At 60.8% G+C, this 111,352-nt stretch carries 106 protein-coding genes, 3 tRNA genes and 3 pseudogenes (1 of these 112 cut by a window edge); 71 read left to right on the top strand and 41 right to left on the bottom strand.

Annotation, left to right across the window (positions count from 1 at the left end; genetic code table 11):
- Positions 1-456, bottom strand: partial view of an agmatinase gene (gene speB, locus ASD64_RS06475; RefSeq protein ID WP_056102496.1) — the start only. The gene continues 534 nt to the left of window position 1, outside the view; only the first 456 of its 990 coding nucleotides appear in the window; it begins with the start codon at positions 454-456; the stop codon falls past the left edge of the window.
- A gap of 150 nt (positions 457-606) precedes the next feature.
- On the opposite strand from speB, the gene ASD64_RS06470 reads away from it, so the two are divergent.
- The 3 genes from ASD64_RS06470 (at position 607) to ASD64_RS06460 (ending at position 2,981) form a co-directional block, all read left to right on the top strand.
- Positions 607-1,905 (top strand): DUF445 domain-containing protein, encoded by a 1,299-nt coding sequence (locus ASD64_RS06470; RefSeq protein ID WP_244480722.1) that lies wholly within the window; start codon positions 607-609, stop codon positions 1,903-1,905.
- Positions 1,906-1,973: 68 nt separating this feature from the next.
- Entirely contained in the window at positions 1,974-2,405 is a 432-nt protein-coding gene (locus tag ASD64_RS06465; RefSeq protein ID WP_056102492.1) for a phasin family protein, read from the top strand.
- A 90-nt stretch (positions 2,406-2,495) separates the two neighbouring features.
- Positions 2,496-2,981: a MaoC family dehydratase gene (locus ASD64_RS06460; RefSeq protein ID WP_056102488.1), complete on the top strand. Its 486-nt coding sequence runs from the start codon at positions 2,496-2,498 to the stop codon at positions 2,979-2,981.
- A gap of 16 nt (positions 2,982-2,997) precedes the next feature.
- Here ASD64_RS06460 and maiA read toward each other — a convergent pair whose 3' ends face one another.
- The gene (gene maiA, locus ASD64_RS06455; RefSeq protein WP_056102485.1) at positions 2,998-3,648 is read right to left on the bottom strand and encodes a maleylacetoacetate isomerase; all 651 of its coding nucleotides are present in this window, start codon (positions 3,646-3,648) and stop codon (positions 2,998-3,000) included.
- 262 nt (positions 3,649-3,910) lie between these two features.
- Between maiA and serS the strand changes: the two genes are divergently transcribed.
- The 4 genes from serS to ASD64_RS06435 all read left to right on the top strand — a co-directional run bounded on the left by serS (position 3,911) and on the right by ASD64_RS06435 (position 8,022).
- A complete protein-coding gene (gene serS / locus ASD64_RS06450) occupies positions 3,911-5,215 on the top strand; it encodes a serine--tRNA ligase (RefSeq protein WP_056102481.1) in 1,305 nt (434 codons plus the stop codon).
- Positions 5,215-5,973 carry a 5'/3'-nucleotidase SurE gene (gene surE / locus ASD64_RS06445; protein ID WP_056102625.1) on the top strand — a complete coding sequence of 253 codons (759 nt, stop codon included), beginning with the start codon at positions 5,215-5,217 and terminating at the stop codon, positions 5,971-5,973. The genes serS and surE overlap by 1 nt, the downstream gene beginning before the upstream one ends.
- The gene (locus ASD64_RS06440; RefSeq protein ID WP_056102478.1) at positions 5,970-6,617 is read left to right on the top strand and encodes a protein-L-isoaspartate(D-aspartate) O-methyltransferase; all 648 of its coding nucleotides are present in this window, start codon (positions 5,970-5,972) and stop codon (positions 6,615-6,617) included. The genes surE and ASD64_RS06440 overlap by 4 nt, the downstream gene beginning before the upstream one ends.
- A 109-nt stretch (positions 6,618-6,726) precedes the next feature.
- The gene (locus ASD64_RS06435) at positions 6,727-8,022 is read left to right on the top strand and encodes a peptidoglycan DD-metalloendopeptidase family protein (protein ID WP_056102477.1); all 1,296 of its coding nucleotides are present in this window, start codon (positions 6,727-6,729) and stop codon (positions 8,020-8,022) included.
- Between the two features lie 82 nt (positions 8,023-8,104).
- On the opposite strand, the gene ASD64_RS06430 is transcribed toward ASD64_RS06435, so the two are convergent.
- Positions 8,105-8,980, bottom strand: a complete 876-nt coding sequence (locus tag ASD64_RS06430) for an ATP-binding protein (protein WP_056102622.1) — start codon at positions 8,978-8,980, stop codon at positions 8,105-8,107.
- Positions 8,981-9,151: 171 nt separating this feature from the next.
- Between ASD64_RS06430 and yajC the strand changes: the two genes are divergently transcribed.
- Genes yajC through ASD64_RS06410 form a run of 4 tightly spaced genes read left to right on the top strand, consistent with a single transcriptional unit; the run spans position 9,152 to position 13,376 of the window.
- Positions 9,152-9,487: a preprotein translocase subunit YajC gene (gene yajC, locus ASD64_RS06425; protein WP_056102474.1), complete on the top strand. Its 336-nt coding sequence runs from the start codon at positions 9,152-9,154 to the stop codon at positions 9,485-9,487.
- Positions 9,488-9,535: 48 nt separating this feature from the next.
- Entirely contained in the window at positions 9,536-12,100 is a 2,565-nt protein-coding gene (secDF, locus tag ASD64_RS06420) for a protein translocase subunit SecDF (protein WP_056102470.1), read from the top strand.
- A 38-nt stretch (positions 12,101-12,138) separates the two neighbouring features.
- Positions 12,139-12,528: an Mth938-like domain-containing protein gene (locus ASD64_RS06415; RefSeq protein WP_056102466.1), complete on the top strand. Its 390-nt coding sequence runs from the start codon at positions 12,139-12,141 to the stop codon at positions 12,526-12,528.
- A 5-nt stretch (positions 12,529-12,533) separates the two neighbouring features.
- On the top strand, positions 12,534-13,376 hold the full coding sequence (locus ASD64_RS06410) for a phytoene/squalene synthase family protein (protein ID WP_056102464.1): 843 nt from the start codon (positions 12,534-12,536) through the stop codon (positions 13,374-13,376).
- A gap of 19 nt (positions 13,377-13,395) precedes the next feature.
- On the opposite strand, the gene trmFO is transcribed toward ASD64_RS06410, so the two are convergent.
- From trmFO to ASD64_RS06400, 3 genes are all read right to left on the bottom strand, one after another.
- Positions 13,396-14,805 carry a methylenetetrahydrofolate--tRNA-(uracil(54)-C(5))-methyltransferase (FADH(2)-oxidizing) TrmFO gene (trmFO, locus tag ASD64_RS06405; protein ID WP_056102460.1) on the bottom strand — a complete coding sequence of 470 codons (1,410 nt, stop codon included), beginning with the start codon at positions 14,803-14,805 and terminating at the stop codon, positions 13,396-13,398.
- A 350-nt stretch (positions 14,806-15,155) separates the two neighbouring features.
- Positions 15,156-15,296, bottom strand: a complete 141-nt coding sequence (locus tag ASD64_RS20475; protein WP_082549876.1) for a DUF1127 domain-containing protein — start codon at positions 15,294-15,296, stop codon at positions 15,156-15,158.
- Between the two features lie 48 nt (positions 15,297-15,344).
- On the bottom strand, positions 15,345-15,485 hold the full coding sequence (locus tag ASD64_RS06400) for a DUF1127 domain-containing protein (RefSeq protein WP_082549879.1): 141 nt from the start codon (positions 15,483-15,485) through the stop codon (positions 15,345-15,347).
- A gap of 237 nt (positions 15,486-15,722) precedes the next feature.
- Between ASD64_RS06400 and ASD64_RS06395 the strand changes: the two genes are divergently transcribed.
- On the top strand, positions 15,723-16,835 hold the full coding sequence (locus tag ASD64_RS06395) for a DUF2157 domain-containing protein (RefSeq protein ID WP_056102454.1): 1,113 nt from the start codon (positions 15,723-15,725) through the stop codon (positions 16,833-16,835).
- Complete coding sequence (locus ASD64_RS06390) at positions 16,832-17,413, top strand: GDYXXLXY domain-containing protein (protein WP_413813585.1); 582 nt, start codon at positions 16,832-16,834, stop codon at positions 17,411-17,413. Before ASD64_RS06395 ends, ASD64_RS06390 begins: the two co-directional genes overlap by 4 nt.
- 133 nt (positions 17,414-17,546) lie before the next feature.
- Here ASD64_RS06390 and ASD64_RS06385 read toward each other — a convergent pair.
- Positions 17,547-17,631: transfer RNA gene (locus ASD64_RS06385), tRNA-Leu, on the bottom strand.
- A 339-nt stretch (positions 17,632-17,970) separates the two neighbouring features.
- Between ASD64_RS06385 and tig the strand changes: the two genes are divergently transcribed.
- Both tig and ASD64_RS06375 read left to right on the top strand, forming a co-directional pair.
- Positions 17,971-19,440: a trigger factor gene (gene tig / locus ASD64_RS06380; protein ID WP_056102619.1), complete on the top strand. Its 1,470-nt coding sequence runs from the start codon at positions 17,971-17,973 to the stop codon at positions 19,438-19,440.
- 257 nt (positions 19,441-19,697) lie between these two features.
- Positions 19,698-21,071 (top strand): class II 3-deoxy-7-phosphoheptulonate synthase, encoded by a 1,374-nt coding sequence (locus tag ASD64_RS06375; protein WP_056102449.1) that lies wholly within the window; start codon positions 19,698-19,700, stop codon positions 21,069-21,071.
- 135 nt (positions 21,072-21,206) lie between these two features.
- Here ASD64_RS06375 and ASD64_RS06370 read toward each other — a convergent pair whose 3' ends face one another.
- A complete protein-coding gene (locus ASD64_RS06370) occupies positions 21,207-22,277 on the bottom strand; it encodes a GGDEF domain-containing protein (RefSeq protein WP_056102615.1) in 1,071 nt (356 codons plus the stop codon).
- A 287-nt stretch (positions 22,278-22,564) separates the two neighbouring features.
- Between ASD64_RS06370 and ASD64_RS06365 the strand changes: the two genes are divergently transcribed.
- From ASD64_RS06365 to gltX, 6 genes are all read left to right on the top strand, one after another.
- A complete protein-coding gene (locus ASD64_RS06365; RefSeq protein WP_056102612.1) occupies positions 22,565-22,984 on the top strand; it encodes a GFA family protein in 420 nt (139 codons plus the stop codon).
- Between the two features lie 82 nt (positions 22,985-23,066).
- Complete coding sequence (locus tag ASD64_RS06360) at positions 23,067-23,426, top strand: diacylglycerol kinase (RefSeq protein ID WP_056102446.1); 360 nt, start codon at positions 23,067-23,069, stop codon at positions 23,424-23,426.
- Between the two features lie 79 nt (positions 23,427-23,505).
- Positions 23,506-24,219 (top strand): DNA-3-methyladenine glycosylase I, encoded by a 714-nt coding sequence (locus ASD64_RS06355; protein ID WP_056102443.1) that lies wholly within the window; start codon positions 23,506-23,508, stop codon positions 24,217-24,219.
- 47 nt (positions 24,220-24,266) lie between these two features.
- A complete protein-coding gene (locus tag ASD64_RS06350) occupies positions 24,267-25,949 on the top strand; it encodes an NAD+ synthase (protein ID WP_056102440.1) in 1,683 nt (560 codons plus the stop codon).
- 201 nt (positions 25,950-26,150) lie between these two features.
- Positions 26,151-26,570, top strand: a complete 420-nt coding sequence (locus ASD64_RS06345) for a hypothetical protein (RefSeq protein ID WP_056102436.1) — start codon at positions 26,151-26,153, stop codon at positions 26,568-26,570.
- 121 nt (positions 26,571-26,691) lie between these two features.
- A complete protein-coding gene (gltX, locus tag ASD64_RS06340; RefSeq protein ID WP_056102432.1) occupies positions 26,692-28,065 on the top strand; it encodes a glutamate--tRNA ligase in 1,374 nt (457 codons plus the stop codon).
- Here gltX and ASD64_RS06335 read toward each other — a convergent pair.
- From ASD64_RS06335 to ASD64_RS06325, 3 genes are all read right to left on the bottom strand, one after another.
- Entirely contained in the window at positions 27,983-28,825 is an 843-nt protein-coding gene (locus tag ASD64_RS06335; RefSeq protein ID WP_244480721.1) for a DUF2865 domain-containing protein, read from the bottom strand. The two genes, gltX and ASD64_RS06335, sit on opposite strands and share 83 nt — an antisense overlap.
- A gap of 301 nt (positions 28,826-29,126) precedes the next feature.
- Positions 29,127-31,472 carry an NADP-dependent malic enzyme gene (locus ASD64_RS06330; protein ID WP_056102423.1) on the bottom strand — a complete coding sequence of 782 codons (2,346 nt, stop codon included), beginning with the start codon at positions 31,470-31,472 and terminating at the stop codon, positions 29,127-29,129.
- A gap of 149 nt (positions 31,473-31,621) precedes the next feature.
- Entirely contained in the window at positions 31,622-32,401 is a 780-nt protein-coding gene (locus tag ASD64_RS06325; protein WP_056102421.1) for an SDR family oxidoreductase, read from the bottom strand.
- A 114-nt stretch (positions 32,402-32,515) separates the two neighbouring features.
- Between ASD64_RS06325 and ASD64_RS06320 the strand changes: the two genes are divergently transcribed.
- Both ASD64_RS06320 and ASD64_RS06315 read left to right on the top strand, forming a co-directional pair.
- The gene (locus ASD64_RS06320) at positions 32,516-33,337 is read left to right on the top strand and encodes a UDP-2,3-diacylglucosamine diphosphatase (RefSeq protein ID WP_156460035.1); all 822 of its coding nucleotides are present in this window, start codon (positions 32,516-32,518) and stop codon (positions 33,335-33,337) included.
- Between the two features lie 112 nt (positions 33,338-33,449).
- Positions 33,450-34,655: an MFS transporter gene (locus ASD64_RS06315; protein WP_056102418.1), complete on the top strand. Its 1,206-nt coding sequence runs from the start codon at positions 33,450-33,452 to the stop codon at positions 34,653-34,655.
- On the opposite strand, the gene dgcA is transcribed toward ASD64_RS06315, so the two are convergent.
- Positions 34,635-35,615, bottom strand: coding sequence for an N-acetyl-D-Glu racemase DgcA (dgcA, locus tag ASD64_RS06310; protein ID WP_056102605.1), 981 nt, complete (start codon positions 35,613-35,615; stop codon positions 34,635-34,637). The two genes, ASD64_RS06315 and dgcA, sit on opposite strands and share 21 nt — an antisense overlap.
- A gap of 78 nt (positions 35,616-35,693) precedes the next feature.
- Between dgcA and ASD64_RS06305 the strand changes: the two genes are divergently transcribed.
- The 4 genes from ASD64_RS06305 to ASD64_RS06290 all read left to right on the top strand — a co-directional run bounded on the left by ASD64_RS06305 (position 35,694) and on the right by ASD64_RS06290 (position 39,786).
- Positions 35,694-36,881 carry an MlaE family ABC transporter permease gene (locus tag ASD64_RS06305; protein WP_056102414.1) on the top strand — a complete coding sequence of 396 codons (1,188 nt, stop codon included), beginning with the start codon at positions 35,694-35,696 and terminating at the stop codon, positions 36,879-36,881.
- A 22-nt stretch (positions 36,882-36,903) separates the two neighbouring features.
- Entirely contained in the window at positions 36,904-37,701 is a 798-nt protein-coding gene (locus ASD64_RS06300) for an ABC transporter ATP-binding protein (protein WP_056102601.1), read from the top strand.
- Between the two features lie 14 nt (positions 37,702-37,715).
- The gene (locus ASD64_RS06295) at positions 37,716-39,089 is read left to right on the top strand and encodes an MCE family protein (protein ID WP_056102410.1); all 1,374 of its coding nucleotides are present in this window, start codon (positions 37,716-37,718) and stop codon (positions 39,087-39,089) included.
- A gap of 124 nt (positions 39,090-39,213) precedes the next feature.
- Positions 39,214-39,786, top strand: coding sequence for an ABC-type transport auxiliary lipoprotein family protein (locus tag ASD64_RS06290; protein ID WP_056102407.1), 573 nt, complete (start codon positions 39,214-39,216; stop codon positions 39,784-39,786).
- A gap of 86 nt (positions 39,787-39,872) precedes the next feature.
- On the opposite strand, the gene ASD64_RS06285 is transcribed toward ASD64_RS06290, so the two are convergent.
- Both ASD64_RS06285 and ASD64_RS06280 read right to left on the bottom strand, forming a co-directional pair.
- Entirely contained in the window at positions 39,873-41,420 is a 1,548-nt protein-coding gene (locus tag ASD64_RS06285) for a DEAD/DEAH box helicase (RefSeq protein WP_056102403.1), read from the bottom strand.
- Between the two features lie 183 nt (positions 41,421-41,603).
- Positions 41,604-42,377, bottom strand: a complete 774-nt coding sequence (locus tag ASD64_RS06280; protein ID WP_056102400.1) for an NAD kinase — start codon at positions 42,375-42,377, stop codon at positions 41,604-41,606.
- A gap of 360 nt (positions 42,378-42,737) precedes the next feature.
- Here ASD64_RS06280 and ASD64_RS06275 point away from each other — a divergent pair.
- Positions 42,738-43,058, top strand: a pseudogene (locus ASD64_RS06275) (DUF6105 family protein); the annotation flags it as partial.
- 66 nt (positions 43,059-43,124) lie between these two features.
- Here ASD64_RS06275 and ruvX read toward each other — a convergent pair.
- Together ruvX and ASD64_RS21965 are read right to left on the bottom strand one after the other, a co-directional pair.
- Positions 43,125-43,490 (bottom strand): annotated as a pseudogene (gene ruvX / locus ASD64_RS06270) (Holliday junction resolvase RuvX); the annotation flags it as partial.
- Between the two features lie 23 nt (positions 43,491-43,513).
- Positions 43,514-43,747, bottom strand: a pseudogene (locus tag ASD64_RS21965) (RuvX/YqgF family protein); the annotation flags it as partial.
- A gap of 84 nt (positions 43,748-43,831) precedes the next feature.
- On the opposite strand from ASD64_RS21965, the gene ASD64_RS06260 reads away from it, so the two are divergent.
- From ASD64_RS06260 to ASD64_RS06240, 5 genes are all read left to right on the top strand, one after another.
- Complete coding sequence (locus ASD64_RS06260) at positions 43,832-44,539, top strand: metal-dependent hydrolase (RefSeq protein ID WP_056102394.1); 708 nt, start codon at positions 43,832-43,834, stop codon at positions 44,537-44,539.
- Between the two features lie 107 nt (positions 44,540-44,646).
- Complete coding sequence (gene gatC / locus ASD64_RS06255; RefSeq protein WP_056102392.1) at positions 44,647-44,934, top strand: Asp-tRNA(Asn)/Glu-tRNA(Gln) amidotransferase subunit GatC; 288 nt, start codon at positions 44,647-44,649, stop codon at positions 44,932-44,934.
- A 4-nt stretch (positions 44,935-44,938) separates the two neighbouring features.
- Positions 44,939-45,406, top strand: a complete 468-nt coding sequence (locus ASD64_RS06250; protein ID WP_056102389.1) for a GNAT family N-acetyltransferase — start codon at positions 44,939-44,941, stop codon at positions 45,404-45,406.
- The gene (gene gatA, locus ASD64_RS06245) at positions 45,406-46,887 is read left to right on the top strand and encodes an Asp-tRNA(Asn)/Glu-tRNA(Gln) amidotransferase subunit GatA (protein WP_056102386.1); all 1,482 of its coding nucleotides are present in this window, start codon (positions 45,406-45,408) and stop codon (positions 46,885-46,887) included. Before ASD64_RS06250 ends, gatA begins: the two co-directional genes overlap by 1 nt.
- Positions 46,888-46,913: 26 nt before the next feature.
- Positions 46,914-47,711 (top strand): YdcF family protein, encoded by a 798-nt coding sequence (locus ASD64_RS06240; RefSeq protein ID WP_056102383.1) that lies wholly within the window; start codon positions 46,914-46,916, stop codon positions 47,709-47,711.
- A gap of 3 nt (positions 47,712-47,714) precedes the next feature.
- On the opposite strand, the gene ASD64_RS06235 is transcribed toward ASD64_RS06240, so the two are convergent.
- Positions 47,715-48,419, bottom strand: coding sequence for a TIGR02281 family clan AA aspartic protease (locus tag ASD64_RS06235; protein ID WP_056102379.1), 705 nt, complete (start codon positions 48,417-48,419; stop codon positions 47,715-47,717).
- A gap of 5 nt (positions 48,420-48,424) precedes the next feature.
- A complete protein-coding gene (locus ASD64_RS06230; RefSeq protein ID WP_056102598.1) occupies positions 48,425-48,658 on the bottom strand; it encodes a DUF1289 domain-containing protein in 234 nt (77 codons plus the stop codon).
- Between the two features lie 150 nt (positions 48,659-48,808).
- On the opposite strand from ASD64_RS06230, the gene ASD64_RS06225 reads away from it, so the two are divergent.
- The gene (locus tag ASD64_RS06225; RefSeq protein WP_056102595.1) at positions 48,809-49,810 is read left to right on the top strand and encodes a nicotinate-nucleotide--dimethylbenzimidazole phosphoribosyltransferase; all 1,002 of its coding nucleotides are present in this window, start codon (positions 48,809-48,811) and stop codon (positions 49,808-49,810) included.
- A gap of 1,185 nt (positions 49,811-50,995) precedes the next feature.
- Here ASD64_RS06225 and ASD64_RS06220 read toward each other — a convergent pair.
- On the bottom strand, positions 50,996-52,399 hold the full coding sequence (locus ASD64_RS06220) for a DEAD/DEAH box helicase (RefSeq protein WP_244480720.1): 1,404 nt from the start codon (positions 52,397-52,399) through the stop codon (positions 50,996-50,998).
- Between the two features lie 396 nt (positions 52,400-52,795).
- Between ASD64_RS06220 and ASD64_RS06215 the strand changes: the two genes are divergently transcribed.
- Positions 52,796-54,328 (top strand): acyl-CoA carboxylase subunit beta, encoded by a 1,533-nt coding sequence (locus ASD64_RS06215; RefSeq protein WP_056102375.1) that lies wholly within the window; start codon positions 52,796-52,798, stop codon positions 54,326-54,328.
- 106 nt (positions 54,329-54,434) lie between these two features.
- On the opposite strand, the gene ASD64_RS06210 is transcribed toward ASD64_RS06215, so the two are convergent.
- Positions 54,435-55,253: an SDR family NAD(P)-dependent oxidoreductase gene (locus ASD64_RS06210; RefSeq protein WP_056102372.1), complete on the bottom strand. Its 819-nt coding sequence runs from the start codon at positions 55,251-55,253 to the stop codon at positions 54,435-54,437.
- 220 nt (positions 55,254-55,473) lie between these two features.
- On the opposite strand from ASD64_RS06210, the gene ASD64_RS06205 reads away from it, so the two are divergent.
- The 7 genes from ASD64_RS06205 to ASD64_RS06175 all read left to right on the top strand — a co-directional run bounded on the left by ASD64_RS06205 (position 55,474) and on the right by ASD64_RS06175 (position 60,993).
- Positions 55,474-56,508, top strand: a complete 1,035-nt coding sequence (locus ASD64_RS06205) for a cysteine synthase A (protein WP_056102370.1) — start codon at positions 55,474-55,476, stop codon at positions 56,506-56,508.
- Positions 56,508-57,251: an alanyl-tRNA editing protein gene (locus tag ASD64_RS06200; protein WP_056102367.1), complete on the top strand. Its 744-nt coding sequence runs from the start codon at positions 56,508-56,510 to the stop codon at positions 57,249-57,251. The genes ASD64_RS06205 and ASD64_RS06200 overlap by 1 nt, the downstream gene beginning before the upstream one ends.
- A gap of 47 nt (positions 57,252-57,298) precedes the next feature.
- Positions 57,299-58,150: a 3-mercaptopyruvate sulfurtransferase gene (gene sseA, locus ASD64_RS06195; protein ID WP_056102364.1), complete on the top strand. Its 852-nt coding sequence runs from the start codon at positions 57,299-57,301 to the stop codon at positions 58,148-58,150.
- A 55-nt stretch (positions 58,151-58,205) separates the two neighbouring features.
- Entirely contained in the window at positions 58,206-58,718 is a 513-nt protein-coding gene (locus tag ASD64_RS06190) for a GNAT family N-acetyltransferase (protein ID WP_056102590.1), read from the top strand.
- A gap of 89 nt (positions 58,719-58,807) precedes the next feature.
- Positions 58,808-59,365, top strand: a complete 558-nt coding sequence (locus ASD64_RS06185) for an OmpA family protein (protein ID WP_056102360.1) — start codon at positions 58,808-58,810, stop codon at positions 59,363-59,365.
- Between the two features lie 293 nt (positions 59,366-59,658).
- On the top strand, positions 59,659-60,465 hold the full coding sequence (gene dapB / locus ASD64_RS06180; RefSeq protein WP_056102357.1) for a 4-hydroxy-tetrahydrodipicolinate reductase: 807 nt from the start codon (positions 59,659-59,661) through the stop codon (positions 60,463-60,465).
- 57 nt (positions 60,466-60,522) lie between these two features.
- A complete protein-coding gene (locus ASD64_RS06175; protein WP_056102355.1) occupies positions 60,523-60,993 on the top strand; it encodes a nucleoside deaminase in 471 nt (156 codons plus the stop codon).
- 292 nt (positions 60,994-61,285) lie between these two features.
- Here ASD64_RS06175 and ASD64_RS06170 read toward each other — a convergent pair whose 3' ends face one another.
- Entirely contained in the window at positions 61,286-61,570 is a 285-nt protein-coding gene (locus tag ASD64_RS06170) for a hypothetical protein (RefSeq protein ID WP_056102351.1), read from the bottom strand.
- A gap of 275 nt (positions 61,571-61,845) precedes the next feature.
- On the opposite strand from ASD64_RS06170, the gene ASD64_RS06165 reads away from it, so the two are divergent.
- The 3 genes from ASD64_RS06165 to hflX all read left to right on the top strand — a co-directional run bounded on the left by ASD64_RS06165 (position 61,846) and on the right by hflX (position 64,495).
- The gene (locus ASD64_RS06165) at positions 61,846-62,709 is read left to right on the top strand and encodes a D-amino-acid transaminase (protein ID WP_056102348.1); all 864 of its coding nucleotides are present in this window, start codon (positions 61,846-61,848) and stop codon (positions 62,707-62,709) included.
- Positions 62,710-62,854: 145 nt separating this feature from the next.
- Complete coding sequence (hfq, locus tag ASD64_RS06160) at positions 62,855-63,100, top strand: RNA chaperone Hfq (protein ID WP_056102345.1); 246 nt, start codon at positions 62,855-62,857, stop codon at positions 63,098-63,100.
- Positions 63,101-63,157: 57 nt separating this feature from the next.
- A complete protein-coding gene (gene hflX / locus ASD64_RS06155; protein ID WP_056102343.1) occupies positions 63,158-64,495 on the top strand; it encodes a GTPase HflX in 1,338 nt (445 codons plus the stop codon).
- A gap of 1 nt (position 64,496) precedes the next feature.
- Here the strand turns inward: hflX and mazG are convergent, their stop codons facing one another.
- From mazG to ASD64_RS06115, 8 genes are all read right to left on the bottom strand, one after another.
- Positions 64,497-65,321 carry a nucleoside triphosphate pyrophosphohydrolase gene (mazG, locus tag ASD64_RS06150; RefSeq protein WP_056102340.1) on the bottom strand — a complete coding sequence of 275 codons (825 nt, stop codon included), beginning with the start codon at positions 65,319-65,321 and terminating at the stop codon, positions 64,497-64,499.
- A 15-nt stretch (positions 65,322-65,336) separates the two neighbouring features.
- Complete coding sequence (locus ASD64_RS06145; RefSeq protein WP_056102336.1) at positions 65,337-66,521, bottom strand: aromatic amino acid transaminase; 1,185 nt, start codon at positions 66,519-66,521, stop codon at positions 65,337-65,339.
- Between the two features lie 209 nt (positions 66,522-66,730).
- Positions 66,731-67,117, bottom strand: coding sequence for a monovalent cation/H(+) antiporter subunit G (gene mnhG / locus ASD64_RS06140; protein WP_056102333.1), 387 nt, complete (start codon positions 67,115-67,117; stop codon positions 66,731-66,733).
- The gene (locus ASD64_RS06135) at positions 67,114-67,395 is read right to left on the bottom strand and encodes a K+/H+ antiporter subunit F (RefSeq protein ID WP_056102330.1); all 282 of its coding nucleotides are present in this window, start codon (positions 67,393-67,395) and stop codon (positions 67,114-67,116) included. Before ASD64_RS06135 ends, mnhG begins: the two co-directional genes overlap by 4 nt.
- A complete protein-coding gene (locus tag ASD64_RS06130; protein WP_056102327.1) occupies positions 67,392-67,874 on the bottom strand; it encodes a Na+/H+ antiporter subunit E in 483 nt (160 codons plus the stop codon). The genes ASD64_RS06135 and ASD64_RS06130 overlap by 4 nt, the downstream gene beginning before the upstream one ends.
- Positions 67,871-69,511, bottom strand: coding sequence for a monovalent cation/H+ antiporter subunit D (locus ASD64_RS06125; RefSeq protein WP_056102326.1), 1,641 nt, complete (start codon positions 69,509-69,511; stop codon positions 67,871-67,873). Before ASD64_RS06125 ends, ASD64_RS06130 begins: the two co-directional genes overlap by 4 nt.
- Entirely contained in the window at positions 69,511-69,852 is a 342-nt protein-coding gene (locus ASD64_RS06120) for a Na+/H+ antiporter subunit C (protein WP_056102323.1), read from the bottom strand. The genes ASD64_RS06125 and ASD64_RS06120 overlap by 1 nt, the downstream gene beginning before the upstream one ends.
- Positions 69,852-72,776, bottom strand: coding sequence for a monovalent cation/H+ antiporter subunit A (locus ASD64_RS06115; RefSeq protein ID WP_056102588.1), 2,925 nt, complete (start codon positions 72,774-72,776; stop codon positions 69,852-69,854). Before ASD64_RS06115 ends, ASD64_RS06120 begins: the two co-directional genes overlap by 1 nt.
- A 93-nt stretch (positions 72,777-72,869) precedes the next feature.
- Between ASD64_RS06115 and ASD64_RS06110 the strand changes: the two genes are divergently transcribed.
- A complete protein-coding gene (locus ASD64_RS06110) occupies positions 72,870-73,106 on the top strand; it encodes a helix-turn-helix domain-containing protein (protein ID WP_056102320.1) in 237 nt (78 codons plus the stop codon).
- A 270-nt stretch (positions 73,107-73,376) separates the two neighbouring features.
- Here ASD64_RS06110 and ASD64_RS06105 read toward each other — a convergent pair.
- Positions 73,377-73,450, bottom strand: a tRNA-Gln gene (locus tag ASD64_RS06105).
- A gap of 213 nt (positions 73,451-73,663) precedes the next feature.
- Positions 73,664-75,493, bottom strand: coding sequence for an LTA synthase family protein (locus tag ASD64_RS06100; protein WP_244480725.1), 1,830 nt, complete (start codon positions 75,491-75,493; stop codon positions 73,664-73,666).
- A 329-nt stretch (positions 75,494-75,822) separates the two neighbouring features.
- Here ASD64_RS06100 and fabD point away from each other — a divergent pair, with 329 nt between their 5' ends.
- The 7 genes from fabD to gmk all read left to right on the top strand — a co-directional run bounded on the left by fabD (position 75,823) and on the right by gmk (position 82,145).
- Entirely contained in the window at positions 75,823-76,764 is a 942-nt protein-coding gene (gene fabD, locus ASD64_RS06095) for an ACP S-malonyltransferase (RefSeq protein ID WP_056102317.1), read from the top strand.
- Between the two features lie 49 nt (positions 76,765-76,813).
- Entirely contained in the window at positions 76,814-77,551 is a 738-nt protein-coding gene (gene fabG, locus ASD64_RS06090; RefSeq protein WP_056102314.1) for a 3-oxoacyl-[acyl-carrier-protein] reductase, read from the top strand.
- Positions 77,552-77,734: 183 nt separating this feature from the next.
- Positions 77,735-77,971 (top strand): acyl carrier protein, encoded by a 237-nt coding sequence (locus ASD64_RS06085; RefSeq protein WP_006203723.1) that lies wholly within the window; start codon positions 77,735-77,737, stop codon positions 77,969-77,971.
- A 34-nt stretch (positions 77,972-78,005) separates the two neighbouring features.
- Positions 78,006-79,268 (top strand): beta-ketoacyl-ACP synthase II, encoded by a 1,263-nt coding sequence (fabF, locus tag ASD64_RS06080; RefSeq protein ID WP_056102310.1) that lies wholly within the window; start codon positions 78,006-78,008, stop codon positions 79,266-79,268.
- Positions 79,269-79,376: 108 nt separating this feature from the next.
- A complete protein-coding gene (gene mltG, locus ASD64_RS06075) occupies positions 79,377-80,567 on the top strand; it encodes an endolytic transglycosylase MltG (protein ID WP_056102307.1) in 1,191 nt (396 codons plus the stop codon).
- 27 nt (positions 80,568-80,594) lie between these two features.
- On the top strand, positions 80,595-81,485 hold the full coding sequence (locus tag ASD64_RS06070) for a YicC/YloC family endoribonuclease (RefSeq protein WP_056102304.1): 891 nt from the start codon (positions 80,595-80,597) through the stop codon (positions 81,483-81,485).
- A gap of 3 nt (positions 81,486-81,488) precedes the next feature.
- A complete protein-coding gene (gene gmk, locus ASD64_RS06065; protein ID WP_056102301.1) occupies positions 81,489-82,145 on the top strand; it encodes a guanylate kinase in 657 nt (218 codons plus the stop codon).
- A 35-nt stretch (positions 82,146-82,180) separates the two neighbouring features.
- Here gmk and rsmA read toward each other — a convergent pair whose 3' ends face one another.
- The 6 genes from rsmA to lptF all read right to left on the bottom strand — a co-directional run bounded on the left by rsmA (position 82,181) and on the right by lptF (position 89,711).
- Complete coding sequence (gene rsmA / locus ASD64_RS06060) at positions 82,181-83,005, bottom strand: 16S rRNA (adenine(1518)-N(6)/adenine(1519)-N(6))-dimethyltransferase RsmA (RefSeq protein WP_056102297.1); 825 nt, start codon at positions 83,003-83,005, stop codon at positions 82,181-82,183.
- Complete coding sequence (pdxA, locus tag ASD64_RS06055) at positions 83,002-84,030, bottom strand: 4-hydroxythreonine-4-phosphate dehydrogenase PdxA (RefSeq protein ID WP_056102294.1); 1,029 nt, start codon at positions 84,028-84,030, stop codon at positions 83,002-83,004. The genes rsmA and pdxA overlap by 4 nt, the downstream gene beginning before the upstream one ends.
- Positions 84,031-84,035: 5 nt before the next feature.
- Complete coding sequence (locus ASD64_RS06050; RefSeq protein ID WP_056102291.1) at positions 84,036-84,965, bottom strand: peptidylprolyl isomerase; 930 nt, start codon at positions 84,963-84,965, stop codon at positions 84,036-84,038.
- Between the two features lie 89 nt (positions 84,966-85,054).
- A complete protein-coding gene (locus ASD64_RS06045) occupies positions 85,055-87,433 on the bottom strand; it encodes an LPS-assembly protein LptD (protein ID WP_056102288.1) in 2,379 nt (792 codons plus the stop codon).
- Positions 87,433-88,521, bottom strand: coding sequence for an LPS export ABC transporter permease LptG (gene lptG, locus ASD64_RS06040; protein ID WP_200957804.1), 1,089 nt, complete (start codon positions 88,519-88,521; stop codon positions 87,433-87,435). The genes ASD64_RS06045 and lptG overlap by 1 nt, the downstream gene beginning before the upstream one ends.
- Positions 88,518-89,711 (bottom strand): LPS export ABC transporter permease LptF, encoded by a 1,194-nt coding sequence (gene lptF / locus ASD64_RS06035; RefSeq protein WP_056102282.1) that lies wholly within the window; start codon positions 89,709-89,711, stop codon positions 88,518-88,520. The genes lptG and lptF overlap by 4 nt, the downstream gene beginning before the upstream one ends.
- Before the next feature lie 316 nt (positions 89,712-90,027).
- Between lptF and ASD64_RS06030 the strand changes: the two genes are divergently transcribed.
- From ASD64_RS06030 to ASD64_RS06005, 6 genes are all read left to right on the top strand, one after another.
- Positions 90,028-91,530 carry a leucyl aminopeptidase gene (locus ASD64_RS06030; protein WP_056102583.1) on the top strand — a complete coding sequence of 501 codons (1,503 nt, stop codon included), beginning with the start codon at positions 90,028-90,030 and terminating at the stop codon, positions 91,528-91,530.
- Positions 91,531-91,554: 24 nt separating this feature from the next.
- Complete coding sequence (locus ASD64_RS06025; protein WP_056102279.1) at positions 91,555-92,004, top strand: DNA polymerase III subunit chi; 450 nt, start codon at positions 91,555-91,557, stop codon at positions 92,002-92,004.
- 50 nt (positions 92,005-92,054) lie between these two features.
- Positions 92,055-92,681 carry a hypothetical protein gene (locus ASD64_RS06020; protein ID WP_056102276.1) on the top strand — a complete coding sequence of 209 codons (627 nt, stop codon included), beginning with the start codon at positions 92,055-92,057 and terminating at the stop codon, positions 92,679-92,681.
- A 5-nt stretch (positions 92,682-92,686) separates the two neighbouring features.
- Positions 92,687-93,541 carry a 23S rRNA (adenine(2030)-N(6))-methyltransferase RlmJ gene (locus ASD64_RS06015; RefSeq protein WP_056102272.1) on the top strand — a complete coding sequence of 285 codons (855 nt, stop codon included), beginning with the start codon at positions 92,687-92,689 and terminating at the stop codon, positions 93,539-93,541.
- Between the two features lie 59 nt (positions 93,542-93,600).
- Positions 93,601-94,044, top strand: a complete 444-nt coding sequence (locus ASD64_RS06010; protein WP_056102270.1) for a hypothetical protein — start codon at positions 93,601-93,603, stop codon at positions 94,042-94,044.
- A 147-nt stretch (positions 94,045-94,191) separates the two neighbouring features.
- Positions 94,192-94,788, top strand: a complete 597-nt coding sequence (locus ASD64_RS06005; protein WP_056102266.1) for a glutathione S-transferase family protein — start codon at positions 94,192-94,194, stop codon at positions 94,786-94,788.
- Positions 94,789-94,852: 64 nt separating this feature from the next.
- Here ASD64_RS06005 and ASD64_RS06000 read toward each other — a convergent pair whose 3' ends face one another.
- Entirely contained in the window at positions 94,853-95,515 is a 663-nt protein-coding gene (locus ASD64_RS06000; RefSeq protein WP_056102264.1) for an outer membrane protein, read from the bottom strand.
- Between the two features lie 410 nt (positions 95,516-95,925).
- On the opposite strand from ASD64_RS06000, the gene ASD64_RS05995 reads away from it, so the two are divergent.
- The 6 genes from ASD64_RS05995 to ASD64_RS05970 all read left to right on the top strand — a co-directional run bounded on the left by ASD64_RS05995 (position 95,926) and on the right by ASD64_RS05970 (position 101,037).
- Positions 95,926-96,690 carry an SDR family oxidoreductase gene (locus ASD64_RS05995; RefSeq protein WP_056102256.1) on the top strand — a complete coding sequence of 255 codons (765 nt, stop codon included), beginning with the start codon at positions 95,926-95,928 and terminating at the stop codon, positions 96,688-96,690.
- The gene (gene uvrC / locus ASD64_RS05990; RefSeq protein ID WP_056102252.1) at positions 96,687-98,729 is read left to right on the top strand and encodes an excinuclease ABC subunit UvrC; all 2,043 of its coding nucleotides are present in this window, start codon (positions 96,687-96,689) and stop codon (positions 98,727-98,729) included. Before ASD64_RS05995 ends, uvrC begins: the two co-directional genes overlap by 4 nt.
- Before the next feature lie 109 nt (positions 98,730-98,838).
- Positions 98,839-99,435, top strand: a complete 597-nt coding sequence (gene pgsA, locus ASD64_RS05985; protein WP_056102249.1) for a CDP-diacylglycerol--glycerol-3-phosphate 3-phosphatidyltransferase — start codon at positions 98,839-98,841, stop codon at positions 99,433-99,435.
- Positions 99,436-99,439: 4 nt separating this feature from the next.
- A complete protein-coding gene (gene moaD / locus ASD64_RS05980; RefSeq protein ID WP_056102245.1) occupies positions 99,440-99,691 on the top strand; it encodes a molybdopterin converting factor subunit 1 in 252 nt (83 codons plus the stop codon).
- Between the two features lie 5 nt (positions 99,692-99,696).
- Positions 99,697-100,164 carry a molybdenum cofactor biosynthesis protein MoaE gene (locus ASD64_RS05975; protein WP_056102241.1) on the top strand — a complete coding sequence of 156 codons (468 nt, stop codon included), beginning with the start codon at positions 99,697-99,699 and terminating at the stop codon, positions 100,162-100,164.
- 105 nt (positions 100,165-100,269) lie between these two features.
- Positions 100,270-101,037 (top strand): YbaY family lipoprotein, encoded by a 768-nt coding sequence (locus ASD64_RS05970; RefSeq protein ID WP_056102238.1) that lies wholly within the window; start codon positions 100,270-100,272, stop codon positions 101,035-101,037.
- A 50-nt stretch (positions 101,038-101,087) separates the two neighbouring features.
- Here the strand turns inward: ASD64_RS05970 and ASD64_RS05965 are convergent, their stop codons facing one another.
- Positions 101,088-101,327: a DUF2188 domain-containing protein gene (locus ASD64_RS05965; RefSeq protein ID WP_056102236.1), complete on the bottom strand. Its 240-nt coding sequence runs from the start codon at positions 101,325-101,327 to the stop codon at positions 101,088-101,090.
- 105 nt (positions 101,328-101,432) lie between these two features.
- Positions 101,433-102,536 carry an NADH:flavin oxidoreductase/NADH oxidase gene (locus ASD64_RS05960; protein ID WP_056102580.1) on the bottom strand — a complete coding sequence of 368 codons (1,104 nt, stop codon included), beginning with the start codon at positions 102,534-102,536 and terminating at the stop codon, positions 101,433-101,435.
- Between the two features lie 173 nt (positions 102,537-102,709).
- On the opposite strand from ASD64_RS05960, the gene ASD64_RS05955 reads away from it, so the two are divergent.
- From ASD64_RS05955 to ASD64_RS05945, 3 genes are all read left to right on the top strand, one after another.
- Positions 102,710-102,795, top strand: a tRNA-Leu gene (locus tag ASD64_RS05955).
- Positions 102,796-102,978: 183 nt separating this feature from the next.
- Positions 102,979-103,896, top strand: a complete 918-nt coding sequence (locus tag ASD64_RS05950) for an HNH endonuclease (RefSeq protein WP_156460030.1) — start codon at positions 102,979-102,981, stop codon at positions 103,894-103,896.
- A 26-nt stretch (positions 103,897-103,922) separates the two neighbouring features.
- On the top strand, positions 103,923-104,402 hold the full coding sequence (locus ASD64_RS05945) for a hypothetical protein (RefSeq protein WP_244480719.1): 480 nt from the start codon (positions 103,923-103,925) through the stop codon (positions 104,400-104,402).
- Here ASD64_RS05945 and ASD64_RS20470 read toward each other — a convergent pair.
- Complete coding sequence (locus tag ASD64_RS20470; protein WP_082549872.1) at positions 104,337-104,795, bottom strand: hypothetical protein; 459 nt, start codon at positions 104,793-104,795, stop codon at positions 104,337-104,339. The genes ASD64_RS05945 and ASD64_RS20470 overlap by 66 nt on opposite strands.
- 261 nt (positions 104,796-105,056) lie before the next feature.
- Here ASD64_RS20470 and ASD64_RS05940 point away from each other — a divergent pair, with 261 nt between their 5' ends.
- From ASD64_RS05940 to ASD64_RS05930, 3 genes are read left to right on the top strand one after another with little or no spacing between them, the layout of a single operon-like run.
- Positions 105,057-106,556, top strand: coding sequence for a type I restriction-modification system subunit M (locus ASD64_RS05940; protein ID WP_056102229.1), 1,500 nt, complete (start codon positions 105,057-105,059; stop codon positions 106,554-106,556).
- On the top strand, positions 106,546-108,300 hold the full coding sequence (locus ASD64_RS05935) for a restriction endonuclease subunit S (RefSeq protein WP_056102226.1): 1,755 nt from the start codon (positions 106,546-106,548) through the stop codon (positions 108,298-108,300). The genes ASD64_RS05940 and ASD64_RS05935 overlap by 11 nt, the downstream gene beginning before the upstream one ends.
- Positions 108,297-111,275 carry a type I restriction endonuclease subunit R gene (locus ASD64_RS05930; RefSeq protein ID WP_082549871.1) on the top strand — a complete coding sequence of 993 codons (2,979 nt, stop codon included), beginning with the start codon at positions 108,297-108,299 and terminating at the stop codon, positions 111,273-111,275. Before ASD64_RS05935 ends, ASD64_RS05930 begins: the two co-directional genes overlap by 4 nt.
- Positions 111,276-111,352: the final 77 nt, after the last annotated feature.

Genomic DNA, 111,352 nt, shown 5'->3' with positions numbered 1-111,352 from the left:
GGCGAGAGGGCCGTGGATGGCGGCATGCGCCTTGAGCAGCGGCCAGGTGATGAAGTGGTCGCCGCCCAAGGTGAGCAGGAAGGCGCCGGATTTCAGGATCTTGGCTGCTTCGCGCTCGATAGTGGCCGGTGTCTTGTTGTGATTGCCGCTGTCCAGCAGGCAGTCGCCGTAGTCCACCACGGCGAGGTTTTCGAACAGATCGCGTGAGAAAGGATATTGCGGGTCGTTATCCAGAATGGCCGACGCGCGGCGAATCGCTTGCGGCCCGAAGCGGGCGCCAGGACGGTTGGTGACGGCAGCATCGAACGGAATGCCCCAGACCACGGCGTCCGCGCCCCTGGTATCCTTGGTGTACTTGCGCCGCATGAAGGACAGCGCTCCGGCATAGGTTGGCTCCGAGGCTGCGCCCATCTTGGTGCGGGCAGTAAAGGCGTGGTCGATGTTCTTGTTAGGCATCGCGGATCCTCTGCTTCGTTGTCGGGGTGCAACAACTACAGAAGCGACGGGGAACTTGCCACCCTTCGCGGACGAGATGGAGAGGGCTCGCGGCTTCCGGCAAGGCGGTGGTAGGCTCGGTATCGGTGGAGTCGGAGAAGTGAGATGCCGATGTCGGGTTCAAATAGTGCTGCTGTTGCCGGCCCCGATGCGACCACGGACGCCGTTGCCAAACCGGCGGCCTTGCGCCGCACGAAGTTCATCGCCACAGGTGTATTGGTCCTCTGCGTCGCCGTTTTCGCTGTTGCGAAATCGCTCGAAGGGCGCTTTCCCTGCATGCGTCTTGTGGCAGCATTTGCCGAAGCAGCCACCATCGGTGGCCTAGCCGACTGGTACGCGGTCGTGGCGCTGTTCAAGCGGCCGCTTGGGCTGCCGATCCCGCATACGGCGATTATTCCGGCCAACCAGGCCCGGATAGCGGACAACCTTGGCCGCTTCATAGAAGTTAACTTTCTAACGCCCGGTCCAGTACGCGAAAAGCTCAAGGAAGTGGACTTTGCCGCACTTGTGGCCGACTGGCTGGTGGACGAGCGGCGCTCTGCCGGCCTGTCGCGCTTCGTGGGCAGGCTGGTGCCGCAAATGCTCTCGGCCATCGAGCAGTCGGGCCTTCGCGAGTTTGCAAGCAAGCGTATGCTGGATGAACTCGAAAAAGTGCAGGTGGCACCACTTGCGGCGGATTTGCTTTCAGCGTTCACCGACGATCGCGGTCACCAGAAACTGTTCGATGAATTCATCCGTGCCGTGGCCAAGTTTCTCAATGACGAGCGGGCGCTGGAGGTCATGCGTGAGAAAATCCACGACGAACTGCCGACGGTCTTCAACCTGTTTCGTGCAGACGCCTATCTCTTGAAGAAGATTGTCGCTTCGGCCGGTTCCCTTCTTGAGGAAGTCAACGCTGACGAGCACCACCCGCTAAGGGAGGAGTTCGACCACTTCGCTCGTCGTTTGATCGAACGGCTGAAGACTTCGAAGGACTACGCAAGGCGGGCAGAGAGGCTGAAGCAGGACCTGCTGGCGCGCCCGGAAATACGTGATCTTGCCGTGACCATGTGGGGAAGCCTGCGCGCCTTCATCGAACAGGACGCCAAGAGCCGGAGCGGCGCGGTTCACTCCCATCTCGCCAACATGTTCGTCGATGTCGGTCGCCATCTGGCCCGCGATCCACAGATAAGGGCCGACATGAACGCAGGGTTCGTCGTTGCGCTGGCATCTTTCATAGAAAACCAGAAGAGTGGTGTTTCGAGCTTTGTCGCCGATCAGGTGAAGCGTTGGGACCTTGCTCAACTCACCAGGCTGATTGAACTGAACATCGGCAGGGATCTCCAATACATCCGCTTCAATGGCATGATCATCGGCGGCATGGCCGGATTGGTTCTGTACTCTCTCGAACATCTTTTTGCCGCCAATTGACCATGCGGCCGTGTGGTCTATGTTCTGTTACGTGACGCCGCGCCCGGCCGTTCATCGGAGGTACGTTCATGGCCCAGCAAGACAACCCCCAATCGTTCCTGGATATGTTCACCAAGTTCGGGCGTGACCTTAAGATGCCGGGCGTCGACGTCGATGCCATCCTTGACCATCATCGCAAGAACCTGGAAGCGCTGGAGCAGTCAGCCAAGGCATCGGCTGCCGGAGCGTCGTCCCTGTTTGCCCGGCAGCGGGAGATGCTGCAGGAAACGCTCAGCGAAATCACCGACATGGCGCAGAACTACAAGGTGCCGGGCAGTGCGCAGGACGTTGTGGCCAAGCAAACCGAGTTTGCCCGCAAATCTTTCGAGACCGCCGTAAAGAATGCCAGCGAGGTTGCCGATTTGGTCAAGAAATCGGGAACCGAATCGGTCGATATCCTGCGCGGGCGAATCAAGGACGCTCTTCAGGAAATTCGGCAAGGCTATGATAAATCGAAGTAGCGGTTCGGTTTCTTCCGCCCAGTGTAGGTGTGTATTAAAGTGCCGACCATTGCGGCGCTGTGACTGCCTTGAGATTTACGGAAAATTTGCATGACTGGGAAACCACCGACCTTTGATGAACTCAAGGCTATGGTCGGACAGAAGTTGGGTGCGTCGGGGTGGACGGTAGTCGATCAGTCGCGCATCGATCAGTTCGCCGATTGCACCGGTGATCATCAATGGCTGCACACCGACCCGGAGCGGGCGCGGCGGGAAAGCCCGTTGCGTGTGACCATTGCGCACGGTTACCTCACGCTCTCCATTGTCGGCGCGCTTTGCCAGGATATGGGCGTCATCCCGGAGAATACGCGCGCCGCCTTCAATTATGGCCTCGACAAGGTTCGATTTCTTGCCCCGGTCAGGGTTGGCTCGCTGGTGCGCCTGCATGCCACGCTGCTATCGGTAGAAGATAAGGGGCCGGGCCAGTATCTGATGAAATTCTCCAATTCGATCGAGATCGAAGGCGAAGAAAAGCCCGCTTTGATCGCGGAAACGCTGGTTATGTTCTACGAGCGACGCAAGAAGGCCGTTGCCTGACCGGATTTCGCTGCGGCTATTCAGCGTCGATCTGGTTTTGCGGCGCTGCTTTCTCGAAGGCAGGCAGAGCTATACAGGCGGCATGAATTCGATTGATGGTCGGATAAGGGCTCATATCCACCTTGAAGCGGGCATTGTTCACCACCTGTGCGGCCAGGCAAATGTCAGCCAGGCCGGGCGTCTCGCCGTGGCAGAACTTTCCGGTTTCTTGCGATGAAGAGAGTATTTTTTCAAGTGGCTGGAAGCCTTCGTTCACCCAGTGGCGGAACCAGTTGATGACGTCTTGATCACCAGCATTGAACACGGTGCGCAGGCTGGTCAGAACGCGCAGATTGTTTACCGGATGGATATCGCACGCGATCATTTGCGCCAGCATCCTGACGCGTGCGCGGCCGCTAGCATCCTTTGGCAGAAGTGCAGGCTCCGGCACCACTTCGTCGAGGAATTCAATGATCGCCAGCGACTGCACCAGCAGCGTGCCATCGTTCCAGATCAGTGCTGGGACCAGTCCCTGAGGATTGACTGACAGATAGGCCGGTTCAAGATGTCCCCCGTGACGCAGATGGTGCGGCACGTAGCGATATTGCAGGCCTTTCATTTCCAGCGCGATGCGCACCCGGTACGATGTCGACGACCGATAGTAATTGTGCAGTATGATCTCGCTCATCACGCTTCGCCGATATTCATGTTGCTGCCGATTCCCCCGATTTGCCGCTGTAAGCATGCTCCGGTTGGCCACGAAGCATGGCGGATCGCATTTGTGCCCTGTCGGTGATGCTAGATTCGTCCTATTTGCTCGTCGGGGCAAGAACCGCACTGGTCCAATCCCGTGCATTCGTTGAAAAATGCAACGCACCGCTTTGCCGTGCCTTGCATCGCCTTTGGATGCGGTCTACGCCCTTTGCGCTTTAGTTAGGATTTGTCCGACCATGCTTGACATCAAGTGGATTCGCGAGAACCCCAAGGCCCTTGCCGATGCGTTGAAGAAGCGCTCGTGGTCCGATGCCGATGCGCAATCGACGGTTGAAGCTCTCGTTGCCAAGGATGAGGCGCGCCGGGCGCATGTCCTGGAATTGCAGCAGGCACAGGAGCGCCGCAACGCCGCCTCGAAGGAAATCGGCAAGGCGATGGCTGCCAAGGATGCCGCTTTGGCCGACAGGTTGAAGGCGGAGGTCAGCGAGATCAAGACGCTGATCCAGGATGGCGAAGCCGAAGAGCGTCGGCTGGACAAGGACCTCAACGACACATTGGCCGTCCTCCCGAACGTGCCGCTGGAGGATGTTCCCCTCGGCAAGGACGAGCATGACAATGTCGAAACCCGCAAGGTCGGCAAGGTCGGTCCGCGGCCAAACTGGGTGCGGGAGCATTTCGAGATCGGCGAAACACTCGGCATGATGGATTTCGAGCGGGCGGCCAAGCTCGCCGGCTCGCGCTTCACGGTGCTCAAGGGGCAGTTGGCGAGGCTTGAGCGGGCCCTTGGCCAGTTCATGCTCGACCTGCACACGACGGAACACGGCTATACGGAAGTGCAGCCGCCACTGATGGTGCGCGACGAGGTGCTGTATGGCACCGGACAGTTGCCGAAGTTCGAGGAGGATCTTTTCTTCGTGCCTCACGGTGAGGGCAGGTTGGGACTGATCCCCACCGCCGAGGTGCCGTTGACGAACCTTGTGCGCGAGGAGATCACCGGGCACGACAAGCTGCCGCTAAGGTTGACGGCACTCACGCCGTGCTTCCGCTCTGAAGCGGGTTCAGCCGGCCGCGATACGCGCGGCATGTTGCGCCAGCACCAGTTCTACAAGGTCGAACTTGTATCGATCACCGATGCCGAGAGTTCGATTGCCGAACATGAGCGCATGGTGGGTTGCGCCGAGGAAGTCCTGAAGCGGCTCGGCCTGCCGTTCCGCACCGTGACGCTATGTACTGGCGACATGGGTTTTGGTGCGCGCAAGACCTACGACATCGAGGTTTGGCTGCCCGGCCAGAACACCTATCGCGAAATCTCGTCCTGCTCCGTCTGCGGCGATTTCCAGGCGCGGCGCATGAATGCCCGTTACAAGGACAAGGATGGCAAGGGCAATCTGTTCGTCCATACGCTGAACGGTTCGGGCGTTGCCGTTGGCCGCGCTCTTATCGCTGTCATGGAGAACTATCAGAATGAGGATGGCAGCATCACCATTCCGGACGCGTTGCGGCCCTACATGGGCGACCTTGAGAAGATCGAAGCGAGATGATGCGCATTCTGCTGACCAATGACGACGGCATTCACGCGGAAGGCCTGGAGTCGCTGGAGCGCATCGCGCGAACGTTGTCGGATGACGTGTGGGTGGTCGCACCGGAGACCGACCAATCCGGCTATGCGCATTCGCTTTCGATTTCCGACCCGCTGCGGTTGAGGCAAATCGGAGATAAGCATTTCGCTGTACGCGGCACGCCGACCGATTGCGTCATCATGGGCGCACGCAAGATCTTGCCCAACCTGCCGGATCTGATTCTGTCGGGCATCAATTCGGGCGCCAACATCGCCGACGACGTAACCTATTCGGGCACCGTCGCCGGAGCCATGGAAGGGGCCTTGCTCGGTATCCGCTCGATAGCGCTCAGCCAGGCCTACAGCTATGCCGGCGAAGACAGGATCGTTCCTTACGAGACGGCGGAGGCGTTGGCGCCAGCCCTGCTGAAGAAACTCATTGCCGCTCCGCTGCCGAACGGCGTGCTGCTCAACGTCAATTTCCCGAACTGCACGCCGGAAGGCGTGGAAGGCACTGTTATCACTTCGCAAGGCAAAATGATCCACAGCCTGTGGATCGACGAGCGCCGCGACGGCAGGGGTTTGCCGTACTACTGGTTGCGTTTCGGGCGCGAACAGCAAGAAGGCAAGGTGGGAACCGACATTCACGCCATGCACAACAGGCTGATTTCAGTGACGCCGCTACAACTCGACCTCACCGCATACGAAATCCGGGATCAACTGACCAAGGCTCTTGCATGATTGTTGATGAACGCGAGGGGTTTGCCGCCTTTCTTTTGCGCCTGCGTGGCAAGGGTACCGTTCCAAAGGCGCTTATCGCTGCCATTGAGGCGACGCCGCGTCGTGGTTTCCTGGCTGCGCAGTTCGGCAACATTGCCTGGAGCGATCGGATGGTGCCGATCGAGTGCGGAGAGGCGATCGAGGGAGCCGACATCCAGACCGCGATCATCGCCGCCATGGCTGTGGACCCCAGCCACCGCGTGCTGGAGATCGGCACCGGCTCGGGATATACGGCCGCCGTGCTGTCGCGGCTTGCGGCGCGCGTCGTGACCGTCGAGCGCTTCAAGACGCTCGCCGAGCAAGCCCGCCAGCGTTTCGAGGCGCTTGGCATTACCAATGTCATCGTTCGCCATGCCGACGGATCGAACGGACTGCCGAACGAAGGACCGTTCGACCGCATCGTGGTGTGGGCTGCTTTTGAAAGCCTGCCGCGTTTCTTGCTCGACCAGCTTTCCAGCGGTGGCGTGGTAATCGCGCCGATAGGACCGGAAGAGGGCGAGCAGGTGGTGGCAAAACTCACCAAGGTTGGTAGCCGGTTCGAGCGCGAAGATATCGGCATTGTGCGGCTTCAGCCCCTTGTGCCGGGCATCGCTGCCGTCATCTGATCAGAACATTTAAGAAAATTTTCGACTGAATCTAACGGCTTAACCGACCGGTAACATTAACGCGCTTTAATCCGGCGTAGTTTGTTCCGGGTCTGTGCGGGTCAGTGCGATGCAATTCAGTATTTTGAAGGCTAGTGGGCGCAACCTGGCGCGAGGCTGCGCCATTTTCGTCATTGTTGCGGCGTCATCCGGGTGCAGTTCGCAGGTGTCGCGTTTCTCCGATGGTCTGGATGGCATCACGACTGCCTCCACCGCCGACCAGCGTCCAGTTTTCAGCGGGCAGGATTCCCAGGCTTATCCTGGAGACGTGGCTGCCCAGCCTGCTCCGATGACCAACGGTGGCTATGGTTCGGGTTCAGTCGGTCGCACCGCCTTGCAGCCGGTGTCGTCGCAGCCGCTCCCGCCGCCGGCACAGGCGTCTCCCGTAGCTGTCGCTCCGGTTCGCGTTGCCGCAGCACCTTCAGCGCCCAGCCTCGATCGGACGACAACTGGCACTATCAGGCAGTCTGCGGCCGAAAAGCCATTCAAGTCGGCACAGCCTGACACACGGCTGGCGGATCAGAAGGCTCCTGCACCCGCTAAACAGCAGACGCAGACGGTAGCAGTGCTGCCGCAACAGCCGAAGCTGAAGGATAGCAAGGCCGCAACGCCGATGGATGCGTCCACTGCTAACGATCCGAACCTGAAGAAGGTGGCTGCCGCGTCGACCCCAGGCACCTACACGGTGCAGCAGGGCGATACGCTTTCGGCCATATCGCGAAAGACCGGCGTCGGCGTCGTGGCGCTGAAGCAGGCCAACGGGTTGCAAGACGGGTTGATCCGCGTCGGCCAGAAGCTGACCGTTCCAGGTGCAGGCAGTGCGGGGCCAGCCACCGTTGTTGCGGCAAAGCCGGCTGCAGTCGATCCGGTGAAGACAGCGTCGACGCCGCCAGCCGCACAGCAGACGCAGACACTTACCTCGTACACGCCGCCGAAAAAGGCAGACAAGGTCATCGAGCAGGCCGAGGATGACGTTGCTACGGCCCCGGATTCAACCGGTATCGGCAAGATGCGCTGGCCGGTTCGGGGGCGGGTGATCTCCGGCTTTGGCGGTAATCAGGGTGGCGACGGTATCGACATCTCCGTGCCCAAGGGCACGCCGATCAAGGCAGCGGAAAACGGCGTCGTCATCTATGCCGGCAACGGCCTCAAGGAATTCGGCAACACCGTGCTTGTGCGTCACGAAAACGGGTTGGTGACCGTCTACGGCAACGCCAGCGAACTTTCTGTGACGCGCGGCCAGAAGGTCAAGCGCGGCGAGGAAATTGCTCTTTCGGGAATGAGCGGCAATGCGGCCTCACCGAAGTTGCACTTCGAAATCCGAAAGAATTCCGCGCCGGTCGATCCTTCGACCTACCTCGAATAATCACGATAAACGATAGCGGGCCGCCTGACCTCCAGTCTGGCCCGCTGGCTTGCCCGCTCCGTCAGGGGCGGGCCTTTCAGTTTCAGCCGTCGAGCGACCGACCCAGCTTTCCTGCAAGATCCTGTGTGAACTGCCAGGCCACGCGGCCTGAGCGGCTGCCGCGGGTGGTCGCCCATTCCAGCGCCTCGGCACGCAGGGTTTCGGGCGTCACATCCAGCTTGTGATGGCGGGCATAGCCTTCGACCATATCGAGATAGTCGTCTTGCGAGCATTTGTGGAAGCCGAGCCACAGCCCAAACCGGTCCGACAAGGAAACCTTTTCCTCGATAGCTTCGGACGGGTTGATGGCGGTGGAGCGTTCATTGTCGATCATCTCGCGTGGCAGAAGATGTCGGCGGTTCGACGTCGCATAAAAGATGACATTGTCAGGACGGCCTTCCACGCCGCCTTCAAGTGCTGCCTTCAGGGATTTGTAGGAGGTATCGTCGTGGTCGAACGACAGGTCGTCGCAAAACAATATGAAGCGATAGGACGACGCCTTGAGGATCGACAGAAGCATGGGCAGCGTGTCTATGTCCTCGCGGTGGATTTCGATCAACTTCAACGGCCCCTCAAATTTACCGGAGGTGTTGATGGCGGCGTGCGCGGCCTTGACCAGCGAAGACTTTCCCATGCCGCGGGCACCCCACAAAAGCACGTTGTTGGCCGGAAAGCCGGAGGTGAAGCGTTCGGTGTTTTCCATCAATATATCGCGCACCCGGTCGACGCCGCGGATCAGGCCGATTTCGACGCGATTGACGCTGTGCACCGGTTCGAGGAAACCTGGATCTGCCTGCCAGACAAAACAATCTGCAGCCGAAAGGTCCGTTTTTGGAGGTTGCGGCGGCGCCAGGCGGCTCACCGCTTCAATCAGGCGATCGAGTTTTGCGTTCAAGGAATCTAGGCTGCTGTCGGTCATTTCGATCTTCGATCTTTCGCTTTGCTGGCGCATGAGCGTCTAACATGCGTCAACGGACTGGAAAAGCGCCGGATTCGAGAGTGGATGCGGTTGCAATGGCCGCTTGACCGACTATATTCCGGCCAAATTTCGGGCCGGCTAGCGGCTTTCCTCTCGGTTCAGGAGACTTTGATGTTCGTTACACCGGCATACGCACAAGGCATCGGCGCCTCTCCCGATATGTTTATCAGCATACTGCCGTTCGTCCTGATCTTTGTGGTAATGTACTTCCTGATCATCCGGCCGCAGCGTACGCAGATGAAGAAGCGCGGCGAGATGCTGGCCGCGATTCGTCGCGGCGACACCGTGGTTACCGGCGGCGGCTTCATCGGTAAGGTCACCAAGGTGATCGACGACAACGAGCTTGAGGTCGATCTCGGCGGTGCGAAGGTTACGGCGCTGCGCTCCACCATTGCTGATGTGCGCGTCAAGGGCGAGCCGGTGGCGAACCAGAACGCCAAGAAATAACCGCATTGCAGGCGGAATGCCGCCTGCTCGCCAACAGGTTCTCGATACATGCTCTATTTCTCGCGCTGGAAGACGATTTCGATCTGGGCCGTCGTCCTGCTGGGCGTTTTATTCGCCTTGCCCAACACCTATCCACAGAGCCTGTTGTCGGTAATGCCCGACTGGTTGCCGAAGAGGCAGATGACGCTCGGCCTGGACCTCCAGGGCGGCTCGCACATTCTGCTCAAGATCGATACCAACGATCTGATCAAGGCGCAGTTGGAAAGCGCGCGCGACGAAATCCGCACGCAACTGCGTGATGCCAAGGTCGGCTACACCGGCCTTACCGGCACCGGCAAGGTGGTGCAGGTCCGCATCCGCGACGCAAACCAGATCGATGCCGCCAAGGAAGCGCTAAAATCGCTGACGCAGCCCGTGTCGTCAGGCATGTTCGGCAGCGGCAGCGTGACCGAAATGGAGATGGACGAGCCGGAACCCGGCTTGCTGCGCTTCACCATTACCGATGCGGGGGTCACTTATCGCACGGCAACAGCCCTCAATCAGTCGATTGAAGTGGTCGGGCGCCGCGTTAACGAGCTCGGCACGACGGAACCGGTCGTTCAGCGACAGGGCAACGACCGTATCCTGGTTCAGGTGCCGGGTTTGCAAGACCCGCAGCGCCTCAAGGATATTCTCGGCCAGACCGCCAAGCTGACATTCCAGATGGTCGACCAGTCGGTGCCGGTGCAGGAAGCCATCGAAGGGCGCCCCCCGGCGGGTTCGACGGTGATGTACTCCAAGGACGATCCGCCAATTCCTTATCTCATCGAGAACAGGGTCATCGTCTCGGGCGAAAACCTGGTCGATTCGCAGGCGACCTTCGACCAGCGCACCAACGAGCCGGTGGTTTCGTTCCGCTTCGATTCCAAGGGGGCCTCGCGCTTCGGCCAGGCAACCCAGCAGAATACCGGCAAGCTGTTTGCCATCATCCTCGACAACCACGTTATTTCAGCACCGCGCATCAATGAGCCGATTCTTGGCGGCTCGGGGCAGATTTCAGGCTCCTTCACGCCTCAAAGCGCCAACGATCTGGCCGTTCTGCTGCGTGCGGGCGCGCTGCCCGCGAACCTTACCATCGTGGAAGAGCGCACGGTCGGCCCGAGCCTTGGCGCCGACTCCATCAGCGCCGGCAAGCTCGCTTCCAGCATTGGCGCCGTCCTCGTGATCGTGTGCATGCTTCTGGTGTACGGCAAGCTCGGCCTTATCGCCAACATTGCCCTTGCCGCCAACGTGGCGCTGATCGTGGCCATTCTGACCATGCTTGGAGCGACGCTCACCCTGCCGGGCATTGCCGGTATCGTGCTGACTATGGGTATGGCGGTCGATTCGAACGTCATCATCTTCGAGCGCGTCCGCGAGGAGCGGGCGCAAGGCCGATCGATCGTTCAATCGTTCGACCAGGGCTTCAAGCAGGCACTCGCCACGGTCGTCGACGCCAATATGACGACGTTCATCGTTGCGGTCATCCTGTTCTATATGGGCACTGGCCCGGTCAAAGGGTTCGCCGTTACTCTGGGTATAGGCATCATCACCACCGTCTTCACCGCCTTTACGATGACGCGTTGGCTGGTTGCCGTATGGGTGAGACGGAGCAAGCCCACGGAGTTTCCCAAGGGGCTCGTTCACTATTTACCGCTTGAGCCATCGTTCCCGTTCATGCGCTACCGCAACGTCGGTTTTGCCGTGTCCGGGTTTCTATCGGTCGCGGTCATCGCCATGATGTTCGTGACGGATTTCAACTACGGCGTCGATTTCCGTGGCGGCTCGATGATCGAGATGCAGGCCAAGACCCGCGTCGCCGATGCCGCCGATGTTCGCTCGCGGCTGGAACAACTCAATGTCGGCGACGTTCAAGTGCAGGAATTCGGGAATGAGGGCGACCTCATGGTTCGGGTCGGCGCGCAGGAAGCCGGGGACAATGCCGAGCAATCCACTGTCGACAAGGTCAAATCGGAGTTTGAAAACGATTACGATTTCAGGCGTGTCGAGATCGTTGGGCCGACCGTGTCCAGCGAATTGGCGACCACCGGCGTGATTGGTGTCGTGTTGTCCATGTTTGCACTGCTGGTCTACATCTGGTTCCGGTTCGAGTGGCAGTTCGGCGTCGGCGCAATTGTTTCGACCGCCCATGACGTCATCATGATCGTCGGACTCTATGTGGCCTTGGGCCTTGAATTCAATCTGTCCAGCCTTGCCGCGATTCTCACCGTTATCGGTTATTCGATCAACGACACTGTCGTCATTTATGACCGCATTCGTGAGATGCTGCGCAAGTACAAGAGAATGCCGATCGAAGACGTTATCAATATCGCGTTGAACCATACGATGTCGCGCACCATCTTGACCGGTTTGACAGTGCTGCTGGCATTGTTTGCGCTCTACATCTACGGCGGCGAGGTGATCTCGTCCTTCGTGTTCGCCATCATCATCGGTGTGTTTGTCGGCACCTACTCGTCCGTGTTTATCGCAGGCCCAATGCTGATCCTGTTCAAGCTGAGGCCTGAGGTGTTTGGCGAGGACGCCGGGGCGAAGAAGGCCACGTTGCCAGCGGCGACACCTGCGACCAAGGCCTGACGACCGTGTCGTACAGGTAGGGCTGACCGGCGATAGAAATGGCACGGGGCATCATTATCCGCGAGGCACATTTCCCAGGCCGTGCGCCGATCGAGGCGTACGGCAATGGCGGCTTTCGCTTCGCAGAGATGTCGCACCGAGGCTCGATCCTGTGCCTGCCTTCGGGTATCCATGGTTGGGAACCTGCCGACAAACTGGCATTGACGGTCGAAGACTTCGGCAAGCTTTTCGCCGAAGCGAGCGGGATCGAGATATTGCTGTTTGGCATGGGAGCCGATCTGCGACCCTTGCCCGCCGCGCTCCGCAGTGCGTTCAAGGCGGCTGGCATTTCCTCAGATCCGATGTCCACGGGGGCTGCCGTGCGAACTTACAATGTTCTCCTTGCCGAGGATCGCGCGGTGGCCGCTGCACTCATTGCAGTCGACTGACGGACATGGGGGAAAACGCACAGTTCGTCATGGATACGGTGCGGCGCGCCGACCACGACCGTTATCTTTCCGCCCTCTATGCACCGCACGACAAGCGAAATGCCTTGTTCGCGCTCTATGCCTTCAACGCTGAAATCGCCTCGGTGCGCGACAGGATACGCGAAGCGCTGCCTGGTGAGGTGCGGTTGCAATGGTGGCGCGATACGCTTGCCGTGCCGGCGAACCGGGATGAAACAGGCCAGCCGATAGCGGATGCGCTGAAGACGGTGATTGCTCAATATGGGTTGCCATTGTCGGCTTTTGAAAACTATTTGGAAGCGCGCATCTTCGATCTTTACAACGATCCGATGCCGTCGCGCACGGATCTTGAAGGCTATTGCGGCGAGACGGCCTCGGCGCTGATCCAGCTTGCCGCCATGATTCTCGATCCTGCCGAGGCGCCGCGTTTCGCTGAACTGGCCGGCAGGGCAGGGTGTGCGCAGGCGATCATTGGGCTTGTGCTCCTGCTGCCGCTTCACCGGGCGCGGGGTCAATGCTACATCCCTGCTGACATCCTTGCAGCGGTTGGATCGTCGACGCAGGAATTCCTTGGCGGAGACGGCGGGCAAGGTGCGTCTCACGCCATGGATGCGATGATTGCGCTGGCGCGAGAACATTTGGCGGCATTCGAAAAGGGCGCTGCGGCGTTGCCCGTTACATTGCGCCCTGCTTTTCTACCCGTCGCCGTTTCAGCGGCTTTTCTTGAAAAGATGTCAGGGAACGAGCGCGCCTTGATGAAAGGCGGCATCAGGCTTTCGCTTGCCCGCCGCCATTGGCTGCTTTGGCGCCGCGCCATATACGGCTGGTAGCCCGACGGCTCTTTTGTGCCTATTCCGCTGCTTCGGCGGTAGTGGCGAGGCCAAGCCATTTGCGGCAGTCGGCCAGTGCTTGCGCGGTCATTGCGCGCTTCTTGGCGACGGTCTTTTCCTTGCCACGCAGTCGCTTGCCGTCGACCTTGGGCGCTTCCATGGGCGGAAACAGGCCGAAATTCACATTCATCGGCTGGAAAGAGCGCTTGCCCGGCTCATCGTCGGAAACGATGTGGCCGCCAGTGATGTGATTAAGCAGTGCGCCGAATGCGGTGGTCACGGGCGGCACGGAGAAAGGCTGCCCCAACCGTTCGGCTGCGGCGAAGCGGCCTGCCAGGAGGCCGATGGCAGCACTCTCGACGTAGCCTTCGCAACCTGTGATCTGTCCGGCAAAGCGCAGGCCAGGGCGGATTTTCAGTTGCAGTGAGCCATCGAGCAACTCCGGAGAGCTGATATAAGTGTTGCGGTGCAGGCCTCCGAGCCGCGCAAACTCCGCATTTTCGAGCCCTGGAATGGTGCGGAATATGCGAACCTGTTCGGCGTGCTTCAGCTTGGTCTGGAAACCGACCATATTGTAGAGTGTGCCCAGCGCGTTGTCCTGGCGCAATTGCACCACAGCGTAGGCCTTGACCGCCGGATTGTGCGCGTTGGTGAGCCCCATCGGTTTCATCGGGCCGTGACGCAGCGTCTCCGGGCCGCGTTCGGACATCACTTCGATCGGCAGGCAGCCATCGAAATAGGGCGTGCCTTCCCATTGTTTGAATTCGGTCTTGCCGCCGTCAATCAGCGCCTGGACGAAGGCATCGTATTGGGCCTTGTCCATCGGGCAGTTGATGTAGTCCTTGCCCGTGCCGCCTGGCCCGACCTTGTCGTAGCGCGACTGGAACCAGGCGACGTCCATGTCGATCGTATCGAAATGGACGATGGGAGCGATTGCGTCGAAGAAAGCAAGTGCATCTGCGCCGGTAGCCTCGGCGATTGACTTGGCCAATGTTGGCGCGGTCAGCGGGCCGGTGGCGATGATGGTCTGGTCCCATTCCACCGGCGGCAGCCCCGAAATTTCCTCGCGTACGATGGTGACCAGAGGGTGGGCTTCCAGCCGCGCCGTCACCGCTTGCGAGAAACCGTCGCGATCTACCGCGAGCGCGCCGCCGGCCGGCACCTGATGTGCATCGCCTGATGCTATGATGAGCGAGCCGGCGAGCCGCATTTCGGCATGGAGAAGACCGACAGCGTTGGTTTCGGCATCGTCGGAGCGGAAGGAGTTTGAGCAGACGAGTTCAGCCAGCCCTTCGGTCTTGTGTGCGTCCGTGCCGCGGACCGGCCGCATTTCGTGCAGCACGACGGGAACGCCGACTTCTGCCGCTTGCCACGCTGCCTCCGATCCGGCGAGGCCGCCGCCGATGATGTGAATGGGCTTCATGCTCATATGTGTCGAATTAGTCCTTTGGCCGCCTGAATGCAATCGAGGCAGTTAATCCGGCCGGTGCCCGACAAATGCCGCCCACAAACGACAACACCCGCCGGGGGAGGATCCGGCGGGTGTCGTGTTGTTGGCCGATCCAGGGAGGAGAGGATCGACCATATCGTCATTGCCGGGGAGGACGGCACCGACGAAACCGTTTCGCCAATCAAAGAGGACGAAGCTCTTGTTGTTAACAACGCCCGCCGAGGGAGGAGGTTCGGCGGGCGTCGTTTTGGTGGTCAGCCATTGGGAGGAGGAGAGGCTGACCGTATTCGCCGGGTCGGGGAGGAGGTCGATCCCGGCGAAATTCCTTCTTAGACCGCCTTGCGGGCGATCCTCTCGATTTCACCTCGAGCAATGCCGAGGTCTTCGAGCTGGCGGTTCGACAGGCGACCCAGTTGGTTGACCGTGTCGCGGTAAGCGCGCCAATTACGGTAGCTGCGGATCAGGCTCATTGTCTTGCTTCCAGTAAACTTGCTCGGGCCGCACGGCAGCCCGAAGAGTTAAACCGACTTGCGAGCGACGAAGTGAATGTCGCTGCGGCTGATGCCGAGATCGGTCAGTTCGCGGTTGGTCAGGCGGCTCAGCTCGGACACGGTTTCCCGATAGCGGCGCCAATTGCGGTAGTTGCGGATCAGGTTCATGGTATTGCTCGTTTCGTCTTTCTTCGGATCATTCCGTCGTTCGTACGAAGCATAGATAGGTTGAGCCATATCGATTTGAAAGAGTCGATGGTGCATGGCAGCAATGCAATTTGTGCATTGCAATATTTAGCCTCATTTACGCCATGGACACAAATCCGCCCAAATCGAAAAAGTTCATCCTCTCAATGGTTTGAAATAGTGGTTTGGTAATACGGCTGATTTTGTGGAAAAAGGTAGATGGCGAGCTATTCGTCCAAGGTGAAACGCGACATTGCCCGCTGGGTCGAGAGCGGTCTAATCGAGCCGCGTACCGCCGATGCGCTGGCCCGGGACATCGAGGCCAATGAGCGCCGGTCGCTGAGCTTTGGCTCTATCCTGGCGATGATGGCTGCACTGCTTCTTGGGGCAGCCATCCTGATCTTCGTTGCTGCCAACTGGGAAGCGATACCTCGGCTGGTCAGGGTAGCGGCCCTGTTTGCCGTCATCATAGGCGGCTATGTCGGCGGTGCATTCGCCAAGATGCGCGGGCACCCCGCCGTCGGCGAGGCACTGTGGATCGTTGCAGCTGCTGCTTTTGGCGGCTCGATTGCGCTGATCGGGCAGATGTACCACTTCTCGGGCGACGAATCCGTGGCGATGCTGACCTGGTGTACAGGTACAGCGCTTGCGGCTCTTGTCCTGCGCTCGGGTCCGCTGACCGTGGTGGCTGTCGGCATAGCCGATGCTTGGTTGATGACCAAGCTGCTCGGCTTCGGCCTGTTCCGCAGTATGGATTTTCCGCACCTCTTTCTTGTCCTGGCGGCAGCCCTGTTTGCTGTTTCCTATTGGACGCGTAGCCAGGCGGCGCGCCACGTGATCGTGCAGTCGGTCATTTTCTATGTCGTCACGCTGGCCCTCGACCACAATCTGCTTGGAATGGCCATATTGCTTGCGCTGGTGTCTGCGGCGGTGTTCGCCGTTGGGGTTTTTGTGCCGGTTGCAGCCGATAATATCATCAAGCTGGGCGGACAGCTTCCCTTGCACGGCCTGATCGGTTTCCTCACCGGCACGGCGCTAGTCCAGTTCGAACTCGCGGATTCGAACGGCTTCGCTCCTGCCGCCGTGGCTGCGTTGGCCGGAATAACGGGGGCGATCATATTGGCTGGCAGGCAGAGCAGGGGATTGAGGTGGGTCGCCTATCTCGGCTTCGCCTTTGAACTTTGCCTCATCTATGCCGTGACGATGGAAACGATGCTGGGAACCGCCGGATTCTTCCTTCTGGCGGCGGTTGTTCTTGGTGCCTTGGCATTTGCCATTATCCGTATCGAACGACGGATGAACCATCCCGTTGCCAGGGAGACCGTGTCGTGAGGAACGGTATGAACCTGATCCTTGCCGCGCTGGCGCTGGCGCTCGTGCAGGTCGGTTTCCTGGGTTGGATGATAGCGGGGCGAGCCGCAATCCTGCGTGACGGCAAGGAAATTCTGCTCAAGGTCGAGCCGGTCGATCCGCGCGACCTGCTGCGCGGCGACTATGTCTTCCTCAGCTACGAGATTTCGCGCATTCCGGTGAAGCTTATCGGCGACATTCCGGCCGGCAAGCAGACGAACGATGAGGGCCAGATCACGGTCAGGCTCCAGAAGGGCGCCGATGGCTATTGGCGAGCGGTCTCGGCTTGGCTGGCTCAACCACCGCCTTCCACGAGCGCTGACGACGTCGACGTTGTCGGCCACATTGCTGCCGGCTGGACATTGAGCGGCGATACGACGCTCGCGCCCGACTATGGAATTGAGCGCTTCTATCTGCCCGAAGGAGAGGGGCTGGCCATCGAGCGCGATATGCGGGTTCGGCCATTCAGCATCCGCGCCGCAGTCTCGATAGATGGCGTTGCGCAGGTCAAGGCATTGATGGATGGCGATACGATGCTTTTCGAAGAGCCGTTATATTAGGCGTATTACCGCCGGATCACGACATCAGAGAAGCATCCACGAACCCGCAGGGTTCGCAAGGGCGACCGCCCGTCGGCCGTCAGGCCGCCCCGTCGGAGGCGTGAGCGAAGCGAACTGCCGTGAGACATAAAGTTGGTGCGGATGAAGGGACTCGAACCCCCACGCCTTTCGGCACTGGAACCTAAATCCAGGGCGTCTACCAATTCCGCCACATCCGCACGCTGAAGCGCAAATCCCATGTCGTCATCATTCTGTCAATGTCGAGGCCCAATGCACTGCCGCTACAGCGTGAAGATGGTTGAAAATAGGCCCCGCCTGTGACAAAAGGCGTGTCAAATGTGACGGGACGCGACGATCCACTTCTGTAGAATGTGAATAGAAGTAGGAAAAACAAAGACTTATTCACATTTCGGATGTGCATTTGGCTGATTTGAGCTGCGGAGCGGCCAATTCAGTCAGGTCGTGCACCGAAAGCCATCCCCGGCAGAACGATACCGGCAGGCTGTAAACGGCAGAAGCCCGTTGGCAGCCTTATTGGTGAAAACAAAGGTTTTATGATGCAGGTCACCGAAACGCTCAACTCCGGCCTCAAGCGCGAGATCAAGGTCGTCGTGCCGGCAACCGACATGGAAGCCAAGTTGCTGGCTCGCTTGTCCGACGCTAGGGGCAAGGTCCGCATCAATGGGTTTCGCCCCGGCAAGGTGCCGGTCCAGCACCTGCGCAAGGTTTACGGCAAGTCCTTCATGGCCGAAGTCGTCAACGAGATCCTGAACGAGTCGCGCACCATCATTACCGGCCGTGGCGAAAAAGCCGCGATGCAGCCAGAAGTGATCATGACTGAAGACGAGAAGGAAGCCGAGAAGATCCTCGCTGGCGGCGCGGACTTCGAATTCCACCTCAACTACGAAGTCATTCCCGCGATCGATATCAAGGACTTCACCGACATCAAGGTCACGCGCCCTATTTATGACGTGCCGGAATCCGAGATCGATGAGCAGGTCCAGCGTGTTGCCGAATCCGCCAGGACTTATGAGCCTAAGACCGGCAAGGCGGACGAGGGCGATCGCGTCTCCATCGACTATGTCGGCAAGATCGACGGTGAGGCTTTCGCTGGCGGCGCCGGCAACGACCAGCCGCTGGTGCTGGGTTCCAAGGAATTCATCCCCGGTTTCGAGGATCAACTCGTCGGTGCCAAGGCTGGTGACGAGAAACAGGTCGTGGTGACGTTCCCTGAAAACTATCAGGCTGCTCATCTGGCCGGCAAGGAAGCAACCTTCGACGTTACCGTCAAGGAAGTGGCAAAGCCCGGCGAACTCGAAGTGAACGACGAGACAGCCAAGACTCTGGGCCTGGAATCGCTGGAGCGCCTGCGCGACATCGTTCGCGGCCAGATCGAGAGCCAGTTCGGCTCCATGACGCGCCAGAAGGTCAAGCGCCAGCTGCTCGATCAACTCGATTCTTCCTATACGTTCGAGGCACCGTCGAAGCTGGTGGATGCCGAGTTCACCAATATCTGGAATCAGGTCAACCGGGACCTCGAAGCCGCAAGCCGGACCTTCGCCGATGAGGAGACCACGGAAGAGGAAGCGCGGGCCGAGTACACCCGGCTTGCTGAGCGCCGCGTGCGCCTGGGTCTTGTGCTCGCCGAGATCGGCGAGAAGGCTGGTGTCACCGTTTCGGACGAAGAGTTGCAGCGCGGGCTGTTCGAGCAGGTGCGTCGCTTCCCCGGTGACCAGCAGCAGGAAGTTTTCGAGTTCTACCGCAGCAACCCGGAAGCGCTGAATACGCTGCGCGCGCCGATGTTCGAGGAGAAGGTGGTCGACCACCTGCTTGGCCAGATTACCGTCACCGACACGAAGGTGAGCAAAGAAGAACTGATGGCCGAGGACGAAGACGAGGATACCAAGGCAAAGCCCGTGAAGAAGGCTTCGGCCAAGAAGGACGCTGCTGGAAAGGCTGCTGACGAGTCCGAGGAGCCGAAGAAGAAGGCTGCGCCCAAGAAGAAAGCCGCCAAGGACGCCGAATAATCGGATTGCTGAATTAACAAAAAGGCCGCCTTCGAGGCGGCCTTTTTTCGTTTTTGATCCACTCCCTCGTGCTGTTCCTCGCAAGCAATGGCCTTGCACAAGACGGGCGAACCCAGCGTGGCGAGGATGCCACACGTCGTCGCAAGCTTGGCAATTCCGGGCTAGAATAGAAAACAGGCTTCATGTATTGAGCCCCTATCCCCATATTGGGAGAACTGTGGGCAATTGTGCCTGCCGAAACAAGTGTTGGTACGACAATGACGAAGTGGTCCCCGAATTCCTGGAGAGCAAAGCCAATTCAACAGGTTCCGGCTTATCCGGACATGGATGAGTTGAAGGCCGTCGAGGCTCAGCTTGCTAGCTTTCCACCACTTGTTTTTGCAGGGGAGGCACGCAAGCTGAAGAAGCAACTCGCCTCCGTCGCAGCCGGCGAGGCGTTTCTTCTGCAGGGCGGCGATTGCGCCGAGAGCTTCGCCGAGCACGGTGCCGACAACATTCGCGACTTCTTCCGCGTCTTCCTGCAGATGTCGGTCGTTCTGACCTTTGCAGGTTCTCAGCCGGTGGTGAAGGTCGGCCGCGTTGCCGGCCAGTTCGCCAAGCCGCGCTCGTCCGACAACGAAACCAAGGGCGATGTCACGCTGCCCAGCTATCGCGGCGACATCATCAACGGCATCGAGTTCGACACCAAGGCGCGCGTTCCCGATCCACACCGTCAGGTCATGGCCTATCGCCAGTCGGCGGCGACGCTCAATCTGTTGCGCGCCTTCGCGCAGGGCGGTTACGCAAGCCTCGAGAACGTCCACCGCTGGATGCTGGGTTTCGTGTCCGACAGCCCGCAGGGTGAGAAGTATGAATCGCTTGCCCACCGCATCACCGAGACGATGGACTTCATGAAGGCCGTCGGTATTACCTCGGAGACCAACTATGCGCTGCGCGAAACTGATTTCTACACCAGCCATGAGGCCCTGCTTCTCGGCTACGAGGAAGCGTTGACGCGCGTCGACTCCACGTCTGGAGACTGGTACGCGACCTCTGGCCATATGATCTGGATCGGCGACCGCACGCGCCAGCCCGACCATGCACATATCGAGTATTGCCGGGGCATCAAGAATCCGCTCGGCCTGAAATGCGGTCCGTCGCTGACGTCCGATGGTCTTCTGGAGCTGATCGATCAACTCAACCCGGAAAACGAACCCGGCCGCCTTACTTTGATCGCGCGCTTTGGTGCAGACAAGGTCGGCGACCACCTGCCCAAGCTGGTGCGTGCCGTGAAGAAGGAAGGCCGTTCGGTTGTCTGGTCTTGCGATCCCATGCATGGCAACACGATCACGGCGGCTGGCTACAAGACCCGGCCCTTCGACCGCATCCTCAAGGAGGTCCAGACCTTTTTCGAGGTTCACCACGCCGAAGGCACGCATCCGGGTGGTATCCATGTCGAGATGACTGGCAGGAACGTCACCGAATGCACGGGCGGCGCACGCGCCATCACGGCGGACGAGTTGCAGGACCGCTACCACACTCATTGCGACCCTCGGCTCAATGCCGACCAGGCCATTGAACTCGCTTTCCTGGTGTCCGATCTGCTCAGGAAAAACCAGCCGGTCCAGCACAAGCAGGCCGTCAACGGCTGATGTGCTTCGCTTGCCTGGGCAATAAAATAGAGGCGTCCGCGAAAGCGGGCGCCTTTTTGCTTGTGCCGCAACGCGCCAAACCATCCACGCCCAGTCGGCAGGCGCTACAATGAGCGCTTGACTGGTGCGGCAGGCTCAGTCCTTCTTGTAGAGCATCCAGTTCTTGCTGGCCTGTCCGGCCATCGAGGAGTGCCGCGTCACCCGGTTGCGACCGTTAACCTTGGAGCGATACAGCGCCTGGTCGGCTTTGACATAAAGGTCCTCCGGGCCTTCGGCCTCGGAAGCCATGCACACCCCCATCGAAACGGTCACTGTGCCGTAATTTACTGCCGTCTGGCTGCTCGAAAACTGTGTCTGTTCGATCAGTTTGCGCAGGCGCTCGGCGATGTCGAAGGTGATGTCTTCACTGGTTCCCTCGACGATCAGCGCGAATTCTTCGCCGCCGGTGCGGGCTACGAAGACGCCGCGCCGGACGCTGGACTGGAAGATGTCGGCGATGGTGCGGATGATCTTGTCGCCGACCGGATGACCGAATTTGTCGTTGATGTCCTTGAAGCGATCGATGTCGGCAAGCACCAGGGCGTTGAACAGGATGCCCTTGCTGCTGTTGTAGATCCGGGCGATTTCCTTGTCGAAGGCGCGCCGGTTCCAGATTTGGGTCAGCTGATCGGTGTCCGCCAGGCGCTTGTATTCCTCAAGCTTGGATTTGACGCTTTCCAGTTCCGCTGTCTTGTCGTTCAGAGTGTTGGCGACCTGCTTGCCGCGATCGATAGTCGAGGCGGTAGCGACCGAAACTGCGCTGACGATCTTTTGCAGAAGCTCGCGTGAGACCGTAGCGCGGTTGGCCAAACCGCCCGACGTCTCGTGAAGGATCCGGCCGTATTTTTCCACCTGACTACGTTCGTTGCGCAAAAGGGCGGCGATGTCCTCGAGTTCCTTCGCCAGCACGTCGCGGGCCTGGTCGACGATGCCTTGGCCGTGGTTCTGTGCGAAAAACCGGCGGCCGATACAGTCGAGGTCGTCCTGTGTCGGGCGGCTGCTCAGCGCGACGACGGCGAGGCTGAGTTCCGGATTGGAACCTGTAAGAGCTTCATAGAAGATTTCGTAATTGCGCGGAATGCCGACAACACCAAGTTGGCGCATCGTTGCCACGACCTTCGCGGCGAAGTCGGAGTTTCTGTCCTGCGAGACTGCTGCCGGCTGCATGATGACCCCCACTCCCTCAGAGCCGGTGAGCCGCTACGATGGCACAATCACCGGACGGGGAGCGCATCCCGAAACTTCTATGGACGTTGCGAAGATTCGTGCCCCCAAAAGTTCGATCTTCACTTTCCCATCTATAATGCGGCCTGGCTAAAGTTTCCTTAATTCGCGGCGCGCGGCATAGTTATTGCTCTACCTGAAGATGTAGACCGTCGGCGACAATGGAAATGGTAGATGGTGATATACAGGCAAATCCGGCAACGAAGCTCCAGAATATCAAGGAGAAGAAGATGACAGTCAGGCACACTGGATCTTGCCTGTGCGGCAAAGTGCGGTTCACCGCGCATGGCCCTTTGCGCGGCGTTGCCTATTGCCACTGTTCGCAGTGCCGCCGCCAGACGGGACACTTCCTTGCAGCCACCAATGTCGGCGACGCCGATATCGCGATCGAGGGTGATGAAGCTCTTGTTTGGTACGCGGCATCCAATTTTGCCAAGCGCGGGTTCTGTGGCACATGCGGCTCGGTGCTGTTTTGGAAACATAATGAATTGGAGGAGATCTCGGTGACGGCGGGATCATTCGACATGCCGACCGAGCTTGAAGGAGAATGCCACATATTCGTTGCCGACAAGGGCGACTACTACCGGATCGACGACGGCTTGCCGCAGTTTGCGCGCTCATCGCCTTCGATCAAGGTTGCCGACGAATGACAGTTGGAGGATAAGCGCGCCTATCATCGAACCGACACAATCCTGCCTCTCTTCTCCTGCGATTCTCAAGGAAACCAATCCCATGAAGCGGCTGATCGATGCATTCTTCAACTCCGTGCGGGCATTTCGCCGGCTGGCCGGTAGTGAAGCGGCATTCCAGCAGGAACTCATCCTCTTGCTGATTGCAGTCCCTGTGGGGTGGTTGCTCTCTTCGTCGTGGAGCGGCTACGCCTTGCTCATCGCCTCCATCCTCTTCCTCATCCTTGTCGAAGTGCTCAACACCGGCATCGAGGCGACCTGCGATGCCGTCAGCCGTGAATTCAACATCGATATCCAGCTGGCCAAGGACTGCGGTTCGCTGGCAGTCCTCATCACCATCTTTCTTGTCGCCAGTGTCTGGGCTTTCGCTCTCGTCGAGCGGCTGGTAGGTGGGCCGATCTAGCGAAAATTCTGGACGCTCTGACGAGGGCTTTCAAGGCCTGCGCAAAGTGCTAGATTGAACGCATTTGGAGGGGGCCGGTATGCTGTCTTTCCAGAAAATCAGGGCACGGGCAGCCAAGCGCAAGGGTGGCGATGCCGTGCTGGAGGCGCTGTTGGGGTCTGCGCCCGACAATGGCGCAGTCGCGCGGATAGCGGACGACCGGATTTTGTCGACCATGTCCGAGCGTATTTTCGCAGCCGGCTTTGTCTGGCGCGTCATCGAGCAGAAATGGCCGGGTTTCGAAGAAGCGTTCCTTGGCTTTGAGCCCAAGCGGCTCCTGTTCCAGCCCGAAGATTTCTGGCACGATCTTGCCTCCGACAAGCGCATCGTGCGCAATCCGCAGAAGATCGTCGCGGTGAAAGACAATGCCTTTTTTGTCGACCGCGTCTCAAGGGAACATGGCGGCTTCGGAAATTTCCTGAGCGCATGGCCCGCCAACGATCAACTGGGGCTGATGACTTACCTCGGCAAATACGGCAGCCGGCTTGGCGGCAATACCGGGCAATATTTCCTGCGCTGGCTGGAGTGGGACACCTTCATCGTCTCGCAGGACATGGCGGCGGCGTTGCGCGATGCCGGGCTCGACATTGCCGAAAGCCCGACATCGAAGAAGGATCTGGCCAAGATCCAGGCTCAAGTCAATGAATGGGTGGCTGAAACCGGGCTTCCCCGCGAGCACATATCGCGCATATTGGCCATGTCGATCGGCGAGAACCGTTCGCCGGATACCATTCTCGAATATACCGGCGAATAGAGCGCCGGCCATTGCCGGTTTGCATGCCGCAAGCTAAATCCGAAAGCATGACCAAGAAGACCATTCCCGATACGTTGCGCATCGCTGTCGCCCAACTCAATCCCACGGTCGGCGATGTTGCCGGCAATCTTGCCAAAGCGCGCGAGGCGAGGGCGGACGCGGCCCGCCAGGGTGCTGATCTCGTTTTGTTCACCGAGCTTTTCATCGCTGGTTATCCGCCGGAGGATCTGGTCCTGAAACCGGCCTTCCTGAAGGCGTGCGAGCGTGCGGCGCGTGATGTTGCCAAGGATACCGAGGACGGTGGCCCCGGAGTGGTCATCGGCACACCGCTGAAGCGCAAGAGCGGTACCCACAACTCGATTATCGTTGCCGATGGCGGAAAGATCGTTGCCGAGCGCTACAAGATCGACCTGCCGAACTACGGCGAATTCGATGAGAAGCGCGTCTTTCAGGCGGGGCCTGAGGTGCCGGGGCCGGTCAATTTCCGCGGTATCCGGCTGGGCATTCCGATCTGCGAGGACATCTGGGGCGACCTTGGCGTCTGCGAGACGCTGGCCGAAAGCGGCGCCGAAATCCTGCTGGTGCCGAACGGCTCTCCCTACTATCGCGGCAAGGTGGATGTCCGCCAACAGGTCGCCATCAGGCAGGTGATCGAAACCGGGTTGCCAGTGATTTACGCGAACCAACTTGGCGGCCAGGATGAATTGGTGTTCGACGGTGCCTCCTTCGCCATCGGGGCCGACAAATCGCTCGCCTTCCAGATGAGCCAGTTCGAGGACGCGGTCGACGTCACGACTTGGAAAAGAAAATCCGACTGTTGGGTTTGCACGGAAGGCCCGATGTCGAAGATTCCTGAAAAGGAAGAGGCCGATTACCGCGCCTGCATGCTGGGCCTGCGCGACTACGTCAACAAGAACGGCTTCAAGAATGTCGTGCTTGGGCTTTCGGGCGGCATCGATTCGGCGATCTGTGCCGCCTTGGCGGTGGATGCGCTGGGCGAGGAGCGGTTGCGGGCTGTGATGATGCCCTACCGCTACACCACGAAGGACTCGTTGAGGGATGCCGAGGATTGCGCCCGTGCACTCGGCTGCCGCTACGATATCGTGCCGATCTTCGAGCCTGTCGAAGGCTTTATGCATGCTCTCACCCAGCTTTTCGACGGCACCGAAGAAGGCATCACCGAGGAAAACCTGCAGTCGCGTGCTCGCGGCACCATCTTGATGGCGATATCGAACAAGTTCGGCTCGATGGTCGTCACCACCGGTAACAAGAGCGAGATGTCGGTTGGCTATGCCACGCTTTACGGCGACATGAATGGCGGCTTCAATCCGATCAAGGACCTCTACAAGATGCAAGTCTATGCGATTTCGCGCTGGCGCAACACCTATGTGCCACCCGGTGCTCTTGGTCCTTCTGGCGAGGTGATCCCGGCCAGTATCATCGACAAGGCCCCCTCTGCAGAACTGCGCGATAACCAGACGGATCAGGATTCGCTGCCGCCATATCCGGTGCTCGATGACATTCTCGAATGTTTGGTCGAAAACGAAATGGGCGTGGACGAGATCGTCGCGCGCGGGCATGACCGCACGACGGTCGCACGCGTCGAGAACTTGCTCTACGTCGCCGAATACAAGCGCCGCCAAGCGGCGCCCGGCGTCAAGATCACGAAAAAGAATTTCGGCCGCGACCGCCGATACCCGATTACCAACCGGTTCCGGGATCGCGGGTAAGCCACCGTTTGCTTCCACCAAAAGGTGTTTCGTTCATTTCCTTGGGCCGCAGTCGCTGCGGCGGCGTCCTATCGTCCTGCCCTTCTTAGAAACTGCCTTTTCGGGGTATCTTGCATCACGTTGTGTGATAGATTGATTTATACCGTGACCACTCTTGCGGTGTTTCCCTGGAACTGTCGATGAATTTTAAGGAGACGAACAATGCCCATGGGAGAGAAGTGGAATGCCTATCAGCCCTCAAAGAGTACGTGGCTGTGGTCCTGTGTCGGAGCGGCCGTTCTGACCATGGTCGTTGGCTTTTCGTGGGGCGGCTGGGTCACTGGCTCGACCGCCGTCAAGCAGGCCGAAACGGCAAGCGAGCAAGCGGCGGCAACACTTGCCGCAAACATCTGCGTTCATCGTTTTCTCGCGGCGCCCGATGCCAGCGCGCAATTGGCGGAATTGAAGAAGGCGGATTCCTGGAAGCGCGACAGTTTTGTCCAGGATGGCGGCTGGGTCACTTTTGCCGACATGAAGAAGCCAGTTCGTGGCGCCGCCGAGCTTTGCGCCGATCAACTGGCAAGTGCGGAACTTCCCACTGCCTCCGCTGGAGCGCTGCCTCAGACGGAAGCCGTCAACTGATCCGATGCTGTTCCCGGCAGGCCGAAGTGTTTCGGCTTGCCGGATCGGCGCTCGTTCGAAGGCGGCAAAGGCGTTCGCAGGTAAAGTTGCAAAACAGAGCGCCTTCATTTACGCCCCCTCCATGACAGTCACAGTCCGTTTCGCTCCATCGCCCACCGGCCGCATCCATATCGGCAACGCCCGTACAGCTCTGTTCAACTGGCTGTTCGCGCAGAAGAGCAAGGGCCGCTTCATTCAACGCTTCGACGACACTGATATTGTCCGTTCGAAGCAGGAATACGCCGACTCGATTCTCTACGACCTGCACTGGCTTGGGATTTTTCCTGACGCGATCGACTACCAGTCGAAGCGTTTTGAATTTTATGACGCGGCAGTGGAGAAGCTGAAAGCGGCCGGGGTTCTTTACGCCTGCTATGAAACGCCCGAAGAGCTAGATCTGCGCCGCAAGGTTCGCCGAACACGCGGCCTTCCGCCGGTCTATGGCCGCGAGGCGTTGACGCTGACAGCTGATCAGATTGCCGAGTATCAGTCGGATGGGCGCAAGCCGCACTGGCGCTTTCTGCTCCCGAACTTTATTTCCGATCCACTTCAGCCCGAACGCACCGATATCCGTTGGAACGATCTGGTGCGTGGCGAGGAAACGGTCGATCTCGCGTCGCTGTCGGACCCTGTTCTGGTGCGCGAGGACGGCACGTACCTCTACACGCTGCCGTCGGTTGTGGATGACATCGATATGGGCATTACCCATGTCATCCGTGGCGATGACCATGTCACTAATACTGGAGTTCAATTGGCCTTGTTCAAGGCGCTCGGCGCTGAACTTCCGACATTCGGCCACCACAACCTGCTAACGACCACCACGGGTGAGGGGCTCTCCAAACGCACCGGCGCCCTGTCGATAGAGAGCTTGCGCGAAGCGGGTATCGAGCCGATGGCAATTGCCTCGCTGGCGGTTCTGATCGGCACGTCAGAGAGTGTGCAAGCCCTGCCAGTCATGGCTGGGCTTGCCGATCACTTCGATCCGGCAGCGACCTCAAAATCCGCTGCCAAGTTCGATCCGGACGAACTGTTCGTCCTCAATCGAACTTTGCTTCATCGCATGCCGTTTGCCGAGGCGCGCGATCGGCTGAGCGTGCTCGGCATCTCGGATACGCGTGCCGAGCCATTCTGGAACGCGGTACGCGGCAATCTGGACAAGCTTGGCGATGCGGCGGTGTGGTGGCGGATCGTCAATGATGGCGTGCAGGAAAAACCGGAGTTCTCCAACGAGGATCGGGATTTCCTGCATCAGGCTTTCGACCTGTTGCCTCAAGAGCCATGGGATGGCGCAGTCTGGAAGACGTGGACCACTGCTATTCGGGACGCAACCGGTCGCAAGGGCAAGGCGCTTTTCGCGCCGCTCAGGCTGGCGCTTACGGGGCTCGCGTCCGGGCCGGAGCTTGCAGATCTATTGCCTCTTCTGGGCCGGGAAGGAACGTCGGCCCGACGACCCTGACCTTGCTGTCATCGTCAGGGTCTCGCTCGGCAGGAACGGTTTCGCTGAGCGCCTTCGTTGGAGTTGCCGAGGCCGTGGGTTTGGCCGGGCCCATCTCCACGATGGAGGAACCGGGCCGTGAAGTTATCTGCGGCGGCTGCGCGGCTTGTGGGCCGCCGACGACCGGCGAATCCTGAATAGCTCCGCAACTGCAGCTTGGTTCACGGGGGATGTCGAGGCGCTTGTAGACGAAGGCGTTGGGCAATTGTTTATACAGATCGCCAGTGATCGATGACATCATGTTACGGTCATCATCACCTCCTTCCGAATAAAACATTTCAACATTGGTACCGGGGCAGGCGGCCTCGCACCGTGCCTGGTCGCGCTGGAAGTCGCCGACCGGAGTGGCACTCGACATGGGAAAGAAATAGCCGTCGCAGGTGCGCACGCAAAGCGTGCGATATTCTCCGCCAAGCCGCACGAAGCCATCGCCGCTTCTGCGAATGATGATGCCCTTGTTGAGCGATTGGGCCGGGGCGTCAGTTCCATTGGGGCGAGCTTGCTCAGCGCCAATATTATCCGGCTGCGAGGAGCGGATGATGGTCACCTGCTGCTTGCGACAGTCGTTGGCGTCCAGTGCTGCCTGAATGCGCGCGCGATCTTGGCGATCAGAGTTGCGGGAAAGCGCTGCTCGCTTTCGATGCAAGGAATCGAGATTGGTGTTCATGCGTTCGATGGCGCTGTTGATTTCGGCGCAACGACCTACAGAGCCGTCGAACAACAGAAATCCGCACCCGGCACGGCTTGCCTGCCTGCGCGCGATTTCGATCTGTTTGCCCTGCCGGACAATTGCGTCGTCATACTTCCTGACGAGCTTCGGGCTGACGGAACCTGAAACGCGGGCAAGTTGCGCCTCGAGTTGGTGACAAGTGCTTGACGCCGCGAGAGCCGGGGAAGCGCCGATCACCGTCGCCGCCATGAGCGACGCGGCAATTGTCAGATTCCAGCTCCGGCCTTGCACCTTCGCCTCACATCCCAATCCACTTGCGCAAAGGCTAGCGCGGCGGGAGTTAACCGCTTCTTTAGTTTGCTGCCGGAGGTAACCGGTCGAAGCGCAATGTCGCTTGCGCCTTTTGTGCGGCTTCGACGACTACAAGTGCTGTCATATTGACCACGCCGCGAGAGGTGACCGAGGGCGTCAGGATGTGTGCCGGCAGGTCGGAGCCGAGCAGGATCGGCCCGACATGCAGCGCGTCCATCATCTGCTTGACCGTCGACATCGCGATATTGGCCGCGTCTAAATTAGGGAAAACCAGCAGGTTGGCCTCGCCCTTGAGGCGAGAATGCGGATAGACCCGCTGACGCAATTGCGGCGAGAGCGCCGAATCGGCATTCATCTCGCCATCGCACTCCAGATCGGGCGCAATCTTGGCGATGATTTCGGCCGCGCGCCGCATCTTGGCCGCGCTCGCCGTATCGCGAGAACCAAAATCCGAATGTGACAGAAGGGCGGCTTTGGGCTCGATACCGAAGCGGCGGATTTCCTCGGCTGAAAGCACCGTCATCTCGGCTATCTCCTCCGCCGTCGGATCGACAGTGACATAGGTGTCGGTGAAAAACGTGATGCCACGCTGGGAGATCAGCATGGAAAGCGTGGAAAGGTCCCTGTCCTTGATGCCGGGGCGTGCTCCGATGATGAGGGAGACGTTGCGCAGATGCTTGCCGAACCTGCCCTCCAGTCCGCACAGCATTGCGTCACCGTCACCACGCTTCAGCGCCAGGGCAGCGATCACCGTGTTGTCGGTGCGCACCATCGTACGCGCAGCTTCTTGGGTGATGCCGCGCCGCCCAGCCAGTTCGATGAGTAGGTCGACATAGTGCCGGTAGCGGGGATCGTCCTCGGGGTTGATGAGTTCGAAGTCCTTGCCGGGCTTGATCTTGAGCCCATAGCGCCTCAAGCGCACATCGATGACGTGCGGCCGCCCGATGAGGATTGGCTCGGCGATGCCTTCCTCGATGACCACCTGGGTCGCGCGCAGCACCCGTTCGTCCTCACCGTCAGCATACACGACGCGCTTTGCTGACGACCCTTTTGCGGTCGTGAATACTGGTTTCATGACCAGGCCAGAGCGGAAGACGAAGCGGTTGAGCTTGTCGACGTAAGCCGGGAAGTCGGCGATCGGCCGGGTGGCTACGCCAGTATCGCAGGCAGCCTTGGCCACCGCCGGCGCGATCCTCAGGATAAGGCGCGGGTCAAATGGCGAGGGGATGAGAAAGTCCGGGCCGAATATGGGGGTTTCACTGGAATAGGCGCGCGCGGCGACATCCGATGGCTCCTCGCGGGCGAGTGCCGCGATGGCGCGCACCGCCGCCATTTTCATCTCCTCGTTGATCGCCTTGGCGCCGCAGTCGAGGGCACCGCGGAAGATGTAAGGAAAGCACAGCACGTTGTTGACCTGATTGGGGAAATCGGATCGGCCCGTGCAAATCATTGCGTCTGGCCGTGCTTCCCGCGCCACCTCGGGCATGATCTCGGGCGTCGGATTGGCAAGAGCGAGGATCAGCGGTTTGTCCGCCATCAACTTAAGCAGTTCCGGCTTTAACACGCCGGCAGCTGAAAGGCCGAGGAACACGTCTGCGCCGGGCAACACATCGGCAAGCGTGCGTGCCTCCGTGTCCTTGACGTATGGATCCTTCCAGCGGTCCATTTCCTCGACACGGCCCTTGTAGGCCACGCCGAAGCGGTCTGTGACCCAGATGTTCTCGACCTTCGCGCCGAGCGAGACGAGAAGATTGAGACAGGCCAGCGCCGCGGCGCCAGCGCCAGACGTGACGATCTTGATGGTTTCGATGGACTTGCCGGCGAATTCCAGGCCGTTGAGGATCGCCGCAGCCACGATGATGGCCGTTCCATGCTGATCGTCATGGAACACCGGAATGTTCATGCGGGCCTTCAACTGCTCTTCCACCTCGAAGCATTCGGGCGCCTTGATATCTTCGAGATTGATGCCCCCGAAGGTTGGTTCGAGCGCCGAGATCGTGTTGACCATACGTTCGATCTCAGGCGCGTCTATCTCGATGTCGAAGACGTCGATGCCCGCGAATTTCTTGAACAGCACCGCCTTGCCTTCCATCACCGGCTTGGAGGCGAGAGGGCCGATATTGCCGAGGCCAAGGACCGCTGTGCCGTTGGAGACGACTCCCACAAGATTCGCCCTTGCGGTGTAGTCGGCGGCGGCACCGGGGTTGTCACGGATTTCCAGACAAGGTGCCGCCACGCCCGGCGAATACGCGAGCGCGAGGTCGCGCTGGTTGCCGAGAGGTTTGGTGGCCTGAATTTCCAGTTTGCCGGGGACGGGGTACTTATGGAAGAAAAGGGCGGCCTCTTCGAGATCGGACCGTGTCGTCTTTGTGTTGTCGCTGTTCATACCACCGCTCCCCTCACTCGCCACTGTACCCTGAACCCTGATTGGTTTCGCTTGAGCCGCCGTGTCCAACCCATTGTTTGAGCGACCTCATTTATAAAATTTGGCCCACGCCGCGCTCCAAACCCGACATCGGTCCTAGCATGCTTTCCTCAAAAGGCACTGACATAAAGGCCGCCGTCCACCGGGATGTTCTGCCCGGTGAGATAGCCTGCGTGGACGGAACAGAGGAACGCGCAGACTTGCCCGAATTCCTCGGGCGTGCCTAGCCGCTTTGCCGGAATATCGGCGCTGATGCGTGCCTTTCGAGCCGCCGCTGCTGCTGGCTCTTCGATCGAGCCCGGTTCATGCGGCCCGCGCAACCGGTCGGTATCGAGTTTGCCAGGCAAGAGGTTGTTGATGGTGACATTGCGGTCTGCCACCGTCCGCGTGATTCCTGCGAGGAACGAGGTCAGGCCGGCGCGCGCTCCGGATGACAGATCTAGGCCCACGATCGGCACGTAGACCGATAGTGAGGTGATGTTGACGATGCGGCCGAATCCGCGCGCCGCCATGCCGTCAATGACGGCTTTGACCAGTTCGATGGGTGTCACCATGTTCTGGGTGACGCCTGCGAGAATCTTTTCGCGGTCGAGTTCGCGAAAATCCCGGAATGGCGGGCCGGCATTATTATTGACGAGAATGTCCGGTTCCGGACAGGTTTCGAACATGGTTTTCTGAACGCTCGGCTGGGAAATATCGCCGGCGATCTCGATGACGTTCACGCCAAAGCGCTCGCGAATTTCAGCGGCTGTCCGGGCCAGGGCCTCGGCGCCGCGACCGTTGACGACGACATCGCAACCGGCTTCCGCCAGCGCCATTGCGCAGCCGCGCCCAAGCCCCTTGCTCGATGCGCAGACGATGGCCTGTTTGCCCTGAATGCCGAGATCCATATGAAAATCCTCCTGCTGGCTGCGCGACGCTACTCTCCCGACTGGATCAATCGCAACCGTCATATGTTTGTTGCATGAATCGTCGCATAGGCATTGTCAAAAGGTGAGATTGCGATGCCCGGTCTAGAAACCCGCACTTTCCGCAGTATTTTCCTCTCCGATGTGCATCTGGGATCGAAGGCCGCCAAGGCCGAATTCCTGATCGATTTCCTGCGCTACCACGACGCCGATACCATCTATCTTGTCGGTGACATCATCGACGGGTGGCGGTTGCGCCGGAACTGGCATTGGCCTCAGAGCCACAACGATGTCGTTCAGAAATTGATGCGCAAGGCGCGTAAGGGCACCAAGATCACCTATATCGCTGGCAACCACGATGAATTCGCCCGCCAGTTTCAGGGCGTGCATTTCGGCGGCATTGTTGTCGCCGACAGCGTCGTCCATGAAGCTGCCGACGGCAAGCGTTTCCTTGTCATCCATGGAGACCAGTTCGACACCGTCGTCCACAATGTTCGCTGGCTGGCCTATCTCGGCGACCATGCTTACGACGCTGCCATGTTCACCAATCGCCTGATCAGTCGAGCGCGGAGCCTGCTTGGCCTGGAATACTGGTCGTTCTCATCCTGGGCAAAGATGCGGGTCAAGAAAGCCGTCAGTTTCATCGGTTCCTTCCAGACCGTGCTCATGCAGGAAGCGCGGCGTTCCCAGGTCGATGGGGTCATCTGCGGCCATATCCATCATGCCGCGATAGAGATGTTCGGCGACGTCGCCTACATCAACACCGGAGACTGGGTCGAAAACTGCACGGCGGTGGTGGAGCATTTCGACGGACGCATGGAAATCCTGCGCTGGGCGCATGTGAAGTCAGGAGCGCCGCCCTCGGGAAAAGGTCTCGTCACCATCGATATTGACGTTCGAGTGCCTGAAGCCGCCTAATAGGCGGTTGGCGCAACCAGTGGTGTGGCGTTCCGCCCAATGTCGCGCTGTGATAGATCAACCGAAGCTTGGCCGCCCGGATTCGGGCACAGCGTTTCGGATCGTTCCACCCATGTCCCTGCCGCCGCTTTCGCCAGAACAGCTGATCAGACCGCGCCATTTCGAATTGCGCATGGCCTTGATTTTCTTCACGCTGTTGGTGCCAAACGGCATCTACATCCCGTATTTCCCTCTTTGGCTGACCGGCAACGGATTCAGTCCCGAAGAGGTCGCGGTGATCCTGTCGGCGCCGATGTTCCTGCGTGTTGTGACGACGCCGTTCTTGACTACCCTGGCCGACAGCGCGCGCGACCGGGCGAATGTCTATGTCGCGCTCGTCGCTGCCTCGGTCTTGGTCTCGGCGGGCTACTTCCTGAGGCCGACTTATGCACTGGTTCTGGGCGTGTCGCTTGCGCTGGCTGTGGTGTGGACTCCACATTCGACCATCGGCGATTCGATCGCCCTGTCGGGAGTGCGGCGCTACGGCGCCAACTACACCGGAATGCGCATATGGGGATCGATCTCGTTTCTATGCGCCAATCTTGCCGGCGGGTTCATTCTGGCCATTACCGGTGCGCAGGCGATGCCTGTTATTGTGTTTCTGGCCTTCTGTGCGGCATTGGTCGCCGGGATTTTCGCTCCACGCCTCGGGCCGCCGCGCCGCGCGTCACCTCAGTCGGCGACGGACATCCAGGAATCCGGGGCCAAACTGTTGAACCCCTACTTCCTCTATTTCGCCGCCGGCACCGGCGTCCTCATCGGCAGCCACGGTTTTCTCTACGGCTTCGTCTCGATCTACTGGAAATCCATCGGCATCAGCGATTCTGTGGTTGGCCTGTTGTGGGCATGGGGTGTCGCGGCCGAGATCGGCATGTTCCTGTTTTTCAATCGCCTGTTCGGGTCATCCACCGTCGTAAGCGTGATGGTTCTGGCCGGGATCGGCGCCGTTTTGCGCTGGCTAGCCTTTCCCTTGATCTGGCCGCTCGGCCTTGGCGTTGCAGGATTCTTTGCGGTGCAGACGCTTCACGCGCTTTCGACGGCACTGATCCTGATCGGCTTGCAGAAGATGATTGCCGAGACCGTTGCAGAGGAGCGGACGGGCGCTGCGCAAGGCATTGCTTATTTCACCAACGGCTTTTGCACGGCTGCGGTCACCTTGGTTTCCGGGCCACTCTACGATCGGTTCGGCGTGGATGGGTTCTTCGCCATGATAGCCGTGGCCTTGGTCGGCTTGGCGTGCATCGGGCTTGCGGCGCGTTCAGCCCCAAAGCGAGCGTGACGGCGGCGAGACAAGTGAACCCTCGTACGTGAGCCCCGGTTCACGGTCGCGCGCGAGCAGCAGCGGCCCGTCCAGATCGACGAAATCCGCGCCTTGCGCAAGCAGTACGGCCGGCGCCATGGCAAGCGACGTGCCGACCATGCAACCCACCATGATGCCGAACCCCATTTCGCGGGCGCGGTCCCTAAGCAGCAGGGCTTCGGTGAGCCCGCCGGCCTTGTCGAGCTTGATGTTCACCGCGTCGTAGAGGCCGATGAGCGCTTCGAGATCGCTTGCTTGGTGCACGCTTTCGTCGGCGCAGATCGGCAGCGGATGCGCAATGTCTCTCAAGATACCGTCGCGTCCGATCGGCAGCGGTTGCTCAACCAGCGCGATGCCAAATTCCGCCGCTACTGCAAGGTTTTCAACGATATTGTCGTCGTTCCAGCCTTCATTGGCATCAAGGATGATGCGGCTTGCGGAAGCAGCCTCGGTTACCGCTTTAATGCGGGCGATGTCGTTGTCGCCGCCGATCTTGACCTTGAGCAGGGGTCGTTCGGCATTGGCGCGGGCCTGCGTGGCCATCACATCGGGCGTATCGAGTGACAATGTGTAGGCCGTTTCGAGTGGCAGGGATTTTACGCCGATGCGCTCGGATACGGAAACACCACTTGCCTTCGCTTCGAAATCCCACAAGGCGCAATCGATCGCGTTGCGCGCAGCGCCCGCCGGCATCGCTTCAAGCAAGGCAAGCCGATCCATCCCGCTGACTATGCGCTGCTTGATATTCCCGATCGCAGCACGAACGCTGTCCATCGTCTCGTCGTAGCGTCGGTAGGGCACGCATTCGCCGCGCCCGACATGCTTGCCGTCCGAGATCGTGCATACAATCACCTCCGCCTCGGTTTTGGAGCCGCGTGAGATGGTGAAGGTTCCGGCGATGGGGAAACGCTCGGCCTCGACCGAAATGACACGAGCCATATCTTTCTTCTCCATCAAGGGCTAGACGAAGGTTTCCGCAAATCGACAGCCAAACGCCATCGGGTTAAACAGGAGCCCATGTTGACCATTGGCAAACGCGACGCAAGCAGGACGGCGGCAACGCAAGCCGATCGCATGCCGCGCATTGCGGTCGGTGAAGAAGGCGATGTGCTGGGCTGCGCCTTTTCCGGCATCTGGACGACGCGCACGGTGGCGCTCGTTGACGCTGAAATGCGCAAGATCGAAAAGCGCAGCGGGTTCAGGACGCTGGCGCTCGACCTCTCCAACATCGAGAAGCTGGACACGGCAGGCGCTTGGCTGATCGACAGGCTGGTCACAGCCAACAAGGCGCGTGGCGTCACCGTTACCCTGCAAGGCGAAAGCGATATTGCAGCGATTCTTCTCGGCGCGGTCGGCGACGCTTCGGCTCGTTCGGACGAACCACTGCAAGAGCGTGCGCCCAACATTGTTGTCCGCGGGCTGGAGGCCGTCGGTCGTCGCGTCTATGAAATGCGCGACGATTTCCTAGCCGCCATGAACATCCTTGGCGCGACCATCCGTGGCGCACAGATGAAACTGGGCCGTGGCCACGCGGTGAACCCGGCGGCGATCTTCAACCAGATTGATCGCATGGGCGTGGGGGCTATCCCCGTCGTGCTTCTGATGTCGGCCATCGTCGGTGCCATCGTCGCCCAGCAAGGCGCCTATCAGCTCAGCTATTTCGGCGCCGACATCTTCGTCGTCGATCTGGTCGGCGTGCTGGTGTTGCGCGAAATGGGTGTGCTGTTGACCGCCATCATGATCGCCGGCCGCTCCGGCAGCGCCATCACCGCCGAAATTGGCTCGATGAAGATGCGCGAGGAGGTGGACGCGCTCAAGGTGATCGGCCTGAATCCGATCGGCGTTCTGGTTTTCCCGCGTCTTGTGGCACTGGTAATTGCGCTGCCTTGCCTGACCATAATGGCGAATTTCGCCTCACTTGGCGGTGGCATGCTGGCGGCATGGCTCTATTCCGATATCCCGCCCGCCGCCTTCATCGACAGGCTTCGTGTCGCCATCGATCTCAGCACGATTTCCGCCGGGCTGATCAAAGCACCCTTCATGGCGATGATCATCGGCACAATCGCTTCCGTCGAAGGAATGAAGGTGGGCGGCAGCGCCGAATCGCTTGGCCGGCACGTCACCGCGTCGGTGGTGAAATCGATCTTCGTCGTCATCGTGCTCGATGGCCTGTTTGCCATCTTCTATGCGGCGATCAATTTCTGAGATGGCGGCGGCAGGCGAAACCATGGTGAACGGAGTGCCCGACGGCGACCAGGCGGAAATTGTGCTGTCGGCGCGCGATGTCACCGTCGCATTCGGCGAAAAGGTGATACTGGACAAATTATCGCTGGAAGTCAGGCGCGGCGAAATACTCGGATTTGTCGGCGCATCCGGTGCGGGAAAGTCGGTCCTGCTGCGCACCATATTGGGTTTGACTAAAAAGCGGTCGGGCACGATCACGCTGCTTGGTGTCGATGTCGACAAGGCGAGCGAGGTCGAGCGCCTGCGGATCGATATGCGCCTTGGCGTGTTGTTCCAGCACGGAGCGCTCTTTTCTGCGTTGACGGTTCAGGAAAACGTTCAGGTGCCGATGCGCGAGTATCTCGACCTACCGAAAAAGCTCATGGACGAACTGGCCATGCTCAAGATCGAGCTTGTCGGGCTGCCCTCCGATGCAGCGCGCAAGTTTCCTTCCGAGCTTTCGGGCGGCATGATCAAGCGGGCGGCGCTGGCACGGGCTCTGGCGCTCGACCCCGACATTGTCTTTCTCGATGAACCAACCTCAGGTCTTGATCCTATCGGGGCGGCAGAATTCGATGAACTCGTGGTCAAGCTGCGCGATACGATGGGCCTTACCGTCTATATGGTCACGCACGATCTCGATTCGCTTTTCACCGCCTGCGACCGCGTTGCGGTGTTGGGAGACAAGAAGGTTTTGGTGGAAGGGACCATAGAGGAGATGCGCAAGAGCGAAGAGCCGTGGGTAAAGTCCTATTTTCGCGGTAAACGAGCCCGACAACTTGATCTCGCCGCCCGTGGATAGCGATAAATAGCGCAATGGAAACCAGAGCCAACTACGTCATTGTCGGTATCTTTACGCTGGTGGCGATCCTGGCTGCCTTCGGCTTCGTCTACTGGACGGCAGCCATCGGGGATCGGGGTGAAACGACGCTGTTGCGGGTGCGTATTCCCGGTTCCGCCTCCGGTCTCGCACGGGGCAGCTTCGTGCTGTTCAACGGTGTGAAGGTCGGCGATGTCCGGCGCGTCTATATCGATGTCGATAACCCGACCGTCGCCATCGCCGATACGGAGGTTGATCGCTTGACGCCGATCACCAAGTCAACCCAGGCGGATATTGGCCTGGCTGGGTTGACCGGACAGGCCAACATCGAACTGAAGGGTGCCGACCCCCGCGAGGCGAAATTGCTCGACGAGGCTGAAGAGCAAGGTACCGTCGCCGAAATAACCGCAAACCCGTCCGCCGTGACCAACCTTCTCCAGACGGCACAGGATATTTTTACGCGTGCCGACAAGGTTCTGTCGCAACTGGAAGGTTTCGCCAGTGACGTTCGCGGTCCCCTGACCCAGACGGTCCAGAATGCGCAGAGGTTTTCCGACGCACTGGCGAAGAATTCCGACGGCATCGACAAGTTCCTGACCAGCGTCAGCGCATTGTCGGAGGAATTGCAGGGCGTGTCCGGGAAACTGGACGGCACGTTGAAGGCAGCGGAAGGCCTGCTCAATTCAGTCGACAGGGACCGGGTGAGGGAGATCGTCGCAAACATCGACACTTTCACCAAGAATCTCAAACAGTCCGGCGATCAGTTCGACAGCGTGATCAAGGGCGTCAATACGGCGGTCGCCTCGATCAACGACTTCGCTCAAAAGACTCAAGGCACGCTTGCCAAGGTCGATGGCGTGTTGGATGGCGTCGATGCGAATGACGTTCGCGATGCGCTGACCAACATCAAGACCGCCAGCGAGAACGCCAACAAGGCAGCCAGCGACATAGCCGCGGTCACGAGCAAGTTCGGTGACCGTGCCGACGATATCGACCAGACTATCAGTGACGCTCAGCAACTGGCGGAGCGCCTCAACAACGCCTCGGTGCGCGTCGACGGCATTCTGGCCAAGGTCGACAAGTTACTTGGATCCGGCGAGGCCGATGGCGTGATGGCAGATGCGCGCGAAACGCTGAAATCGTTCAAGCAGGTGGCCGATACCCTGAATGCGCGACTGGGCACCATCACCGACAACCTTGCCCGTTTCTCCGGCCAAGGGCTGCAGAGCGTGGAGGCGCTGGTTCAGGACAGCCGCCGCTCAATCAATCGCATCGAGCAGGCGGTCAGCGATCTGCAACGCAATCCTCAACGCATCCTGTCCGGAGGGGACGGAGAAGTGCGCCAGTACGACGGGAGAGCGCGGCGTTGACTTTGTTCCCCAATCACCGCACAAAACCGCTGGTTGAAGGCCATGCCGGGTCGGTCGCCGGATCGCTCCACATTAGACCGCAGCATACCGGGGAAACTTCGTGAAGGCTGTCACAGCTTCTTCCATGGCCGTAGTGCTTTCCTTGGGGCTTTCCGCCTGCGCGGCGTTGCCTGGCGGCGGTCCCGCACCCTTGGATACGTTCGAGCTTTCGGCGCCGGCCGTCGAGGCACGGGGTCATAGTCGCCGCCAGATCCTCATCGCCGAACCATCTGCGCTCAAGGCATTCGATGGCCAGAACATTGTCATCAAGCCGACCGACGGTTCGATCCAGTACCTGAAGGGCGCGCAGTGGGCCGACCGCCTGCCGTTGATCGTTCAGGCGCGGTTGGCGGAGACTTTCCAGCGTAGCGGAAGTTTCGCCGGTGTCGGCAAACCGGGCGAGGGGTTGGCGATCGACTATCAGGTTATCGCGGAAATCCGTTCGTTCGAAGTCCAAGCCGCCGCAGGTGAGCGCGCCGTTGTCGAACTCTACGTGCGGCTGCTCAATGATCGAAATGGCGAGGTCCGCGCGGCAAAGAGCTTTATCGCGGCGGCACCTGTATCAGGAAGCGGCAACCAAGCTTATATCGTTGCGCTGGACCGGGCGTTCGGCGATGCCGCAACGCAGATTGTGCGCTGGACGGATACGATCCTTTAGAGCCATTCACGGCCATGCGAAAACGGTCATGGAGCAGGTTCGGCGCTTCGCCGAACCGCACCGCGCTCGCAGACGCCGTGTGCGGATCAGACCTTTGCTACAATGCGCATGAAGGCCGGCATGTCGTCGCCGAACCCCACCGTAGAGTCGTTGTCATCTTCGCGATGCCGGTCGGGACGGCTGCCACGCTGCGGACCAGCGTCCCTGCGCGTTGCATCGGGCGAGACCTTGCGGTCGCTGTTGTCGGCGCGGATCGCATGCTTGCGCTCACGGCGCTCGGTGGTCTCCGACGGTGCCGATGCTGCAATAGCGGGAGCAGCGGGTTCCGCCTTGGTGGTGTCATCTTTGGGGGGGTGACGTTCGCCGCGTAGCTTGCGCTCCTTGCCACCTTCGTCCCGGCGACCCGCCCGGCGAGGTGCGCCGCGGCCACGGCGAGGAGTTTCATCTTCTTCCTCGCTGGCGACGACGGTAGAAAGATCCCCGTCATGCCATTCAATGTTCTGGCCGATCAGGCGCTCGATGGCGTCGAGATATTTGGTGTCGAGGCGGGTGGCGATGGTGAAGGACTTGCCGGATCTGCCGGCGCGGCCGGTGCGCCCGATGCGGTGAACGTAGTCTTCCGCGTGGATCGGCACATCGAAATTGAAGACGTGGCTGACGTCCGGGATATCCAGCCCGCGAGCTGCGACATCGGAGGCGACGAGTAGCTTCAGCTTGCCGTCCCGGAAGTTGCTCAGCATGGCCATGCGTGCGCGCTGGTCCATGTCGCCATGCAGCGCTCCGGCATCGAAGTCATGCTTAATCAGCGACCGGAACAACTCCGAAACCTCGACCTTGCGGTTGCAGAAGATGATGGCGTTCTTCAAACCTTCTTCTTCTTGCTGGATCAGCTTGCGCAGCACTTCGCGCTTGTTCCAGGGTTTTGTTCCGGACTTCACCAGCCTCTGGGTGACTGTCGTGGCCGTGCTTGCCGCCTTGGCGACTTCCACCCGCACCGGTGCCTGCAGGAATTTTTCCGTCAGCTTGGTGATTTCGGGCGGCATCGTCGCGGAAAAGAACAGCGTCTGGCGGGTGAACGGGATCATCTCGCAGATACGCTCGATGTCGGGGATGAAGCCCATGTCCAACATGCGATCGGCCTCGTCGATGACGAGGATTTCGACACCGTTGAGCAGCAGTTTGCCGCGTTCGCGGTGATCGAGCAGGCGGCCCGGTGTGGCGATGAGGACATCCGCGCCGCGTTCCAGCTTCTTGTCTTGCTCGTCGAAGGAAACGCCACCGATGAGCAGGGCGATGTTGAGCTTGTGGTTCTTGCCGTATTTGATGAAGTTTTCCTCGACCTGCGCAGCGAGTTCGCGCGTCGGCTCGAGGATCAGGGTGCGCGGCATGCGGGCGCGGGCACGGCCTTTTTCCAGACGGGTAATCATTGGCAGCACGAACGCCGCCGTCTTTCCTGTACCCGTCTGGGCAATGCCCAGAACGTCCTTGCCGAGCAGGGCATGTGGAATGGCACCAGCCTGGATGGGGGTCGGCTGCGTATAGCCTGCATCGATGACTGCCGAAAGCACCTTCGGCGACAGGCCGAGGTCCGCGAATTTCAACGCCTCTTCGGCGGTCTGGGTGTCTGAGGACAAATCGATTGCTGTCTTTGGCTGGTTCGGGAAGCGCGGCGGCTACCGTCGCGGCGTACGCCTCGCATACGCGATATGTGCAAGCCGATATGCGCAAGTCCGCGTTTTGTCAACACAAACGGGGCCAAAAGCCACGATTGGCGAGACATAATCTTAATCGCAGCCGTCAATTGGAGCGGTGGGACTTCAATACCTGAACTGTTCGGTCAGAATGCGTTCGTTCCAGGAGTGGCTCGGATCGAACAGCAGTGTTGCGGTCGCGGTCGGCGATTGGCGAATGACCACACTCGCGACACCCTTCACTTCCGTATGATCGGCGGCGGCGTTCACGGGCCGCTTGTCGGCTTCGAGTATGTCGAATTGGACGATTGCCCTGTTGGGCAAGAGGGCGCCGCGCCAGCTCCGCGGCCGGAACGGGCTGACCGGCGTCAAGGCGAGCAGGTGCGCATCCAGTGGAAGGATCGGACCGTGGGCGGAGAGGTTATAGGCCGTGGAACCGGCGGGCGTCGCCACCATGACGCCGTCGCAACTCAGTTCAGCCATTCTGAGTTTGTCGTCCACGGTTATGCGGATCTTTGCGGTCTGGTAAGACTGGCGCCACAGCGCTACTTCGTTGATGGCGAGCGCGGTCACCGTATCGCCTGCCATCGTGACAGCCTGCATTTCTAGCGGGCGTATGGTCTCGGCGACTGCGGCCCCAATGCGCTCGGGCAAGGCGTCCACATGATATTCATTCATCAGGAAGCCGATCGTGCCGCGGTTCATCCCGAACACTTTCTTGCCGGTCCCCATCGTGTCGCGCAACGTCTGGAGCAGGAAGCCATCGCCACCGAGGGCAACTATGATCTTGGCGTCTTCTACCTCGACGTGACCGTAGAGCGCTGAAAGCTCTTGCAACGCGGCTTTGGCGTCGGGGGTATCCGAGGAGACGAACGCTAACTGGGTTGCAGCTTTGCTCATGGTTTTCCGAATGGAATTTCCGATTCAACGCTCTTGCGGCGTAGCATGGGTTGCGGAGCCTGCAAAGTGACGCGGCCCCTTGGTGTTGGCAGGCAACGGGTGCAGCCGCTGCCGCCACACATGGCATCGGGAAGGTTGGTGGGGCGGCCTGTGAATATGCGTTAACCTTAACGAATGGTTTCCATTGCGGCGTCGATCGGCAAGGACCAGTGTTAACGCTATTCGAACGGACACCGTCATGCTGACCCGGCATCATTCATCCCCGATCTCATCGTGCAAGCGTTCGGCGCCCGGGGTTTGTCGACTGCCCGGGATTCGTCGAATGAAGGCAAACGGAAGCCTCCAGGGAGGGGCTTGCTGATGCGCTACATTTTCGCGCTGTGGGCTGCGCCGCTCGTCCTGTTCTGGGGATGGTTTTTCGTCTCGCTGAACGACATGAACTTCGGGAGGGGCTTGCTGATGCGCTACATTTTCGCGCTGTGGGCTGCGCCGCTCGTCCTGTTCTGGGGATGGTTTTTCGTCTCGCTGAACGACATGAACTTCGGCTACGTCATGTTGAGCCGGCAGTTCCACGATTTCCTGTTTCAGATATACGGCCAGATTCTCGGTATCGATCCCACGATCATCCCGGGCATGGTCGCCAAGGCTTGCATCGTCGATACGTTGCTGCTGCTCGCCTTCTGGGCGTTCCGCCGCCGCAAGGCGATCATGGCCTGGATCAAGGCCAAGCGGGACGGGAGCGATTCGTCAGGGCTGGACCCGCAACTGGCGGAGCCTGTCGAGAACGCCTTGCAGGATAAAGGCGGCGGCGGCCGAATCGATTTTGCCGGATCGCTTGTTCCGCGAAAAATCCATCTCGATCAGGGTGCGCTCGGCAGCCACGGTCGATAGGCGCTCGTCCCAGAACAGGAACGGCAGGTCGGTCAGCCGCGCCATGTTGCGCACGAAGGCCCGCGATTTTTGCRCGCGCGGCCCTTCGGTGCCGTCCATGTTGATCGGCAATCCGATCACGATTGCGCCGACGYTCTCCTTTTGCAGCAATCGGAGAAGGTCTGCGGCGTCGAGCGAGAATTTCCTGCGCATGATGACCGGGCGAGGGTGGGCGAAGGAGAACCGCTGGTCGGAGGCCCTTCGGTGCCGTCCATGTTGATCGGCAATCCGATCACGATTGCGCCGACGTTCTCCTTTTGCAGCAATCGGAGAAGGTCTGCGGCGTCGAGCGAGAATTTCCTGCGCATGATGACCGGGCGAGGGTGGGCGAAGGAGAACCGCTGGTCGGAGACGGCGACGCCGATCGTCTTGTCGCCAAGGTCGAGACCGGCCACGGTCTTTCCCGCTTCAAGCAGTACGGGAAGGTCTTCGACTCTCATGACGTTCAAACCGTGCCGACCTCCCTTTGACATGGATGGTCAGACTTCTATCTTCCGCATCGTGAAAAATCGAGGACACTTGGAATGAAACTGACCTGGTACGGCCACTCCGCTTTCCGCATTGAAACGAAGGATGCACGAATCCTGATCGATCCCTATCTGATCGGCAATCCCTCGTGGACGGATGGCTGGGAAGGACCGGCTGACGGTATCACCCATGTGTTGCTTACTCACGGCCATGACGATCACATCAGCGGTGCTTTGGACGTCCTGAAGAGGTCCGGCGCCATGCTGGTCGCCAATTTCGAGATCTGCATGTTCATGGTCGGCAAGGGCGTTGGCGGCGACAAGATCAATCCGGGCAATATCGGCGGCACTGTCGATTGCGGCGGCTTCACCACCACATTCGTGCAGGCGCTGCATTCCTCGTCCTCGCAAGGCGAGGGTGGCTCGGCCATCTATCTTGGCAATCCGGGCGGATTGGTGCTGCATTTCCCCGACGACAAGACGCTCTACCACACGGGCGACACCGACATCTTTTCCGACATGGCGCTGATCAACGAACTGCACGAGCCGCAGATCGGCATCGTTCCGGTCGGCGACCGCTTCACCATGGGCGGGGCCGTGGCGGCGCTTGCCTGCCGGCGCTTCTTCAAGTTCGAAACCGTCGTGCCTTGCCATTTCGGCACCTTCCCGATGATCGATCAGACAGCGGACAAGTTCGTTACCGGCATGGAAGGCTCCGGCGTGAAGGTCGCCTTGCCGAAGATTGGGCAGACGATCGAAATTTGATTTGCGGCCAGAACGACACTGTGCGAGCGGGACATGCAAGGTTGCGCGGTGCCCGCCGCACGGCTATAGCGCAGGCAGGTTTTTCCAAGGCTTGAAGCAGGCTTCCGATGTCCGTTGATCTTCAGACAGTAAAGCGCGTTGCGCGCCTTTCCCGCATCGCGGTGAGCGACGAGGAAGCCGCGCGCATGACCGGCGAACTCAACACCATCCTGGGTTTTGTCGCCCAATTGAACGAAGTCGATGTCTCAGGCGTCGAGCCGATGACCTCGGTGATGCCGATGGAGATGAGGAAGCGCCAGGACGCCGTTACCGATGGCGGTAAGGCGGCCGATGTTGTCGCCAACGCGCCAGCGACTGAAGAAAACTTCTTCCTTGTGCCGAAGGTGGTGGAGTAGGCCCTTGGCTGTCGAGATCGCTGTCGAGCCGCCTTTGCAGGACGATGTGCGCGGGCTCGTCGCGGCCTTGAACGCCTATCTCATTCCGCTGACGCCGCGCGAGTACCAGTTTCAGTTGACGGTCGAGCAAATGGCCGAACCATCGGTTACCCTGTTCGTTGCACGCGATCCTTACGGCAGCGCCATCGGCATGGGGGCGCTGAAGGAACATGGGGCCGGCCTTGGCGAAGTGAAGCGCATGTTCACGGTGCCTGAGGCGCGGGGTCAGCGCATCGGTGCCCGCCTCCTGCAGCGCATCGAGGCGCTGGCGCGGGAGAGGCACATCGACCGCCTCGTGCTCGAAACCGGCGAGGCCCCCGGGTTCGAGCCTGCCTACCGTGTCTACGAGCGTGGCGGCTTCCAGTTGTGCGGCCCGGTGCTCGATTATCCCGATTCCGGCCATTCCAGATTTTACGAAAAGAAGCTGTCCTGATGACCGACCTGACCAGACTGACGATTGCCGAGGCCCGCGAAAAGCTGCGCGGCAAGGAAATTACCGCGACGGAAATTACCGGCGCGTATCTCGACGCAATCGACCGCGCCAATCCTGCCCTCAACGCCTACATCGTCGTGACGCATGACAAGGCGCGCGACATGGCCAAGGCCTCGGACGCACGGCTGGCCAAGGGCGAAGGCGGTTCTTTGGAAGGCATACCGCTCGGCATCAAGGACCTGTTTGCAACTGAAGGCATTCACACCCAGGCTTGCAGTCACGTCCTCGACGGCTTCCGACCGCGTTACGAATCGACCGTGACCGCCAATCTGTGGACTGATGGCGCCGTCATGCTGGGCAAGCTCAACATGGACGAGTTCGCCATGGGCTCGTCCAACGAGACGTCCTACTACGGTCCCGTCATCAATCCGTGGCACGCCGAGGGCTCCAACAAGAATCTCGTGCCGGGCGGCTCGTCCGGCGGCTCTGCCGCTGCGGTGTCAGGATTCCTCTGCGCCGGTGCCACCGCGACCGATACCGGCGGGTCGATCCGCCAGCCCGCCGCGTTCACCGGCACGGTTGGCATCAAGCCAACCTATGGCCGCTGCTCGCGCTGGGGCATCGCCGCCTTCGCCTCGTCGCTTGACCAGGCCGGGCCGATCGCCCGCGACGTTCGCGATGCCGCCATCCTGTTGAAATCGATGGCGTCGGTCGACGTGAAGGACACCACCTCGGTCGACAGGCCTGTTCCGGATTACGAAGCGGCCATCGGCCGTTCGGTCAGGGGCATGAAGGTCGGCATTCCGAAGGAATACCGCGTCGACGGCATGCCACAGGAAATCGAGGCGCTGTGGCAGAAGGGCATTGCCTGGCTGAAGGAAGCCGGCGCAGAGATCGTCGACATCTCGCTGCCGCATACCAAATACGCTTTGCCGGCCTACTACATCGTCGCGCCCGCCGAGGCTTCGTCGAACCTCGCGCGCTATGACGGCGTGCGCTACGGCCTGCGCGTGCCGGGCAAGGATATCGTCGATATGTACGAAAAGACCCGCGCTGCCGGCTTCGGCAACGAGGTCAAGCGCCGCATCATGATCGGCACCTACGTTCTGTCGGCCGGCTACTACGACGCCTACTACCTCCAGGCGCAGAAGGTGCGCACCCTGATCAAACGGGATTTCGAGAACGTCTTCGCCGCCGGCGTCGATGTCATCCTGACACCGGCGACGCCCTCCGCCGCGTTCGGCATTGCTGACGAGGACATGGCCGCCGACCCGGTCAAGATGTACCTCAACGACATCTTCACCGTCACCGTGAACATGGCCGGCCTGCCAGGCATCGCGGTGCCAGCCGGCCTCGACGCCAAGGGCCTGCCGCTGGGGTTGCAGCTGATCGGACGCCCGTTCGAGGAAGAAACACTGTTCCAGACCGCCCATGTTATCGAACAGGCTGCCGGCACGTTCCAGCCGCAGAAGTGGTGGTAGGCTCCGTGGCCGGGTGAGGTCGAGGCATGTTCTTCTACCTCTCCAAGACATTCTGGGCCTTCGCGCAGCCGCTTAACTTCGCCATCGTCCTGCTGCTGGCAGCGCTTGTCGCCGCCCTTTTCGGCAGAAAACGGCTGTCGGTTACGGGCAGCGCCCTCGCTTTCCTTGTCCTCGCGCTGTCGGCATGGACATCTGCAGGCGCGCTGCTGCTAAACCCGTTGGAGGAGCGCTATCCGCGCCCGCCGCCGCCCGATACCGTCAACGGCATCGTGGTTCTCGGCGGCGGCTTCGAGGGTGCGATCAATCTGGCGCGCGGCGGCTATGATCTGAACAGGGCCGGCGATCGCTTCGTCGAGGCTGCAGTGCTGGCGAGGCGATACCCCAGTGCGAAGATCGTGGTGTCTGGCGGGCTTGGGTCCATGCTGCTCGACGGCGAGGAGGATGCGACCACGGCGGCGCGCCTGCTGACCGCGCTTGGCGTCGCGCCCGACCGGCTGATCCTCGAAGGCAAATCCCGCGACACGTACGAAAACGCGCTCTTCGCCAGGGAACTGGTTGCACCCAAGGCCGGTGAAACCTGGCTGCTGGTCACGTCGGCCTTTCATATGCCGCGCTCGATGGCGCTGTTTGCCAAGGTCGGCTTCACCGTCGTTCCCTGGCCGGTGGATTACCGCACATCCGGCCGCGAGGGTGTTGGCCTCTTCACCGACAACACCGCCGACTCGCTGCAGAACACCACAATGGCAATTCGCGAATGGATCGGGCTTGTCGCCTATTGGCTTTCCGGCCGGATCGATACGCCGTTCCCAGGGCCGGCACCCTGAACCCTAATCCCGCAGCGTCATCCGGTCGCCGCGCACCTCGAATCCTGACAGGGAGCCGATGAAGTTCATGCCGAGCAGGCTTTGCTGCAGCGCGCCGGGTGCCGCCACCAGCACCGGCATGTCCTTGCGCACGATATTGCCGATCGCCAGTTCGTCGACCCGCACCGCCGAAGCATTGGCCACGCCGTTGGCCGTCGATACCTCCACCGTGTAGCGCAGCGCCTCCGGGTTGAACCCTGCGGCGCGGGCGTCTTCCGCCGTCAGTACGGTCGCCGTGGCGCCGGTATCGACCACGGCACGGATCTGCTTGCCGTTGATCAGCATGAGTGTCTCGAAATGGCCGTTGCGCGCCTTGTCCAGCGTGACGGTGGCCCGGCCGTCCTCGACGCCGAGCGCAAGCGGACTGCCCGGAATGAGGCCGGCAGTGACGCGGCTGGCGAAATCCTGCAGTTCGTAGCGGTACTGGTAGCCGGCGATCAGGCCCAGAACGATGACCACCCAGACACCCAGCGTGCCTGCCAAGTCGCCGAACCGGCGGCCTGAGCGCAGCAAGCCCGCACCGATCACCGCGCCCAAGACGCCCAGCCACACCAACTGGCCGAAGTCGTCATTGGCGAACCCGAGCGTGGTGCCGGATGAATCGTTGAGAATGAGCATGACCAGCGCCACGCCGATGATGCCAAGAATGATCCATAGCCCGCGGTTCATGGCAATCAGGATGTTTCGCTGCGCTCGCGCGCCATGCGTGCGCGGCGGGTTTCGCGGCGCGGTTTGCGCTCGACCGTCTCAAGTCTTTCCGGCAGTTCGCCCATGATCTCGCGCCGCGTTTCAGGAGCCATGGTGATCCAACCCGATATTTCGTCGCGCGTGCGTCCGCAGCCGAAACAATATCCGGTCTTCATGTCTATCGAGCAGACCAGGATGCAGGGCGATTCGATTGCGGTCATGTTTGCGTCCAGAACTTCTTCCCACATGGTGCAACGGGACGGACGATGCAAGCCCTTCCTATTTCGTCGCAGGCCGCCGTTTTCGCGCCATTCCCGGTTGTTTCCGTATTTCGCCGGGGCTATGCCGCTGGCAAACCGCAGGGATCAGCCATGACCAGCGCATTGCCTTTCGACGATTTCCGCAACCTCCTCGCCAGCCTTCCCGCCGCCGATGCCAATGCCGAGGCGACCGTGCGCGAGATGTTTGCCAAAACGGACAGGCCGGAAGGCTCGCTGGGCCGCATCGAGGACATTGCCGCCTGGCTCGCGGCCTGGACGGGGCGTGCCCGCACGTCGGTGACCCGTCCCTTGATGGCGATCTTCGCCGGCAACCACGGCGTCGTGCGCCACGATGTTTCGCCGCGCCCGGTCGACGCGACGGCAGCAGCCGTTGAATTGTGCGCGGCGGGCGGCGCGGCCATCAATCAGGTCTGCCTGACCTTCGATCTTGGCCTCAAGGCGTTCGACCTCGCCTTGCATATCCCGACAGGCGACATCACCACTGAAGCTGCACTGGACGAGCGCGGTTGCGTCGCAACCATGGCATTCGGCATGGAAGCCATCGCCGGCGGTTCGGACCTTTTGTGCCTCGGCGATCTCGGTGTCGGCAATTCGACCGTGGCGGCGGCGTTGTTCGCGGCGCTGTTCGGCGGCACTGGCGCCGATTGGGTCGGCCCCGGTTCGGGTGCCGATGCCGCCATGATGGCGCGCAAGGCCGGGGCGGTCGATGCAGCATTGGCGTTCCACGGCTCGCACCTGAAAGATCCTCTGGAAGCTTTGGCTCGCGTCGGCGGGCGCGAGTTCGCCGCCATTGCCGGCGCGATCCTGGCTGCGCGCACCCAACGCATTCCGGTCCTCATCGACGGCTTTGCCGCCACTGCCGCCGCCGCCGTGCTTTACAAGGCCAACCCCGTTTCGCTTGACCATTGCCTGTTGGCCAGCCTGTCGCCGGAACCTGCGCACCGCCGGGCCGCCGAATTACTGGGCATGAAGCCGCTGCTCGACCTCGGCATCGGTCATGGCGAAGGGGTAGGGGCTGCCCTTGCCGCCGGGCTGGTCAAGGCGGCCGCACAAACAGCTTCCGGCATGGCTCTCGCGGTTCGGCAGAAATGACCTCAGGCATGGCAACGAAGGTGTGATGGCGCATCTATTCATTGCCACGCCCGCTTTCGCGTCTGGGTGTCTTGCCCCGCCGGTTCCCTGCTTCGCAATTTCGAACGGAAAACCGGTTCCCACTTTTCCTGGAATTGCTCTTAAGCTCGCTCGCTGCGCTCGTCGCTGGCGGGGACGCTTCTTCGTGCCACTTGGGGAGCGATAGGGACACATCGCTTTTTTCCTTCGTCACCCTCGGGCAAGCCTGAACGCAGCGAAAGGCGTGACCCGAGGATCCATGCCGTAATGGCCGGGAGGCACAAGGGGGTTCAGAACAAGAGGTGTTCTGCACCGTACCACGCTGCCGCTCCGTCACGGCATGGATCCCAGGGTCTACGCGACGGCCTTCGGCCTGCTCCGCCCTAGGATGACGAAGAGATGGTTACGTCTATTCATCGCCACGCCCGGCTTTGCCGTCTGGCCATTGTCAAAGAACTGACCTCGATTGAGAGGTCGGGAAGACGGGCAGCCGTTCGGACGCTCGTTTAAGTAAATATGCGACCTTGCGGCCGCCCGTCCGGTGGTCTTGCCTCACCGGGGGGTGCTGCCGCCTGATGCGGCCCGCTGGCCCAGTCGAGGCCCGGTCCGGCACCGACGCTTCCCCTCGATACCCGGTGCGCACCGAGTTTCCCGCAGAAGCGATGGCACGGATTATGGAAGAGGTTGAGAGGGCGTGGAAAAGAATGCCGGCGGTTTCTTGTCGAAGCGAGCAGGGTCAACGGATTGGCGAAGCGAAGGGGGCGGTTTGATCCACGATCTTTCCTGCACCGCACGGCTTCACAGCAGCTAAAACCCCCTCATCTAACCGTTGGTGTACTGCCACAATGTCACGGCAAGGATCCCAGATATTCCTCTCTCGCTCTGCTCGAAAGAGAATTGCGGGATGACGGTGGTGAGAGGTTGCGCTCCAATTGGCCGGAACGACGCAGTTTTACTTTAGGGGCGGCGATTCGTTTCACGAAAACGCGGCTACAGGGGGCCTGCTCCGGCTTCCAAGGTGACGTACCGCACCCCGGGGCCAGCGCCAATCGCCGAAGGCGGCGATTGGCTGAGAGTTCAAGCAAATTGTCAGGTCGCGCATGCGGCCGCAATTGTGATGCCGCGTAGCCCGCCGAACGTCACAGGCCGCGTGTGCGGCTGCAAGCGTCAGGCGGCGCGTGCGGCCGGCTTGCGACCGCCAAAGCGGCGCTTGTTGTTGCCCTTGTAAGGCTTTGCACCTTCCGGCTTGCGTTCGCCGCTCGGCTTGCCACCGAAATGCTTCTTGCCGGAACCATTCTGGTTAGCACCGCCCGGACGCTTGACGCGGCGGGGATCGGCGGGTTGGCGCTCGTACTTTTCGGCGGGATTGCGCACCGGATCGGGACTGGCAAGGTGATCCGCGATGATCGGCAGCTTGGTGCGGATGATGCGCTCCACCTGCCTTAGCTTGGCGTTTTCCGTCGGATCGCAGAGCGTGATGGCAATTCCGTCCATGCCATTGCGGCCCGTGCGGCCGATGCGGTGGACGTAGCTTTCCGCCTCGTCCGGCAGGTCGAAATTCACCACATGGCTGATGCCGGGCACGTCGATGCCGCGCGCGGCGATATCGGTCGCCACCAGAATGCGCACCGAACCGTCGCGAAATTCATTGAGCGCCTTCTGGCGGGCATTCTGCGACTTGTTGCCGTGGATGACGGCGGCCTTGAACCCGTCGCGCTCCAGATCCTTGGTGACACGGTCGGCACCGTGCTTGGTACGCGAGAAGATGATGACGGACTTCATCGCTTCGTCGGCCAGCATGGTCGACAGGATCTGCCGCTTCTGCTTGGTGCGGGCAATGACCACCCCCTGCACGATCTCGGCGACCGTCGTGCTCTGCGGCGAAACCTCGACGCGAATCGGGTTCTTCAACAGGCCCTTCGCCAGTTCGGCGATCTCGTCGGGCATGGTGGCCGAGAACAGGGCCGTCTGACGGTCCGGTGCGGTTGCCTTGGCGATGCGCTTGACATCGTTGATGAAGCCCATGTCGAGCATGCGGTCGCCTTCGTCGAGCACCAGCCATTTGGTGTCGGCGAGATTCAAGTCGCCTTCGCGCACGAGGTCGGTAAGGCGACCCGGCGTAGCGACCAGAACATCAACGCCCGGGCCGATCTTCTTGACCTGGCTGAAGCGGGATACGCCGCCGAGGACCAGCGCGGTCGAGACATGCGCGCCCTTGGCCAAAATCTTGATGGTGTCCTCGATCTGCACGGCAAGCTCGCGCGTCGGTGCAAGGATGAGCGCACGGCACGTCTTCGGCCGACGCTTGGTGCCAAGCGCCATGATCTTGGTCAGGATCGGCAAGGTGAAAGCGGCGGTCTTGCCGGAACCGGTCTGGGCGATGCCGAAAATGTCGCGGCCTGCCAGCTGCGGCGGGATCGACTGGATCTGGATCGGCTTGGGCTCGGTGTAGCCGGCGCCAAGGGTAGCCTTGAGCAGCGTACCCGAGATGCCGAGGGCGGCAAAGCCGGTCAGCTGGTCCGCATCTTGTGCTGCGGAAACAATCGGTTCCGCGGTGTTTTGAGTATTCAAAATTGTCTTCTTTCAGGCGGCTCGATGGCCGCAAACATCTGGCGGCAGGGCGCAACCTGCCGACGAAAAATTATAAGGAAACGACAAGGCGGTAGGCATAGTGCCCACGCGGCTGCGCTGTCGTGCCCGCAGGCATCGTGCCTGTGGGGCTTTTCGCCGCTTCGCCGAACATCGGAAAAGGGAGAAACAGACGCAACCAGTCTCATTCGGGGAGAAAGCCGGCGAACCCGGCCCAAGCGCCTATGGCTGCGCATATGGAGGAGTTCGCTGCCAAAAGCAAGGGGTTTCATGCTGCACTGCAACAAGGTTGGTCCCGGCACTCGACCAAAGCCACGCTTGCGCTTGGGGAATGGCACCGATACCAACGCTTCAAGATTGCCGAAGAGGACCGCCCGGATGAAGGATGTGCTGAAGGAACTTGAACGCCGCCGCGAGATCGCGCGCGCAGGCGGCGGGCCGGCGCGAATCGCGGCGCAGCACAAGAAGGGCAAGCTGACGGCGCGCGAGCGCATCGAGATATTCCTCGACGAAGGCTCGTTCGAAGAGTTCGACATGTTCGTGGAACATCGCTCGACAGACTTCGGCATGGACAAGACCAAAATTGCAGGGGATGGCGTGGTCACCGGATGGGGCACGATCAACGGCCGCCCGGTCTATCTGTTCGCCAAGGATTTCACCGTGTTCGGCGGCTCGCTCTCGGAAGCGCATGCCGAAAAGGTAATCAAGGTTCAGGAGATGGCGCTGCGCAACCGTGCGCCGATCATCGGTCTCTACGATGCCGGCGGCGCACGCATCCAGGAAGGCGTGGCGGCACTTGGCGGCTATGCGGAAATCTTCCAGCGCAACGTGCTCGCATCCGGCGTCATTCCGCAAATCTCGGTCATCATGGGACCTTGCGCCGGCGGCGACGTCTATTCGCCGGCGATGACCGACTTCATCTTCATGGTGCGCGACACCTCCTACATGTTCGTGACCGGGCCGGATGTGGTCAAGACGGTGACCAACGAAACGGTGACGGCAGAGGAACTGGGCGGCGCCTCGGTCCATACGACGAAGTCGTCGATCGCCGACGGCGCATATGACAACGATGTCGAGACGCTGTTGCAGATGCGCCGGCTGATCGATTTCCTGCCGGCATCCAACACGGCCGAACTGCCCGAAATCGAGTGCTACCAGTCGGTGACCGAGCACGATTTGTCGCTGGACCGGCTGATCCCGGACAACGCCAACAAGCCCTACGACATCAAGGAACTGATCCTGAAGACCTGCGACGAGGGCGATTTCTTCGAAATCCAGCCAAGCTTCGCCAAGAACATCGTCACCGGTTTCGGGCGCATCGAGGGTCGCACTGTCGGTTTCGTCGCCAACCAGCCGATGGTCCTGGCGGGCGTGCTCGATTCGGATGCCAGCCGCAAGGCGGCGCGCTTCGTGCGCTTCTGCGACTGCTTCAACATTCCGCTGGTCACCTTCGTCGACGTACCGGGCTTCCTGCCGGGCACGTCGCAGGAATATGGCGGGCTGATCAAGCATGGCGCGAAACTGCTGTTCGCCTACGCCGAGGCAACCGTTCCGAAGATCACGGTGATTACCCGCAAAGCCTATGGCGGCGCCTATGACGTGATGGCTTCAAAGCACCTGCGCGGCGACATGAACTACGCCTGGCCGACGGCGCAGATCGCGGTGATGGGCGCCAAGGGGGCGGTCGAGATCATCTATCGCAAGGATATCGGCGATGCCGACAAGATCGCTGCGCATACGGCGGCCTACGAGGACCGCTTCCTGTCGCCATTCGTGGCCGCAGAGCGCGGCTATATCGACGAGGTGATCATGCCGCATTCGACGCGGCGGCGCGTGGCGCGGGCGCTGCGGATGCTGCGCAACAAGGATCTCAAGAATCCCTGGAAGAAGCACGACAACATTCCGCTCTAAGTACCTGTTTCTATGCGTGTCGTTATCCCGAAACAGGTTCCCGCTTTCGGGCGACATGCATTGGGATTCAGGTGATCGCGGCCTGCGGATGGCCCTTTGCCCGGCGTTACCGGGGCCGGTTGCGACCGAAGCTCAAGGGTCGCGATTTCCAGCGCGTCAAGGTCGAGATCAGCCAGTGGCGGACCGGTTGCGGCATGATGCTGGCGAGTTTGAGCCCCCAGACCAGCCGGCGCGGGAAGGCGATCTCGAAGCCGCCGGAGGCAATGCCCTTGAACAGCCGCCGCGCAGCTTCCCCGGCGGGGATCATCGCCGGCAGCGATGGTGCGGACTGCTTGAGAAGCGGCGTGTCGACAAAGCCGGGATTGGCGACCTGGATGCGGATATTGATCTTGTCGAAGTCGTATTTCAGGGCTTGCGCCATGACGTTGACCGCCGCCTTGGAGGCACCGTAGGCCGCGGTGGTGGGCCAGCCGAACCAGGCGCTGATCGAGCCGACAAGCAGGATCTGGCCGCGCCCGCGCGCCTGCATGCACCGCGCCACCGGCACCAGGCCGTGGACGACGCCCAGCACGTTCACCTCGAAGGTGCGGCGGAATTTGCGTACCGAGAGATTTTCGCCGGCGATAGGCACATAGGCGCCGGCATTGAACACGGCGAGCGCGATCGGACCGATGCGGCCTTCGATTGCGGCGACGGTTGCGGCCATGCGGGCCTCGTCGGCAACGTCGCAGGGAAAGGAGACGATCTTGCCCGGCAGCAGTGCTGCCTCCGCGATCAGCATGTCGATGGGGTCGCCCTCGCGCGCCGTGACCGCGACGGTATAGCCGGCGGTTGCGAGTTGCTTGGCGAGTGCCCGTCCTATTCCGGAACTGCCGCCGGTGATCCAGGCGACGCCGTCTTTCGGATTGGCCCGATAAAGTCTCATTCAACTTTCCGCTGTTGGACGCGGCGATGGTCTAACCAGCCAATTGTCGAAAGGAAAGGGCGTCATGGCAGGAATCGGGCTGGCGGTTGGCCAAAGCCTTCGACTTTCGGCTATCAGCGCCAACAAAGGCGGAATGCGACTGGTCCAGAGAAAATCGTGCCTTGAAACGCGGCGTTCACATTTCTAGGGTTTGGCCGCACGCAGACAATGAGGAATTCAAATGCACCGTTCGGTGATCGACGCTATCGGCAACACCCCCTTGATCAAGCTGAGGCGCGCCTCCGAGGAAACGGGGTGCGAAATCCTCGGCAAGGCCGAATTCATGAATCCCGGCCAATCGGTCAAGGACAGGGCAGGGCTGTTCATCATTCGCGACGCCGAAAAGCGCGGCTTGCTGAAACCGGGCGGCGTGATCGTGGAAGGAACGGCCGGCAATACCGGCATCGGCCTGACGCTGGTGGCCAAGGCGCTCGGCTACCGCACGGTGATTGTCATTCCGGAAACCCAGAGCCAGGAAAAGAAGGACACGATCCGGCTCTTGGGTGCCGAACTGATCGAGGTGCCGGCGGTGCCGTACAAGAACCCCAACAATTATGTGAAGCTGTCGGGCCGGCTGGCGGCGCAGATGGCGAAGTCCGAACCCAATGGCGCGATCTGGGCCAACCAGTTCGACAATGTCGCCAACCGTGACGGCCATATCCACACCACCGCCCAGGAAATCTGGGATCAGACCCGCGGCAAGGTGGACGGCTTCGTTTCCGCCGTCGGTTCCGGCGGCACGCTGGCCGGCGTCGCGGCAGGCCTACGGGGCAACAGCAAGAACGTCAGGATCGCGCTGGCCGATCCGCTGGGCGCGGCGCTCCATTCCTTCTACACCGACGGCGTGTTGAAGTCCGAAGGCGGTTCGATCACCGAAGGCATCGGGCAAGGACGCATCACCGCCAATCTCGATGGCTTTGCGCCCGATTTCTCCTACCAGATTCCAGATGAGGAGGCGCTGCCCATCGTCTTCGACCTGATCCAGGAAGAAGGACTGTGCGTCGGCGGCTCGACCGGCATCAACATCGCCGGCGCCATCAGGCTGGCGCGCGAACTGGGTCCCGGCCACACCATCGTGACCATCCTTGCCGACTACGGAACGCGCTACCAGTCGAAGCTGTTCAACCCGGAATTCCTGCGCAGCAAGAACCTGCCGGTGCCGGGCTGGATGGATGAGAAAAGCGATATCAGCGTGCCGTATGAGCAGGTTGCATGATGGGCCATAAAACGGGGACGCTGTTTCGCGACGATTCCTATCTGAAAGAGACGGAGGCGAGCGTCGTTGCAATCAACGAGCGTGGCGGCATCATCCTCGACCGGACGATCTTCTATGCGACTTCGGGCGGGCAGCCCGGCGATACCGGCCACCTGGAGCGCGCCGATGGCAGCCGTGTGGCCATCGCCGCCACGATCACCGGCGAGACGAAGGAAGAGATCATCCACGTTCCGGCGCCCGAGCAAGCGGCGCTGGCGGCCGGTGAACGGCTCCGGCTCGTTATCGACTGGCCGCGGCGGCATCTGCTCATGCGCATGCACACGGCCTGCCACCTGCTCACCGTCGTCTGCTCCTACCCGATCACGGGCGCTGCGGTATCGGAGGATGATTCGCGTGTCGATTTCGATATTCCCGATGTCGGCTTCAACAAGGAAGACGTGACAGCCAGGCTGATGGAACTGGTTCGCGCCGACCACCCCGTCTTCATACGCGAGATCAGCGATGAGGAACTTTCGGCCAATCCCGGACTGGTGAAGTCGAAGAATGTCAGGCCGCCGAGCGGGACAGGCAGGATAAGGCTTGTGTGCATAGGCCAGGACGGCACCGTCGACAGCCAGCCTTGCGGCGGCACCCATGTCAAAAGCACGGCTGAAGTGGGGGAAATCCACATCGGCAAGATCGAGAAGAAGGGCCGCGAGAACCGGCGATTCCGTATTCGTTTCGGGCCGTTGCCGGCCACTTGACCGCGACGCCGTTCCGCGCACAGGTATGCGCAACACAAGGAGACGATATGGCCGAGGACAGCCCGTTCACAGTCGATGCCGAGTGGCTGCAGCAGCGGCTGGGACAACCCGGCATCACCGTCGTCGATGCTTCCTGGTATTTGCCGGCGCAAAAGCGCGACGCGCGTGCGGAATATGACGCGTCTCACATTCCGGGCGCGGTGTTCTTCGACCAGGACGCGGTTTCGGACCCGTCGACCGGATTGCCGCACACGCTGCCGTCGCCACAGCAATTCGCCCGTTTCGTTGGCACGTTGGGCATATCGGCGGATGACACGATCGTCGTCTATGACGGGCCGGGTTTCTTTTCGGCGCCGCGCGCCTGGTGGATGTTCCGGGTCATGGGCGTGTTCCAGGTCTATGTTCTGGACGGCGGGTTCGACAACTGGAAGGCGTCGGGCAAGCCGGTTACGGCTGCCGTCACCAAGATCGCCCCTTGCGTCTTCCATTCCGCCTTCGATGCGGCTCGCGTCGCCAGCCTTGCCGACATGCGCCGCATCGTCGAGACGAGGGAAAGCCAGATCGCCGATGCACGCGGGGCAGGGCGTTTTGCCGGCACCGAACCGGAACCGAGGGCTGGCGTCCGTTCCGGCCACATGCCGGGGGCGCGCAATGTTCCGGTGACGGCGCTGTCGGAAAACGGCCAGCTTTTGCCCAAGGCCCGATTGCGCAAGATTTTCGAGGACGCCGGCGTCGATCTTGGCAAGCCGATCGTCACCTCATGTGGTTCAGGTGTGACCGCCGCGGCAATCACGCTTGCATTGGAAACGCTCGGCCACAGCGAAAACCGCCTCTATGACGGCTCCTGGACCGAATGGGGCGGCTTGCCGGATACGCCGGTGGCGACCGGAAAGGATTGACCTCGTGCACGAAACCGTTCGCGACGAGATTGAAGTAACGGTGACATTCCTGGAGATGGATGCGCCGCCGGCCGTGACGCCGGCGCTGCCGTACAACCGCCAGATCGCGCTGCTGAAGACGAACGACATTCCTTTGCATTTCTACCGCTACCTGACCGACAGGGTCGGGCGGAAATGGCACTGGGTCAATGTGCTGCGCCTGGACGACGAGGAACTGGCCGCCGGCATCCATCGCGAGGACCGCGAGATCAGCGTGCTGTATCTCGATGGCGCGCCGGCCGGGTTCTTCGACGTCAAGCCGCAACTGCCCGACGAGGTGGAACTTGCCTATTTCGGCATGATGGAGCATGCGACCGGCCAAGGGCTGGGGCGGTGGTTCCTGGGGGCAGCGATCTCCGCCTGCTGGGCGCTGGGGCCGAAACGCGTGACCGTGCAGACCTGCACGCTGGATCATCCGGCAGCGCTGCCGCTTTACCAGAAGCTCGGCTTCAAGCCTGTGGCGCAGAAGAAGGAGATCGTGCGGCCGATGCCGTTTGCCGAGCGCTCGGCCAGCGTGATGCGTCCCTGAACGAGCCGTTCATTCCTGTTTCAGATTCGGTCTGCAATGGTGCCGGCGTCGTCAACCCGGCGGTGCGCCGGACTTTCAAGGAGAACACCATGCTGAACCGCCGTACCGTTGCCATGGGGCTTGTTGCGGCCCTCTTGGCGCCGACCGCCGCGCTGGCGCAGGCAACAACGCCTTCGGCCGCGCAGATCGAGCGTCAACTCGACGTATCACCGCGTCTCAAGCTGCAGCCCAACAAGCGCGTGACTGTGCGCGAGTTCAAGCGCCGCCCGGATCTGCGCCGTGCAGCGCCCTCCATCGATATCCAGTCGATCAATTTCGAGTTCGGATCGGCGGAAATCCCGTTTTCCCAATACCGCAAGGTCGAGAATATCGCCGAGGGCTTGAACCGCATCCTGCGGCGCGACCGGCGCGCCACCGTATTGATAGAAGGGCATACCGACGCGGTTGGCTCGTTCTCCTCCAACCAGGTGCTTTCGGAGCGCCGGGCCGAGTCGCTGAAGCGTGTGCTGGTCCGCGAATTCCGCGTGCCGGCGAGGGCGCTGGAAACGGTCGGCTACGGCGAGGAATTCCTGCTGGTGCCGACGCCCAACGAGAACTGGCGCAACCGCCGCGTGACCTTGCGGCGCATCGACAGCTTCATCCGCTAATGCATGTCGCCCGAAAGCGGGAACCGGTTTCGGGATAACGACATGCATAAAAATAACCACTTGGAGCGCGGCCAGCGAACCCGAAAGATCGCGACGCGCTCCAGGCGATGAGAATTCTATTCAATAAGTTGATGTATCTCATTGTATAAGAATGATTTTTCCAGGTCGGCTTGGACAATTTCGTATGGTCGCCCGCCAACTGGCACAACAGTCTGACCGGAGCCCGGCTTGACGAGCCGGGCTCTATCCGTTTCCCGTTCTGCCCGAGAGATTTGCATTGAAAGGGACGTAAAATGACGATCCGGGTGGTCATGGCGGGAGCGACGGGGTGGGTCGGCAAGGCCCTTGTTCCGGCAATCATTGCACAGACAGACCTGACATTGGCCGGTGCGGTGTCGCGCAGCGCCGCGGGACAGGATGCCGGCACGGCTGCGGGAATCGATGCAAGCGGCGTTACCGTCGCCGGCTCGCTGGACGAAGCCCTTGAAGCGCCGTCCGATGTCGTGGTCGACTACACCAAGCCGAATGTCGTGAAAGACAATGTGCTGCTGGCAATTTCCAAGGGACGGCATGTGGTGATCGGCACCTCGGGCCTGGGTGCGACCGACTATGCCGAAATCGATGCAGCCGCCCGCGCCAACGGCGTCGGTGTGCTGGCGGCCGGCAATTTCTCGATCACCGCTACGTTGATGAAGCGGTTTGCCTTGATGGCGGCGAAATACGTGCCGGACGTCGAGGTGATCGACTACGCCAGCGCCAGGAAGCCGGACGCACCTTCCGGAACGGCGCGGGAACTGGCTGAGGCTCTGGCCGAGATTCGCGGCGGATCGTCGGCGCGGCCGCAGGCCGAGGTTTCCGGTGTGCCGGAAACGCGCGGCGCAGCGGTCGGTGCAGGCGAGGGCGTGCAGGTGCACGCGCTGAGGCTGCCGTCCTACATCCTGTCTTGCGAGGCGCTGTTCGGCCTGCCGGATGAGCGCTTGACCATCCGCCATGATGCGGGCTCGTCTGCTGCGCCTTATGTTGCGGGAACCTTGCTGGCCATCCGGCGGGTGAGCGGCATCAAGGGGCTGGTGCGCGGGCTGGATGCCTTGATGGACTAAGGCCTGTTGAGGGCCTTTTAGGCGGCAGTTTGGAGTGGGCATCCCAAGGAGACGGCCATGAGGAGCGATACCGAATATCTACGTCTTGCCGTGGAGATCGCCACCGAGAGCCGGGCCAGTGGCAATCATCCCTTCGGGGCGCTCCTGGTAGGGCTGGAGGGCGACGTGCTTCTTTCGTCGGGCAACACCTACGCGCGGGATCGCGGCGTTGGCCACGCAGAGGCAAACGTGGCCCGCGCGGCCGCGCGGCAATATGATCCGGCCTTTCTCGAGCGCTGCACGCTGGTGACCTCGGTGGAGCCGTGCTGCATGTGCGCCGGGGCCTGTTACTGGGCTGGCATCGGCACGGTGGTCTATGGACTTAGCGAAAGGCGGTTGGCCGAACTGACCGGAGACAACCCGGAGAACCTGACCCTCGATCTGAGCTGTCACCAGGTATTCGCCGCAGGGCGGCGCCCTGTAGCGATCCGCGGCCCGTTCCCTGAACTCGAAGAAGAGATCGTAAACGACCACAAGGATTTCTGGTGACAGAACTCATCATAAAGGGACTGGTGTCGATGAGGAGGCCGTGGCCTCTGCGGCGCCATTGGCTGCAGTTCATTTGAGCGGCATCAGTTGCCGATTGTGAAGACGGCGAAGTCTGTCAAAAGTAACGATCCGTTAACCATCACAGTCCAGTATCGGTCATCCCTGTCGTATTGCCGTAACATTCACACGGTAAAAAGCAGGTGTCGACTGGATGCCGACCGCGGATGGACCGGCGGCAAACCTCGACAGACGAGGAAGCGGGGCCAAGGCTCCGCTTTTTTGTTTGGTCGCGTCAGTTGCGCTTGAAGTCCCGCAAAACCTCGTCCGTCGCCGGCTTCAGGGACTTCCACTGGAGCCGACTGGTTGGCAGCATGAGGTCGCTGACCCATTGCTGGGTGAGGACGGCGCCTTCCAGGCCCGTCGTTTCGTCGCTTTCAATCGGGAGCGGCCAGTGCGCCTCGGTTTCGCCCGGTACGATCAGCCCGCCCGTTCCCGCCGCAATGTATTCGCACTCGGCGGGATCCAGATGCTCATCGACAAGCGTCGCCAACACCGTGGCGGACGGCGCAACGAACATCCCAACGACTGAGTGATCGCCAGTCTTTCGGACAAAATATGCTTTCACCTGTTACCTGATAGGAATGAGGACCGATCCAATGGGCGGCCGTCCGGCCAGTTAGAAAGATTCAACCCAAGATTTAAAATATTCGCGGCGCGTGTTCTACACCCTTGAGCCTGCGCCGTCGATTCCCCTAAAGGCTCACAAGTCCGTGACGATTGTCCATTTGCGAATTGTGCGTGTCGTATCGGGCGGAATCACGTAAGGAGATGGCGTCCCTCCGAGAGTTCGATATGCCACGCATTGCCTATGTGAACGGGCGTTATGTCGCCCACAGAGACGCTTCGGTCCACGTCGAGGATCGCGGTTACCAGTTCAGCGACGGAGTCTACGAGGTTTGCGAGGTGGCGCGCGGCTTCATCATCGACATGCCGCGTCATCTCGATCGGCTGAACCGCTCGTTGGGCGAGCTTTCCATTGCCTGGCCGCTGCACCGTTCGGCGCTGGCCGTGGTCATACGCGAAGTGGTTCGCCGCAATCGCGTCACCGACGGGCTGGTCTATCTGCAGGTCACGCGCGGCGTTGCCGGGCGCGATCACTTCTTTCCGCCGGCAAGCGTTCGGCCTTCCCTGGTGGTAACTGCCAAGAAGATCGATCCCGCCGCGGGGGCCAAGAGGGCGGAAACTGGCGTGAAAGTCATTACCGTGCCGGAAAACCGCTGGGACCGGGTCGATATCAAGAGCGTTGGGCTTTTGCCCAACGTGCTGGCCAAGCAGCAAGCGAAGGAAGCGGGCGCGCAAGAGGCCTGGTTCGTGGACGCCGACGGCACTGTGAAAGAGGGCGCTTCCACCAATGCCTGGATCGTCACGCGCGACGGCGTGCTGGTGACCCGGCCGGCCGATCACGGCATCCTGCGCGGCATCACGCGCACGACGCTGTTCGACGTCGCCGCCAAGCTCGGCTACAGAATAGAAGAGCGCGGCTTCAGCGTTGCCGAAGCAAAGGCTGCGCGCGAGGTGTTCCTGTCTTCGGCAACCACGATTGCCATGCCGATAGTTGAAATCGACGGTGAACCGGTTGCGAATGGCCATCCCGGAACAATAACACTTTCATTGCGGCAGGCATTTTTTGACGTTGCGAAAAAAAGCCCGGCCTGATAACCGCAAAGGTGGAAACAATAGAAATATATCTCGTTCTGCTTGCCGTTACGGACGGCAAGGGCGTTTGCGAGCTTGACATGCGCCCCGTATTTTGGCGCACTGACTTGCAAATGGAAGGGGATCCGGCGGGAAGATAAGAACAATGGCGGAACGTACGCAAAACCTTCAGGACCTGTTCCTGAATTCGGTTCGCAAGAGCAAAAACCCACTTACTATTTTCCTGATAAACGGCGTGAAACTGACCGGTGTGGTGACCTCGTTCGACAATTTCTGCGTCCTTCTGCGGCGCGACGGTCATTCGCAACTCGTCTACAAGCACGCCATTTCCACGATCATGCCGAGCCAGCCGGTTCAGATGTTCGATGGCGAGGAAAGCCAGGGCGGCTGATTGACACAAAGCCACGACGCGGCGGGAAAGTCCGGAACGCGATCTGACAACAAGGCGGTGGATGGCGCCAAGGCGCCGACCCGCGCTGTCGTGATCGTGCCCGTTGTCACCCGCGGCGCGGCGGCCGACGATGCCATTCGCTCGCGCCCGATGCGGTCTGCGGAAGCCCGCCACGACGAGGCTGTCGGGCTTACCCGCGCCATCGATCTGGAGCCGGTCCACTCCGCCGTCGTCACGGTCAACGATCCGCGCCCGGCGACGCTGCTCGGCAGCGGCAAGGTGACCGAATTCGCTGACATCGTGAAGGAAAAGGACGCGGAACTGGTCATCGTCGACCATCCGCTGACGCCGGTGCAGCAGCGCAATCTCGAGAAGGAAATGAACGTCAAGGTGCTCGACCGCACCGGGCTGATTCTCGAGATATTCGGCGAGCGCGCCCGCACCAAGGAAGGCACGCTGCAGGTCGAACTGGCGCATCTCAACTACCAGAAGGGTCGTCTGGTTCGAAGCTGGACCCACCTGGAGCGGCAGCGCGGCGGCGCCGGTTTCCTCGGCGGCCCCGGCGAAACGCAGATAGAGGCCGACCGGCGCGCCTTGCAGGAAAAGATCGTCAAGCTGAAGCGCGAACTGGAGACGGTGCGGCGCACGCGCGACCTGCACCGCGCCAAGCGCAAGAAGGTGCCGTTCCCGGTGATCGCCATCGTCGGCTACACCAATGCAGGCAAGTCGACGCTGTTCAACCGGCTGACGGGGGCAGGGGTGTTGGCCGAGGACATGCTGTTTGCCACGCTCGATCCGACGCTGCGGCGCCTGCGCCTGCCGCATGGGACGCCGGTGATCCTGTCCGATACGGTCGGGTTCATCTCGGACCTGCCGACTCACCTGATCGCTGCCTTCCGGGCGACGCTGGAAGAGGTGGTCGAGGCGGACCTCGTCATTCATCTGCGAGACATTTCCGACCCCGATACGGCAGCCCAGGCCGAAGATGTCGAACGCATCCTGGCCGATCTCGGCGTCGATGCCAAAGACGACCGGCGCGTTATCGAGGTTTGGAACAAGATCGATCTGCTGGACGAGGGCAACCGGACCCGGCTGCTGGACGAGGCGCAGGGCCGCGCGGGCACCAAGCCGATCGCCATTTCGGCAATCACCGGCGAAGGCTTCGAGGCGCTCAAGGAGACGATCGAGGCGCGGGTATCGGGCGAATTGGCACCCCTGACCGTGACGCTGGCTCCGAGCCAACTAGGGCTGGTCGACTGGCTCTATCGCAATGGCGAGGTTACGGGGCGGACCGACAATGAGGACGGCGGCGTCACCATCGAGTTGAGCGCGACGAAAAGCGCCCGCGACGAAATCCAGAGCCGGCTGCGTCAAGGCAACTCTCGAAAACAATAGATCAGGGTTTCCCCTTCGCCTGCTGCCAGAGGTCTTCCATTTCCTCCAGCGTGGCAGCATCCAGCGACCTTCCTGATTCGGCCAGCGCGCGTTCCACATGGTGGAAACGCTGGCGGAACTTGTCGTTAGTGCCGCCGAGCGCTGCTTCCGAATCGAGCTTCAGGTGGCGGCCGAGATTGACGAGCGCAAACAGTGTGTCGCCGAACTCGTCCTTGATGGAGGCGGTGTCGCCGCTGGCCAGCGCCTCACGCAGTTCGCCGATCTCTTCTTCGATCTTGTCGAGGATGGGAGCCGCCTCGCTCCAGTCGAAACCGACGCGGGCGGCTTTCTCCTGCAACTTCAAGGCGCGAGTCAGCGCTGGCAGATTGACCGGCACGCCGTCGAGGTAGCCCTTTCCATGGTCCTCGAGGTCGAGGCCGCGTGCAAGCCGCGACTGGCGCTTCTCGGCCTTCTCCTCGGCCTTGATCCTTTCCCACATGCCCTTGGCCATGCCGGCGCTGCGGGCCTCCTCGTCGCCAAAGACATGCGGATGGCGGCGGATCATCTTGGTGGTGATGGCTTCCACGACGTCCGCGAACACGAACTCGCCGGCCTCCTCGGCCATCTGTGCGTGATAGACGACCTGCAGCAACAGGTCGCCCAACTCTTCGCGCAGGTCATCGAGGTCGCCGCGCTGGATGGCATCGGCCACCTCGTAGGCTTCCTCGACGGTGTAAGGAGCGATGGTCGAGAAGTCCTGTTCGATATCCCACGGACAGCCGGTCTTTGGCGCGCGCAGCGCCGCCATGATCTCGATCAGCCGGGAAATATCCTTGGAGGGTTTCATTGCCGGGGCCTTGCCTTAATCGAGTACCGACACGATGGCCTTGGCCAGCCGATCCAGTCCGTCTTCCGGCAGGCCGGCGACGTTGATGCGGCTGTCGCCGACCATATAGACGCCATGCTCGGTGCGCAGCCGATCGACCTGCGGTTCGGTGAGGCCGAGGCGCGAGAACATGCCGCGATGGCTGGCGATGAAATCGAAACGGTCCGAGTTGGACTGACGGCGCAGCGCATCGGCAAAGGCAATGCGCAGTTTCAGCATGCGCTGGCGCATTTCCTCCAGTTCCGCCTGCCAATCGGCCCGCAAGTCCGGGTCTTCCAGCACAATGCGCACGGCGGCGGCGCCATGGTCCGGCGGCATCGAATACATGGTGCGCGCCGCAGCAAGAAGCTGGGTCATTGCAATGTCGGCCTCCGCCCCGGATCTGGCCATGACGATGGCAGCGCCGACACGGTCTCGGTAGACGGCGAAGTTCTTGGAGCAACTGGTGGCAACGACCATTTCAGGCACCTTGCCGGCGAGAATGCGCAGCCCTTCGGCGTCGGCGTCGAGACCTTCGCCGAAGCCCTGGTAGGCGATGTCGACAAAGGGCAGCAGACCGCGCTCGACAAGCAGGCCGGCGACTGCGGACCATTGGGTGGCGGTGGGGTTGGCTCCAGTCGGGTTGTGGCAGCATCCGTGCAGCAGCACGATGTCGCCGCGATTGGCCTGACGTAACGCGTCCAGCATCGCTTCGAACCGCACGGAGCCCGACGCTGCGTCGAAGTATGGATAATCGCGGACATGCAGGCCGGCGCCGCGCATCATCGGGATGTGGTTCGGCCAGGTCGGATCGGATACCCACACCGTTGCATCGGCCTTGGTGCGCTTCAGCAATTCGGCGACGAGACGCAGCGCGCCTGAACCGCCCGGCGCTTGCGCGGCGCGGATACGTGAAAAGTCGGCTTGCTCGCCGAAAACGAGCCGGGCAAGTGCGGCGTTGAATTCAGTATCGCCGGCAAGTCCCAGATAAGTCTTGGATTTCTGTTCGCCAAGCAGCCGTTTTTCCGCTTCGCGCACGGCGCGCATGACCGGCGTGGCGCCGTCGCGATCCTTGTAAACGCCGACACCCAGGTCAACCTTGTCGGTTCTTGAGTCGGCGCGATAGGCGCTGATCAGCGCCAGGATCTTGTCGGCTGGTGCAGCTTGCAGGTCTTCAAACATTATCCTGGTTCCGTTCGTTTTGCGCAGGAGTGATACGCAAATCGACCTGCGGCTGCCAGCGCTTTTCTCGCTCGCAGCGGTGCCACTCCGGATATGGACCGGGCTGTTGGAGCGCGTCGCGATCTTTCGGATTCGCTGGAGCGCTCCAAGTGTTTGTTTTTATGCATGTCGTTATCCCGAAATCGGTTCCCACTTTCGGGCGACATGCATCAGGGATCTGGTGACGGCTGATCCTTCGACGAGGCGGTGATGGCTTCGAAATCCGGGATTCCGTCATTGCCTTCGATGCGGTCGCGATAAAGTGCGGCGCGCGCCAGAAGCATGAGCGAGACCGGCGTCGTGACCGTTATGAATATCGCGATCAGGATCTCGTGAAGGACCGGGCGCGATTGGAGCGCCGAAAACAAGATGATCGACGCAATGAGGAGGCCGCCCGCGCCCCAGGTCGTGCCGAGCGTCGGCGCGTGGATGCGCTGATAGAAGCGTTCAAACTTGAGCAGGCCGATCGCACCCAGCAGGGTCAGGCCGGAACCCAGGATAAGGAAGAACGCGGTGAGAAGGGCCACCCAGACCGGCAGGTCGGCGAAAGGGGTCATTCGATCACCTCGCCGCGCATGAGGAATTTCGCCAGCGCCACGGTCGAAACGAAACCGAGAAGCGAGATCACCAGCGCCGTTTCGAAATAGATCGTGCTGCCGGTGCGGATGCCGACTGTCAGCAGCAGAAGCATGGCGCCGACGTAGAGGGCGTCGAAACCGAGGATGCGATCCTGGGCGCGGGGGCCGCGAACGAGGCGCAGGAGCGCGCATGCCATGGCGCAGACCAGCAGCAATTGCGCAATGGTGACGGACCAGGAGATGATGACGCCGCTCATTCGAAAATCTCCATCAACAGCGATTCATAACGCTGCTTGATCTGATCGACCAAGGCCGGTTCGTCGATCAGGTCGAGAACGTGGATGCGAAGCCTGCCACTGCCGGCATGATATTCGACCCACGCCGTTCCGGGCGTGCTGGTGATGATGCAGGCGAGTATCGCCAGGCCGGTCGGGTCGCGTAATTCAAGCGGGATCATCACGAAGCCGGGCTTGCCCATTCTTCGCCCCGTCAAGATGATGGCTGCGACCTCGATGTTGGAGCGCAGTATATCGATCAGCACGACCGTCACCAGCCGCGGGATCATGTCCCAGCGTCTCACCATGGGCTTGTCGGGCTGAAGCGCGACCATGGCCAGGGACGCGCCGACCGCGACGATGCAACCAAGCACGACATGGCCGACCGACAGCCCGTTGAGCAGGACCCACATGATCAGCAGCGACGCCGCCAGAACGGGATAGGGCAGGAGGCGTCTCATTGCGCCGCCTCCGTTTTCGCGCCGGGCAAGCTCTCGGCCGACAGCACGTCCTGCACATAGCTGGCCGGCGCATGCAGGGATTGCGCGGTCGCATCCATGTAGCGCATCGCCAACCCGCCTTTTACGGTCAGCGCCAGGCACAGCACGAGCAGGAATGCCACCGGCGCGATCTCGATGACCCGGACGCGCGGTACGGTTCCTTCGATGGGCGCCCAGAAGGTGCGGATGCCGGCGCGCGTCATCGCAATCATCGCGGAAAGGCCGGAAAGGATGATCAAGGTCACCAGCACCCATGTTCCGCCAGCGATGCCGCCGCCCGGCGCAAGGCCTTCGGGATTGAACAACGCGGTCAGCATCGCAAATTTGCCGATGAAGCCGGAAAGTGGCGGCAAGCCGGCCAGAAGCACGCCGCAGCCGGCAAAGCAGATGCCCAAAATGGCGAGGGTTGCTGGAATTGTGACCCCCACCTCGTCCTGGATGTCGTCCTCGTCCGTATCGTCGCCATAGGCTTCCATCGTGACCGCAAGCACGTCGGATGCCGGATCCTGTGCCCGCTCGACGAGCTCGATCAGGAGAAAGAAGGCGCTGACGGTCAACGTCGAGCTCACCATGTAGTAGAGCGCGCCCGAAGTGACCGCGACGCTGTCGGTTCCGATCGCGGCCAGCAGCGTGCCGGACGAAACCAGCAGGTAGAAGCCGGCAAGCCGTCCCATCGCCTGCGAGGCCAGCACGCCGACGGCACCGAAACCGATGGTGGCCATGCCGCCGAACAGAAGCCACGAATTGCCGAAGCCGGCCGATGCACCGGCTTCTGCGCCGAAAAATAGAAGAGACAGCCGCAGCAGCACGTAGATGCCGACCTTGCTGAGGATGGCGAAGATGGCGGCGACCGGCGCTGCGGCGGCGGAATAGGCGTTTGGCAGCCAGAAGCCGAGCGGCCACATGCCGGCCTTGACCAGGAAGGCGACGCCGAGGATGGCGGCGCCCGCCTCCAGCAGCATCCGGTCGCCTGCGGCCACCGCCGGAATGCGGACGGCGAGGTCGGCCATGTTCAGGGTGCCGGTGACCCCGTAGATCAGGCTGACACCGATGAGGAACAGCGATGCGCCGGCAAGGTTGACGGCGATGTAGTGCAGGCCCGCCTTGACCCTGAGCGCGCCTGAACCATGCAGGACGAGGCCGTAGGACGCCGCCAGCAGCACCTCGAAGAACACGAACAGATTGAACAGGTCGCCGGTCAGGAACGCACCGTTCAGCCCCATCAGCAGAAGCTGGAACAGCGTATGGAAATGCGGGCCACTGCGGTGCCAGCGCGCCAGCGAAAACACCAGGGACGCCACGGCGAGAACGGCCGTCAGCATCACCATCAGCGCCGACAGCCGGTCGAGAACCAGGACGATGCCGAAGGGCGCGGCCCAGTTGCCGAGCAGATAGACGCCGGTCGTGGCCGCGCCGTTGCCGACGGGGGCGTCGGCAAAGTTCAGCAACACCAGGGAGACGACCACCAGCAGCAGCGTCGAGACGACGTTGACCATCGCCTTGAGAAAATGGCGGCGTTCGTCGAACAGCAACAGAAGCGCGCCGGTGACGAGCGGCAAGATGATCGGCGCGATCAGGATCTGGTCGGCCCACCCCATCAGCGCGGCTCCCTGCCGTCGACATGGTCGCTGCCGGTCAATCCGCGCGAGACGAGCAGTACCACGAGGAACAGCGCCGTTGTCGCAAAGCCGATGACGATGGCGGTGAGCACAAGCGCCTGGGGAACCGGATCGGTATAGTCAGCCGGATTGATCGCCCCGTCGGTCAGAAGCACGGGCGGGGCGCCGAAGCGCGGCCGACCCATGGAGAAGATGAACAGATTGACGCCGTAGGAGATGAGCGACAGCCCGATGATGAGCTGAAAGGTGCGCGGCCGCAGCAAAAGCCAGACGCCGGAGCCTGTCAGTACACCTATGGCGATGGCGAGCGTCAGTTCCATCACGCGGCCTCCGATGCCGCTTCGGCCTCGGCGGCGATGCGCGAGGCGCGAAGACGACGGATCGACTGGTGGGCCAAGGCGATCAGCATCAACACGGTAGCGCCGACCACCAGGGAGAAAACGCCGAGGTCAAACAAGGTCGCGCTGGCCACCGGAACCGACCCGACCAGCGGCAGTTCCAGATATTGCGAATGCGAGGTCAAGAAGGGATAGCCGGCCAACCAGGACCCCATGCCCACCATGGCTGCAAACAAAAGGCCGAAACCGATCCAGTTGACCGGCAATACCCGGAGCCTGGCTTCGACCCAGATGGTGCCCGCCGCCATGTATTGCAGGATGAAGGCCGCCGCCATCGCCACTCCGGCGGCAAAGCCTCCGCCCGGGAGGTCGTGGCCGCGAAGGAAGAGATAGGCGGCGAAGACGATGATGACCGGAAACAGCCATTGCATGATGACGGACGGGACCAGCAGATAGTCGCTGACCGTATCGCCGGCTTCGCGGTCGGGCCTCGCCTCGTCGAACGCTTTCTGGACGCGCTGCTGCTCCGGCGACTCGACGCTGTCGGGAGCGGGCCGGAAACGGCGTAAGAGCGCAAACACCGTCAAGGCCACGACGCCCAGCACCGTGATTTCGCCGAACGTGTCGAAGCCGCGGAAATCGACCAGGATGACGTTGACGACATTCTTGCCGCCGCCGTCGCTATAGGCTCTTTCCAGGAAGTAGTCGGCGATGGTTGCGGGCGGCATGCGTGTCATAACGGCGTAGGAAATCAGCGTCATGCCGAGGCCGGCGGCGACAGCGGTGGCAAGATCGCGCAAGCGTCGCAGCTTGGCCGCCAGGGTTACAAGCCCGAGCGAATTGTCCTCGAAGCGTTTCGGCAGCCAGCGCAATCCGAGCAGGAGCAGAACCGTCGTCACGATCTCGACGAGCAATTGGGTGACCGCAAGATCCGGCGCCGAAAGCCAGACAAAAGTGATGCAGGTGACCAGCCCAGCGCCGCCCAGCAGGATCAGCGCGGCGAGCCGGTGAAATTTCGCCTGCCAGGCAGCACCGAGGGCACAGAAGATGCCGATCGCCCAGACGGCAGCGAAGGCCGGGTCGCTTTCCGCCCACGTCACCCCGCCAGGATCGAGGCCCAGGCTATAGAGCGGCCAGAGCGCCGCGGCGAAAGCTATCCAGACCAGCAGGCGAAGCTGCGGTTGAAGCCGGCGCGTGCCGAGCTGGCTTTCGACGAACCGCGCCCAGCGCCACGAAACTGTGACCATTGCGCGTTCAAAGATGCGTTGACCCTTGAGGCGGCGGAACACCGGCGGGCCTTCCTCACAGTTGGCCAGATAGGTCTTCAGCGACAGAAAGAGGATGGCTCCGCCGATTAGTGCCGCGACGCTCATCATCAGCGGCAGCGTGAAGCCATGCCAGACGGCGAGGCTGTATTGCGGCGTGGCGGGGCCTAGCACGGAGGTGACGGCGGTGTGCAGGAACGGGCCGATGGTGAGGCCGGGAATGGTGCCGACGACGAGGCAGGCAAGCACCAGCAACTGCATCGGAAACCGCATCAGGAAGGGGGCTTCGTGCGGGTCGCGCGGCAGGTCCAGTGGCGGCGGGCCGAAGAAGACGCCGTGGATGAAACGGATCGAATAGGCGACCGCAAAGGCGCTGCCCAGAACGGCCGCATAGGGGGCTGCCGTGTCGAGAATGGAGATCTGGTGCGTGGCGGCGGCCTCCGCAAAAAACATTTCCTTGGACAGGAAGCCGTTGAGCAGCGGCACGCCGGCCATGGCCGCGCTCGCGACCATGGCAAGGGTGGCAGTGATCGGCATGAAGCGGAACAGCCCGCTCAACCGCCTGATATCGCGGGTGCCGCTCTCATGGTCGATGATGCCGGCGGCCATGAACAGCGACGCCTTGAAGGTGGCGTGGTTCATCATGTGGAAGATGGCAGCGACGGCGCCGAGCGGACTGCCGAGGCTGAGCAGCATGGTGATGAGGCCGAGGTGGCTGATGGTGGAATAGGCAAGCAGGCCTTTGATGTCTTGCTGGAAGATGGCGAAATAGGCGCCCAGCACAAACGACGCCATGCCGGCGAGGCCGACGATCCAGAACCATTCCTCGGTGCCGGCCAGCACCGGCCAGAGCCTTGCCATCAGGAATACGCCGGCCTTCACCATGGTGGCCGAGTGCAGATAGGCCGACACCGGCGTCGGCGCGGCCATCGCGTTGGGCAGCCAGAAATGGAATGGAAACTGCGCGCTCTTGGTGAGCGCACCGAGCAGCACCAGGACCAGTGTCGGTATATAGAGTTCGTGTGAACGGATCTGGTCGCCCGAGGCCAGGACCTGTTCGAGATCGTAGCTGCCGACGATGTGGCCGATCAACAGGACACCGGCCAGAAGGCCGAGACCGCCAATGCCGGTGATGGTCAGCGCCATGCGAGCGCCATCGCGCGCGCCGGCATTGTGATGCCAGTAACCGATTAGCAGGAAGGAAAAGATGCTGGTCAGTTCCCAGAAGATGATGAGCAGGATGAGATTACCCGAAAGCACGATGCCGAGCATCGCGCCCATGAATGCCAGGAAGAACGAGAAGAACCTCGGCACCGGATCTTCGGGCGACATGTAATAGCGGGCATAGAGCACGACGAGGAAGCCGATGGCGCTGATCAACATCGCGAACAGCCAGGCAAACCCGTCCATCCGCAGCGTGAAATTCAGGCCGAGGGCGGGAATCCACTCGATCTCGGCGCGGATGGCGCCACCTGCTGCGATGGCCGGATAACAGGCCGAGGTCAGGACCAGCACGCCGAGCGCGACGGCGCCGGCCAACCATGCCTCGGCATTGCGCGCGTTGGAGGGCAGGAACCCGGCGGCAACGGCGCCGGCGAAAGGCATGACGATCAACAACAACAGCGATGTGTGATCTGTCATCCTACGCAGCAGCTCATCTGGAATCTCGGCAACCATTGCCTGATCTCATCCATTATGGTTGACTTGGAGGCAATTCGGCAAGGCATTAAATTGATGAAATTACTTCCGGAGCAATGCCGGGCGGCGCGCGGCCTACTCAACTGGACACAGGAGCAATTGGCGTGCCTGGCCGGCGTGTCGCGCAGCACGATCAAGGATTTCGAATGCCACCGCCATGCGCTGCATCGCGCTTCGGAGGACTTGCTCGTCAAGGCGCTGGAAGAGGGCGGGGTGCTGCTGCTTGCCGCGGAAACCGAAGGCCCCGGCGTGCGCCTGAGGCAGAACAGGTAATTTCCGGCTTTGTGCCTCGACGATCACCGCCAAGGTGGTGTGAACCAGGTCCGATCCTGGATGCCGCTGCGCCGCGGCGGTCACTTGACATTCCTCGTGAATACGCGGCAGCGGGAATCGCGTTACCTCCGCCCGCGTCAGGCCGTATGCCTCCGAATCGGTAGTTGGGTAGAGTCGCAATCCGGTTCCCCACTGACGGGAAAGAAGCGGTGCCCTTCGACCTACGGAATCAATCCGGAAACCGATGGCTTGCAAAGTCATTTTGTAAAGTGGCTGGGGAACCTGGATTCGAACCAGGACTAACGGAGTCAGAGTCCGTGGGTCTACCGTTAACCTATTCCCCAAAAAGCATTTAGAACAATGCCCTGATGGCGTGTGCGAATGCTGGTCGCCAGCGTCTTCGCAAGCGCGGCGATGAACCGCGCCCCGGTAAGTGGCTGCGTTTTAATCGCCGCCATGAAATAGTCAAGCCCGGAAACCTGCTAACCTTCCCAAGTCTGCGTCCCGCCTCTGCCATAGTCGGACCAGCTTGCGGTCATCGGCGCCAGCCTGCGCCCTCAACTCGTGTGGGCGACCAGTTTGTCGACGGTTTCCGGGAAGAAGCTCGGCGCGCCGTGATGCTTGCCGAACATCATGTCGTATTGGAGATAGCGATAATCGCGCACCGCAGGGTCGAGTTCTTTTTGCCTGGACCAGTCGGGCGTGGCTTTGCCGGTGTCGCTCAAAAGAAGGTTGCGGTCGATGACGTCAAAGCGCTCGTGCAGGTCGCTCAGGAAGCCGGTGTAATAAGGATGCGTGATCCCGGCGGCCTTGAATACGTGAAGCGGCAGGAAGGAGGGGCTGACCGCACCGATCTTCTCGACCGGGCCGGTCCGGTTCGACCACACCACCAGCGGCGTCGAACGGTGCAGGAGCATGTTCTGCGGTGATTCCTTGCGCGGCGCCACGTTGTCCTTGAGAAAGCCTGTCTCGACATAGACCGGGCCGAGAGGCGGCAAGTGGTCGCCGAAGAAGGCGATCACGGTCGGACGCTCGCGCTTGCTCGCCCAGTCTATCAGGCGTTGCAGGCTGGTGCCCGCATCGGCGGCACCTTCCGCATAGCTTTGCAGCGAATCGCGCGCCCACTGGCTCGTCGGTGCGTTGACGCTATGCGTGGCGTTGCCGTAGCGGTTCGGCTCGTAGGGGCCGTGGTTCTGCAGGCTGACGGCGAAGAAGAAGAACGGATCGTCGGTCGCGTCCGCCTCACGGATGATCTCGTCGGTCATCGATTCGTCGGAAGCAAGCGGCCCGCGCTTTTTCATGTAGGCGAGGTTTTCCTCGGATTTGAATTCATCGAAGCCGAAGGCCGCGTAAACCGGCGTGCGGTTCCAGAACCAGTTCGTGCCGGGATGTATGGCGCGAGTTTCATAGCCTTCGCTGCGCAGGAACGTGGCCATGGTAGGTACCGGTGCGCGCACATATTGCTGGTAGGGGATGCTGCCGGCCGGCAGGAAGGCATTGGTGAAGCCGGTCAGCGCCTCGAATTCGACATTGGCCGTCATGCCGCCGAATTCCGGCGAAAACACTTCGCCGGACTGGAGTTTGCGCACGTTGGCGATCGGGTCGGGGGTTATGCTGACGCCGGGGAGCTTGGTCGGGTCCCAGAAGGACTCGCTCATGACGATGATGATGTCGGGCTTTTCGTCGGGAAGCGAAGCGGCCACATCCGGCTTGCGGATCGCCGCGATCGCCTTTTCGGAATAGTCCTTCGGCGCAGTCACATGCGCCATCGGGACGTTCAGGGCGAAGGCGAGGGCAAAGCCGTTGCTGGCGTAGTTTTCCTTCTGATCCCACATCATCGGGATGATTTGCAGCCGGTCGCGCGTCCAGGAGAACGTCGCGTAGTCCATGAGCGAAAAGAAGAAGGCCAGCAGCGGCAAGGTGAGCACCAGGCGCGCAATGCGCCCCTTGTAGCTCATGATCCAGATGCGCCGACGCCATTGCCGCCACACATAGACGATCAGGGCGAGGCCGCAGACAATGCCGATGCCCATGGCGACGCCAGTCAGCGGGCGTTCGCGCACCAGAAGCGGCATCAATTCGAAAATCTGTCGGGCATAGAGGAAATCCGTCGGGTAGAGCGGATCGCCGAGATAGAGCGACTTCTGATGGCCGACGAAGGCGAGCGTCAAGGTCAGCGGTGCAACCACCATCAGGCCTTGATAGATGCGCCCCAGAACGGCGTCGAGGCCGATCAGGATAAGTGTGAACAGGATGACGGTTGTCCAACCCGGCTTGAAGGGTTGCGCGAAGAAGGCGATCGTGCCCGACAGATCGCCGCGGAATATCCACTCGATGGCAAATACCAGGATGGCGGAGGCGAGCAGGGTGACGGCAGCGTAGCGCAAGGCAGCGACCGCCGTGCCGCGCCGGGTGGTTTCCCGAGCCGGCTTGCCGCTGTTCGTCGCCGCGATGGCGTTTTGCCTACTCTTTTCCAACTCAACTCCCCGGCCACAAAGCGACGTCACGGAACTGTCACGTCAATGTCACAAAAAGCTGGAGCTTGTGGCAAAATTGGGAAGAGCCGGCGAACAAATCGTGTTCGGTTTTAACGATGTGTGATCGGAAAAAGCCTCGTGGCCATACGGACTTGGCGGTACCGGCTCAATCGGTGCAGGCTTGACTTGGGCAGCCGGGTTGCGCAACACGCAAGGGAAAGCAGGAACCGAGGCAGATCATGGCAATCGCATTCACCTTTCCGGGACAGGGAAGCCAGGCCGTTGGCATGGGCAAGGACCTCGCCGACGCGTTTCCCGAGGCTCGCCGGGTCTTTGAGGAGGTCGACGAGGCGCTGGGCGAAAAGCTCTCCACATTGATGTGGGAAGGCCCGGAGGAGAAGTTGACGTTGACCGCGAATGCGCAGCCGGCGCTGATGGCGGTGTCGCTTGCCGCCTTGCGGGCGCTGGAGGCGCGCGGTTTGGCGCTGAAGGACAAGGTCGCCTATGTCGCTGGCCACTCGCTCGGCGAATATTCGGCGCTCGCCGCCGCCGGTTTCGTGTCGGTCGCCGATGCTGCGCGTCTGCTGCGCATACGCGGCAACGCCATGCAGGCGGCCGTCGCGCCGGGCGAGGGGGCCATGGCTGCCATCATCGGCCTGGAGCAGCCCGATGTGGAGGCCGCCTGCCTCGAAGCGGCAAGCGGCTCGGTCTGCCAGATCGCCAACGACAATGGCGGCGGCCAGTTTGTGATCTCGGGAACGAAGGCGGCTGTCGAGCGGGCCGCGAAACTTTGCACCGACAAGGGAGCCAAGCGGGCCTTGATGCTGCAAGTCTCGGCGCCCTTCCACTCGGCGCTTATGGCGCCTGCCGCCGACACGATGCGCGATGCTTTGGCGGCGGTTGCCCGGCATGCGCCGATCGTTCCGGTGGTTTCCAACGTAGCGGTCGAGCCGACCAGCGATCCCCAGGTCATCACCACGCGATTGGTCGAACAGGTGACCGGGCGCGTGCGCTGGCGCGAGACGGTGGAATGGTTCGCGGCCAACGGGGTGACGGCACTGTACGAGGTTGGCGCGGGAAAAGTCCTGTCCGGACTGGCGCGGCGCATCAATCGTGATATCGCAGTGAGCGCCGTCGGCACATCTGCCGATGTCGATGCGGCTCTGGCTGCATTGGGCTGACGAACCACCGACCCCACCCGTGTAAAGGGTGTGCTTCGAGGAGGCAGGAATGTTTGATCTGACTGGACGCAAGGCGCTGGTGACCGGCGCAACCGGCGGCATCGGCGAGGCGATCGCACGCATTTTGCATGCCCAGGGCGCTATCGTCGGCCTGCACGGCACGCGGGTGGAAAAGCTGGAGGCGCTGGCTGGCGAACTGGGCGACCGGGTGAAGCTGTTTCCAGCCAATCTGTCGGATCGCGATGAGGTGAAGGCGCTGGGCCAGAGGGCAGAGGCGGAACTGGAAGGCGTCGATATCCTTGTCAACAATGCCGGAATCACCAAGGACGGCCTGTTCGTGCGCATGTCGGATGCCGATTGGGACACCGTGATCGACATCAATCTTTCGGCGGTGTTTCGCCTGACACGGGAACTGACGCATCCGATGATGCGCCGCCGCCACGGCCGCATTATCAATATCACGTCGGTGGTCGGCGTGACGGGTAATCCCGGCCAGGCAAACTACTGTGCTTCGAAGGCCGGCATGATCGGGTTTTCCAAGTCGCTTGCCCAGGAAATCGCCACGCGCAGCATCACGGTCAATTGCGTAGCGCCCGGTTTCATAGAATCGGCCATGACCGACAAGCTGAACGACAAGCAGAAAGAGGCCATCATGGCGGCGATTCCGGCAAAGCGCATGGGAACCGGCGCGGAAGTGGCGTCCGCCGTGGCCTATCTCGCTTCCAACGAAGCCGCCTACATCACCGGCCAAACCATTCACGTGAATGGCGGCATGGCGATGATCTAGCCAAGGGTGAATTGCCTTTTGCCTTGGACCTGCGTGATTTTTCGTGTAACTGGCCCGCAACCCGCTGGTTCGGGCAATTACCGGTTTGCTGGCGTTGAGTTCCAGCAGGACCATCTTTCAGCTTGATTAGCAGCATTCCGCCCGCTAACGAAGACAGACAAACTTGAAGACGAGGATGCCCAAATGAGTGACACCGCAGAGCGCGTCAAGAAGATCGTTATCGAGCATCTCGGCGTTGACGCCGACAAGGTAACGGAACAGGCGAGCTTTATCGACGACTTGGGCGCGGACAGCCTCGACACGGTCGAACTCGTCATGGCGTTCGAAGAAGAATTCGGCGTCGAGATTCCCGACGATGCAGCCGAGACGATCCTGACGGTCGGCGATGCCGTCAAGTACATCGACAAGGCGTCAGCCTGATCTTTCCAGCGGTTATTATCCGAAAGCTGTTGCGATGAGGCGAGTGGTTGTCACAGGCCTCGGCCTGCTTTCTCCGTTCGGTATGGGCTATGAGCACGGTTGGAAGGAACTTCTGACCGGCCGTAGCGCTGCCCGCCGGGTGACCGAGTTCGAAGTGGACGATCTGCCCTGCAAGATCGCACACGTCATTCCGCGTGGCGATGGCACGAACGGAACCTTCAATCCCGAGGCTGTTCTCGAGCCGAAGGAATTGCGCAAGATCGGCGAGTTCATCCTGTACGGGATAGCGGCTGCCGACGAAGCGCTGAAGGATTCGGGCTGGGAACCGAAGACGCCGGATGAGCAATATGCTTCCGGCGTGCTGATCGGCTCCGGTATCGGCGGCATCGAAGGCATTGCCGAAAATGCCATAACGCTCAAGGAGCGTGGCCCGCGCCGTATCAGCCCGTTCTTCATTCCAGGCCAGATCATCAACCTTGTTTCCGGCCAGGTTTCGATCCGCCATGGCCTGAAGGGCCCGAATCACGCCGTCGTTACGGCTTGCTCCACCGGTGCGCACGCCATCGGCGATGCGGCCAGGCTGATCATGTGGGGCGATGCCGATGTAATGCTGGCCGGCGGCGCGGAAGCGCCGGTGACGCGCCTGTCGCTCGCAGGCTTTGCGGCTTGCCGTGCCCTGTCCACGGAGCGTAACGACACGCCGGAGGTCGCATCCCGGCCTTACGACCGCGACCGCGACGGCTTCGTGATGGGCGAGGGCGCGGGCGTCGTGGTGCTTGAGGAACTCGAGCATGCGAAGGCGCGCGGCGCGAAAATTTACGCTGAAGTCACCGGCTACGGCCTGACCGGCGATGCCTATCACATCACCGCGCCTTCGGAAGATGGCGACGGCGCGTTCCGCTGCATGACGGCAGCGCTCAAGCGGGCCAATCTGAAGCCCGCCGACATCGACTACATCAACGCGCACGGCACCTCGACGATGGCCGATACGATCGAACTTGGCGCGGTTGAACGGCTCGTTGGCGATGCGGCGTCGAAGATTTCGATGTCGTCGACGAAATCGTCAATCGGACACCTGCTGGGTGCGGCCGGTGCTGCTGAAGCGATCTTCTCGATCCTCGCGATCCGCGACAATATCGCGCCCGCCACCATCAATCTGCAGAATCCCGAACGGGAAAGCGCGATCGACCTCGTTCCGAACAAGCCTCGGGCCCGCCAGATCGACGTGGCCCTGTCGAATTCGTTCGGCTTTGGCGGAACCAACGCTTCGCTCGTTTTCCAACGCTATAATGGCTGACGAGCCGGCCGGCTTTGCTGCCGGCAAAGCTGGAATGTTGCCAATTTCGCCATATTCGCTCCTACTGTGCAGGACGGGAATCGTCGCGACATCAAATTGTAGGGTGCAATGAACACCAATCCTGGGGGCAATGGGGAATTTGGCCAGCGGTCGCCGCCTGGGCCGATCGTGCCCAAGACTGCGAACGAAGCATTGCGGCCGGAAGCAGGAACGCCGCCGCCGAAGCGCTCGCGCGCATCGCGCAGCCAGGTCGTCGTTTTCATGAATTTCCTCGTCTCGCTGGTTCTTCTGGTGATCGTGGGGGCCGGGCTTGCGCTTTACTTCGGCAAGCAGGCATTCAATGAGCCGGGTCCTTCGGCCAATGGAGATACGTTCCTGGTCAAGCCGAGCACGGGTGTGCAGGAGATCGCGGACCAGCTCGAACGGCGAGGGCTGATCGGCGATGCGCGCATCTTCCGGCTGGGCGTGCGCGCCTACGGCAACGACCAGGCGCTGAAGGCCGGGGAGTACGAGATAAAGCCGCGCGCATCGATGCATGAAATCATGGATCTTCTGAAGAGCGGCAAGTCGGTGATGTATTCGCTGACAATTCCGGAAGGGTTGACGGTCGAGCAGGCGTTCCAGCGCGTGGCAACGCAAGAGACGTTGACCGGCGATATGCCGGACAGCCTGCCGCCCGAGGGAAGCCTTGCGACCGATACCTTACGCTTCACCAGAGGCGCAACGCGCCAGCAGATGATCGACAAACTGCTCGCCGATCAGAAACAGCTCGTCACCGAGGTATGGGCCCGCCGCTCGCTGGACCTGCCGCTTGCGAACGAGCAGGAATTTGTGACCCTGGCCTCCATCGTGGAGAAGGAAACCTCCAAGAGCACAGAGCGTTCACGGATTGCCAGCGTGTTTCTGAACCGGCTGGCAAAGGGAATGCGGCTGCAATCCGACCCGACTATCATCTACGGGCTGTTCGGCGGCAAGGGCAAGCCTGCCGACAGGCCGATCTACCAATCCGATATCGAAAAGCCGACGCCCTATAATACCTACACTATCAACGGTTTGCCGCCGACACCGATCGCCAATCCGGGCAGGGCCGCGCTCGAAGCGGTGGCAAATCCGTCGAAGACCGACGATCTCTATTTCGTGGCGGACGGCACCGGCGGCCACGTCTTTGCGACGACCCTCGACGAGCACAACGAGAATGTTGCACGCTACCGGGCCTTCCAGAAGAAGCAGGCGCAAGAGGCGGCCAAGGCCGGCGCGAAACAGCCTGCCGGGACGGACGGGGCGGAGTCCCCGCAGTGATATGACGGAGACCGCCGGGGGGCTGCCATGAACCTGCAAAGCATGACCGGATTCGCGCGCGCGGCCACAGAACACGAAGGCACTGCTGTCGCGTGGGAGGTGAAGTCCGTCAACGGAAAGAGCGTCGAGGCAAGGCTACGCATGCCGCCGGGCTTCGAGCGGATTGAAGTGGCGGTGCGCCAAGCCATCCAGAGGCGGTTTGCGCGCGGCAGTTTCCAGGCAACCTTGACCGTCACCCGACCGGCCGGCATGCAGGCGCAGCCTGTCGTCAACGAAGCGTTCCTGAAGGACGTGGCTGGCTTGGCGAAGCGGCTTCAGGAGCAATTCGGCGTTGCGCCGGCAAGCGCCGATGGATTGCTTTCGCTGCGTGGGGTTTTCGATGTTCCCGAGATGCTCGAAACCGAGGAAATGCGAGCCGCGCTCGATGCTGTGATCAATGCAACGCTCGACGTCACGCTGACCAATCTGCAACAGGCGCGGCGGTCCGAGGGCGAAGCTCTTCGCTCGCTGCTTGCGGCTCATCTGGACACGGTCGAGGCGTTGACGCTGCGCGCCGAGGCCGATCCATCGCGTGAGCCGGCCGCGATTCGGGCAAGGGTCGCCGAGCAGGTCAAACTGTTGCTGGACCCCGGCGCAAATCTCGACGAGGCGCGGCTTTATCAGGAAGCAGCGTTTCTGGCGACCAAGGCAGATATCCGCGAGGAGATCGACCGGTTGAAGACGCACGTGGTATCGGGACGGGCGCTGCTCGCAGCTGGCGGTGCGGTTGGCCGCAAGCTCGATTTTCTGGCACAGGAATTCAACCGCGAATCAAATACCTTGTGCTCAAAGTCCAACGCCGCCGCCATCACCGCCGTTGGGCTGGAATTGAAGGCGGTCGTCGATCAGTTTCGCGAACAGGTCCAGAATCTGGAGTAATAGATGCCTGCCAAAGATGCCGGCTCCCGCATCCGCCGACGGGGCCTGATGCTCGTACTGTCATCGCCGTCGGGCGCAGGCAAATCCACGATTGCGCGCAACCTGATCGAGAGCGATCAGGAATTCGAGCTTTCCGTCAGCGTTACCACCCGGCCACGGCGCGGCAGCGAGATCGAGGGGCAACATTATCACTTCCGACCCCAGCGGGATTTCGAGATCCTGCGGGACAATGACGAGTTGCTTGAATGGGCCGAGGTCCACGGCAATTTCTATGCAACCCCGCGCGAGCCCGCTGAAAGGGCCCTGGCCGAAGGGCGCGATATGCTGTTCGATATCGACTGGCAGGGCGCCAAGCAGCTCAAGGAAAAGATGCGTGGCGACATTGTCTCCATCTTCATATTGCCTCCGTCCATGAAGGAACTGAAGGCGCGGTTGAAACGCCGGGCGGAAGACCAGGAAGCCGTGATTGAAACGCGGCTGAAAAATTCCCGCACCGAGATCGAACATTGGACGGAGTATGATTTCGTTGTCATCAACGACGATCTCGACCGCGCCTTTGCCGAGGTGAAGTCTATCGTGACGGCGGAGCGGCTACGGCGCGATCGGCGTCCCGGACTTTTCGATTTTGTTTCGGGCCTGCTGGATGAAAGCACCGACTGATCGGCCATCGGATCACCGGCTTGGGAGCCAGTCGGTCAGATCAAGTTTGCCAGGCTGACGAATTCTTCGACGCTCAACGTCTCGGCCCGGCGGGTCGGGTCGATCCCAACGGCACCCAGCAGCGCTTCGCCGCCCAGGCCTTTAAGGCTTTGCCGCAGCATCTTGCGGCGTTGGCCGAAAGCGGCTTCCGTCACGCGACCAAGTTTCTTGACATCGGCAGGGAGAGGTTGTGCTCGCGGCGTGAGATGGACGACTGACGAGGTAACTTTCGGCGGCGGCGTGAAGGCCTGCGGCGGGATGTCGAATGCGATCCCGGCCTCCGTTCGCCAACCAGCCAGAATGCCAAGCCTGCCATAGGCATCGCTGCCTTGGCGAGCCACGATCCGCTCCGCGACCTCGCGCTGGAACATCAACGTCATCGACGTATAGAAGGGAGGCCACGCTGCAACCGTCAGCCAGCGCACCAGCAATTCCGTACCGATATTGTAAGGCAGGTTGGCGACGATCTTGACCGGTTCGCCGGCTGCAAGCTGCACGAAATCGGTCTTGAGCGCGTCCCCGGACACCACCTCGAGACGGCCAGGGTAGCGATCGGATATCTCCGCCAAGGCGGGCAGGCAGCGTTCGTCTCGCTCGATGGCAACGATACGGCGCGCGCCATTGGCGAGCAGGGCCCTGGTGAGGCCGCCGGGACCAGGGCCGACTTCAATGACCGTCGTGCCAGTCAGATCACCCGCAGTTCGGGCGACCTTGCCGGTCAGATTCAGATCAAGCAGGAAGTTTTGGCCGAGCGTTTTTTTCGCCTGAAGACCATGACGCTCGATAACTTCGCGCAGGGGCGGCAAATCATCGAGGCTCATGCCGGTTCATTCGCGACGATGGTGTCGGCAAGTTGTCGAGCCAGCTTCAAGGCGGCAATCAGGCTGTCGGGGCGGGCGATACCCTTGCCCGCAATATCGAACGCCGTGCCGTGGTCGGGTGAGGTGCGGATAAACGGCAGGCCGAGCGTGACGTTGACGGCCTCGTCGAAGGCCAGAGCCTTTGCCGGGATCAATGCCTGATCGTGATACATGCACAAGGCTGCGTCGTACCCGGCCCGGGCGCGGGGATGAAACATCGTATCCGCCGGCAAGGGCCCGAAGGCATCAATGCCTTCAGCACGCAAAGTGGCGATGGCTGGCGCAATGACCTCCCGGTCTTCGGAGCCCATCGAGCCGGCTTCGCCGGCATGCGGGTTGAGGCCGGAGATGGCCAGGCGCGGTTTGCCGAGGCCGAAGCGGCTGCGCAAATCCGCGTCGGTGATGCGGGCTGTTGCCACGATCAGGTCGGTTGTCAGCGCCTTTGGCACTTGGGAGAGCGGTATGTGGATCGTCACGGGAACCGTGCGCAGGTCGGGGCCGGCCAGCATCATGACCGGCATGACCGTCTTGCCGGTGTGGTGTTCCGCGAGATGCGCGAGATATTCGGTATGGCCGGGAAAGCGAAAACCGGCATCGTAAAGCGGTTTCTTGGCGATGGGGCAGGTCACGATCGCGGCAGCCTTGCCTGCAAAGCAGTCCTCCACCGCCCGGTCGATCGCCTCGACCACGCCTTTGGCATTGCTGCTGTCGGGGCTGCCGGGCGTGTCTATGAAGCGGGACGACAGGGCAACGACGGGCAGGGCGGATTGGAAAAGCCCGGCTGCTTGTGACGGTTCTGTTTCCAGCAGCGGAATGTCCGCACCGACAATCCGTGCGCGCGACAAGATCAGGGCCGGGTCGGCAAGCAGATAGAACGGTGGAACAGCGTTGCGTTTGCGGCCTTGCCAAGCGGCAATGGCAATTTCAGGACCGATGCCTGACGGATCGCCGACGCTGACGGCAAGCGGGACGCCAACTCCTTTCATGGCGATCAGCGCTGGACGATGCGAGCCTTTTTCTTCAGCTCTGCCATGTATTTCTTGTCGAATTCGTCGGATTTTCCACCGATCTCGCCCTCGCTCTGGAACACCATCTGCGCGACCTTGTCGTCGGAGACTTCGCGGGCGCTGCACACGCCGATGAATTCGACGCCGCGTTCGGTTTCGCGAACCGCGGTAGCGGCCCCGGTCTTGGTCTTCTTGATCTGGTCTGCCCAATCAGGCGGCAATTGGGGAGCGAGCACGCGGCCAAGGTCACGTACGGTGACGTCGATCAGGCCCTTGGCAAATTCGTGTGTAGTGCCGCAGCCGTTGAACCGGCCGCGCATAGCCTCGGCCTCACGCTTGCGCTTGCCCAGGGTCTTGCCCCGTTCGGCCGCAGGGACGACGAAAATGACCTGTTGCAGCATGTATTCCGTGGCCGTCGGCTTGGTGCCGCCATTGTTCAGCATGCGGCGAACCACGTCTTGCTGGCTCAGGCTGTTACCGCCTTGCTCGGCGCGATAACGCGCGCCAAGCGCCTGGTTCCAGGCCATCTGGGCGCGAATGAATTCCTTGAAATGTTCCTTGGTGACGCCGGCCTGCGCCAACACGCCGTCCAACTGTTTGACCTGCATCTTGTTGTTGGATGCAAACCGGGCGTAGGAATCGTTGACTTGCTGATCGCTGACGCGGATGCCGAGGCGCTTGACTTCCGACATGCGCAGCGCCTGCTCGACCATCTCGTTGGCGGCATCGCCCTTGCGGCGCTGCAGGCGAAGGAAAGCCGCCCGGTGCTGGATGTCGCCGCTGGTGACCGCAATGTCGTTGACGACATATTTGATCTGGCTGGCGGCCATCGCCGGAGGGGTCATTGCGGTGACCGACACCGCTGCGGCCGCGACTAGCAGGGCAAAACTTGCCGAAAGGATGTATTTCCTCATCAAGGGCTTCCGGATTGTTCTTCGTTGACTGGGATATACCAACTCATGCCTGCTCTATGCGGCAAAACCGTGTCGATCACTAGGGCTGACTATTGGGCGAAGTCGCTTGACGCAGATCCAAAGTCGCCGAGTGTGCGGAACGAGATGTTGAAGCCGATGCTCTGCGATACTTCCTTCGTATCCCGCCCGCGGGTTTCGGAGAAGGTCATCAGATAGGTGAAACATTCGTCGGCATAGCCGAAGCCGATACCATCCCTGACCAAGACATTCGTTTGCAGGTCATAGGTGCCGGAGCCGAAGACACGCCAGTTTTCGCCAAGTTGGGCCGAGCCGCCGAGCATGACCTCATGGCGATCTTCCGCGAACCCGTACAAAGGCTGCTTCTGGATGAAGGCGTATTTGGCGGAAACGGAAATAGGCTGCCCGGTATAGCCGAGCTTGACTTCCGAGCGACGCACTTCAAGCGTCTGTTCGTCGAACCGGCCGCTCAGCGAGGCTGAAAGGCCACTTGGGCTGGCTATGCCAACCAGGCCGACGAAATCTGACTGGTCTGTCTCGAGGCCGGAATTGGCGCCGGCGTTGACCAGATCCTCAGATGCGAAGGAATTGCGGCCATCCAGATGATAGGATTGGCCAAACAAGGCATTGGTGGTCCAGCCGTTGTCGAAGCTGCCGGAATAGCGAACGCCCAGATTGGCGCGGGTGCCGCCCTCGATGCGGTCGTAGCCGGAGAATTTGTCACGCTCGAACAGCGTCGAAGCATCGAAAACGAAACTCTGTGCATCTTCGTTGGGAACGGCGAGACCGCCGACATAGGCCTCGTTCGGGCGGACGAACAACTGCGCCATCGGCTCGAAGACATGCGAGGATCCGATGCTGGAGAACAGGATCGGCCAGCGCCATTCCAAGCCCAGCGTTGCCATGTTGCGGAAGAACGATGAACGAACGTCTGCGGTGGTCCCGAGGGCCGTCGCCATGTCGTCGATGGCTGTCAGCGATGCGCTCGATGCGTTGACGACGTTGCCGTCAGCCTGGAACGCCAGAAGTGGCGTCAGCACCATACCGCCGTCGGTGACGAACGAGCGCTTCCACTCAGCTTCGGCGGTCAGGCGGCCGGATTCGCCTTCAATGCCGCGCACACGTTCGATCCCGGCCGTGTCGAGATTGTTGCGATGGATCGCCCTCGCGTTCAGGTTTAGCGACAACTGGCCGCCGGCAAGCGGGGTATCCGGGATATAGGCGTAGTCGAAGGAAGGCAGCACCCACGCCTGCTCGTCGTTCCTGGCGCGGGAATCGGTGTCCAGCACGTTCTCCTGGACCTGGAATTTCATGCCGCGCAGGTCGAAATAGTTCCGGTCGTTCAGCCCGGTGAGGTACACTTCCGACCGGTGCACATAGTCGCTGAACCCGTCGATATTGTATGTGCTGGAAAAATTCTTGTCCGACTGGAGCATGATGTCCCAGCCGAAATCCCATCTCGAATTGATGGCGAACTGGCCCTTGGTGCCCATCATGCCGCGAAGCTTGTTCGGATCGCCTGAAGTGCCCCTATCGACAGTATCGACGTCGAACGCATTCGGATTCTGTTGATGGATTCCGGCGATCTTGAAATTGTACTGGCCGTTGCTGAAGCGCTGCCGCCATTCGGCTTCGCCAAGGAAACCCTGCCTGGTGAAGTAGTTGCCCTTGACGGTCAGGTCGTATGTCGGAGAAAGGGCGAAATAATAAGGGACACCGACGCCAACGCCGAGGTCGGTCTTATAGCTGACCGAAGGGAACAGGAAGCCGCTTTTGCGCTTCACGGTCGGGTCGGCGATCTCGAATGCCGGCAGATAGGCGATCGGGAAGCCGAAGAATTCAAAATTCGAATCCTCGAAGCGGACGGTCTTCTTCTGGCCGTTCCAGATGATCTTGCGTGCTTTCACGCGCCAGACCGGCGCCTTGTCGGGTTGATCTTCGCAAGGCTCGCAAGCGGTATAGACGCCGTTGTGGAACGTGGTCAAAACGCCGCCCATGCGCTCGGCGCTCTCTGCGGCGAAGTAGGTCTTGTCTACCGTCTCGACGCGCAACGCGTTGACGAAGCCGTCAGCGAAGTCGTCGGTGATGTCGATGTGATCTGAATTGATTTTGGTGCCGTCGCTCTGGACGATCTGCACATTGCCGCTGGCAACGAGGCGCTGGGTCTTGCGGTTGTATTCGACACGCTGGGCGACCAACCGGTTGCCGGCATAGTCGATCTGCACGCCGCCAACCGCGGTCACGGTCTGTGCGTCGTTGTCGTAGACGAGCGTGTCGGACTCCAGCAGCATCTGGGCATTGGAAGGAAGGTCAGCCGCTAGATCCTGCACATCCTGTGCCCAGGAGGGAACGGTCAAAGCACCGCCGGCGAGCAGGCACGCCAACCCGCTCACTCCGCACAGGAGCGCCAAACGGCTTTGCCGTCCGTGCTGCAAACCCGCCCCCCTCACTAACCGTCTTCCTTATACAAAAGGAATGTTACCCCGAAAAACATTGCAACAACAACTGGGAACCACGCCGCGACCAAAGTCGGCACAAAACCGGCCACGCCGAATGCCTTGACGAGAACCGACACGACATAAAGCAGAAACCCGGCGACAACACCACCTAGAATCATCGTCGCCGACTGTCCCATTCGTGCAAAGCGCATCGAAACCGTCGCCGCGATTAGAGTCATCGCCACCAGTAGAAACGGCAGCGCCACAAGCGAATCGAATTGCATCGCGAAGGCATTTGCACTGAGGCCGAATGAACGGGCAACCTCAATCTTTCCCGGAAGGTCATAGAATGGAATGGTTTCCGGCCGCGCCAGCCGCTCCTGTACGAACTCCGGCTTCAAATCCGTGGGAACCCGATCGATCTGCTTCGTCTGCGCGGTCCCGCTGCTGGGCAGGATGCTGACGTCGTGGAGTTCCCAGTATCCGTCTCGCAGGAAGGCGCGCCTGGCGTCCTTGCGCTCGACGATGTCGTCGTTGTCATCAAGCAGGAAAAAGGTCGCGTCGGCCATTTCCAAGCCTTGGCTCAGGATGGCTCGAGCGCCGATGATGGTGTCGCCGGACTTGGTTTTCTGGCGAATCCACGGGGTGATTTCTTCAGCCACCACGTTCGATTTGCCTGACCGCAACAGGCTTTCGACCTGCTGGGAGCGCGACAGGCCCTCTGCAGCAAGAGGATTGAGAACGCCAACCGCCAATATGCCGAACAAAAGCGCGCCCAGGCAGACTGGCAGCAGGAACTGCCATGCGGATATGCCGGCTGCGCGCGCGACAACAAGTTCATACTTGCGGTTCAACGAAACCAGCGTCGCCATTGCAGCGAACAGGCCGACAAACGGCACGGCTTGCAGAACGAGCATCGGAACGCGAAGCGCCGAAATGAGCGCTCCCATCTGATAGGTGAACCCCGGTATGCGGGCCGTGCGGCTGCTGAGTTCGGTAAAGTCGATCAGGAACACCAGCGCAAAAATGCCGAGGAAGAACCAGGTTGCAATTGCGGCATAGCGAAGGAAGAAATATCGGCCGAGAGTCCAACCCATCACGCGGACCCTCCTCTTGAATTCACGGCGCGAACCCTGAAGGAGGCGAATGCGCCCGAGGCGCGGCGTGCAAGCGACACGATCCTATCGATCCAGCCAATAGGCAATTCCATAGACCTCTGCGTCTTGATGAACCAGGCTGCGAGAAGCGCCATTCCGATCGGAGCCGCGTACATGACATAGAGATATGCCGGATCGGTCTTGGCTTGCCCTTCGGCGAAGAAGGCGACCCAACGCACCAGAAGGGCAATGCAAATGGTCGTGACCAGCGGGTGGATACGCGCCTCGCGATGTGATCTGGCATCTCCGGCAACAGCCAGTGCGATCAGCGCGAAGGTGATCGGAAATAGCCACTCGGAAAAGCGCTTGTTGATTTCAGTGCGGAAGGCGCCCGGCTCTTTCTTGTGGGCTGGGTCATTCGGATCCGGGTTGAGGAGATACTGCGTCGTCTGGTCTTTCGGCAGGCGGAAGCCGCCGCCCGTGTCGGCACCGAAAGCCGAAAGGTCGAACGCATAAGAGGTGAAGCGAACCAGAGAAATGTCGCCGTCGACGGTCTTGCGTTGGATGACGCCGTCGCTCATCAGCAATGCCTTGTCGTCACCTTGATCTACGACGGCGCCGCGTTTTGCGTAATAGACGAGGTCGACGCCCTGCTGCCGGGTATCGGCAACGAAAATGCCGCCAAGCTGGTTGCCGGGGAGGCGCTCGCCGACTTGCACGAACAAGCCGTTTTCGATCTTGCGGAACGTTCCTTCCTGGATGACCAACGACAGGAAATCCGCTCGCGCGCTGGCGACGAGGTCGCGATTTTTCTGACGTGCATAGGGTTCGATCCCGTTCTGTACGACGAAGCACAAGATGCTCGCCGCGACCGCCAGAATCAGGATGGGCTTGACGACCGTCAGCCTGGAAGCACCCGAGGCGCTGACCACGACGAGTTCCGAATCGGCGTTCATGGTGCTGAGGATCTGCGCGACCGCACCTGCAACGGCGAACGGAACGACAATGGGGATGATCGTCGGCAGGATGAGGGCAGCCACTTCGAAGAAAGTGAACGCCGATTGTCCGCTATCGGTGACCAGATCGATGCGTGCCAATACCTGCGTCGTCCAGACAATCGCCAGCGTCCAGACCAAGGCCGCCAGGAACAACACGAGCGCGCGCTGCAATATGTAGCGTTCAATAACCTTCATTCAGAGGGTGTCTCGATTGGCTTTCCGGCATCGCGCCTCAGAGCAAATTATCTGTTGGAAGACGCCTGTACAACAGGCGCGATCCACCGTTTCCTCCGGGATGCGCTTTCTCGCTCGCCCCTAGTGTCGCGGCGAATGGATAAAAAAGCGCGAAGGCTCATGGTTAATGATGGCTTGCGGCGAAAAGGTGCGGCAAGCTGCGGCCAAACGTCCGCAGATGTGGTCCGAGCGTGCGGACGTGCCAGACGGGTTGCCAAAAGATACAAAACGACGAAATGTCGGTTTCTTTCAGGGTTCGCGCCAAAAGCAGGTTTTCATGAGTTCGATATCTTCCGTTGCGTTTTCCAGATTTGCCCCAGTCAAAAGGGGAAGTGTATACGTCTTGTCCGCCGAAGAGGCGGGTATGGGGCGAGAAACATTGAAGTGCGTGCCGGGAAAAACGCTCGACCGCGCGCTTTCGGTGGCCGATTTCACTGGAAAGTTCGGAACACTGGCCGACGTTCTGGCGCCGCACGGCACGCCGCTCGACAAGATCACCGCGGTGGGCGCAGGTGCCGTTTCCGCGTTGAACGAGCACGCCTGGATGAAACTGGGCGGGATCATTGCCGGTTCGCTTGCCAAGACCTCGGAAGCAGCCATCATCCTTGATCTGCCGGACTCGGAAATAGCCGCCGCCGATGTTGCGAACGTGGCCGCGGGCGCGCTGCTTCGCAGCTATGCATTCGACAAATACAAGACCCGTACGTCGAACGGCGACAGCGAGTCGGATGCGGGGAAGAAGAAAGACACCAAGCTGACGCTTCTGTGCGCCGACCCGGCGGCCGCGAAAAAAGCGTTTGTTGCTGCTCAAGCGACCGTGAACGGTGTGCTGCTGGCACGGGACCTCGTCAATGAGCCAGCCAACATACTGGGGCCGGCTGAATTTGCCGCGCGCATCAAGGCATTGGAGGCGCTGGGCGTCAGGGTCGAAATCCTGACGGAAAAGGAAATGAAGAAGGCCGGCATGGGCGCGCTGCTTGGCGTTGCCCAAGGTTCTCCGCGCGGCGCCCGCCTGGCGGTCATGCAATGGAACGGCGGCAAGGCCAAGGACAAGCCGATCGCGTTCGTGGGCAAAGGGGTTACGTTCGATACCGGCGGCAACTCGATGAAATCGGCCTCCGGCATGGAAGACATGAAGGGCGACATGGGAGGCGCCGCCGCCGTCACCGGCCTGATGCACGCCCTGGCCGCCCGCAAGGCGAAGACCAATGTCGTGGGGATCGTCGGCCTAGTGGAAAATGCGGTCGACGGGTATGCACAGAGGCCCGGAGATATCGTGACATCGATGTCGGGACAGACCATCGAGGTCCTTAATACCGATGCCGAAGGGCGTCTCGTCCTTGCCGATGCGCTATGGTACTGCAACGAACGATTTCAGCCACGCTTCATGATCAATCTGGCGACGCTGACGGGTGCGATCATGGTTGCGCTTGGCCAGCATCACGCTGGCCTGTTTTCGAACAACGACGAATTGGCGGCCCGCCTTGTCGAGGCAGGGACGGCAACGCAAGAGAAACTGTGGCGCATGCCGCTCGGCAACGAGTATGACAAGCTGCTGGAATCGAAGAATGCCGACATGAAGAACATCGGCGGCCGCTATGGCGGCGCCATTACCGCCGCCCAGTTCCTGCAGCGTTTTGTGAAAGACACCCCTTGGGCTCACCTGGATATCGCCGGGACGGCCATGGGCGCGCCCTCCAGCGAAATCAACGCATCGTGGGGTTCCGGCTTTGGCGTCAGGCTGCTCGACCGCCTTGTCCACGATCACTATGAAAGCTAGCGGCTTGCGAGCCGATTTCCATTCATGACCGAAATCCTGTTCTACCATTTGACAGAATCGACCCTGGAAGATGCGCTTCCGGGCCTGCTGGAGCGCAGCATCGGCCGTGGCTGGCGCGTTGTCGTGCAGACGGGCAGCGAAGATCGCCGCGACGTGCTCGATCAGCATTTGTGGACCTTCCGCGACGATTCGTTCCTGGCCCACGCAACCGACCGCGAGGCTTTCCCGGCCGAGCAGCCAATCTTGTTGACGACGGGCGACGGCAACCAGAACGACGCGCAGATCAGGTTTCTGGTCGACGGTGCCGAGCCGCCGGATCTGAGTGGCTATGAACGGGCGGTGTTTTTGTTCGACGGTCATGACGCGGAACAGGTCGAAGCTGCCCGGGCGCACTGGAAAACCACGAAATCGGCCGGACACGCGGTGACTTACTGGCAGCAGACGGCGGACAAACGCTGGGAACGGAAAGCGTGAGGGCCGGCGAGTTGGACGGTCGCAATACGTTTCGATATTAGGAAACACCGATGCGTCTGCTTTTCCTGCTGATCCTGTTTGCCGGACTTGGCACCGGCTTCATATATCCCTGGTCGATAAGTAATTTCTCGGGCCGAGAGATCGGAATCTGGCCGGTCTACCGTCAGGGCCGGTTCGAGCCGGTAGATGTGCAACTGACGTCAAGCGATGCACCGGTCCGCGTATTGGTGGACGTCATCACAAATGCCAACGATCCCATGCCTTCCGATGGAGCGGTGCTGACCGTTACGGCCTCGCATGGCGGCAGGACCGTCCTTGCCGAAACGCTTCGTTTTGCGGGCAATCTTGAAGCGCGGGAGAAAAGCCCGCAAATCGCCGAAAAAATCTCACGCGACGATGCGGGACTGATCGATCCCGTAAGCGACGGCGCCTACAGCTTTGTGATCGGGCCGGGCGATGCCGAGGGGCCGCGGATCAAAGAGGTTGAACTGATCTTGCGCTCCGGGGCAGGCGAGGTCGATCCGCGCTTGCAGCCTATCGGAATTTCCCTGACGGCTATTGGCTTCATCGGGTTCGTCCTGACATTCGGCCGCAGCCGGTCTGACCGCTCGCAAAATCCGAATTCGCAGCCGCCACCGCCAAGGTGGGGCAGGGGCGGCGGCACGGACGGAAAATAGTCTCGATGAATTACCGCCATGCCTATCACGCCGGAAATTTCGCCGATATCGTCAAGCACGCTGTGTTGGCGCGGATCGTGGAGTATTTGAAACAGAAGGACAAAGCCTTCCGGGTGATCGACACGCACGCCGGCATCGGTCTTTACGATATGTCTTCGCTGGAGGCGGGCAAGACAGGCGAGTGGCGTGGCGGCATTGGCCGGTTGATGGACGCGCAACTCGACCCAACGCTTTCTCAGTTCCTCGCGCCGTATCTCGGTGCCGTGAAGGCAGCCAATCCGCAGGGTGGACCTACAAAATATCCAGGTTCGCCACTTGTCGTGCGTCATCTGTTGCGCCGCCAGGACCGGCTCTCTGCTATAGAACTCCACCCTCAGGATGCCGCACGGCTCAAGGCGGTGTTTGCCGGCGACATCCAGGTCCGGGTGATCGAACTTGACGGCTGGCTGACGCTCGGCGCCCATCTGCCGCCTAAGGAGAAACGCGGGCTCGTCCTGATCGATCCGCCATTCGAGCAAGCGGGCGAATTCGAGCGCCTTTTGAGCGGGCTCAGGAAGGCGCATCAGCGCTGGCCGGGCGGAATCTACGCGCTGTGGTATCCGATCAAGGACCGGCCAGCAGTTGCCGCGTTCCGCGAGGGATTGGCCGAAGCGGGGATTGCAAAAATTCTGGATATCGCGTTCGAGATCAGGCCCGCTGGGGTGGAACCTGGGCTGGAGGGCAGTGGCATGGTGGTGGTCAACCCGCCCTTCACGCTGGAGAACGAACTTCGGGCGGCTCTTCCGGTGTTGCACGAATTGTTGGCCGAGCAGCCGGGAGCGGCCTGGACCGTCAAATGGCTGTCGCCCGAACAAATGTGACGCTTGACCGAGACCGCCGAAATCCTCACAGTGCAGCCAAATCGCTCCGAGAGGCTGATATGATCCGTGCCATCAAGTCTGCTTTCTTCGCTTTCTCCTGCCTTTGCGCGCCTGTCGCCCTGTCATCCGTTGGCCACGCGGCCGACCTCGCAGCCTATGTCGATGAAGGTGATTCCACCGTGTGCAGCACGCCATCCGTGTTGAACCGGATCACGAACCGGTTCGACCATCAGGTTCACAATGTGCCGAATCTGCCGGATGTGGCGATCACCGATTTCAGCCGCATCCATCTGCACCGCAGTTTGCCGGCGTCTGAACGCTGGCCCATTGCCCGCCATTATTGCGGTGCGACGGTTACCTTGTCGGACGGCCACGATCGCGACATCTGGTATCTGATCGAGGAGGGGCAGGGCTTAGCCTCCATTGGCGACAATGTCGAATTCTGCGTTTCAGGGTTCGACCGCTGGATGGTGTATAACGGCGCCTGCCGCGTCCTGCGCTAAGAGTCCGTGTCGGTCATGACGTGGTTTCGGGCTTTCGGTGCTCACGTGTCGTTGCCAGACCCTCTCTTTGGTTGAATTCCCTGTTATCGGCCGTTGCTTTGAGCGGTGCGCAGAATAATGTGCCGCTGCCAATAACAGGAAACGACCATGCCAAAACTACTCTACGCTTCAGCTTCTCCTTATAGCGCCAAGGTTCGAATGGCTGCCGCCTATGCCGGCCTTGCCATCGAAGCCGTCCCGACCAAAACCGATGATCAGCCGTCAATGCTGATAGGAGCGAACCCTCTCGGCAAGATCCCGACGCTTCTGCTTGATGAGGGCGGCGTAGTCTACGACAGCCGCGCCATTACGCAGTATTTGAACCGGCTTTCCAAGAATGCCCTGTTTCCGCGCAACCCCGACAAGCGGACGGAAGCCGAAGTGCTGGAAGCATTGGCCGACGGCATCTGTGATTGCGCCCTGTCGATCGTCTACGAACGACGCTCGCGGCCTGAGGAGCATGTTTATCAGCCGTGGATCGACAAGCAGTGGGTGAAGGTCACGCGCTCGCTGGACTATCTGAACGCCAATCCGCCCAAGCTGCCCAAGAAGATCACGGTCGGCCAGATCGCCTTGCGCGCCACGCTGGGTTACCTGTCGCTGCGCTTTGCCGGCAAGTGGGAGAAGGGGCATGGACGGCTGACACGCTGGGCTGCGCGTTTCGATGAAAAGTTTCCTGAACTGAAGGACTGCATTCCTTCCTGAATCACAAGCAACAAAAAAGCCGGGGCTCGCGCCCCGGCTTTTTCACGTATGTTCGGATCTCAGATCAGAACTTCATACCAACGCCGAAGGTGACGCGGTTGTCGCGCGCATCGAAGTTGCGCACGCCAGCGCCGGTGTTGAAGTCTTCACTGCCGTAGTCGGTGTAGCGATACTCAACGCGGCCGAAGACGTTGTCGGTCAGCTTGATATCGGTGCCGACGCCGGCGGTCCAGCCGAACATGGTGTTGCGGTCGCTGCCGGCGGCATCGGAGATCTTCAGGCTCTGGCCAGCACCGCCAGCCGTACCGTAGACCAGGATATCGGGGCTGACCGCATAACCGAGACGCGCACGCAGCGAGCCTTCGAAGCCGCTCTTGGCTTCGGTGGTGGCGGTATCGCCGTTCATGCCGTTGTAGCCAAGGTCGCCTTCGGCACCGAGCACGAAATTATCCATCTGGTAGTTGTAGCCGACGAAAGCACCGCCGAGGAAACCATCGGTGTCGATAGTCTCGGTAGCATCTTCGGCGCGGCCGCCAAAGCCGTAGCCAATGTTAAGACCGGCATAGGGGCCGGCCCAGGAGGCGACGGGAAGTTCGGCTACGGGAGCCACGGGTGCCGGCGGTTCTTCCATAACAACGTCGGCGGCATATGCAGGGATCGCAGAAGCGAAAGCAATCAGCCCAAGAGCAACGGCTGCCGGCTTTGCGAATTTGAGGTTGGTCGTCATAGTTTTAACTCCTTAAGCCACAGACACTGGCTTCCTAGACCTGAAAGACGGTCGAACTGGGAGAGATAACGATCCCGTCCTTCATCAGTTCCGGAATTTGGTGACCAAATGCGGCGGAACCGAACCTGAACTTGGGTCATTCCCCGGCGCAAATGAGGCTGAAACTTGGCGTTGCATACACGCAACAGCCATGTCAGGAGCCACACATGCGGATGGCCGGACAGCGCTTGGTGCAAGGCGTTGCGAACTCTATAGTGCCGGCGTTGAACACCGTGACGAGCCGAATCGCATGCCATCAGGCCGCTTTTGCCACATTGCTGCCTCAGGAACGAACGGTCTCTGAATGCATCTAGTCGGAAGGACCACGTCCTGGATGGCGTGGATCGCTCGGGTTAAGGCGGAAATTACAAATGACGCGAGTCGCCGGAACGGCATTGATAACGGGTGGTGCACGGCGGATCGGCCGGGCAATCGTGGAAGACCTTGCCGCTCACGGATTTGCCGTCGCAATTCACAGCAACAGTTCGGCCGATGACGCCTCTGCGCTTGCCGACAGCATAAGGAAGGCGGGCGGGCAGGCTGCGGTCATTGCGGCCGACCTTACCGACATGACGGCAGTCTCGAATATCATCGCTTCGGCGGAACAGGCACTTGGTCCGATTTCGCTGCTGGTCAATAACGCCTCGCTGTTCGAGGACGATTCGGTACTCGATTTCGACTGGCCGGAATGGGATCGCCATTTCGGCATCCATTTGAAAGCCCCGGTGCTTTTGGCGCAGAAGTTCGCTCAAGCTTTGCCGGAAGCCGTGGACGGCTTGATTGTGAACGTCATAGATCAGCGCGTGTGGCGTCTGTCGCCGCGGTATTTCTCCTACACCTTGTCGAAATCGGCGCTGTGGACAGCAACCCAGACCATGGCGCAGGCGCTGGCGCCACGCGTTCGCGTCAACGCCATCGGGCCCGGCCCCACGCTGCGGAACACACGACAGGACGAGAGCGATTTCCGCCAGCAGGTCGATGCGCTGTTGTTGAAGCAAAGCCCTGATCTGTCCGAATTCGGCGCGACCATCCGCTATCTGTGGCAAGCTCGCTCGGTGACCGGCCAGATGATCGCGCTTGACGGCGGCCAGCATCTTGCATGGCAGACGCCGGATGTGGCAGGCATCGTGGAATGAGCACGAGCGAGAACGGCAAGGCCCGTGGCCGCCCTGCCGCGGACGATCTTCCCGATACCGACCTCGATGACGATGCGGTTGAAGAAGCTGCTGTGCCGACCGGCCCCGATGTTGCGTTCACCGCCATCGACTGGACCCAGCATGCCGGCGACGCCGACGGTATGGTCGGCGCGGAGGTCATCCAGACGCTCGTCAAGCGCCTGCCCAACGCACCCGGCGTCTATCGGATGATGAATGCTGTCGGCGACGTGCTTTATGTCGGCAAGGCCCGAAGCCTGAAAAAGCGGGTCACGCAATATGCGCAAGGCCGTTTCCACACCAACCGCATCGGCCGAATGGTGCGGGAGACCGCGACGATGGAGTTCGTCGTAACCCGCACCGAAATTGAAGCGCTGCTGCTTGAGGCCAACCTTATCAAGCGTTTGCGGCCTCGCTTTAACGTATTGATGCGGGACGACAAATCCTTTCCCTACATTTTGATCACCGATGACCATGCTTCGCCCGGTATCTACAAACATCGCGGCGCGCGGTCGCGACAAGGCGATTATTTTGGCCCGTTCGCCTCCGCCCAGGCAGTCGGGCGCACCATCAACTCGCTGCAGCGGGCGTTTCTGTTGCGCAGTTGCACGGATTCCTTCTTCGAGAACCGCACGCGTCCTTGCCTGTTGTTTCAGATCAAGCGGTGTGCGGCACCCTGCACCGGGGAAATTTCACATGCCGGCTACGCAGATCTGGTCGCCGAGGCAAAAGATTTCCTGTCCGGGCGCAGCCAGAAAGTGAAGGCCGAGATTTCGGTCGCCATGCAACAAGCCTCCGATGAACTCGACTTTGAGCGAGCTGCCATCTATCGCGACCGGTTGGCGGCGCTGTCGCATGTGCAAAGCCATCAGGGCATCAATCCGCAGTCCATTGATGAAGCGGACGTTTTCGCCATTCACCAGGAAGGTGGCCAGACCTGCATCCAGGTCTTCTTTTTCCGCACCGGACAGAATTGGGGCAACCGCGCCTACTTCCCGAAAGCCGACCCGGCGCTCGATGCGGCCGAAGTGCTTGGCTCCTTCCTGGCGCAGTTTTACGATGATAAGCCGACGCCGCGCAGCGTTCTGCTGTCACATGCAGTAGAAGAGCAGGATTTGCTGGCGGAGGCGCTGGCTACGCGCGCTGGGCGCAAGGTGTCCTTATCTGTCCCGCAACGGGGAGAGAAAAAGGACCTGACGGACAATGCCCTTCAAAATGCCCGCGAGGCATTGGGCCGGCGCCTGGCCGAGACATCGACCCAGACGCGGCTGCTGGCAGGATTTGCCGAGACATTTGGCCTTGAAGCTCCGCCACGGCGAATTGAGGTTTACGATAACTCCCACATCATGGGCACCAACGCGGTCGGTGCGATGGTCGTCGCCGGGCCGGAAGGTTTCGTCAAAAACCAGTACCGCAAGTTCAATATCCGATCGACCGATATCACGCCGGGCGACGACTTCGGCATGATGCGCGAGGTCATGGAGCGCCGGTTCTCCAGATTGTTGAAGGAGCATGGGCAGGAGCAGGGCGAAGCTACGGAAGGTGAAGTGGCAGACGGTTTTCCAGCTTGGCCGGACGTCATCCTGATCGACGGCGGCCAGGGACAGATGACGGCGGTGCGCAAAATCCTGGCAGACCTTGGCGTAGAGGATCGCGTTGTCGCCATCGGCATCGCCAAGGGGCAAGACCGGGAAGCGGGCCGCGAACGGTTCTTCGCCAAGGGCAAGGCGTCGTTCACGCTGCCGGTGCGCGACCCTGTACTCTATTTCATCCAGCGACTGCGTGACGAGGCGCACCGCTTTGCCATCGGTTCGCACCGCGCCCGCCGCAAGAAGGAGATGATCAAGAACCCACTCGATGAGATCAGCGGCATCGGGCCAGGTCGCAAGCGTGCTCTGCTTTTGCATTTCGGAACGGCCAAGGCCGTCAGCCGGGCGGCGGTTGAAGACCTTAAGACTGTGGAAGGTATCTCCGAGCGTGTGGCCCAACTGGTCTATGACCATTTTCACGAGAACCGCTGAGAAACGCCTGATTTACGGTTGTTTCGCTGGCCGGCCAATTTTCGGCAGTTGACCCCTGACACTGCCATCTGATTTGAGTAGGCAGATGCAAAACAAGAGTCAGCGACCCATGGCCAAACCCGCGTTCAATCTGCCGAACATCCTGACCTACGCCCGTATCGTCGCGGTGCCGCTGGTCGTGCTGTGCTTTTACCTGGAGGGGCACCTCAAATCGAGCGACTTCGCGCGCTGGTCGGCACTGGCGATCTTCCTTGCCGCCAGCATCACCGACTATTTCGACGGCTATCTTGCGCGCGCGTGGCAGCAAACGTCGAACATAGGCAGGATGCTCGATCCGATCGCGGACAAACTTCTGGTTTCCACCTGCCTGCTTTTGCTGGCTGCCGATACCGATTGGCGCGGCGGCATTGCCGGCTGGTCCTTGTGGGCTGCCATCATCATCCTGTGCCGCGAGATACTGGTGTCGGGCCTGCGTGAATATCTCGCCGCATTGAAGGTGAGCGTGCCGGTGACCCAGCTTGCAAAATGGAAGACGGCCATCCAGATGGTTTCCATCGCCTTTCTTCTGGCGGGACCGGCAGGCGACAAGTTCTTTCCGTACACGACGCAAACCGGGCTTGTGCTTTTGTGGATTGCGGCGCTCGTTACCCTATATACCGGCTACGATTATTTCCGCGCCGGCTTGAAGCACATTGTCGACGAGTAGTGTCATGAGGCTCATCTATTTCGCCTGGGTGCGCGAGCGGATCGGCAAGCCGCAAGAAGATGTGGAATTGTCCGGCGAGGTTGAGACCGTCGCCGACCTGCTCCGCTGGCTTAAGTCGCGCGGCGAAGAGTATGAAAACGCATTGCAATACCCCGACGTGATCCGTGTGGCCATCGATCAGGAACATGTCGATCATCGCGAGAAACTCGGTGACGCCAGGGAGATTGCGCTTTTCCCCCCGATGACGGGAGGCTGAACAGGGTGCCGGATTTCGAGCCGACCGTTCGCATACAGGCGCAAGATTTCGACCTTGCCGCGGAGGTCGCGAAGCTGACGGCCGGGCGCACCGACATTGGAGCCATCGTCACCTTCTTGGGTCTGTGCCGGGATGAATCGGGCCGTCTTGCGGCTCTTGAACTCGAACATTACCCCGGCATGGCACAAGCCGAAATCGCCCGGATAGCAAACGAGGCATCCGAGCGGTGGCCGCTCCAGGGGCTTGCGGCCATTCACCGCTACGGCAAGCTTAGGCCCGGCGACAACATCGTTCTCGTCGTGGCGGCCTCGACGCATCGTCAAGCCGCATTCGAAGCCGCGACCTTTGTCATGGACTTCCTGAAATCCAAGGCACCGTTCTGGAAAAAGGAGCATCAAGCCGACGGCTCCGAGGGCGGTTGGGTCGATGCCAAGGAATCCGACGAGGTTGCCGCCGCGCGCTGGCGCGGTTAGTGCGCCCCCCGATATCCGAAGAATACCTCAGAAGAGCCTTGGATTCTCCGCATTCGCCCAGTCTTTTGCACGCTGTGATTTGGCGCGGGCAAACGAAGGCGGGATATGTTGGACAAGCTGGCTGAATTGGTGATTTTCGGATTGATGCCTTTGGTCGTCGGCATGCTTGTCGTGCCGGGCAATGCTGTCGCGTCAGAAAGAATCCTAAACGGCGAAATCATGTACCGCGAACGTATCGCCTTGCCGCCAAATGCCAAGGTCACGGTCCAACTTGCCGACGTCTCACTTGCCGATGCGCCGGCTGCGATCATCGGTGAACAGGAGATTTCGCCAGCCGGCCAGGTTCCGATAAAGTTCCAGATCAAATTCGATCCGTCAGTTATCCGGTCGAACATGACATATGCCCTGCAGGCCCGCATCTCGGTCGACAATCAGCTTTGGTTCATCACCGACACCCGCCATCAGGTCGATCCGCTTTCAGATGCTTCGCAAACGGTCTTGGTCCGCAAGGTTTCCGGGGAAGCTAGCGCGGGCTCGGAAACGATAGTCGGCCAGGATTGGAAGGTGGACTTCATTGCCGGTGTCGATGTGTTGCCGGAACCCCGCGCCACGCTGCGCATAGCCGAGGATGGGCGCGTGGGCGGCAAGGGGCCGTGCAACAGCTATTTCGCCAGCGCCGAGATCGATGGGGCGACACTGACCATCGGGCAGGCGGGCTCCACGCAGATGGCGTGTGCGCCCGACCACATGAAAGCCGAACAGGCGTTGTTCGAGGCCTTCGCCAAGGTCGCGTCGTATAAACTTGCGGACGGCACGCTCACGATGAGCGACAAGGACGGTCACGACGTCTTGCGGTTCGTGCCGGCAAGCTGAGGCTTCTTTCAGTTAAGCAAACAGGCGGCGTGCTTGGCAGGCGAACCACCTCAATCCGATATTTCGGTTTGCGGACGGTCCCGGCCATCGGCCAGTTCCTCGTGCCATTTCCCATCGGAATCTTCGTACTGGATGCCGTCTGACGAGCCGGCAACCTGCTGCTCGGTTGAGGCTATCTCCGCCGCGTGCAGCGCATCCGCATGGGTAGGAAACGTTTCGGAATAGGTCGTGCCGACCTTATAGGCCCAGCCTCCATCGTGCTCGACAATATTGTAGACCAGCTTCGCCATTTCGATCCTCCAGATTGGATGAAAAGAGTGTCGGTTACCCTGCTGCCAAACGCGAAACGTCGCCGTTGGTTGCAACGGTAAGCATAAGTCGAAACGGGGACTGCTTCAGCCGGCGGCCTTCATCCAGTGCTGCATCGTCGTCACCGAACGCGCCAGTTGCGGTGCCGGATGGATCGTCTCGCCAAAAGTGGCGGCCGCGCGCCATGCCCAGCGCGGATCGGCGAGAAAAGCGCGTGCCAACGCAACCATGTCGGCGCGCCCTTCGGCGATGACCGTGTTGGCAAATTGAGGGTCTGCAATGAGACCGACAGCTCTGGTGGGTATGTCGGCGCCTTTGCGGATGGCTTCGGCAAGATGCACCTGGTAGCCCGCACCGCTCGGCAGCTTCTGCAAAGGCGAGTTGCCGCCGCTGGAACAGCATATATAGGCAACGCCTTGTGCCTTGAGAGCCTTGGCGACCTCGATGGCCTCGTCGACTTCGAAGCCCCCTTCCACCCATTCCTTGACCGAGAGCCGTGCCCCAAGCATCAGGGCAGGCGCGGCTTTGCGCACCGCTTTTGCGATCTCGACGGCAAAGCGCATGCGATTTTCGAGCGAACCGCCCCAGCGGTCCTTGCGCCGGTTCGAAAGCGGGGACAGAAACTGGAAGATCAGATAGCCGTGCGCTCCATGCAGTTCGATGAAGTCGAAGCCAGCCCTCCCGGCGCGGACGGCTGCATCGGCAAAACGCTGGATGGTCTCCAGGATCTCGTCTTCCGTCAGTGCGTGCGGTGTTTGCCAGCCGGTGTCGTAGGGGATCGCGGAAGCTGAGACGATCGGCCAGGGATCCTCGCCGGGTTGCAAGGGACCACCGCCTTCCCAGGGGCGGCGACAAGAGGCCTTGCGGCCGGCGTGGGCAAGTTGGGTGCCGAACTTCGTGCCGGGTGCCGCGACGCGCCTTGCGGCGTCCAGCGTGCGCTTGGCCGCCGCTTCATTGGCATCGGAGTAGAGGCCGAAGCAGCCGTGGCTGATGCGACCGCGCCGCTCGACATCCGTCATCTCCACCGTGACCATTCCCGCACCCGACATGGCGAGGTTCATCCAGTGATAGAGGTGCCAGTCGGTCGCCGATCCGTCATCGGCCGAGTATTGGCACATTGGCGCGACCGCAATACGATTGGGAAAGGTCAGATCACCAAGGGTGATCGGCTGGAAGAGAGGGGCGGTCATGAAGGACTCCATGCGGTTCACCCGCAATCTAGATGGCCAGGCTCGTGCAAGCCAGCGGTGACCGGATGAAAAGATTGGTACAACGGGTGCAAGCGAACAGCCGTGCCGACCCCTGCCTGTCGAAAACATGCGGGCTTGACGCCTGCCGCCGCACCATCGAAAAGGGCCGGCGAGCGGACGTGGCGGAACTGGTAGACGCAAGGGACTTAAAATCCCTCGATCCATGATCGTACGGGTTCGACCCCCGTCGTCCGCACCACATTGAAAACACTAATAAAATTGAAGATCGGTGTGCTTCGTAGCACAACGCAAGGATCTTAATAGGGTATCCATGAGGGTATCCGTATGCGGATTTGTACCATGGGTCACGCTGGCTCGCTAACGCGACAGTAGCGTTTCCGGGAGAAACTACTTGCTAACCGGCCAGTGCGACAAGGTTCGCATGAGTGATTTTGTATTCCTGAACCTTCCAGAAAACTATCGACTGGCCGACGCGCTTGCCGACGGTAAGCAGTCGCTACGGTGGCGTACCACGCGTCTGAACAATCGAATTGCAATTGGAGACAGGGTTTTCATGTGGCAAGGGCGCGGCAATACACCCGCCCTTCGCGGAATTCACGCCGTGGCGGAAGTGGTGGAACGTCCGCGTACGCTGCAGCCCGGCGAGTTCGATGGCTATTGGCAGAATGACAATGAGAAAGCTGTCAACGATGAGCATACCCTCCTTCGTATTCTGGAAAGAGCACCTCGCGGTCGTCAGTTGCAACAAGCCCTAATCCTCAACTCGCTAGTTCTTCGCGACAAAGGCGTGTTCACCGGGGCCATGGGCGTGAATTTCAGCCTAACGAAGCCAGAAGCAGACGAGTTGTATCGACTATGGAGACAACATGTTGACGTGCAGCAGAGTGCCCATGGGAGCGATGATACTGTCAGTCCTGTCGACAATGAGGGGAAGTTCGACGAAACGGCTCGTGAGGTACTAGAACGAACCGCCAGTGTCCTAGCTGAGAAATCTCTGGCTGATCTCAAGGTACTGATTGCGAAGCCCGGTCGATTGCGCGATGCAAACGCAAAGCAAGTCATCGTGGCGGGACGGCCTAGAGACCCAGCGGTCGTGGCTTATGCCAAAATCAGAGCGGGCCACAAATGCGAGATTGGTGGATGCGAGATGCCGCTCTTCCGATCGACCGCCGGAAAGCCCTTCGTCGAAGTGCACCACATCAATCCCCTTTCTCAAGGGGGCGCCGATACTATCAATAACGTAGCTTGCGTCTGTCCCTCGCATCACCGTGAAGCGCATCACGGGGTAGACGCAGCGGTGCTTGAAGGCGGTCTTCGTACATTGCGGGATCGAGATTAGCCTTTCTGTCCACGGAGATGGGTCCGATGCAGGTCGCGACAGCGCGGAAGCTCTACACTTCAAAACAGATGGGTGATGCCTGCGAAATGGTCGTTGCCGCCGAGTTGACGCTTGCAGGAGTGCCCGCACTGAAAGTGCCGGACAACTGGCCGGGGTACGATGTCATTGCACAGCCATGGGACCGGCCTGCACAGCGCATTTCTGTTAAATCTCGGACCTACAAGCATGGCGCCGCTTATGTCGGGTACAATGCCTTCGATCTGTTTGATTGGCTTGCGATTGTGCTTCTTCCAGCCGGAGAGTTCACGGAGCGTGCTATATACCTAATTCCGAGGATCGTCGCCGAGGGCTTGGCGCGGCGTGACAAGTCGACGAGCAAAACGGCTGCCGAGCGATACTTCCGTGTCGATCAGGTACCGGACTTATTCGCGGAATGGCGCTCAAATTTCCGATTGGCGAGCACAGTCGTCCCACAAAGCCTTACCGAGACGCATATGGTCGGGTGAAATGCGCGTAACGTGGTCGAATGCGGCGATGTAGTCTGCAACCGCCCATTGCCAAGCTTCCTGAATGCGATACTCGCGGTCATAGAGTATCCAGATCAGGTAGTCCCAATCGTAGTTTCTGGCTTTTCCGCACAGCGTCACTCTGCTGCCTGGTCTGCCGCTGGGTCTGTTGGCTTTGATTTGATAACGGACGCCGTCACGGACGAAGTCAAAGCCTCTCTGGACGGCGGTCGCCTGCAACTGTGATTGCCGGAAGGCGTCCTGTGTCATACCGAGTAGGGTGGTCGCCGCATCGTATTCCGAAACAGCTGTTGTGATCGCTGGTGCTACGCCATAGTGGTCCTGCCAAGCTAAAGCGGTTTCAACGAGTCTATCACGCAGTGCCGTTGACATAGGTCCTCGAAAGCAATCGTGGCAACGCCGTGGGGAGCAATGAATGCATGCTGGTCATATCGAGCTTAAGATTGGGATAAGCTGGGACGCTCCATCAAACAAGGCCGTTTGCCAATTCGCGATAACACCTCACTCCTACAGGCCAAAATGCCTAGCTTCCGGCTCCGCCTGGGTTGCCGTAAGTAACTGGACGGATCGTTTGGTCCGCCTTAATGAGTCCCCTTGCACAATCATCGGTGCGGGGACGCAGATCGAGACTTCATGGCCAGACTTAGTCAGCAAGAACTAGAACGGCACCTTTGGGGTGCAGCAGACATCCTTCGCGGTACAGTCGATGCCGCCGACTACAAGCAGTACATCTTCGGCCTGCTGTTCTATAAGCGCCTGTGCGACGTCTGGGACGAGGAGTTCGAGGTGCTTCTAGCCGAGACCGGCGACCGAGAGGAAGCCGCCGACCCCGACGAGCATCGCTTCCACATCCCCAAGGAACACCGCTGGGATGCCTTGCGCCAGCACTCGACCCAGATCGGCCAGCGGCTGAATAATGCCCTGAACGCTATCGAAGATGCCAACATTCGGCTGCGCGGCGTGTTCGGCGATGTCGATTTTGCCAATCAAGACCGCTTCTCCGACGCGCTGCTGGAAAAGCTGCTCGCCCATTTCGAGAAGTATCGTCTGCGCAATGCGGACGTTCCCGCCGACATGCTCGGCGACGCCTACCTCTACCTTATCACAATGTTCGCCGAGGGCGCGGGCAAGAAGGGTGGCGAGTTCTACACGCCCCGGCAGATCGTCCGCCTTATGGTTGAGATCGTTGATCCGCGCCCAGGCATGTCCATCTACGATCCGACCTGCGGCTCAGGCGGCATGTTGCTGGAAGCTGTCCAATACTTGAAGGACCGGGGCGAGGATGCCCGCACTCTTTCGCTCTACGGGCAGGAGAAGAATTTCGCCACGTGGGGCATCGCGCAGATCAACCTGTTTCTGCACAATGTGGACGACGCCTTCGTCGCGAAGGGCGACACTATTCTTTCGCCGAAACGATATGACCCTAAGGCTCGTGAATTCGTCGAGGGCATCGGCGCTTATGACCGGGTGCTAGCTAACCCGCCGTTCTCCGAGAAGGTCTGGGGATACGAGGTCTGGCTAAATGGCGACCCGTTCGGTCGGGATGCCTATGGTTGCCCTCCCAAGAGTTATGGCGACTTAGCATTCGTCCAGCACATGCTTGCCAGCCTGAAAGATGACGGGATGCTGGCGGTGGTCGTGCCGCATGGCGTTCTGTTCCGTGGAGGGGCGGAGGGGCGGATCAGGGAGGCCATGCTGACGGCAGACGTGATCGAGGCGGTTGTGGGCCTCGCTCCCAACCTATTCTATGGAGCGGGCATCCCTGCGGCGATCCTCGTCTGCCGTAAGACGAAGCCTGCCGACCGGAGGGGCAAGGTGCTGATCGTCAACGGCGATGCCACCTATCAGCCCGGCAAGGCGCAGAACTTCCTGACAGACGGGCACGTCCGTACGCTGGCTGAGGCCGTCCACCGTTTCGCCGACATCGAGAAGCTGGCCCGAGTTGTTCCGGTCGAGGAGATTGTCGCCAACGGCCACAACCTCAACATCAGCCGCTATGTGCAGACTGGCGCGGACGCCGAGGCGGTTGATGTCGCGGCGGAAGTGGCCAAGCTGCAAGACCTGATTGCCAAACGCAACGAGACCGAAGCCGCGCTGTTTGGGCATCTCAAGAGGCTCGGCTATGTCGAGTAAGCTGCCGGACGGATGGCAGGATGCGAAACTGGGAGATGTGATCGCACTTGAATACGGGCGCTCGCTACCTGAAAGTACTCGCCGCAACGGATCAGTGCCGGTGTATGGGTCCAATGGCGTTGTCGGTTGGCATGACGAGGCTTTGGTGCCCTCGGGGGGCCTTATAGTAGGAAGAAAGGGCACGGCCGGATCGGTCACCGCATCAAACGAACCCTTCTGGCCCATCGACACAACCTATTTTGTGAAGCCTCTTCAGCAACTCGATTGGGATTGGCTTGCTGCGACCTTGCAACATGCTCGCCTGAACGAGTTGAACGAAGCGACCGGGGTGCCCGGGCTCAATCGCGACAAGGCGTACCGGCATGCGATCCTCCTTCCGCCTCTCGACGAGCAACGGCGTATTGCCGACGTGCTTCGGTCGGTCGAGGAGGCAATTTCCGCGATAGGCGATCTGCTGGATGGAGTGAAAGCTACTAAGCAGGGAACCATGGAAGCTGTCCTGTCGGAAGGGTTCAACGAGGTTCGCCTGGAAACTTTGCTGGCGAATACACGCTACCCGATGCGGAGCGGCCCCTTCGGTAGCGCACTGTTGAAGTCTGAGCTGCAACCGGCTGGCATCCCGTTCTTGGGCATCGACAACGTGCACGCGGAACGGTTCGTGCCTGTTTATCGGCGGTTCGTTTCTGACCAAAAGTATCGGGAGCTCGAACGATACACCGTCTACCCTGGCGACGTGATGGTAACGATTATGGGCACTGTCGGACGCTGTTGCGTTGTGCCGCCCGAGGTCGGCATCGCCATTTCGTCAAAGCACGTCTGGACGCTCACGATAGACCAAGACCGCTACTCGCCAGCGTTGCTGGGGTGGCAAATCAACTATTCGCCGCGCGTATTGGAGCAACTTCAGGGATCGGCGCAAGGTGGTATTATGAGCGCCATCAGTTCCGGCACCTTGCGTGATCTTTTGGTGCCGTTGCCAACTCCCGCCGAAGTCCGAAGGGTTGAGGAGTTGTTGCTGTCATTCAATGCCCAGATCGCCGCGCTTGAAGCCGAACAGGATCAGGTTAAGGCCCTGAAATCCGCCGTGGTGTCCGATCTACTGTCCGGCCGCGTTCGGGTGCCTGTGAAAACCGTCGGCACTACGAAACCCGTTCCTTCGGCTTTCAAAAGGGCCGTTTTCGCGGCAGAAATCGTGAACCAGCTTCACAACGACAGTCGGTTCGGCTCTGTGAAGCACGAGAAGATCGTGCATCTGTGCGAGCTTCATCTCGGCTTGCAAGACGACCTTGATCGTCACGCTTACAAGAAGGCGGCAGGCCCGTATGACCCGAAGGCCCGGCGGTCGGTGGAGAGGATTTTTCAACAGCAGAAATGGTTCGACGCCACCAAGCCTGATGGAAACCGTGTCGTATACTCGCCGTTGGAGAAGGCTGGGGGCCATGCTGAGTATTTTGACCGCTATTTCGGCGGGCAGAAACCCGCGATCCAGTCGATAATAGACCTCATGCGCCCGCTTGATACGCCTCAGTGCGAGATTGTTGCGACCCTCTATGCTGTCTGGAACGATTTTCTCATAGACGGGCAACAGCCTACCGATGATGAGATCGTCGCCTCTGTTCTTCAGTGGCATCCCAAAAAACAGGAGATCAGCGAGGATCGCTGGAGCAGGGCATTGCCGTGGATGCGCCAGAAAGGATTGGTTCCGCAAGGCGTCGGTGAAAAAACGCGGGTGGCTAAGGCATGAGCGAATACCGCCTCGCTGAGAAAGCTGCGCTCGACGCGTTGACGGCAATGGGTTGGCAGGCCCTGCCTCCCGCCGCAGCCTTAGCGATGAGGGTGGAAGAAAACCGCGTCATCCTCAAACCGGTGCTGATCGAGGCGTTACGCGATTTGAACGGTATTGGCCCCGACGATGCCGACGCGATCTACAACGACCTTGCCACCCTGTCCGACAACGAGGAATGGCAGCGCAAGCTGCGCGGCGGTTATTCTCGCCGATTGACTGGCCAGAACCGGGATAGCCCCGTCACGCTGATCGACTTCAAGCAACCGGGCCGTAACCGCTTCCATGTCGTTCGTCAGATGCGTATTGCAGCCCAGCGCCCACGCATTCCTGACATTGTTCTGTTCGTGAACGGCATCCCGCTGGTGGTGATCGAGGCAAAATCGCCGCTCAAGACCACGGCCAAAGCCGAAGAAGCCGTCGAGCAGATCAAGCAGTACGAGCGGGACATTCCCCGGCTATTCTATTCCAACGCCTTCAACCTCGTCACCGATGGCATGGCGACCCTCTATGGCGCGACCGGTGCGCCATCGCAGTTCTATGCCCCTTGGCCCGACGCATGGCCCCGCCACCGTGACGAGTTCGCCGACGATCTCACAAAGGATTTGTGGTGCCTGTGTGAGCCGTCGCGCCTGCTCGACCTCTTGGCCCATTTCATCGTGTTCGAGACTGACCCGGAAACTGGTCGCAAGATCAAAAAGGTTTGCCGCTATCAGCAGTTCCGCGCCGTCAACAAGGCAGTGGACCGCGCCGCCGAGGGGCGACATCGCAAGGGGCTGATCTGGCACACGCAGGGGTCGGGCAAGAGCCTGACGATGGTGTTCCTCGCCCTCAAGCTCAAAACCCACCTCACGCTTGACGCGCAGACGCTGGCCAACCCAAACATCCTCGTGCTGACAGACCGGATCGACCTCGACGACCAGATCAGCAAAACCTTTGTCGCCTGCGGCCTGCCTAACCCGGCGCAGTGCGGATCGGTGGTCGCGCTGCGTGAGGCGGTAAACCGGGGCGGCAACGGCCAAATCCTGCTCTCCACCATCTTCAAGTTCGCTGGGTCGAAGGAGCCGATCCCGAACTCGGCTAACTGGATCGTGCTGGTGGACGAGTGCCACCGGACGCAGGAAAAGGACTTGGGTGCTTTCTTGCAGGCGACCCTGCCGGACGCGCATTTTTACGGCTTCACCGGCACGCCGATCAAATCCACCGACAAGGACACCTATGCCCGGTTCAGCATCGCGGGCGAAGGCTATCTCGACAAATACGGCATCGACGACGCCGTGCGTGACGGCGCGACTGTACCAATCCTCTACGAAGGGCGGAAAACCGATTGGGCGATCAACGAGGCCGAAATCGACATTCTGTTCGACCGCTGGTTTGTGGACCTGCCCGACGAGAAGCGCGAGGAATTGAAGCATAAGGGGCTGACGGTGGCGACCATCGCCAAGCACCCTGAACGTATCCGCCTGATCGCTCTGGATATCTGGGAACACTTCAAGACCGTCTGCCAGCCGGACGGCTTCAAGGCCCAGATTGTTGCCGTAGATCGTGAAGCGGTAATCCTCTACCGCGCAGCGCTTTCCGCCGTCATCGCCGCCGACCTGCAACGCGGCGGGATGGACGCTGAGACGGCAGACGTGAAAGCCGACGCGATGATCGCCTGCGTCTATTCCAAATCGCAGGAAGATAACAAACCCAGCGAGAAGCCGGAGATTGCCGCGCTAAGGGTCGAATTGGAGGCGCACTATCTCGATGATGCCGCCGAGAAGGACGTGAAGAAGCGGTTCAAGGCCACGGGGCAGGAGCCGAGCTTCCTGATCGTCTGTGACAAGTTGCTCACCGGGTTCGATGCACCCATCGAGCATGTCATGTACCTCGACAAGCCGTTGAAGGAGCACAACCTGCTTCAGGCGATTGCCCGGACCAATCGCACCTGCACGATCAGGTTGCCGGATGGCGGCGAGATCGAAAAGCCCAATGGCAGGATCGTCGATTACATCGGCGTCACAAGCCATCTCGACGAGGCGCTGCAATCCTATCGTTCCGAGGATGTCGAGAACGCCATGCGCGACATCGCCATCTTGCGCAACGACCTCAAGGAAGCTCATGCCCGCTACCGTGCCCAGAAGCGCGCCATGGGGCTGGAGGGCATGGACGAGAAGGCTGCGGCCTATGCAGCAGCCAAGATCGCGGCGGATGGCAGGGAAGACGACTGGTTCGATCTCCAGCGTCTGACCCGCACCTTCATCGGGGTTTATGGCGACCTGTCACCTGATCCCGCTATCCTTGAGTTTACCGCCGAGGTGAAATGGGCCGCTGCCTTCCTGCGGCTGGCGACACAGGCGATCTCCAAGGACGAAAGTCTCGATCACCGGAGCTATTCGGCCAAGATCAGGGAAATGCTGGAGCAGCATGTCCATGTTACCGGCCTTTCCACCACGATCCGGCTGCGCAACATAACCGATCCGAACTTCGCCGACGATTTCGACACCGAGGAAAAGACCGAGGACGAATTGCAGGAGGCGTTCGTGCGCAAGTCCGCCGAGCTTCGCCGCGTCACCCGCGAACTGGTGGATAAGAACCCGGCTCAGTATGGCCGCTTCTCCGAACGGGTATTGGAAATCATACGTCGTTTCGAGGAAGGCCAGCTTGCCGCCGCCGATGGATTGAGCGCATTCGAGGGCCTGACCGGCGACATTCACGCCGAACAGGGCGCACATGCCGAACTTGGTATGGACGAGAACGCCTTCTCGATCCTGCGCATCATCGAGGCTATCGTGCCCGACGCCAACCACACTGCGTTGCAGAACGCCGCTATCGCCATCGGCGCGATCTATGCCGATGCCGCTACGAGCCAGCCTGCCTTTGCGCACATGGACGCCTATCTGCGCAGTTTGCGCCAACAGGTCCGACGTATGTTGGTTTCCACGCGGAACTGAGCCGGTTTTTCCACCGAGAAGTGAGCCACCTCTGAGTATGGTTTTCTGATCAGGGTTTGGTCAAGGGATTGGCCTTT

It is taken from the genome of Mesorhizobium sp. Root157, from assembly GCF_001427385.1.
Taxonomy (GTDB): domain Bacteria; phylum Pseudomonadota; class Alphaproteobacteria; order Rhizobiales; family Rhizobiaceae; genus Mesorhizobium.
This window is presented reverse-complemented; position numbering and strand designations above follow the sequence as displayed.

Excerpts from the sequence above, each read along its gene's own strand:
- ASD64_RS05945 (WP_244480719.1), top strand. The coding sequence starts at position 103,923 with ATGCAGGTCGCGACAGCGCGGAAGCTCTACACTTCAAAACAGATGGGT.
- ASD64_RS06025 (WP_056102279.1), top strand. The coding sequence starts at position 91,555 with ATGACCGAAATCCTGTTCTACCATTTGACAGAATCGACCCTGGAAGAT.
- ASD64_RS05935 (WP_056102226.1), top strand. The coding sequence starts at position 106,546 with ATGTCGAGTAAGCTGCCGGACGGATGGCAGGATGCGAAACTGGGAGAT.
- ASD64_RS06465 (WP_056102492.1), top strand. The coding sequence starts at position 1,974 with ATGGCCCAGCAAGACAACCCCCAATCGTTCCTGGATATGTTCACCAAG.
- gatA (WP_056102386.1), top strand. The coding sequence starts at position 45,406 with ATGACCGACCTGACCAGACTGACGATTGCCGAGGCCCGCGAAAAGCTG.
- ASD64_RS06350 (WP_056102440.1), top strand. The coding sequence starts at position 24,267 with ATGACCAAGAAGACCATTCCCGATACGTTGCGCATCGCTGTCGCCCAA.
- ASD64_RS06230 (WP_056102598.1), bottom strand. The coding sequence starts at position 48,658 with ATGACCGCAATCGAATCGCCCTGCATCCTGGTCTGCTCGATAGACATG.
- ASD64_RS06400 (WP_082549879.1), bottom strand. The coding sequence starts at position 15,485 with ATGAACCTGATCCGCAACTACCGCAATTGGCGCCGCTATCGGGAAACC.
- surE (WP_056102625.1), top strand. The coding sequence starts at position 5,215 with ATGCGCATTCTGCTGACCAATGACGACGGCATTCACGCGGAAGGCCTG.
- ASD64_RS06170 (WP_056102351.1), bottom strand. The coding sequence starts at position 61,570 with ATGTTCGTTGCGCCGTCCGCCACGGTGTTGGCGACGCTTGTCGATGAG.
- ASD64_RS05965 (WP_056102236.1), bottom strand. The coding sequence starts at position 101,327 with ATGGCGAAGCTGGTCTACAATATTGTCGAGCACGATGGAGGCTGGGCC.
- ASD64_RS06435 (WP_056102477.1), top strand. The coding sequence starts at position 6,727 with ATGCAATTCAGTATTTTGAAGGCTAGTGGGCGCAACCTGGCGCGAGGC.
- ASD64_RS06050 (WP_056102291.1), bottom strand. The coding sequence starts at position 84,965 with ATGAGGAAATACATCCTTTCGGCAAGTTTTGCCCTGCTAGTCGCGGCC.
- trmFO (WP_056102460.1), bottom strand. The coding sequence starts at position 14,805 with ATGAGCATGAAGCCCATTCACATCATCGGCGGCGGCCTCGCCGGATCG.
- ASD64_RS06470 (WP_244480722.1), top strand. The coding sequence starts at position 607 with ATGTCGGGTTCAAATAGTGCTGCTGTTGCCGGCCCCGATGCGACCACG.
- tig (WP_056102619.1), top strand. The coding sequence starts at position 17,971 with ATGCAGGTCACCGAAACGCTCAACTCCGGCCTCAAGCGCGAGATCAAG.
- ASD64_RS06325 (WP_056102421.1), bottom strand. The coding sequence starts at position 32,401 with ATGGATCTCGGCATTCAGGGCAAACAGGCCATCGTCTGCGCATCGAGC.
- ASD64_RS06375 (WP_056102449.1), top strand. The coding sequence starts at position 19,698 with ATGACGAAGTGGTCCCCGAATTCCTGGAGAGCAAAGCCAATTCAACAG.
- ASD64_RS06430 (WP_056102622.1), bottom strand. The coding sequence starts at position 8,980 with ATGACCGACAGCAGCCTAGATTCCTTGAACGCAAAACTCGATCGCCTG.
- ASD64_RS06005 (WP_056102266.1), top strand. The coding sequence starts at position 94,192 with ATGCCAAAACTACTCTACGCTTCAGCTTCTCCTTATAGCGCCAAGGTT.
- ASD64_RS06320 (WP_156460035.1), top strand. The coding sequence starts at position 32,516 with ATGCCCGGTCTAGAAACCCGCACTTTCCGCAGTATTTTCCTCTCCGAT.
- sseA (WP_056102364.1), top strand. The coding sequence starts at position 57,299 with ATGGCCGAGGACAGCCCGTTCACAGTCGATGCCGAGTGGCTGCAGCAG.
- ASD64_RS06240 (WP_056102383.1), top strand. The coding sequence starts at position 46,914 with ATGTTCTTCTACCTCTCCAAGACATTCTGGGCCTTCGCGCAGCCGCTT.
- ASD64_RS06120 (WP_056102323.1), bottom strand. The coding sequence starts at position 69,852 with ATGGAACTGACGCTCGCCATCGCCATAGGTGTACTGACAGGCTCCGGC.
- hfq (WP_056102345.1), top strand. The coding sequence starts at position 62,855 with ATGGCGGAACGTACGCAAAACCTTCAGGACCTGTTCCTGAATTCGGTT.
- ASD64_RS06135 (WP_056102330.1), bottom strand. The coding sequence starts at position 67,395 with ATGAGCGGCGTCATCATCTCCTGGTCCGTCACCATTGCGCAATTGCTG.
- ASD64_RS06210 (WP_056102372.1), bottom strand. The coding sequence starts at position 55,253 with ATGAGACTTTATCGGGCCAATCCGAAAGACGGCGTCGCCTGGATCACC.
- yajC (WP_056102474.1), top strand. The coding sequence starts at position 9,152 with ATGTTCGTTACACCGGCATACGCACAAGGCATCGGCGCCTCTCCCGAT.
- ASD64_RS06130 (WP_056102327.1), bottom strand. The coding sequence starts at position 67,874 with ATGAGACGCCTCCTGCCCTATCCCGTTCTGGCGGCGTCGCTGCTGATC.
- ASD64_RS06190 (WP_056102590.1), top strand. The coding sequence starts at position 58,206 with ATGGATGCGCCGCCGGCCGTGACGCCGGCGCTGCCGTACAACCGCCAG.
- moaD (WP_056102245.1), top strand. The coding sequence starts at position 99,440 with ATGAGGCTCATCTATTTCGCCTGGGTGCGCGAGCGGATCGGCAAGCCG.
- dgcA (WP_056102605.1), bottom strand. The coding sequence starts at position 35,615 with ATGGCTCGTGTCATTTCGGTCGAGGCCGAGCGTTTCCCCATCGCCGGA.
- mltG (WP_056102307.1), top strand. The coding sequence starts at position 79,377 with ATGAACACCAATCCTGGGGGCAATGGGGAATTTGGCCAGCGGTCGCCG.
- ASD64_RS06370 (WP_056102615.1), bottom strand. The coding sequence starts at position 22,277 with ATGCAGCCGGCAGCAGTCTCGCAGGACAGAAACTCCGACTTCGCCGCG.
- ASD64_RS06070 (WP_056102304.1), top strand. The coding sequence starts at position 80,595 with ATGAACCTGCAAAGCATGACCGGATTCGCGCGCGCGGCCACAGAACAC.
- ASD64_RS06395 (WP_056102454.1), top strand. The coding sequence starts at position 15,723 with ATGGCGAGCTATTCGTCCAAGGTGAAACGCGACATTGCCCGCTGGGTC.
- pgsA (WP_056102249.1), top strand. The coding sequence starts at position 98,839 with ATGGCCAAACCCGCGTTCAATCTGCCGAACATCCTGACCTACGCCCGT.
- ASD64_RS06020 (WP_056102276.1), top strand. The coding sequence starts at position 92,055 with ATGCGTCTGCTTTTCCTGCTGATCCTGTTTGCCGGACTTGGCACCGGC.
- ASD64_RS05930 (WP_082549871.1), top strand. The coding sequence starts at position 108,297 with ATGAGCGAATACCGCCTCGCTGAGAAAGCTGCGCTCGACGCGTTGACG.
- ASD64_RS06330 (WP_056102423.1), bottom strand. The coding sequence starts at position 31,472 with ATGAACAGCGACAACACAAAGACGACACGGTCCGATCTCGAAGAGGCC.
- serS (WP_056102481.1), top strand. The coding sequence starts at position 3,911 with ATGCTTGACATCAAGTGGATTCGCGAGAACCCCAAGGCCCTTGCCGAT.
- ASD64_RS06260 (WP_056102394.1), top strand. The coding sequence starts at position 43,832 with ATGAAACTGACCTGGTACGGCCACTCCGCTTTCCGCATTGAAACGAAG.
- lptF (WP_056102282.1), bottom strand. The coding sequence starts at position 89,711 with ATGAAGGTTATTGAACGCTACATATTGCAGCGCGCGCTCGTGTTGTTC.
- rsmA (WP_056102297.1), bottom strand. The coding sequence starts at position 83,005 with ATGAGCCTCGATGATTTGCCGCCCCTGCGCGAAGTTATCGAGCGTCAT.
- ASD64_RS05995 (WP_056102256.1), top strand. The coding sequence starts at position 95,926 with ATGACGCGAGTCGCCGGAACGGCATTGATAACGGGTGGTGCACGGCGG.
- ASD64_RS06085 (WP_006203723.1), top strand. The coding sequence starts at position 77,735 with ATGAGTGACACCGCAGAGCGCGTCAAGAAGATCGTTATCGAGCATCTC.
- ASD64_RS06235 (WP_056102379.1), bottom strand. The coding sequence starts at position 48,419 with ATGAACCGCGGGCTATGGATCATTCTTGGCATCATCGGCGTGGCGCTG.
- ASD64_RS06280 (WP_056102400.1), bottom strand. The coding sequence starts at position 42,377 with ATGAGCAAAGCTGCAACCCAGTTAGCGTTCGTCTCCTCGGATACCCCC.
- ASD64_RS06215 (WP_056102375.1), top strand. The coding sequence starts at position 52,796 with ATGAAGGATGTGCTGAAGGAACTTGAACGCCGCCGCGAGATCGCGCGC.
- fabF (WP_056102310.1), top strand. The coding sequence starts at position 78,006 with ATGAGGCGAGTGGTTGTCACAGGCCTCGGCCTGCTTTCTCCGTTCGGT.
- maiA (WP_056102485.1), bottom strand. The coding sequence starts at position 3,648 with ATGAGCGAGATCATACTGCACAATTACTATCGGTCGTCGACATCGTAC.
- ASD64_RS06115 (WP_056102588.1), bottom strand. The coding sequence starts at position 72,776 with ATGACAGATCACACATCGCTGTTGTTGTTGATCGTCATGCCTTTCGCC.
- ASD64_RS06165 (WP_056102348.1), top strand. The coding sequence starts at position 61,846 with ATGCCACGCATTGCCTATGTGAACGGGCGTTATGTCGCCCACAGAGAC.
- mnhG (WP_056102333.1), bottom strand. The coding sequence starts at position 67,117 with ATGACCCCTTTCGCCGACCTGCCGGTCTGGGTGGCCCTTCTCACCGCG.
- pdxA (WP_056102294.1), bottom strand. The coding sequence starts at position 84,030 with ATGAAAGGAGTTGGCGTCCCGCTTGCCGTCAGCGTCGGCGATCCGTCA.
- mazG (WP_056102340.1), bottom strand. The coding sequence starts at position 65,321 with ATGAAACCCTCCAAGGATATTTCCCGGCTGATCGAGATCATGGCGGCG.
- ASD64_RS05950 (WP_156460030.1), top strand. The coding sequence starts at position 102,979 with ATGAGTGATTTTGTATTCCTGAACCTTCCAGAAAACTATCGACTGGCC.
- ASD64_RS06010 (WP_056102270.1), top strand. The coding sequence starts at position 93,601 with ATGATCCGTGCCATCAAGTCTGCTTTCTTCGCTTTCTCCTGCCTTTGC.
- ASD64_RS06125 (WP_056102326.1), bottom strand. The coding sequence starts at position 69,511 with ATGGGGTGGGCCGACCAGATCCTGATCGCGCCGATCATCTTGCCGCTC.
- ASD64_RS06015 (WP_056102272.1), top strand. The coding sequence starts at position 92,687 with ATGAATTACCGCCATGCCTATCACGCCGGAAATTTCGCCGATATCGTC.
- ASD64_RS06355 (WP_056102443.1), top strand. The coding sequence starts at position 23,506 with ATGCTGTCTTTCCAGAAAATCAGGGCACGGGCAGCCAAGCGCAAGGGT.
- ASD64_RS05960 (WP_056102580.1), bottom strand. The coding sequence starts at position 102,536 with ATGACCGCCCCTCTCTTCCAGCCGATCACCCTTGGTGATCTGACCTTT.
- ASD64_RS06410 (WP_056102464.1), top strand. The coding sequence starts at position 12,534 with ATGGGGGAAAACGCACAGTTCGTCATGGATACGGTGCGGCGCGCCGAC.
- ASD64_RS06315 (WP_056102418.1), top strand. The coding sequence starts at position 33,450 with ATGTCCCTGCCGCCGCTTTCGCCAGAACAGCTGATCAGACCGCGCCAT.
- ASD64_RS06295 (WP_056102410.1), top strand. The coding sequence starts at position 37,716 with ATGGAAACCAGAGCCAACTACGTCATTGTCGGTATCTTTACGCTGGTG.
- secDF (WP_056102470.1), top strand. The coding sequence starts at position 9,536 with ATGCTCTATTTCTCGCGCTGGAAGACGATTTCGATCTGGGCCGTCGTC.
- ASD64_RS06200 (WP_056102367.1), top strand. The coding sequence starts at position 56,508 with ATGGGCCATAAAACGGGGACGCTGTTTCGCGACGATTCCTATCTGAAA.
- ASD64_RS06110 (WP_056102320.1), top strand. The coding sequence starts at position 72,870 with ATGAAATTACTTCCGGAGCAATGCCGGGCGGCGCGCGGCCTACTCAAC.
- ASD64_RS06175 (WP_056102355.1), top strand. The coding sequence starts at position 60,523 with ATGAGGAGCGATACCGAATATCTACGTCTTGCCGTGGAGATCGCCACC.
- uvrC (WP_056102252.1), top strand. The coding sequence starts at position 96,687 with ATGAGCACGAGCGAGAACGGCAAGGCCCGTGGCCGCCCTGCCGCGGAC.
- ASD64_RS06415 (WP_056102466.1), top strand. The coding sequence starts at position 12,139 with ATGGCACGGGGCATCATTATCCGCGAGGCACATTTCCCAGGCCGTGCG.
- ASD64_RS06030 (WP_056102583.1), top strand. The coding sequence starts at position 90,028 with ATGAGTTCGATATCTTCCGTTGCGTTTTCCAGATTTGCCCCAGTCAAA.
- ASD64_RS05940 (WP_056102229.1), top strand. The coding sequence starts at position 105,057 with ATGGCCAGACTTAGTCAGCAAGAACTAGAACGGCACCTTTGGGGTGCA.
- ASD64_RS06185 (WP_056102360.1), top strand. The coding sequence starts at position 58,808 with ATGCTGAACCGCCGTACCGTTGCCATGGGGCTTGTTGCGGCCCTCTTG.
- fabD (WP_056102317.1), top strand. The coding sequence starts at position 75,823 with ATGGCAATCGCATTCACCTTTCCGGGACAGGGAAGCCAGGCCGTTGGC.
- ASD64_RS06145 (WP_056102336.1), bottom strand. The coding sequence starts at position 66,521 with ATGTTTGAAGACCTGCAAGCTGCACCAGCCGACAAGATCCTGGCGCTG.
- gatC (WP_056102392.1), top strand. The coding sequence starts at position 44,647 with ATGTCCGTTGATCTTCAGACAGTAAAGCGCGTTGCGCGCCTTTCCCGC.
- ASD64_RS06360 (WP_056102446.1), top strand. The coding sequence starts at position 23,067 with ATGAAGCGGCTGATCGATGCATTCTTCAACTCCGTGCGGGCATTTCGC.
- ASD64_RS06365 (WP_056102612.1), top strand. The coding sequence starts at position 22,565 with ATGACAGTCAGGCACACTGGATCTTGCCTGTGCGGCAAAGTGCGGTTC.
- ASD64_RS06000 (WP_056102264.1), bottom strand. The coding sequence starts at position 95,515 with ATGACGACCAACCTCAAATTCGCAAAGCCGGCAGCCGTTGCTCTTGGG.
- ASD64_RS20475 (WP_082549876.1), bottom strand. The coding sequence starts at position 15,296 with ATGAGCCTGATCCGCAGCTACCGTAATTGGCGCGCTTACCGCGACACG.
- ASD64_RS06205 (WP_056102370.1), top strand. The coding sequence starts at position 55,474 with ATGCACCGTTCGGTGATCGACGCTATCGGCAACACCCCCTTGATCAAG.
- ASD64_RS06290 (WP_056102407.1), top strand. The coding sequence starts at position 39,214 with ATGGCCGTAGTGCTTTCCTTGGGGCTTTCCGCCTGCGCGGCGTTGCCT.
- ASD64_RS05970 (WP_056102238.1), top strand. The coding sequence starts at position 100,270 with ATGTTGGACAAGCTGGCTGAATTGGTGATTTTCGGATTGATGCCTTTG.
- fabG (WP_056102314.1), top strand. The coding sequence starts at position 76,814 with ATGTTTGATCTGACTGGACGCAAGGCGCTGGTGACCGGCGCAACCGGC.
- gmk (WP_056102301.1), top strand. The coding sequence starts at position 81,489 with ATGCCTGCCAAAGATGCCGGCTCCCGCATCCGCCGACGGGGCCTGATG.
- ASD64_RS06440 (WP_056102478.1), top strand. The coding sequence starts at position 5,970 with ATGATTGTTGATGAACGCGAGGGGTTTGCCGCCTTTCTTTTGCGCCTG.
- ASD64_RS06345 (WP_056102436.1), top strand. The coding sequence starts at position 26,151 with ATGCCCATGGGAGAGAAGTGGAATGCCTATCAGCCCTCAAAGAGTACG.
- ASD64_RS06460 (WP_056102488.1), top strand. The coding sequence starts at position 2,496 with ATGACTGGGAAACCACCGACCTTTGATGAACTCAAGGCTATGGTCGGA.
- ASD64_RS20470 (WP_082549872.1), bottom strand. The coding sequence starts at position 104,795 with ATGTCAACGGCACTGCGTGATAGACTCGTTGAAACCGCTTTAGCTTGG.
- ASD64_RS06300 (WP_056102601.1), top strand. The coding sequence starts at position 36,904 with ATGGTGAACGGAGTGCCCGACGGCGACCAGGCGGAAATTGTGCTGTCG.
- gltX (WP_056102432.1), top strand. The coding sequence starts at position 26,692 with ATGACAGTCACAGTCCGTTTCGCTCCATCGCCCACCGGCCGCATCCAT.
- dapB (WP_056102357.1), top strand. The coding sequence starts at position 59,659 with ATGACGATCCGGGTGGTCATGGCGGGAGCGACGGGGTGGGTCGGCAAG.
- ASD64_RS06305 (WP_056102414.1), top strand. The coding sequence starts at position 35,694 with ATGTTGACCATTGGCAAACGCGACGCAAGCAGGACGGCGGCAACGCAA.
- ASD64_RS06225 (WP_056102595.1), top strand. The coding sequence starts at position 48,809 with ATGACCAGCGCATTGCCTTTCGACGATTTCCGCAACCTCCTCGCCAGC.